Source organism: Wenyingzhuangia aestuarii, from assembly GCF_011927765.1.
In the GTDB taxonomy this organism is placed as follows: Bacteria; Bacteroidota; Bacteroidia; order Flavobacteriales; family Flavobacteriaceae; genus Wenyingzhuangia; species Wenyingzhuangia aestuarii.
Window position 1 is genome coordinate 34,792 of sequence record NZ_JAATJG010000001.1, and the last position, 115,343, is coordinate 150,134.

The window sequence follows — 115,343 nt, forward strand, 5'->3', positions numbered from 1 at the left end:
AATTTAACCAGTTTAACCATTCCAGATAGTGTAATTAGTATTGGTTCTTCTGCTTTTTCAACAACAGATGCATCTAGTTTAGGATATAACCAACCATCTTTAAAATTAACCAGTTTAACTTTAGGAAGTTCACTTTCAAGTATTGGTTCTTCTGCTTTTAAAGGTTGTGTAAATTTAACCAGTTTAACCATTCCAGATAGTGTAATTAGTATTGGTTCTTCTGCTTTTTCAACAACAGATGCATCTAGTTTAGGATATAACCAACCACCTTTAAACTTAACCAGTTTAACTTTGGGTAGTTCATTAACTACCATTGGAGCATCTGCTTTTAAAGGCTGTGTAAATTTAACAAATCTAATCATTCCTGATGCTGTTACAAGTATTGGAAATCAGTCTTTTGGTGGTGTAAATAGTTCTTTATTTGGTGAAACAATAACTTCAAAATTAACCAATGTAATTGTAAAACTTAGAACTCCTTTAAGTGTCAATGCTAATATTTTTAATAATGGTAATATTGGTAATATAGATTTAAGAGTACCAGTTGGAACTCAATCTTTGTACCAGTCAGCAGAGGTGTGGAAAAATTTTAAAACTATTACAGAAAAAGATGGTTTAAGTAAAATATTTACAGCTAATGGGATTAATTATGCTGTTAATAACTCCTCAAAAAAAACAGTAGAAGTATATGTTAATACTTCTTATAATGGTTCAAATTTATCAGTACCTAATACTGTTATAGATACAGATACAGCTATTCAATACACTGTAACAAGTATTGGTAGTTCTGCTTTTGAAGGGTGTACCAGTATAACAACTTTAACAATCCCCAATTCTTTAACTAATATAGCAGAAAATGCTTTTTCTAACTGTATATTTTTAACTACAATAAACTCTAAACCGGCTGTTCCTATTAGTATTAATGCTAATGTTTTTAATAATATTACCATAGAAAATATTGATTTAAATGTTCCTGTTGGGACTCAATCTTTATACGAGGCAGCAGAGGTATGGAAAGATTTTAAAACAATTACAGAAGATGAAAGTTTAAGCGTTCAGTTTATTACTAATGGAATTAATTATATTGTTACCAATACGGTTAATAAAACAGTTGCAGTAGCAAAAAACAACTCTTATGTAGGAGCAGCAGTTATTCCAAATTCTGTTGTAGATGCTAGTTCTGGTATTGAATATACAGTTAATAGCATATCAAATTCTGCATTTTTAGGTAATAATAATTTAACAGAAATAACTTTGCCTGTTTCTGTAACAACAATAGGAGAAAATGCTTTTTCAGGATGTGTTGGATTGGCAAGTATAATTTTACCAGAAACAATCACATCTATTGGGAATAATGCTTTTGTATCTTGTACCAATTTATCTAGCATCAGTGTAAAAATGTTAAGCCCTGTAATTATTGAAGCAAATGTTTTTACAGGAGTTAATATTGAAAATATTAATTTAAATGTTCCAGTTGGAACCAAATCTTTATACGAGGCAGCAGAGGTATGGAAAAATTTTAAAAGTATAAAAGAAGATGATAGTATTAGCCCACAATTTATAGTTGATGGAATAAAATATATTATTACAGATTCTGTTAACCACAATGTAAAAGTAGGTAGTAATACTTCTTTTGTTGGAGCTGCTATAATTCCTAGCAAAGTTACCAATTCAGATACTTTTTTAGAATATTCAATAACAAGTATTGGAGAAAATGCTTTTATGGGATCTAATGGATTAAAAAGTATAACTATAGGAAGCTTAATCACAACTATTGGAAAAAATGCCTTTAAAAATTCGGGATTAATAGGAGAAATTATAATTCCAAATATAATAACAAGTATTGGAGAGGCTGCTTTTTCAGGATGTGTTGATTTAACAAGTATAAAAATTCCTGAGTCTATAACTAATATTGAACCTTATACTTTTGAAGGTTGTACAGGATTAACAAATATTGTGCTCCCTAAGGCTTTAGTCACTCTTAAAGATTTTTCTTTTAGTTCTTGTACTGGGTTAACTAGTGTAAGTGTAAAAATGGAAGCCCCAATAAGCATCAATGCAGCGGTTTTTAGCAATCTTAATATTGCTGAAATAGAGTTAAAAATACCTTTTGCTACAAAAACATTATATGAAACGGCTCCTGTTTGGAAAGACTTTAAAAGTATAACAGAAGATTTAGAATTAAGTGAGTCTTTTACGGTAGATAATATTAATTATGTTGTTATAAATTCAAGTAACAAAACAGTAACAGTAGGTAATAACACTTCATATATTGGGGCTGTTGTAATCCCTAATAAGGTTATCAATCCAGATAATGAAATTGAATATACAGTAACAACTATTGGTGATTTTGCTTTTGTTGGAAATAATGGTTTAACAGCTTTAACAATAGGAAGTTCTATAACTAGTATCGGAATAGGAGCTTTTTATTTATCAGGATTAAGTGGAGAATTAACCCTTCCAAATACTGTAACAAGTATTGGAGAAGCTGCTTTTTCAGAATGTAGTGGTTTAACAAGTATTAATATACCAGATGCTATTACAAGTATTGAACCTTATACTTTTTATGGATGTTCAAGCATAAAAAGTTTGGAAATCCCCAATTCGGTAACAAGTATAGGAAGTTATGCCTTTGTTGAAACAACTGATTTGATAACTTTGACATTAGGAAATTCTTTAATAAGTATTGGAGACGGAGCTTTCTATAAATCGGGTGTGAGTGGAGAATTAAGTCTTCCAAATACTGTAACAAGTATTGGAGAGGCTGCTTTTTCAGAATGTAGTAGTTTAACAAGTATTGATATTCCAGATGGTGTAAAAGATATTAGAGCTTATACTTTTTACAACTGTAATAGTTTAACAAGTATTAATATTCCAGACAGTGTAATAAGTATTGGAAAGTCTGCCTTTGTACATACAGTCAATTTACAATCTCTATCAATAGGAAATTCTCTAACAAGTATTGGGTATGGAGCTTTTTATTTATCAGGATTAAGTGGAGAATTAATTCTTCCAAATACTGTAACAAGTATTGGAGAAGCTGCTTTTTCAGAGTGTAGTGGTTTAACAAGTATTAATATACCAGATGCGGTAACAAGTATTGGTGCATATACTTTTTATAATTGCAATAGCTTAACAACGATTGCAATTCCAAATTTAACAACTAGCATTGGAACAAATGCTTTTACACTTTGTACTAGCTTAACTAGTGTAAGTGTGAAAAACACAACACCAGTAATTATAAATCCTACTGTTTTTAGTAATATTTCTTTAGAAAATATAATTTTAAAAGTACCATTAGGATCTAAAGTATTGTATGATGAAGCAACAGTTTGGAAAGATTTTAAAAGTGTAGAAGAAGACGAAAATTTAAGTATAAAATTTACTGTTGATGGAATTAATTATATAATTATTAACACGGCTACTAATTTAGTTTCTGTAGGAGATAACACTACTTATGAGGGAGTAACGGTTTCTATTCCAGAGACTGTAACAGACCCAAGTACAGATATTTCTTACAAGGTAATAGGAATTTCAAAGAACGCTTTTAAAGACAATACCCATATTGCTTATTTAAAAATCGCAGCAACTGTTGTTTTAGAAAGCATTGGTGAGTCCGCTTTTTCAGGCTGTACTGCATTTTCAGGAGCTTTAAGTTTACCAGCTTCTGTAACAAGTATTGGAGCACATGCATTTTCAGGTTGTGTAGGTATCACTAGTGTTTCTGTAAGAAATTCAATACCTGTAAGTATCCAAGCCAATGTTTTTGAAGGTCTTAGTTTGAGTACGATTCCTTTAAATGTTCCAAATGCAGCTGCCAAAACAGCTTATGAAGGAACTTCAGTTTGGTCAGATTTTAAAACGATTTCAGTGCCAGGTTTTACCGTTGGAGGTCTTGTTTATACAATTGTAGATCCAATCAATTATACGGTTGAAGTAGGAGACAATAGTTCTTTTGCAGATTCATTTCTTAGTATTCTAGACTCTGTTACCGACCCTAATACAGGTACAGATCAAGGAGACGGCATTGATGACGGAGGTCTTGGAGGAGATGATGGCTTCGGTGGAGGCTTTGGAGACGGAGGTTATGACGATGGCCTTGGAGATGGTGGAGATCTTGTTGATGAAGGAGGTAGCGGTATTACTTATAATGTCATAGGTATTTCAAAGAATGCTTTTAAAAACAATACAAATATTACTTATTTAGATATAACAACAGCTGCAAGTTTAGTAAGCATTGGAGAAGGAGCCTTTTCAGGTTGTAGTGAGATGACAGGAACTTTAAGTTTGCCTAGTCTGGTAACAAATATTGGAGCTTTTGCATTTGATGGTTGTACTAAGCTTTCAGGAGACTTATTACTTCCGTCTAAGGTAACCAGTATTGACGAATCAGCCTTTAAAAACTGTACAGGTGTTACAAGTGTAACGGTAAAAAACCCAATACCTGTAAGTATCCAAGCCAATGTTTTTGAAGGACTTACTTTAAGTAATATACCTTTAAATGTATTCAATGGAACGGCAATAGCAGCCTATGCAACAGCAGCAGTTTGGAAAGATTTTAGCCCTATAATAGCACCAAAATTTACTTTTGAAGGAATTGCTTATAATGTTACCGATTTGACAAATAAAACGGTAGAACTAGGCGATAATATTTCGTATACAGGTACTACATTTAGCCTTCCAGCTACAGTTAGCGATGGTCAAACTACGTATAATGTAACCAGTATTGCCAAAGATGCTTTTAAACAAAATAGTACTATTACAACTGTTGATTTGTCAGGAGCTACCAATTTAACAATAATTGGTCAAGAGTCTTTTACAGGTTGTACTAATTTAACAACAGTTACCCTTCCAGAAGGTTTAACTCATATAGAAGATTTTGCATTTGGAGGAGCTAGTGCTTTAACAAGTATTGTTATTCCAAATTCTGTAACCAGTTTAGGAAATGCTGTTTTTACTAGCTGTAGTAGCTTAACCAGTGCTGTTGTAGGTAATTTAGTAACAGAACTTAAATCATCGGTATTTAACAACTGTAGTAGTTTGGTAACAGTTACTCTAGGTAGTTCTGTAACTAGTATTGGGACTTATTCTTTTTCAGGCTGTACTAGTTTAAAAAATGTAATTGTAAAAAATACAACACCAATAGCAGATCTTGCTGCCTCTGTTTTTAATGCTTTAACATTAGATGCGATTACATTAAAAGTACCTAATATAGCTTCTAAAGAATTATATGAGTTAACAAGTGTTTGGGAAGATTTTAGAATTTGTGTTTCCTTTACTGCAAATAGTCTTGATTTTAATATCACAGATGAAACCAATAATACAGTTGAATTAGGTTATAATAGTTTACATAACGGATCTGTTGTAATTCCAGCAACGGTTATTTTTGATGGAATTGTTTATAAAGTAACTGCTATTGCAAATGATGCTTTTAAAGACAATACAGATATTACGAGTATTGATTTATCAGGAGCTACTAATCTAAGATCAATAGGAAACTCTGCTTTTAGAAATTCTACAAATTTACAAACGGTAGTTATTCCAAGTACAGTTACTAGTATTGGTGATTATGCTTTTGCCGATACTACAAATTTAGAAGTTGTTGTTTTTAGTGAACAGACTAGTGATAATTCATCAGCTAAAATAAGTTATCAAAACCAAGCAAATAAAATAGTTGTTGCAAATTCGTTAACAAGTATTGGAGCATTTGCTTTTTCTTCTAGTGGGTTAACTAGTATAACAATTCCTGGAACAGTCACAAGTATTGGAGAAAGAGCTTTTAAAAACTGTAACGAATTAGAAACAGTTATTGTAGAAAATTCAAATCCAATAGATATAAGTGATAATAATGTTTTTGAAGGTGTTATATTAAATAATGTAAGTTTAATAGTGCCTAATGATATAGCTATAGCGACATATCAAAATACAGCTGTTTGGCAAGACTTTAAAAGTATTAGAGAAGAGTCTACATTAGATATAGAAGAAAATGTGTTTCATAAAGAAATAAGCTTAAAAATCACAGAGAACCAAGTAGAGATCGTACATAGCGCTACTATCAAAGTAAATAGAATCACGGTAATAACAACTTTAGGAAGTTTGTTTATAACAATTGATGATAGTGATAAAATTAATACAGTTTCTTTATTAAGAGGTGTTTATTTAATTAAGATAGATACTAGTAATGGAAGTTTGGTTAAGAAATTTATAAAATTATAAATCATTTAATCAAATACTAAATACTTTGTGTTTTTAGTAGCAATATTAGCTATCTTAAAAAGAGTCAAGATTTTCTTGGCTCTTTTTGTTTTTAAAATCTGTCAAAATTACTTAATTGGTATCAATATTGTATTTTGGTACACAAATTGATTGCAAACAACTGTATTAAGAATAAAACCTTATAAATAATGGAAGTAGACGTAAGAGCTATCAGCGAAAAAATCGAAAGAGAAAGTGCATTTGTGGATTTATTGTCCTTAGAAATGAACAAAGTTATTGTAGGTCAAAAACACATGATTGACCGTTTGTTGATTGGTTTGCTTGGGAATGGACATATTTTATTAGAAGGAGTTCCAGGATTGGCAAAAACTTTGGCAATTAATACATTAGCAAAAGCTGTAGACGGTGCTTTTAGCCGTATTCAGTTTACACCAGATTTATTACCTGCCGATGTGGTAGGAACCATGATATACAACATGAAGGAAAATGATTTTTCTATTAAGAAAGGTCCTATTTTTGCAAACTTTGTGTTGGCAGATGAAATTAACCGTGCTCCAGCAAAAGTGCAGTCAGCATTGTTAGAAGCCATGCAAGAACGTCAAATTACCATTGGTGATGAAACTTTTAAGTTAGACGAACCTTTCTTAGTAATGGCAACTCAAAACCCTGTAGATCAAGAAGGAACTTATACCTTACCAGAAGCACAGGTAGACCGTTTTATGTTAAAAGTAGTAATTGATTATCCTAAATTAGAAGAGGAGCAATTAATTATGAGAGCTAACTTATCCGGAACTTACGAAAAAGTAAACCCTGTAGTTTCTTTAGAGCAAATTATCAAAGCTCGTGAAGTAGTTCAGGAAGTATACATGGACGAAAAAATTGAGAAATACATTTTAGATTTAATTTTTGCCACTCGTTATCCGGAAAAATACGGATTGGTAAACTTAAAACCGTTAATTTCTTTTGGAGCTTCTCCTCGTGGTAGTATTTCTTTAGCTAAAGCCGCTAAATGTCATGCTTTTATCAAACGTAGAGGATATGTAATTCCAGAAGATGTAAGGGCAGTTGTTTTAGATATTTTACGTCACCGTATTGGAATTACGTACGAAGCAGAAGCAGAAAATGTAACTGCAGAAGATATTGTAAACCAAATTGTAAACGTAGTAGAAGTACCATAGCAGTATCAAGTAGTTAGTATCAAGTATCAGGATTACAAACAGTAATTAAAAAGTACTTGCTACCTGCTACCTGTTACTAGATACCCTAAAAAAATGGACACCAAAGAAATCTTAAAAAAAGTACGTAAGATAGAGATCAAGACACGTCGTTTGTCCGATCATATCTTTTCAGGAGAATATCACAGTTCTTTTAAAGGACGTGGTATGACTTTTAGTGAGGTAAAACAATATCAATTTGGTGATGATATCCGTAGTATAGACTGGAATGTAACCGCTCGTTATAACGAACCTTATGTAAAAGTTTTTGAAGAGGAACGAGAACTAACTATGATGTTGATGGTAGACATTAGTGGTTCTGGAAATTTTGGAACACAGGAGCAATTTAAAAGAGCAACGCTTACAGAAATTGCTGCAACATTAGCGTTTTCGGCCATTCAAAATAATGATAAAGTAGGATTGTTGTTATTTTCTGATGGAGTTGAATTGTACATTCCACCCAAAAAAGGAAAAAGTCACGTATTACGAATCATTAGAGAAATGATTGAATTTGAACCTAAAAGTCAAAAAACAAACATTAACGAAGCTTTAAAATACATGTCTAACGTCATGAGAAAAAAAGCCATTGTTTTTGTCTTGTCCGATTTTATGGATGATGGTTACGAACACACCTTAAAAATTCTAGGAAATAAACACGATGTTACAGGAGTTAGAGTTTACGATCAGTTTGATGAAACCTTGCCAAAGATAGGATTAGTTCCTATGGTAGATGCCGAAAGTGGAGCTACCGTTTTGGTAAATACATCGTCTAAAAAAGTTCGTACCAATTACGAAAAACAGTTTTACAATTGGAAACAAAACTTTGAAACTGCTTTTAAAAAGAGTGGTGCAGGTGTGTTAAGTTGTAGAACGGAAGAGAATTACGCAAAAAAATTATTGACATACTTTAAACAACGTGGGTAATATGAAGTATTTCATCACAAGTATTTGTTGCTTATTTAGTGTATTTATGATGGCTCAAATAGAACCATCCATCACCATAAAAGCAGATACAACTAATATTAAAATAGGAGAACAGTTAACGTATACCATTCAGGTTTCCAAAGGTAAACAAGTAACGTTTACCAAATTGGAATTAGACGGTTTAGAGTTAGCAGAAGAATTGCCAACCGATACGGTAAACAATCAAATTTTAAAAAAGTATTTAATTACAGGATTTGATAGTGGTTCTTTTTACATTAAAAAACAACAAGTATTTTTAGATGCCAAGGCTTATTTTACAGACTCTTTATTGGTAAATGTAGCTACAGTTGCTGTAGATACTACCAAATTAGCACCTTATTATAAAACCAAAGGACAAGAAACAGAAGCTTATACCTTTGCAGAAGTTTGGTATCGTTATCAAAACTATTCGTACATCACTTTAGGAGTTATTGCTTTTATAGTGGCTCTATACTTTTTATTCCGTAAAAAAGAAGAAAAGCAAGAAGTTGTTATTCCTAAAATACCACCTTATATAGCGGCAACCAAAGAATTAAAAAACTTAGAGTCTAAAGAATTGTGGCAAAACAATCAGGTAAAAGAATATTATTCTGAATTGACAGACATTGTTAGAAAATATATAGGAGATGAATTGTTTGTACAAGCTTTAGAAACCACTACAGATGAGTTGATGGAGTTATTAAAAGGAGAAAACAAACAACAACAATTAGGTTTAGATAAAGATATTTTAGAAAGATTAGAAGGTCTTTTATCACAAGCAGATTTTGTAAAATTTGCCAAACAAAAACCTATAGAAAATGACATCAAAGGACATAAATACGATGCAGAGGCTGTGATAGAAACCATCCATAAAATTGTAGAATCAAAAAAGACGGTAGAAAAAAATGAAGTACAGTAATTTTGAATTTACAGACCCATTATTTTTATGGGGTTTAGTCATCATTCCGTTAGTAGCGGTTTGGTTGTACATCAGCAGAAATAGAAATCAAGCTAAGTTGGCTATTTCATCTGTTAAGTCTGTACAACAACCAGGATTTTACACTTATTTATATCGTGGTTTATGGGCATTTAGATTGTTAGCGCTTGCGTTGTTAATTATAGCTTTGGCAAGACCTAGAAATGTAGCGGTTACTACTAAAAACAAAAAAAATAAAGGAATAGACATTGTAATGGCAACCGATGTTTCGGGATCTATGTTGGCTAGAGACTTAAAGCCAAACAGATTAGAAGCTTTAAAAGAAGTTGCAGGAAAGTTTGTAGACAAACGTCCTAACGATAGAATTGGAGTAGTATTGTATGCTGGAGAAAGTTATACTAAAACTCCTATTACAAGTGATAAATCTATTGTAAAAAGAACTATTGCTACCATAGAATATGGAGGAATAGAAGATGGTACTGCCATAGGTATGGGATTGGGTTCTGCCGTAAACCGATTAAAAGATAGCAAAGCCAAAAGCAAAGTAATTATTCTGTTAACAGATGGAGTAAATACGGCAGGTTCTGTAGATCCTAAATTAGCTACTGAGTTGGCAAAAGGTAGCGGAATTAAAGTATATACCATTGGTATTGGTACTAACGGAATGGCAGAAATGCCTTACGCTAAAGACTATCAGGGTAGATTGTTGTACAAACCTATGCAAGTAGAAATTGACGAAAAACTATTAACATACATAGCAGAAGAAACAGGTGGTAAGTATTTTAGAGCAACTTCTAACACCAAGTTAAAAACTATTTATGATGAAATAGATAAATTAGAAAAAACAGAAATAGAAGAGTTTAAATATTACAACTACCAAGAGCTATATAGAAATTTAATTCTAGCGGCTTTAGGATTGTTGGTTTTAGAGTATTTGTTAAAGAACACTTTATTTAAAAGTTTTATATAGTTATGCAAAGATTAGAAGAACCTATATATTTTTATGCCCTTGCATTACTTCCCTTTTTATTGGTGGTTTTGTTATATAAATTTTGGTGGCAAAAACGCAAACAAAAAGCCTTTGCAACAGCTGGTTTGTTACAAAAATTAGCTCCAGATTTTTCGGTGTACAAATCAACATTAAAGTATGTGTTTTTAGCTTTGGCAATAGCCAGTTTGGTAATTGCATTAGTCAATCCAAAAATTGGAACAAAATTAGAAACTGTTAAAAGAGAAGGAGTAGATATTGTATTTGCTTTAGATGTTTCTAAAAGTATGTTGTCAGAAGACATTGCACCTAACCGATTAGAAAAAGCAAAACAAATTATTCTTAAAACGATAGATCAATTAGGAAGTGATAGAATTGGAATTATTATTTATGCAGGTAATTCTTATCCTTTATTACCCATTACTACAGATCATGCTGCGGCCAAATTATTTTTAAAAAATGCTTCACCAGACATGGTTTCTAGTCAAGGAACTGCCATTAACGAAGCTTTAAGTTCTGCTAAAAATTATTACAATAACGAAGAGCAAACCAATAAGTATTTGGTCATTTTATCTGATGGAGAAGATCATGAAGAAAATACTGTTGAGCAAGCTAAAGAATTAGCCAAAGAAGGAATTAAAGTCATTACCATTGGAGTGGGTACCGAAAAAGGAGGAGTAATTCCAGATATGATTAACGGTTATAAAAAAGGCTTAAAAAAAGACAAAAACGGAGAAGTAGTTATTACCCAAAGACATGCTCAAGTATTGCAAGAGGTAGCTGCTAGTGCCAATGGTTTTTATGTAGATGGAAACAGAACAGCAACATCGGTTAATAAAATTATTGATGTACTGTCTAAAGCCAAAAAAACAGAGTTTGAAACCAAACAATTTTCAGATTATAAAAGTCAGTTCCAATGGTTTATTGGTTTAGGAATTTTATGGTTACTATTAGATTTGTTTGTTTTTGAAAAGAAAACAAAATGGGTAAAGAGTGTGAATTTGTTTAATGAAAATGAAGAATAGAATGAAGCAAATACTATCCTTATTTATAGTTTTTACTACGTTGGTAACTTTTGGTCAAGAGTTGCCAAAAGAAAAGCTGTACGAAGCTAAAAAGCAATTAAGAAGTGGAAACAAAGCATACGATAAAAAGAATTATGCTGATGCTGCCATTGCTTATCAAAAAAGTTTGGCAGAAGATGGAACGTATTACAAAGGAGCTTATAATTTAGCCAATTCTTACTTTAACCAAAAAAAGTATAAAGAGGCTATTACACAATATCAATTAGCAGATAAATTAGCCAAAACAAAAGAAGAAAAGGCTAAAATTAGTGAGTTGATAGGGGATTCTTTTAAAAAACAAAAGGAATTAGAAAAAGCTTTAGAGTCTTACAAACAAGCTTTGTTAAAAAATCCTAAAGACGATATTTTACGTCAAAAATTTATTGCTGCTAAACAAGAAAAACAAAAACAAGATCAGCAAAATAAAGACAATAAGGATAACAAAGACAACAAGGACGATAAAAATAAGGACAAAAACGACAAAGGAGACAAAGACCAAAATAAAGACGGAAAAGGGGATAAGGATAGCGATAAAAAAGAAGACAAGGACGGAGACAAGAAGGACGATAAAGAAAACGAAGACAAAAAAGATCAAGATTCTGATAAAAAGGATGGTGATAAAGGAGATGATAAAAAAGAGGAGGAACAACCGGGTCAGCCTAAAGAATCTAAACTTTCTCCACAACAAATGGAGCAGTTGTTAGAGTCTATGAGTAACGAAGAGCAAAAAACACAGAAGAAAGTAAATGCTCAAAAAGTAAAAGCAAAAACGAACAAAAATGAAAAAGACTGGTAACACATTTTTATTCAAAACAATTGCCTTGTTTTTGTTTTTCATCAGTACTACATTAGTAGCACAGGTAAATTTAACAGCAAGAGCAAGCAAAAAAACATTAGGAGAAAATCAGCGATTTAGGTTAGAATATACCATAAACAACCAAGAAGCAGATGATTTTAAACTCCCTAATTTTAAAGATTTTAAGGTAGTTGGAGGTCCTAGCCAATCGGTTAGTAATTCTTATACATTCATCAACGGAAAGGCACAAAGTAACTTTACCAAAACCTTTACCTACATGGTAGAGCCTAAAAGAAAAGGTACGTTTACATTGCCACCTGCTACCATACAATACAAAGGAAAAACAATAGAATCTAACGCAATTACTATTCAGGTAGTAGATCCTGTTGATTTGCCTAAAGACCCTAACGATCCAAATTATATTGCAAGTCAGAATGTAAAAATGGTTACGACTATCTCTAACGAAAATCCATACGTTGGAGAACCTATTTATGTGGAATACAGATTGTATGTAAATCAAATGGGGATTAATGGTTTTGATGTAGATACACCTCCTAATTACGAAGGTTTTTGGAGTCAAACTCTAGAGAATGAAAGACCACAGTTTAAAGATGGAACTTACAAAGGAGAACCTTGGCAATATGCAACATTACACAAAGTATTGTTAATTCCACAAAGTTCAGGAGAATTATCTGTAAACCCAATGTCTGCAGATTTAACCATTGGTGTTCCTACAGGAAGAGGAGATTTTTTTGGAAATATGATTACACGTAATGTAAATCAAAAATTAACTTCTGCTAAAAGAACTATTCATGTAAAAGCGTTACCATCAAAAGGAAAACCTTTAAATTTTTCTGGAGCTGTAGGAGATTTTAGTTATAGTGTAAATACAAGTAGAGCTGTTTTTAAAGCCAATGAATCCGCACAAATAAAAGTAAAAGTATCTGGAAAAGGGAATTTAAAATTGTTTGAAATCCCAAGCATTAAAACTCCTAAAGAATTAGAAGTTTACGATCCGGAAAGAAAAGAAAATGTAGAGGTTACTACATCGGGTTTAAAAGGAAGTATAGAAAATGCTTATACGGTAGTTCCTCAATACAAAGGAAAGTTTATCATTCCAGCAACTTCATTTACATTCTTTAATCCTAAAGAAGAAAAATATCAAACCATTACTTCTGATGAAATTGTGTTAGATGTTACAGAAGGAAAAGAATTAGTAACGGCTGCATCTTCAGATTATACTAACGGAACCATAAAACAAGTGGTAGGCAAAAGCGATCAGAATTTTAGATATGTACAAACCAGTACTGAACTGGAATCTATAGAAAAGGAAGATTTTTACCTGTCTAAATGGTTCTATATTTTGTTGTTGTTGCCTTTAGTTATTTTACCATTAGGAGTTTTTGCTTCTAAAAAACAAAGAGAATTAAGTAAAGACATTGCAAGAAACAAATTAAAACAGGCAGATAAATTAACTAAGAAATATTTAGCAAGTGCTAAAAAGGAATTAGGAAATAAAGAAACTTTTTACAGCTCGTTAGAAAAAGCGTTACACAACTATTTAAAAGCAAAATTAAGAGTTGAAACTACAGATATTTCTAAAGATAAAATTGCAGAAATATTAAAAGGAAAAGGAGTTTCTGATGAAATTATAGGTCAGTTTACAGCAGTGTTTGCTGCTTGTGAATATGCTAGATATGCAGCCTCTTCTGAAGCTAAAATGCAAGAAGATTTTGAAAAAGCAAAACAAGCCATCACTTTAATTGATAAAAACTTATAAAACGGAAAAGATGAAAAATTTTGTATTTGGAGTTTTAGTAATGTTCATCAGTTTTGTGAGTGCTCAAGAATCACAAAACGTGTTTAAAGAAGCAAATAGCCAGTATCAAGCAGAAGCTTATACTAAGGCTATCAAATCCTATCATAGTATTTTAGAACAAGGCTTAGAGTCTTCTGAAGTCTATTTTAATTTAGGAAATGCCTATTACAAAACCAATCAAATGGCAGAGGCTATTTATTATTTTGAAAAAGCATTGGTGTTAAATCCATCTAATCAAGATGCAAAAATCAATTTGACATATGCTAACCGTAGTATTATTGATAGCATCAAAGTAATTCCAAAATCAACTTTTGAAAAATTTAATGATACTGTATTAGCAGTGTTTTCTTACAACACTTGGGCAAAAATAGCTGTAGCTTGTTCTTTATTAGCAGGATTGGTTTGGATGCTCTTTTTCTTTAGTACACAACCCGGTGTAAAAAAGTTGTTTTTTACCTTAGGTATTGTAATTAGTGTGTGTTGTTTTGTAGGCTTAGGGGTAGCATCTCAACAGTATTTAAAAGCTAAAAACACAGTGTATGCTATTGTTTTTAATGAAGAAGTATCGGTTAAAAATGCTCCAAGAAGTACAGCTTTAGAAATTTTTTCTTTACACGAAGGAACCAAACTAAAAGTACTTGATAGAGTAGGAAATTGGCATAAAATTAAAATAGCCGATGGGCAAGTAGGTTGGTTACCAAAAGAAGCCATTAAGGTTTTTTAAAAACAATTTACTATATTTGAGTAACCAATAAGATACTTATTCTGAGTGCTTTTGGAGTTTACCCCCAAATAATCAATGCTATGATTAGGATTTAACAAATTTGTAGATAAAATATCTACGAGGTTAAGTAACACGTTTAAATTTTAATTTATGATACACGGATTTAGAAATGAAGAATGGAAAGAAATTAAGTTTGATGACAAAATAGCCCCAACCGAAAAATGGAAAATCTCTAATTTTGGAAGAGCTTTAAATTGCAAAGGTGATGAAGAAAAATTATTAGGAAAAAACTTAATTAACGGATACCCTGCAATACCTGCTAAGCAAAAGAAAAATGGAAAGAAAACAAGCAGGTTTATACACAAATTAGTAGCTGAACACTTTTTAGAAAAAAAGGAAGATGACATTCATGTAATCCATTTAGATTACGATAAGTTAAACAATCATGTTTCTAATTTAAAATGGGCTACTAAAAGGGAAAAAGAATTACATCAATTTAAAAACCCTGTGTTTATAGAGGCTGTAAAGAATAAGGTTGTTAATTATAAGTTAGATGAGGGAAAAGTAAGAATCATCAAAAGAAAATTAGCAAGTACAAAAAGCAAAACAAGGTTAAAAATGATTGCCAAGCAATTTGGTGTGTCGGATATGCAAATTCACAGAATTAAAACAGGTGAAAATTGGGGACACGTAAAAATAGATGAATAAAAAAACGCTCTACATTGTAGAGCGTTTTTTAGGTTATAAAGTACTTAATTAATTATGATGCTTTGTGTACATGTACATCCATTTGTGGAAAAGGAATGTTCAATCCAACTTTATTAAATTCGTTGTATACTTTTGCATTCGTGTCAAAATAAACTCCCCAGTAATCTGCAGCGTTTACCCATACTCTAACAGCAAAGTTTACAGAACTATCTGCCAAAGCTACTACTTCTACAAATGGTGCAGCAGGATCGTTAATAATTCTTGAGTCAGCCTTTAAAATAGCTAATAAAACCTCTTTTCCTTGCTCTATACTATCTCCATATCCAATTCCAAAAGTAAAGTCAACTCTACGTTTAGGTTCTGTAGAATAGTTAACCATAGATGAGTTAGATAATCCTCCGTTAGGAATAATAATAGTTTTGTTATCTGGAGTTTTTAAAATAGTATTAAAAATCTGAATTTCTTTAACTCCTCCTGTGTGTCCTTGTGCTTCAATTACATCACCTACTTTAAAAGGCTTAAAAATTAAAATCATAACCCCACCAGCAAAGTTTTGTAAAGTACCTGATAAAGCCATACCTACAGCCAAACCAGCAGCTCCTAAAATAGCAATAAAAGAAGTCATTTCTATTCCTAAAGTAGACAATACTGTAATTACTAAAATTACTTTTAATAGTACACTTACAATACTTTGTAAGAAAGGTTTTAAAGAAGCATCAGTTTTGCTTTTGTCTAGCATTTTGCTAAATCCTTTTACAAGAGCACCAATAATAAATCCTCCAATAATCCATACTGCAATAGCAGATACTAGCTTTAATCCGTATAAAGTAAGGTATTCTGAACCTTTCTCTGTTACATTTTCGATAATGTTGTTTACATCCATAGTTTTTTGTTTAGTTTAAAAAAATCAAATATAATTATTTTAAATAGCAATAACCTATGTTAACTAGGCTTATTAAAGCGTTTGCTTTTCGTATTTTAGATTTCTAAACAAATGTATACATGAAAGTTATCATTACAGGAGGAACCGGTTTGGTAGGAAATTACTTACAAGAACAATTATTAAAGTTAGGCTATAAAGTAGTTGTTTTGTCTAGATCTAAACGAACATCTACTAAAAAAGGACTTTCCTATGCGGTGTGGAATATAGCGGAGAATAGTATTGATGTAGAGGCTGTTTGTAGTGCCAATTGTATTATTCACTTAGCTGGAGCTAATATTGCTGATGGTAGATGGACAAAGAAACAAAAACAGCTAATTGTTGATAGCAGGGTAGCATCTGCAAATTTAATTTTTAAAACTTTAAAAGAAAATAAGCATCAGGTAACATCTTTTATTTCTGCTTCAGGATCTGATTGCTACGGGTTACAAACTACCAATAAAATTTTTAAAGAGTCAGATACGTATGGAACTGATTTTTTAGCAAATGTTTGTAAACAATGGGAAAAAGCAGCATATCAATTTAAAGAATTAGGAATAAGAACAGTTTGCTTACGCACAGGAGTTGTATTTGCCAAACAAGATTCTGCTTTGCAAAAAATAGTACAACCCATCCGTTTTGGATTAGGCTCTCCAATAGGATCTGGACAGCAAATAATGTCTTTTCTTCATTTAGAAGACTTGTGCAGTATGTATATAAAAGCAGTACAAAATCCTGAAATAGAAGGAGCTTACAATGCGGTAGCAGCTAATAAAACTAATAAAGAAGTAACCCAAGCTATAGCAAAGCAATTAAAGAAACCCTTATTTTTTCCTAATGTACCAGGTTTTGTGCTAAGGTTAATTTTTGGAAAAATGGCTTCTATTTTATTAGAAGGTAGTGCGGTGGACAATTCAAAAATAAAAGCAACAGGTTTTCAATTTAACTATCCAACAATGGAAGAAATTTTAGAAGATGTTTTATAATTATAAAAAAGGCTTTGCAATTGCAAAGCCTTTTTTGGGTGGTTTTATCTTAAAATAAAAGAACTGTTTTTCCTATAGATTTTCCTGACTCTTGTATTTTGTGAGCTTTTTTTAAGTTATCTGCCGTAAATCCATTTAAAGTAGTACTTAAAGTAGTTTTTAAAGTTCCGTTGTCTAACAATTCAGAAATATGATTTAAAATTTCGTGTTGTCTTTCTATATCATCCGTAGTAAATAAAGAACGAGTATACATTAATTCCCAAGAAAAAGTAACACTCTTAAGTTTTAAAATATCTAAGTTTAAAGGTTTGCTACTTTCTGTAATAGATACAATATGTCCTTGGGGTTTGATGATTTCTGCAGCAACATCCCAATAACCTTCTAAGTCCACAAAATCTAAAATATAGTTTACTTGACTATGTCCTATTTTGTCTAATTCTTCTTTTAAATGATGGTGATTTACTACAAAATCTGCTCCCATATCTTTACACCATTGTATAGAGTCGGGTCTAGATGCAGTTGCAATTACGGTTAAGTTTCCAATTTTTTTAGCTAACTGAATGGCTATAGAACCTACACCACCAGCTCCAGCTAACACTAATACGGTTTTTCCTTGATCTTTATCAGGGTTTACCTTAATACGATCAAACAAAGCTTCGTAAGCTGTTAAACCAGTTAATGGCATGGCAGCAGCTTCAGCAATGCTTAAGTTTTTAGGTTTAATTCCTACAATTCGCTCATCAATTAATTGATATTCAGAATTACTTCCACTTTTACTAATGTCTCCTGCATAGTAAACTGCATCACCTATTTTAAATTTAGAAGTTTGTTCTCCTACAGCTTCTACAATTCCCACAGCATCCCATCCAATAACTTTTGGAGTTTCTAAAACGGTGTCTAAAGCGGCTGTTTGTCTTATTTTAAAATCTACAGGGTTTACAGAATTTGCATGTACTTTTACTAATAAATCGTATCCTGATGCTTTTGGTTTTTCAGTTTCAAATTCAATAAAACTGTTTGCATCTGTAATAGGTAACGATTGTTTAAATCCGATTGCTTTCATAATTAAATATTTTTTTTAACCTAAAAAGGTCATTTTGTTTACGGTAAATTCTTGAATAGCTTCTTTTGTTTTGTCTAAAAAAGAAAGCATGTGTTTACTTTTAGAATGTTGTTCTAAAGCTTCTGTACTTTCCCAAATTTCATAGACCAAAAAGAAATTGTCGTTGTTGTTATCTTGATGTAATCTGTAAGTAATACATCCTTTTTCTGTTTTAGTAATAGCTACTAATTTTAATAGCTCCGCCTTTACAAGTTCTTGATTTTCTTCTTTTGCTAAAATATTGGCAACAATGGCTAACTGACTCATAGTGTATTTATTTTAATACAAATGTAGAGGAGTTGTAAAGCTCTTTTTAGGTATTTAAAAAGGATAATTATGTACAATTAAAGGTTTTTTGTCGGTTTATAGTACAATTTAAATATATTTACAGAATAAAATAGAGATATATGCAAGTTTTAGATACTTATAAACCTTTTGAAGTACAAGAAGTTGAATTGTCTGAGTGGAAAAATCGTCCGGTAAAGAATAATTTTTTTGAATTGGTATTGATTAAAGATGGAGAAGGTACACAGTGTATTAATTACAATCATTACTCATACAGTAAAGGAAGTATTTTTTTATTGCCACCTTTAAAGTGTCATTCTTTTCAAATTACAAAACCGTCAAAGTTTGTGTTTTTAAAGTTTACCGATTCTTTTTTTAAAACCATTCACAAAATATCTATTGATAGGAATGAGTGGTTTAAAGATGCTTCTTATATTTTATCAAATTACAATCAATTACCCGGAGATATTGTTAAAAATGATTTAGATAGACAGCATTTAAATATGTTGATTTCTATGATTTTACAAGAATCTAGAAACTACGGAGAAGATTCTGTAACATTAATAAAAAGTTTAATGACTAGTGTTTTAGAAATTCTGATTAGAAATATTAAAAAGAGTTCGTTTTCTGAATTGTCATTGGCAAAAACAGATGATAGAATTACTAAAATGTTAACCTATATAAACGAACATATAGAAAAACCAGAACATTTAAAAGTAGAACATTTGGCAGATGTTTTTATGATGTCTCCAACTTATGTTAGCGAGTTTTTTAGAAAACAGGTTAAAGTACCTTTAAGAGAATATATCATCAAAGCAAAATTAAAGTTGGTAGAAATCCGTTTGTTAAATTCGGACTACACACTTACAGAAATTGCGGATGAATTGGCTTTTACAGATGTAAGTCATTTATCTAAAACCTTTAAAAAATACACTGGAACTTCTATTCGTGATTTTAAGAAAAACGGAGATTATGTATTGTTAAAAAGAACAGTATGTCGCTAGTCTTCTTTAAAAACCGATAGTCCTTCTAACAAATCAGGATAGATAAATTGGTAATTTAAATCGTCTATAATTTTTTGATTAGAGATAATTTTAAAACTATCTAATTCTTCTATAAACGTAGCAGGATTTTTTCCCATTTGTATAGTTGCCTGTTTGTAATAGTTAGCTTTAGTAGGGTGTGTACTTGCAGCAGCATTGTAGGTAACATTCCATTTTTGTTGTTCTACAATAGCTTTAACAATTCCTATACAGTCTTCTAGGTGAATTAAATTTACAGGAGCTAAAGCGTTTTTTACTTTTCTGTCTTCTTTAAAAAAGTTTCCAGGATTACGGGTACCTCCAATTAATCCTGCAAAACGGATAATGGTTGTATCAAAATTTTTGTTGTTTGTAAAAAGCTCTTCAAAAACTAATAATTCCTTTTTAGCAGGATTTACATCAAATACTAAATTTTCTGTAACTTCTCCATTAATATCAGGATATACAGCTGTAGAACTAATAAAAATTACATGTTTAATAGTTGATTTTTCTATGGCTTTTACTAGCTTTTTATAACCGTTTAAAAACGGCTTTTGTTTTCTAAAAGGAACGTTGATAAATAGAATATCACTTTGTAAAAAATGATCTAAATTTCCATCAATATCTTCTTCTATACTAAGTACATAAGGCTGAATTCCATTTTCTAACAAGATTTCACATTTAGAAACAGAAGTAGTACTTCCTTTTACTATAAAATCGTCTTCTACAAATGTTGTTGCTAAAGGAAGTCCTAACCATCCACAACCTAAAACACTAAATGATTTTTGTTCCATTTTCTTTTTCTATGTTGCTGTCTAATTGATCTAATAAAGTTGGAAAAATTGAGGGAGCTAAGTTTTTAACAGGTGTAAATAAAATTGATTTTTCTATTTGTTCTTTTTCCAAAAAAGGAATAACTCCATTTATTTTTTCTAACCATCCTAAAATAACGCTTAAAATTAAGCCTACTTTAATGACTCCAAAAATAGCTCCTAATATTTTATTAATCCATCCTAAAGCAATTAACGATGCTAGTTTTGTTAACAATTTTCCAGCTAAAGATATGCTAATTACAATTACTAAAAAGGTAATAGCAAAAGCGGTTAAAGCAATGTATTTGGGTTCTAAATCTACATGTTTAATTAAGATGTCTTTGGCATAAAAAGAAAAATGCATCGCTCCGTAAATTCCCGCAATTAAGGCTACTAACGATGCTACTTCGGCTAATAAGCCTTTCATAATTCCCTTTACCAATCCGTATAAAAGAATAACCCCAATAACAATATCTAAAATCTCCATAAATAAATTTAATTCAAAGATACAGTTTTATCATTTTAGACTTTAAGACTTCTTATATTTGTTAAAAAAAGAGACGATGGTTAATGATGAGCAATTAAAATTGCGTTGGAATGAAGTTGTAAAAGATTTATCTGATAAGTTTGCGGATGGTGATACACTAGATGTAGATGCTATTTTATATTTAATTGGAGTACAAGAATTAGGGCAAGGGTATAAAATTTTTAAGAAAGATGAAAAATTAAACCTAATGCACATTGCTATTTGTAGATTGTTAGAGCCTTATGGTTATTACGAATTTGAATATTATGATGACGATAGTTGGCCACACTACAAAGCTTTGGATACATTGCCCAATTTAAAGCCAGGAGAACAAACTTTATTAATGAAAGAGGCTATTGTTCGTTATTTTGATGAGTAACTTTGGAACATTATTTGTTTGATTTGTTTTTATGAAATACATAAGCCTTTTATTTTTAGTTGTTGTTCAGTTAGTAAGTGCTCAAAACACAGTTACCGGAACTTTTATAGATTCTTTGCCTCAAATAAAAAATGTGGCATTGTATCAGTTTAAAAACGGAACGCCAGAATATGTAAATTTTACCGATGTAGAAAAAAACAGTTTTACTTTTTCTATGGATAGTTTGCCTAGTGGTTATTACAGAGCTTTGTATAAAAATGTAGCTTCGGGCTATGTAGATTTTATTTACAACAAAGAAAATATAAAGTTTGAGGTAAATAGTAAAGTAGGGCAAGTTTCTGTAGGCTATGCAGCTTCTAGAGAGAATCAATTACTACAAGCCTATAATTACAACATGTTGCAGTTGCAAACAGAGTTAGATTCTTTGCAAATGGTCTTTTTTAGAAAACCAAGTGCCGATGTTGCTCTGTACAAAGACATAAAATCTAAAATTGATGGAGCTCAAAATTATTATGAAAATTTAGCAAAGAATGATTACTGTTTAAGCATTATTAAAGCTTCTAAAAGATACAACGCTCCTATACCTTTTACGTTACCAGGAAATTACATTAGCTCTATTCAGAAACACTATTTTGATCCTATAGATTTTAAAGACCAAGGATTAAAAAACTCACTGTTTTTAAAAAATAGGGTAACAGATTATGTGTTTTATTTACATCAATCCGAAAGTAAAGAAACAGAAAATAGATTATTTATAGGAGCTATAAAAAAAGTGACTGCTTTGGTAGATGATTCTGAATTAAAAGAAGCACTATTAGCCGATTTAATTCAAAAATTAATAGCAAAAGAAAATAGCGTGGTTTTAGCAGAAACGGTAGCTATTTATAAAGAATTACCCGTTGCTGTTCAAAAATATGCCTTGTTAAAAGAAACCCAACAATTGTCTAAAACATTGTTAGGTGTTGTGGCTCCAAATATTAAAATTTCGGAAACAGAAACATTACATAGTTTATCGGGTTCTAAGGCTTACTTAGTAGTGTTTTGGAGTAGCACCTGTTCACATTGTTCTTTAGAGTTACCAAAAGTAGCTACACTGTTAAAAGATAAACAAGAGGTAACGGTAGTTTCTGTAGGCTTAGAAAAAAAGACGGATGCTGTTAATTGGACAACTAAAGTTAAAGATTTTCCTACATGGAAAAATGTAATTTCTATTGGAAAATGGAATAGTGTAGAGTCTGTAAGTTATAGTGTAAACACTACTCCATCTTACTTTTTATTAAACAAGAACAAGCAAATTATTGCCAAACCTAAAGATTTAGAAACGTTAATAAAAGTAGTTGATGAACTACTGATCCAGTAATTCATCAATCTTATTTGTCATCATACTTTTAATGCTAGATTTATAACCAATTTCAAAAAATTGAATGGTTCCTGTTTTGTCTATAATAATATTGGTTGGGTAGGAGGTAATGTCAAACTTAGAAGCTAGCCATCTACCTTCGTCAACAATATCATACGTTAACGGATGAGTTTCTAAAAACTTTTCTATTGTGTTTTTGTCATCTAAACCAATGGCAACAAACTGTACGTTTTCAGAATCTTTGTATTGTTCTTTTAAAGCATTTAATTTTGGAATTTCGGCTTTGCATGGAGGACAAGTAGAAAACCAAAAGTTTAGTACCAAAATATCTTTATCTAACAATTTTTTTGTCGATATTTTTTTGTTGTCTATGGTTCTAGCATAAAAACTAGGACTTTTTTTACCTAAACTTTTTTCTAGCAGTTCTTTTTTTCTTTGTTTTGACTCTTTAATACTTTTTAGATAATCTTTGTGACTTACAATACTATATTCATCTAAAGAATAGGTGTTTTTAGGAAGGTTTAAAAATTGAACCTTAGTAGCTTTTACAGTGTAGCTACCTAAATACTTACTATAGGCTTTGTATTGCATTACAAAACCAGGAACATTGTAGTTTTTAATATATCTAAGACCTATTTTTTTGGTGGTGTAAACATCTACAGGTTTTCCTTTTAACAAGCTTATGTATTTTTCACAAGGAATACCTGCTATATTTTTTTCTTCTCCTTTTTGTAAAACTCCATCAATTAAAGGTTCTTTAAAATCGTAAGAAATACCTTTTTTGTAACCACTAGATTCATAACATCTATAGATTTTTTCTTGATCGTAATTTAAAAGGCTAAAATTACCTAAAGACCGACCGTTACCCATAGATCTTTCTAACACATGTTTTTGGTCTAGAATTACAACAATTTCTCGTAGGTAACTAGAAGATGCTTTTTGTTTGTCTGTTAATTTTTGGTCATACGTAACACTGTAGTTAATTACAACGTCTTGTTTTAAGTTTTTAATGTTTTCATATGTCCATTGAGAAAAAGCAGTATTGGCTAAAAGAAGAAATAGGTAAAAAGGGATAAGTTGTTTTTTCATTTTGCAATTTTTCTCTAAATATATTCTTTTTAGTTAGTTTATAAAAAATCATTATTCAAAAGCTAAAAACGCTTCGGGAATATGTTTAATATCTGTTTGTTTAGCATTCTTAACTATGGCAATTACATCAAAACGAACCTCTAAATCTAAGTTGTGTTTTTGTACATAATAATCGGCAGCAGTAATTAGAAGTTTTATTTTAGCTTTGGTAATAAACTCTTCGGGGTTTCCAAAAAAAGCTGAGGTTCTTGTTTTTACTTCTACAATAGCAAGAAAGTTTCCTTTTTGAGCAATAATATCAATTTCTGCTTTTAAATATCTCCAATTAGTTTCTAAAATAGAGTAACCCTTTTCTAGCAAATAGTCTTTGGCTAATTGCTCTCCTAAATTTCCTAAATCGTTGTGCTGTGCCATATAAATTTCTAAGATACTTTTTTATTTAAAATTTTAGATAAATGTTTGTTTATCAGATAAAAAATACTGAATTTTGCTGAACAAATGAAACAGTACAATTCACATATCACCTCATTAGCCACTTTATCAAAGTGTTCAGCTCATATGGCCATGGTCAAGAACCATGTCTCTTGGATGTTATTGTGTATTTCTATTTTTTAAATAAGATAGAGTCTATATATACAAAAAGCATCCATTTGGATGCTTTTTTTTATTTACAGCAATTTTAATTTTTTTATTATGAACAAACATTTTTACACCAACGTTACAACCTTAAAATTATCCTTATTGGCCAAGCAGTCTAAACAGTCTGTGTTGTTAACAATGCATGTCTGTATTTTAATGTTTTTAGTCCTTTATAGCTACTGATAATATGTTACTTAATTCTCACATATCTCAATAATATAAAGGCACTTTTTAAAGTGTCTTTTTTATTGACCAAAATTTAAATAAAATGAAAAATAATATCAAAAGAATCAATCAAATATTTCAAAATAACTTTACAAACAATCTTAGTCAAATCAATAGAAAACTCTATCCAAAACCTTATTTTTTGGAAGAAGAAACTACTGAAGATGGAGAGCCTATTTTGTTTATTTAGCAGCAGTACTATTACGGCTTTTTAAAAGTTAAGAAGTCGTAATAGTTAATGATAGAATTTTACAGAAGAGTTGTTTTTACCAACGCTTAGTTGTATTTCTTTTCCAAAAATTAACGGAACGTTTTTGTCTTCGTGACCTGCAGGAAAATCAAACAAAACAGGAATGTTGTATTTGCTTACAATGGTTAGCACAATTTCTTCTATGCTTTGTCCAAATTCTGGATAGTTTTTTTTGGTATCGGTAAAATCACCTAAAATTAAACCGGTACACTCTTTAAAGTATCCTTTTCTGTCTATAGCTCTTAAGAGTCTATCTATATGATATTTGTATTCACCTATTTCTTCTATAAACAAAATTTTGTGTTTGGCAGAAAAACAAGTTTCTGTACCAATCATGTTTTCTAGAATGGTTAAGTTTCCACCTATTAAAACTCCAGAACAAGTTCCTGTTTGGTTATAGGCATTACCTGAAATGTGGTAGGTTGGAATGTTATTAGTTAAGGTTTCTTTTAATAAGTTAATACTCTCTTCTATAGCAGGCCAAGGTTGTTTAAAGTTGATAGGCATAGGAGCGTGCAAACTCTGAAAACCTAAATTGTGTAATTTGTTGTGAAATACAGTAATATCAGAATAACCAATCATCCATTTAGGATGTCTGGCAAATTTGGTAAAATCCAAATCATCAATAATTCTTACAGATCCATAACCACCTCTAGCACACCATATGGCTTTTGCTGTTGGATGATCTAATGCCCATTGCATGTCTTGTAAGCGTTCTTTATCGGAACCAGCAAAGTGATGACACTCATTAAAAACATGTGCTCCAAGTTCTACTTTGTAACCTAATTCTATAAATAACTCTTTAGCAGCTAGAATAGCTTCTGGTTGTTTTATAATTCCGGCAGGAGCTACAATTAGTATGGTATCTCCTGTTTGTAAAAAAGCGGGTTGTGTAAAAGTGATGTTTTGACTGTTCATAGAAGTAATCACAAAGAAAAAAATGAGCCTAAAAAAGGTTTTCATAGGTTGTGTTTGTTGTTCGAAAATAAAATACAAAGAACAAACTATTATTTTAGTTTGTCAGGGTTTTTTATATTCTTCTTTTCGTCACTTTTTAATCTACGACTTACTTTGCTAATATCTTCTTCAGGAGATAAGTTTTCAGGTCTAATTCCACGTGAAATTAATGTTTGTCTAATGGTAGAATTATTAGTAATATGCTCTTTAGATATTTGATTCTCAGTTTTCATATTATTTTGTTTAGCGTTGTGTATCGTGATTTCTGTAGCAAAATCTTTAGCTTTTAACAAAAGAGTCGGCATAAAATCTGCAAGAGGTTTATTTTTATTAATTCCCCATTTCTCTTTCATTTGTTGTGTGGTTTTCCCAAATAAGGAAGAATCTCCTTTACTTCTGATTAGTGCAAAATTTTCATTACCTCCAGTTTGTTCAAATATTACTTGTGATAATTCTTTTTCAGTAGTTTTTAGTTTTTCTTTTGCTTGAACTCTTTCATGTTCTAGTATTTTTTGTTCAATTAATTCAGCTTTTCTAGTTTGAATAGCAAAGTAACGCTGGGCAAAAGCAATACTTTCTTTTCTTGGATCTCCATTTTGAGTAATTAAATAACAAGCATATCTGGTTAGCATGATATCTGGTATACTCTTTTCTGCTCCGGAACCAATTTGAACCATTTTGTTGACGTCAACAAAATGGTTTTCTATTTTTTGTAGAGAAACCTCGCAAGAAGTTTTTGCTTTATTAATTACTAAATTAAAATTCCTCCATTCTTTGTATTCCAATAAATGTTGTAAATCCCTAGCCATCCAAAATTCAACCCCTTCAGATGTTTTGTTTACAATGGATTCAAAATTTTCTGTTAAACTTTGTATTAAAGAACTTTCCATATTATTTTTTTATTACAAAATACAAAAAAGTAGAATAAAGAATCTTTCAACTACCTATTTTATAAAGTTTAGTTACATAATTGTATTTTTGCGGTCAAATAAATAGAAAACCTGATGAACAATCCTAAGAGATACACCATTACAACGGCTTTACCCTATACAAACGGACCTATACATATTGGTCATTTAGCGGGTGTTTATGTGCCTGCAGACATTTATGTACGTTACCTACGTAACAAAGGAAAAGATGTTGCTTTTGTTGGTGGTTCAGACGAACATGGAGTGCCAATTACCATTAAGGCTAAAAAAGAAGGAGTAACTCCACAAGATGTGGTAGATAAATATCATGGAATTATTAAAAAATCTTTTGAAGATTTTGGAATTTCTTATGATAATTATTCAAGAACATCGGCACCTATTCACCACCAAACAGCTTCTGAATTTTTTACAAAATTATATGAGGCAGGTGAGTTTATAGAAAAAGTAGATTCTCAATTATATGATGAAGAAGCAAATCAATTTTTAGCAGATAGATTTGTGGTAGGAACTTGTCCTAAATGTGGGGATGAGAATTCTTATGGAGATCAATGTGAAAAATGTGGAACGTCTCATAACGCTACAGATTTAATCAACCCTAAATCTGCCATTACAGGAAATGTACCCACGGTAAAAGAAACCAAGCATTGGTTTTTGCCTTTAGACAAACACGAAGCCTTTTTAAAAGAATGGATTTTAGAAGGTCATAAAGACGATTGGAAACCAAATGTATACGGACAAGTAAAATCTTGGATAGATGATGGATTACGTCCTAGAGCGGTAACTCGTGATTTAGATTGGGGAATTCCAGTTCCTGTAGAAGGAGCCGAAGGAAAAGTTTTATACGTGTGGTTTGATGCTCCTATTGGATACATTTCATCCACTAAAGAATGGGCAGCTGCAAACGGAAAAGATTGGGAACCCTATTGGAAAGATAAAGACACTAAATTGGTGCACTTTATAGGAAAAGATAATATTGTGTTTCACTGTATTATTTTCCCTGCCATGTTAAAAGCACATGGTGATTATATTATGCCAGACAATGTGCCTGCTAATGAGTTTTTAAATTTAGAAGGAAACAAATTGTCTACCTCTAAAAACTGGGCAGTTTGGTTGCATGAATATTTAGAAGATTTTCCAGGAAAACAAGATGTATTGCGTTATGCTTTAACGGCAAATGCACCAGAAACAAAGGATAACGATTTTACTTGGAAAGATTTTCAGGCAAGAAACAACAATGAGTTGGTTGCCATTTTTGGAAACTTTATCAATAGAGTTGTAGTGTTAACTAATAAGTATTACAACGGTGCTATTCCAACTCCTGGTGATTTATCGGAGTTAGATGAAGATGTATTGTCACAAGTAAGAGAGTTCCCAAATATTATTTCTAAATCTATGGAACGTTACCGTTTTAGAGAAGCTTTGTCAGAAATGATGAACTTAGCTCGTTTGGGTAACAAATATTTAGCAGATGAAGAGCCTTGGAAATTGGTGAAAACGGACGAAGAACGTACAAAAACTATTATGTATGTAGCTTTGCAAATAGCTACTGCCTTGTCTGTTTTATCAGAGCCATTTTTACCGTTTAGTTCTGAAAAGTTGAAGAACATCTTAAATTTAGGTTCTTCGAGCGGAGTCGAGAAGCAAATCTCTTGGAACGATGTTGAGGTAAAAGATGAGTTGATTGCTGCAGGACATATTATTGGAAAAGCAGAATTGTTATTTGCCAAAATAGAAGATGCTGAAATTCAAGCACAAATAGACAAGTTAGAAGCAACCAAAGTGGCAAATGCTGCAGAGGCTAAAGTAGTAGAACCTCAAAAAGAATTGATTGGTTTTGAAGATTTTACCAAATTAGATATTAGAACAGGTACTATTATAGAAGCTGAAAAAATGCCAAAAGCTAAAAAGTTATTAGTGTTAAAGGTAGATACAGGTATAGATGTAAGAACTATTGTTTCTGGAATTGCAGAAAGTTACAAACCAGAAGATATTGTAGGTCAAAAAGTATCCGTTTTGGTAAACTTAGCCCCTAGAAAGTTACGTGGTGTAGAAAGTGAAGGAATGATTTTAATGACAGATACCAAAGATGGTAAATTGTCTTTTTTAGCTCCTACAGAAGATAACGTTGCTAACGGAGAATTTATAAGCTAGGCTTTTTAAAGAAAACAAAATATAAAACTCCCATTTATGAATTTTCATAAATGGGAGTTTTCTGTTTAGGTTAACTAAAGGTTTAGTATAAGCTAGTTAGCGTATTCTTTTTTAACAAGAAGTTAATATAATTATCTACGGGTCTTTACAGTAAAATTCTAGTTTCATTTTTTTAATAAATAAACAAAAAAATGAAAATTAGTACAATTAAAGCTTTGTTATTAACTGTGGTAACTACTGCATTTGTTTCGTGTAAAGACGATGTAAATGAGGTTAAAAAGGATTGGAAGTTACCAGAAGTATCTACAAAAGGAATTAAATTACCTTATGCCGTTTTAAAAACCACAACAGATAATGTTGAGGTAAGAAATGGAGGATTTGGTTCTGCTGCTACAGCACATCCTACCAATGCGGGTGAATTTTATGCGTTAACAGATAGAGGAGCAAATATTAAATTTGGTAGCAATAAAATTTTTCCAACACCAGATTATACACCTAGAATAGGGCATTTTAAATTGTTAGAAAATGGAACGGTTGAAATGATTGCCGAGATTTTGTTTAAAGATCCTTCTGGAAACAATATTAGCGGTAGACCAAACCCTGAAGGATATGGAGCTACTGGAGAAAAAGCATATGCCGAAGATCAAACTACTTTGTTGGCCGAAGATAAATTTGGATTGGATAGTGAAGGTTTGGTGGCTTTAAAAGATGGAACTTTTTGGGTTTCTGATGAATATGGTCCTCATATAGCTCATTTTGATGCCAATGGAGTTCAGTTAGAAAGAATTAGTCCTAAAAACATTGGGGATGGTACAAGGAAATTACCAGCCGTTTTTGGAAGAAGATGGGCAAATAGAGGTATGGAAGGTTTGGCGATAACTCCAGATGAAACAACATTGGTAGGAATTATGCAATCTACTTTGTATAATCCATCAAAAGCGGAGGTCGCAGATTTTACCATTACAAGAATTGTAACTTTTGATATTGCTACTGGAGCAACTAAACAATACTTACATAAGCAAGAAAAAGCAAAAAATTCAAATTCAGAAATTGTAGCATTAAGCAATACAGAATTTTTAATTGTAGAGAGAGATGGACTTTTTACAAAGGATACTCCAGATGTACAAAAGCACATTTATAAAATTGACATTAGCAATGCAACGGACATTTCTGATGCTACAGATTCTTTAGATGGAAAATTGGTAAACGGAAAAACCATAGAACAATGTACTTGGACTGAGTTAGAAACAGCAGGAATTAAGCCTGTAACTAAAACTTTAGCTGTTGATTTAAAAGAAGCTTTAGGTGATTACCCTCACGATAAGTTAGAAGGTATTTGGTTGATTAATTCTAACACCATTGGAGTAATTAATGATGATGATTTTGCTGTGTGGACAGGAGATAACAGTGCAACAATTCAGAAATATATTTCTAATACAGAAAGTCAGGAAACTATTGATGCAAACACTTTATACATTGTTAATTTCTAAGCAACACAATTATAAATAAAATGAGAAAAGGTCTGTATAAAAATTATACAGACCTTTTTTATATATAGTTTTAGTTAGTTAGTCACTAATAAATTAGTAACATGGTTGCGAATATAATAATATTTTTGATAAAACAATGAGAAAAACAACAATAGATGCTTTTTTGTTAAAAATTGGTGTTAAAAAAATAGTATTATATAATCATTAGTAGGCATTATCTTTGTTATTAAATATAGGTTGAAAAACAACCTACTAAGCTTTGTATACCTATGTTTAAAACAATTCAACAATTTTTATTAAAAGCATTTCATTTCTTAAAATGGTTGTTTTTAGGGCTGTTGGTTTTATTTATAGCGCTAGTTTTGTTTATTCGTAGTTCTTGGGGACAAAATATACTTAAAGAAAAAGTTACTGAATTTGTTGCTGAAAAAATAGAAACTAAGTTTAGCATAGAAAAACTATACCTCAGTTTCTCGGGAAATTTAATTCTGAAAGAACTGTATTTAGAAGATCAACAAAAAGATACTTTAGTCTATAGTAAAGAATTAGAGGTTTCTGTGGCTTTAATGCCAATTTTTACTAAAAACACCATTCATATAAAAACTGTAGATTGGAAAGGACTAAAAGCTAAAGTATATAAGTCTAAAACTACAAACCAATATAATTTTGATTATATAATTAATGCTTTTGCAACTCCAAATACAGAGAAAGAACCTGTAGAAGCAAGTAATGCATCACCTTTAAATATTAAAGTAGGAACACTTAATTTTTCTGATTTTGATTTGTTGTTTAACGATGAGGTTTTAGGAGTAAATACACATTTAAAACTAGGAGATTTAAGTTTAGAATTTGGAAATCAACTTAACATAAATACCTTTTATTTTCCAATTAAAAAATTAGCATTCACAAATGTTGATGTCAACTATGTACAACTTAAATCGTTTCCAGAAACTAAAGAAAGTCAAGAAGCATCTCCTTTGCCAATTATAAAAATTGATGATTTAGCTTTAGAAAATATCAAGGTTAATTATCAGGATCAAACAACTAATAGTTTAGCCGATGTTAGTCTTGGTCTGTTTGAGCTAAAAAATACGTTGGTCAATTTAAAAGAGCAAAACATTAAAATTCATCAGGTAGGTTTACAAAATACTCTTGCCAATTTTGTTTTTGTAAGTGATGAAAAAATCATTGTGCAAGAGACTACTCAAACCGCCAAAAACACAAAATTTGAATGGCCTAACTGGAAAGTAAATTTGGATGAATTGGCTTTTACAAACAATACCATCGCTTTAAAAACAGGAGAAGGAACTACGGCTAAAAATGTATTCAATCCTCAAAATTTTAAAATCAGCAAAACTAATATTTTGTTAAAGGATGTTCGTTTGCTAAAAGATCAATTAGCTTTAGATCTTAAAGAGATTTCTTTTTTAGAAAAAAGCGGTTTTCAATTAAAAGAATTGGCTTTAAAAGGAAATGTAAACAATCAGCAAATAGAATTATCCAATTTAAAAATAGTTACCAATTATAGTGCTATAAAAACCCAAGGAACTATTGATTATACTACTATAAATGATTTGATCAATCAACCTAAAAACACCAAGTTTAATGTTGCAGTTAATGATTTAAATTTAAATGTAAAAGATGCTTTTTATTTTAATGCAGCGTTACAAGAAAATACATATGTTCAGCAATTATCTAAACATGCTGTAACCGGAAATGTAAAAGTTAAAGGAGCGTTAAACAACGTAGATTTAACGGCTTTAAATTTAAATTGGGGAGAAAAAACATCGGTATATGTATCTGGAAAAATTAAAGATGTATTAACGGAAAATAACTTGAATTTTAACTTGCTAAATATCCGTTTTAAAACGGATAAAAAATCGATCTTAAATTTTGTTGATGAACAAACATTAGGAATTAATATTCCGAATACAATCTCTTTACAATCAACTACTAGTGGAAGTTTATCAGAAATAAAAACAGCTACTTTTTTAAAAGTATCCAAAGGAGAAATTGCCTTAAGTGGAACATTTAAAAACAAACAAAAAACAATTGTAAAAGGAAAGTTAAAAGTTACCGAATTAGACTTGGGTAGCATACTTAAAAATGACAAAATAGGGTTGTTAGATTTTGAAACTGATGTACAGGCAGATTGGAAAGAAATAGCAACTTTAAATGCAACGTTAAGTACCCAATTTAAAAATTTAATTTTTGATGGTTACAATTACAATCCTTTAGAAATTACAGGATCTATTAAAGATGGGAAAGGACAAATAAGTACTGTTTTTAAAGATGAATCTCTAGATTTTAATACCAAAACAAATATAAAATTAGATTCGTTAACGTCTAGTATTTCATCGGCCATAAAAATTAATGGAGTTAACCTTCAAGCTCTAAAGTTAACGGAAGAAAATTTAAGAGCTAGAATTTATTTAAATGTTGATTATAAAACCAATGCAGATGGTTTTAAAGTAAAAGCAGAAACAGAAAATGGTTTGTTGGTGTATAACGAAGAATCTTTTCCGATAGGTAATTTTTTAATGAACACCAATATTGCTAAAGATTCCACAAACGTGAGCGTTGCAAGTAATATGCTAAACTTAAAACTAAGTGCTAATGCCAATCCGGAGCAAGTAACAAGTGCTGTTAACAAACATTTAACTCGTTATTTTTCTAAGAAAAAGTTAGATACCGTTGTGGGTAAAACTCATTTAAAAGCAGAGTTAACCATCAGTCAAGATCCGCTTTTAGATCAGGTGTTTTTAAAAGGATTAAGTGAATTTGAACCTATAAAATTGAATGTTTTATTTAATGAGGCTGATGAAAAATTAAGCTCATCATTTAAAATACCATACATAGAATATCAAGGAAGTAGTGTTACAAATGCACAGTTCTCTTTAAATAGTTTATCAGAAAATTTTGATTTAGATTTTAAAGTCGATAATGTAAAATACGATCCTATTAACATTCAAAACATCAATTTACAAGGAAAGGTGGTTGATGGAACGGTATTGCTAGATTTTTCTACTTCTGATGAAACTGAAAAAATCATCAACATAAATTCTGAAATAGTAGCGAATGATTCTTTAGTCAAATTCCACATCAACCCCCAGAATTTAATTTTAAACAGAAAGCCTTGGCAAATTCCAGTGAGTAATGCCATTTTGATAAATGGAAATATAACTTCTACAGATTTTGAATTGTCTAGAAACAGTCAATTTTTAAGTTTTAAGGCTCAAGTAAAAGAAGAGAATAACAACAATTTAGCTATTGATTTTAAGAATTTTGAGTTGTTAAATTTAGTTGCTTTTTTAAATACAGAAGAACATATAGCCAGTGGAATTGTTGGTGGAAATATAGAGGTCAATCATTTTAATAAAGAACAAAGTTTAGCTTCTAACTTAAAAATTGAAAAGCTACATGTTTTAGAAAATTTGTTAGGAACACTACAGTTAAATGCAGAAACTTCTAACAATCAAAACTACAAGGTAAACCTTTCTTTACAAGAGCAAAACAATATTAATTTGTTAATTGATGGTAGTTACAATGCTACAGAAAATCAATCGCCATTAGATCTTAAGGTAAATTTAAAAAAGCTGAGTTTACAAAAAATAGAAGGTTTTGGAAAAGAATATATTTCAGAAGCATCGGGGAGTATTTCTGCTAATTTTAAGATGAAGGGTAAGGTAAATGACCCTATTTATAATGGAAATTTAAACTTTAACAATGCCCAATTAAAAGTGAATAGTTTTAATACTAGTTTTACTTTGCCAGAGGAATCTATTAAAATAGATAACTCAAGCGTTTTGTTAAACAAATTTACCATTTTAGACAAAGACCAAAATGCTTTTGTGTTGGATGGTAAAGTGGAAACTAATGATTTTGCAAATCCAAAATTTAAACTGGCTTTAAAAACAGAAAACTTACAGGTTTTAAATTCTACAGAAGAAGATAACGATTTGTATTATGGGCAATTATTTATAGATGCCGATGTAAAAATTGGAGGAGATTTAAATGTGCCTAAAATTACGGGAACGCTTAAAGTAGACAAGAATTCTGATTTTACTTATGTAATTCCAGAATCGGAAATAGAAGCTGTAGAAAGAGAAGGTGTGGTTGTTTTTGTAAATAAAAGCACTACCAATAATATTTTAACAACTAGCGAAAATTCTGAAGTAGCCACTGGAATTGTAACAGGTTTAGATATTAAAACCATTTTAAAAGTAGACAAATCAGCTGTTTTAAATGTAATCATCGATAAAAAAACAGGAGACAATTTAAAAGTATCTGGAGTTGCCGATTTAAATTTTGCTTTAACACCAAACGGACGTACAACCTTGTCTGGAAAATATGAGGTAAGTAGCGGACATTACGAAGCCAGTTTGTACAACTTAGTAACTCGTAAATTTGACATTGCCAAAGGAAGTAGCATTCTATGGCAAGGAGATCCTTTAGAAGCCAAAATGGATATTAAAGCTATTTACAAAGTAAAAGCATCGGCAAGTGGATTGATGTCTTCTTTAACATCAGGAATGGATGCAGAAACTTTAAATACGTTTAGAAAAAAAATGCCTTTTTGGGTGTATTTAAATTTAAATGGAGAGTTGTTAAAACCCGAAATCAGTTTTAATTTAGACATTCCAGAAGAATCTAGAGGTGAACTAAGCGGACAAGTCTACACACAGGTACAAGAATTAAATAACAGAGAAGAAGATTTAAACAAGCAGGTGTTTTCTTTATTGGTTTTAAATCAATTTTTTCCATCTAATATTAGTGATGGTAGTAGTGGAGGATCGCTTTCTATAGCTAGAGACAATGTAAACAAAGCCTTGTCTAATCAACTAAATAATTACTCAAACAAATTGGTGGGTAAAACAGGAGTAGAGTTAGGTTTTGAACTGGATAGTTATACAGATTATACTAGTGAGGGAGAAGAAAACAACACACAATTAAACGTAAGTGCACAAAAACGTTTGTTTAATGATAGGTTAACTGTGCAAGTAGGTAGTGGTTTTGAAATAGAAAATACATCAAAAGGACAAAGTGAAAAAACTCCGATTATTGGGAATGTAAATATTGAATATGCGTTAACGGAAGACAGAAGGTTTAGATTAAAAGGATTCCGTAAAAACGAGTATCAAAGTGTTATTGATGGGCAAGTAGTGGTTACAGGAATAGCCTTTTTATTTAACAGAGAGTTTAACAAATTCCGTGAATTGTGGCTTAAAGAAAACGCTAAAAAATCTACAAAGTAATGGAGAGTGTAAAAAAGTTTAGAGTTTGTGGGTTACTAGTATTACTTATGGTAATAAGTTCTTGTAGTGTAAAACGTTTTTTGCCAAAAGACGAAAAACTATACAGTGGTGCTACCATTAAAGTAATCAATAAAAACAAGATAAAACAACTATCAAGTTTAGAAGAAGAGCTGCAAGAATTGTTAAGGCCAGAACCCAATAGTAAAATTTTAGGATCTAGAGTTGGTTTGTATTATTACTACAAATCTAAAGAGGGAAGTAAAAATTTTATCACAAAGTACATCACCAAAAAAATAGGAGAAAAACCTATTTATTACTCCAATGTTTCTCAAAACAAAGTGGTGAATTTAATTAAAAACCGATTAGATAATAGAGGTTTTTTTAACAGCAAAGTAACTGCTACCGCAAAAGAAAATAAGTATACAAAAAGCATTGTTTATACAGTAGAGTTAACCAAACCTTATGTGTTAGAAAGCTATCAGTTAGAGAATGATACTTTGGCTATTTACAAAGAAATTAAAGAGGAGTTAAAAACCACTTTGCTAAAAAAAGGAACCAGATATAATTTAGAATCTTTTAAAGAAGAAAGAATTAAAATTGATGAAAAACTAAAAGGGAAAGGCTATTACAATTTTAATCAAGATTTTATCATTTTTGAAGCAGACACTAATCAATACAATAACAAACGTTTTGATTTGTATCTAAGAATAAAAAAAGAAACTCCTAAAAAAGCATTAAAACCCTATAAAATAGATAAGGTTACGGTGTATTCTAATTACAATTTAGCTCAAAAAAACAGTGCTTTAGACAGTGTTACATACAAAGGAGTTTCCTTTTTGCAAGACACGTTATTTTTTAAACCCAAAAGACTTCGTAATTATTTATTGTTTGGTGAGGGAGATTTATACCATCCAGAAGAATCTAAAATTACTAGTAAAAGATTGTCATCAATAGGAACTTATAAATATGTAAATATTCAGTTTGATGAAAATAAAAAGAAAGAAAACGATAGTATTGGAAGTTTAAATGCAGCTATTTATTTATCACCTTTAAACAAAAGGTCTTTAGGTTTGGAGCTACAGGCTGTAACTAAATCTAACAATTTTGCAGGTCCCGAATTGTCTTTAAATTACAGAAATAGAAATTTATACAATGGAGGAGAACTGTTAAATATTACAGGAACCTTTGCATATGAAACTCAAATAGGAAACAATACAGATAACCTAAACGGTATAAAATTGGGGTTGGGAGCTAGTTTAACCTTTCCAAGATTAATATTTCCGTGGGATTTAACAGGACGTTTTAAATACGGAGTTCCTAAAACTAAAATTTCTTTTGATTCGGAATATTTAAGTCGATCTAATTTGTACGGATTAGCTTCTTTTACGGGTAGTTTTGGATACCAATGGGATGCCAACAAATATTTAAGTCATCAAATAAATCCGGTGAATATTAACTATGTAAAGTTGTTTAACACCACTTCTGATTTTGAAACCATTTTAACCAACAATCCGTTTTTACAAAATAGTTTCGATCAGCAATTTATAGCAGGGCTGACTTATAATTTAACATATAATGAGTTGGGAAGAAGCGCTAAAAAAAATCAAGTATTTTTTTCTACTAGTTTAGATGTTGCTGGAAACGCACTAAACTTAGTTAGCTTAAATTCTGGAGGAAATAAAAATACTTTTTTAGGTTTGGAATATGCACAATATGCCAAAGTTGATGTAGATTTTAGATACTATATGGATTTAGGAAAAGAGCAAACTCTAGTTAGTAGATTGTATGGAGGTTTGGGAATTCCTTATGGAAATTCAGATGTTTTGCCTTTTACCAAACAGTTTTTTTCTGGAGGACCTTACAGTGTTAGAGGTTTTGCTTCTAGATCTATTGGTCCAGGAACATATAGTAGTGGTACGTCTAGCAGTACGTATTTTGATAGCTCTGGAGACATTCGTTTAGAAGCCAATTTAGAGTATCGTTTTCCTATTTATTCTTTGCTAAAAGGAGCCTTTTTTGCCGATGCTGGAAATGTATGGTTGTATAATGAAAATACTGCTTTGGGTGGAGGACAATTTACGTCTAACTTTTTAAATGAAATGGCGGTTAGTGCAGGAGCAGGACTAAGAGTAGATATTCAGAGTTTTGTTATAAGGTTTGATTTTGCAACACCTGTTAAGCAACCAACTTCTACTTCTTTAAGCACCATTAAGTTGAGCAATACCATTTTAAATTTTGCTATAGGGTATCCGTTTTAACATACAAAAGGCACCATATTGTAATAATAAGGTGCCTTTTGAGTTTAGTAGCTTGGTTAGTTAATCTTATTTAATTTCTAAAGCTGCTTTTAAAATATCTTTTCTACTTATTTGACCAATAATTTTATCACCATCAACAACAGGAAAACGGTTTCTTCTAGAAGTACAAAACATATGTGCTGCATCAAAAATGTTGGTATCACCGTTAATAGTTTCCACAATCACTTCCATATATTCGTCTACATACTGATCGTGTAATGGAATATTATAGTATCTACTATTTGCTATTTTTTTCATGCAATCACCTTCAGAAATCATTCCTATTAAATGGTCATCCTCATCAATAACACAGGCTCCTGCAATGTTGTTGGTTACCAAGGTCTGCATAGCTTCACCAATACTAACTTTTGGTAAAAACGTAATCAATCGATCTCTAGGTACCATATAATCAGAAACTAATATTTTTCCAGCTAAAGTCTGTGCTTTAGCATCTGGGGATTTAAAATTTTTTATAGCCATATTTTAATAGTTTTGTCGTTCCCAATTAAGATACAAATAAAAAAAGTAAGAGTCAATAGCTAATTTGCTATTGAATAGGAATTTCTGTTGTGTTTTTAATTTCGGCCATTACAAAAGTACTGTGAGCACTTCCAACATTGGGTACACTTCCTAAGTGATTTAGCACAAAATCTTGATAATCGTCCATATCTCTAACCATTACTTTTAGCAAAAAATCAAAATCTCCAGAAATGTTATAACATTCGGTTACTTGTGGCAAAGAGGTAATGTCTTTTACAAAGTTTTCGCCTATTTCTTTGGTATGTTCTCTTAGTTTAATGTTACAGAATACAATTAGTTTTTTGCCTAATAAACTTCTATCTAACAGAGCCACATGTTTGGTAATGTATCCGTTCTTTTCTAGTTTTTTAATTCGCTCATGTACAGGTGTGTTAGACAAGTTTGTAATGTTGGCTAACTCTTTTATAGTGATTCTAGCGTTTTTTTGAAGCTGTTTTAGCAGTTGTAAGTCTACAGAGTCTGGTTGATACATAGTATATATTTCTTTTTAGCAATCTTTTTTTACAGGAATAAAGATTATTATTCTTTGTAGTAGTCAAATTTAGGTTTATTATCTGTATTTAGGGTGTTTTTTTAGTGTTTTGTATATGTGTTATAGCTTTGTAAAAGAATTTAAATCTATAGGAAAAGTGAAAAATCATACATTAGGTTATCCAAGAATTGGAGCAAAAAGAGAATTAAAAAAAGCAATAGAAAGTTATTGGGCTAAAAATCATGCAGAAGAAGCTTTAGATATAATTGCTAAAAATATTAGAAAACAAAATTGGGAAAAGCAACAACAAGCAGGAGTTGATTTAATTCCCGTGAACGATTTTTCGTATTACGATCAGGTATTAGATCTTTGTGTAACCGTAGGAGCAGTACCTCAAAGATATCAAGAATTGATTGATAGCAATTTTTCTGAATTGGAAGTATATTTTGCCATGGCAAGAGGATTACAAACAGAAAATCACGATATAACGGCAATGGAAATGACCAAGTGGTTTGATACCAACTATCATTACATTGTGCCAGAGTTTGTGCAAAATCAAAAATTTAAATTGTTTTCTAAAAAAGTAATCAACGAATACAAAGAAGCTATTGCTTTAGGAATTGATGCAAAACCCGTATTAATAAGTCCAGCCTCTTTTTTATTATTAGGTAAAGAAAAAGAAAAAGGATTTGATAAGTTAGATTTGTTAGATAATTTATTAGCAGTCTACAAACAAATAATAGGAAAGCTTCAGAATTTAGGAGCTACTTATATTCAGATTGATGAACCTTTCTTGGCTTTAAATTTATCAGAAAATGAAAAATTAGCCATTCATAAAACCCATACTTTTTTAAGAAAAGAGTTTCCTTTAATTAATTTTATTACAGCAACTTATTTTGATGATGTTTTAGAAAACTTAGAATTGATTAATACGTTACCTGGAGCGGTATTGCATATTGATGTAACCAGAGGTGATGAAACGCAATTGGGACAAATTTTACAATCGGAATTTAAAAATCAATCTAAAATATTGTCTTTGGGTTTGGTAGATGGTCGAAATATTTGGAAGAACGATTTTACTAAATCCATTGCAAAAATTAACAAAGCCAAAGAGGTATTGGGAGCAGATAGAGTATGGATTGCAACCTCTAGCTCTTTGTTACACGTACCTGTAGATTTAGAGAACGAACAGAAATTAGATGCAGAATTAAAATCTTGGTTAAGCTTTGCGGCTCAAAAGTTAGATGAAGTGGTGTTGTTAAGTAAATTAACTACACATCCAACGCATAAAGATTTGTTACAATTTGATGAAAACAAACAAGCTATTCAAGAAAGAAGAGAGTCTGAGAGAATTCATAAATTTAAAGTAAAAAACAGAGAAAGCTTTATTAAAGAAACTGATTTTAATAGAGTTAGTGCTTTTAAAACTAGAAAAGAACTTCAGAAAAAAGCCTTAAACTTACCGCTTTATCCAACCACAACTATTGGATCTTTTCCACAAACTCCAGAGGTTAGAAGTTGGAGAGCTCAATACAAAAAAGGAAGTTTATCTATTCAAGAATACAATCAACTTTTAGAAAAAGAAACCAGAGAATCTATTGATTTTCAGGAGCAAGTAGGTTTAGATGTTTTGGTACATGGAGAGTTTGAAAGAAACGACATGGTAGAATATTTTGGTGAACAATTAGAAGGATTTGCGTTTACACAATTTGGATGGGTACAGAGTTATGGAACTAGATGTGTTAAACCACCCATTATTTTTGGAGATGTAGAACGTTTACAACCTATGACGTTGGAATGGACGGTTTTTGCCCAACAATTAACAAACAAATATGTTAAAGGAATGCTTACCGGACCGGTAACTATTTTGCAATGGTCTTTTGTAAGAGACGATCAGCCAAGACAAACTACCTGTAACCAAATTGCTTTAGCCATTAGAGATGAGGTGGTAGATTTAGAAAGAGCTGGAATTAAAATTATTCAGATTGATGAACCTGCTATAAGAGAAGGATTGCCTTTAAAAAGAGCACAATGGAATACCTATTTAAACTGGGCTGTAAATGCGTTTAAATTATCGGCAAGTGGGGTAAAAGATGAAACTCAAATTCATACACACATGTGTTATTCTGAATTTAACGATATTATTGAATCTATTGCCAACATGGATGCCGATGTAATTACCATTGAATGTTCTCGTTCTCAAATGGAATTGTTAGATGCTTTTGCAGCGTTTAAATATCCAAATGAAATTGGTCCTGGAGTGTATGACATTCATTCTCCTAGAGTTCCTTCTGTAGCAGAGGTGGTAGATTTAATTGAAAAGGCAGAAAAGTACATTCCACAAGAAAATATTTGGATCAATCCAGATTGTGGATTAAAAACTAGAAAATGGCCAGAAACTAAAAAAGCTTTAGAGGTTATGGTTAATGCTACACAACAAATTAGAAATAAAGTATTGGCTTAAGTTCTTTTCTTTATAGGTGTTTAAGTGTCTCAAAGCCTCGGGATATTTAAACACCTTATAATGTATTGTTTTTTTATGCCCATCTCTTTTCCTACTTTTAGGCATGCAAAAGCAAGCAGTTCCTAATAAAATTATTATTGCTCCATTAAATTGGGGTTGGGGGCATGCAACACGTTGTATTCCTATTATAAAAGAAGTAGAACAATTAGGACTCGTTCCTGTAATTGCTTCAGATGGTGATGCTTTACAGTTTTTACAAAAAGAATTTCCTAAGGTTGAGGTTTTAAAATTACCTTCTTATAACATTAAGTACGGTAAGTATTTTTTGTGGTCTATGTTTTTAAATAGTCCCTCTATTCTTAACGGAATTTACAAAGAGCATCAAGTTCTTAAAAAATATGTAGCGAGTCATAAAACTTCCATACTTGGTATTGTTTCGGACAATAGGCTAGGAGTTTATGCTAAAAATGTTGACTCTGTTTACCTAACTCATCAATTAAACATTAGAGCAGGATGGTTTTCTTTTTGGGTGATTAAATTTCATCATTATTTTATAAAAAAACATAAAGAATGCTGGATTCCCGATGAACAAGGAAGTTTGCTTTCTGGAGATTTGTCAAAATCTACCAAATTAAAAACTCGTTATATTGGAATCTTATCCAGGTTCAAGCAACAAAATATTCCTATAGTTTATGATGTGATGATATTGCTATCGGGAATAGCTTCTCAAAGAAATGAGTTAGAATTAAAAGTAGCTTCAGAAATAACAAAAATAAAAGGAAGGGTTTTGTTGGTTAGAGGAACTTTTGAACCTAGCAAATACAAGTATTCTAAACAGGTTAAAGTTGTTGATTATTTGTTGTCTAATGAGTTAGAAATAGCTATCAACAGTTCTGATGTTGTAATTACAAGATCGGGTTACAGTTCTGTAATGGATATGGTTGTAATGAAAAAAAAGGTATTGTATATTCCTACTCCAGGACAAACAGAACAAGAATATTTGGCAACTTATTTAGAAGAAAAAAAGAAGGCTAGTTTTTGCCATCAAAAAGAATTTTCTGTGGAGGAATTAGTAAAAACAAAAAATGTTGACCCTGTTGTTTTACAACCAAATCAACATTTAATAAATTCTTGTATTAAAAGAGTTTTTAACCTCTCTCAAGCGTAAAATAAAAGGTAGAACCTTCTCCTAAAGTACTTTCAACATCAATAGTTTGTTCGTGAGCTTCTATAATGTGTTTTACAATAGAAAGTCCCAAACCAGAACCTCCTTGGTCTCTAGATCTACTTTTTTCTACTCTATAAAAACGTTCAAACAAACGTTCTTTATCTTCTTGTTTTACACCTTCTCCATTGTCGGAAACGTGAATGGCAATTTTTTCATCATCAACATATTCTAAAGAAATAATGGTAACTCCACCTACTTTTCCATATTTAATAGAGTTCATAACTAAGTTAATTAGCACTTGTTCTATTTTGGCTTCATCGGCCAATACAAATTCTGGAATGTCGTAAAACTTGTCTAGTCTAAGTTTTATGTTTCTTTTTTTAGCCTGCATTTCTAACAAATCAAATACTTTTTGAATGACTTTGATAATGTTAAAGGTGTCTATTTTTAGTTTAAGATCGTTGGTTTCTAGTTTGGTTATCAAATCTAAATCTCCAACAATTTCACTTAACCTAGTAATGGCCAAATTGGCTCTTTTTAAATATTTGTCTCTAATTTCTACATCTTCTGCAGCTCCTTCTATTAAGGTTAGTAAATAGCCCTGAACGGTAAATAATGGAGTTTTAAGTTCGTGAGCAACATTACCTAAAAAATCTCGTCTGTAGTTTTCTCTAAAATTAAGTTTTTTAATTTCTTGTTTCTTTTTGTAGGAATATTTTAAAATATCTCTGGCTAAAAAGTCAAACTCATCAGCATTAATATTGGCAATTCTCCTTTTTTTAAGCGAGGTTACTTGTTTGTATATTTTATCAATTCTAAAATTAATATAGGTTTCTACACCGTTGTTAATAATAATAATAAGTACTACAAAAAGAACTACGGACAGTATGACAAAAACCTTAGTAGGTAGCACTATGTCTGTAAAATACATACTTATTAAAAGTGTGGCATCTATACAAACAACAAGCGCTAGTACTATGGCAATTGAAAAAAAGAAAAAGTTCTTAATCTTCATTTAATATAAACTTATATCCCACACCTTTAACGGTCTTAAAGTGGTCGTCTCCAATTTTTTCTCGTAGTTTACGTATGTGTACGTCTATAGTTCTATCTCCAACAACAACATCACTACCCCAAACTTTTTTCATAATATTTTCTCTGTTAAATACTTTTCCTGGTTTAGAGGTTAATAAAGAGAATAATTCAAATTCTTTACGAGGTAAAATTATTTTTTTATCGTCTTTAATTACTAAGTATTCATCACGATCAATTACAATTCCACCTAAGTCTGTAGTATTGTTACTTTCTCCTTCTTCTTTTAATCTTCTTAATAAAGATTTAATCTTGCTAGTAAGTACTTTTGGCTTAATAGGTTTGGTAATATAGTCATCAGCACCAGCATCAAACCCAGCAACCTGACTATAATCTTCCCCTCTTGCCGTAAAAAATGAGATGATTACATCTCTTAATTCTGGCACTTCTCTAATCTTTTCACACGCTTCTACACCGTCCATTTCGGGCATCATTACGTCTAATAAAATTAAATGAGGTTGTATCTTTTTAGCTTGACTTACAGCTTCTAAACCATTGTCGGCAGTATAAATATCGTATCCTTCTTTTTTAAGGTTGTAACCTACAATTTCTAAAATATCTGGCTCATCGTCTACCAACAGTATTTTAATCTGATTTTTCTCCATTTTTTTTTCAATTAATCTTACCAAAATTAAGGTTTTCTAATATACAAAAGAGTTTTTAACAATCATTTAACGCTAGAGGCAAGTTAACGTAATATACAGGACTTCTTAACGCTATGTTAACGCAAAGGTAATGGTAGCTTAGGCTGTTTAAGGTATTAATTATAGATTTTTGCACCGCTTTTTAACAAATTATAGCATTGATAATGAGAAATTTATTAGTTACATTTTTTACTTTAATGACTGTGTTTACATATGCACAATCAAAAGGAACCATTTCAGGATTAGTACAAGATAAGGATATGGACCTAGAGCCACTACCTTTTGTAAGTATTTATGTTGAAGGAAACACAAGCTTAGGAACCACTACAGATTTTGATGGTATATACAGCTTGCAATTAAAACCAGGAACGTATACGGTAGTATATGATTTTGTTGGGTACAAATCCGTTAAAAAACAGTTTGTAGTAAAAGCTGGAGCTTCTCAAAAAGCGACTGTGGTTATGGAATCTGTTGCCGATGCTTTAGATGCTGTGGTATTAACTGCGGTAACCAACAAAGAAAGTGAAACTGCTTTAATGCAAGTTCAAAAAGAAGCTACAGTGGTAATAGAAAGTGTTGGGGCAGAACAATTGTCTTCTCAAGGAGTTTCTGATGCTGCTGCTGCAACTACTAAAGTTACGGGGGTGTCAAAACAACAAGGATCTAGTGACGTTTATGTTCGTGGTCTAGGAGATAGATATAATAGTACTACTTTAAATGGATTACCATTACCTTCTAACAATCCATCAAACAAAAATATTAGTTTGGATTTATTTTCTACAGATGTTTTACAAAACGTAGGGATTAGCAAAACTTTTTCATCTGGAGTAACAGGAGATTTAGGGGGAGCAAACATTAATGTAGAAACAAAACAACCATCTACTAAACCTAACTTTGCTATTGGAATTTCTACAGGAACCAATTCTCAAACCACTTTTAAAGATTTTAAAACCATTGATGGTGCTAATTATTTAGGAGTCCAAACAAATACGGATATTCCTATAAGTAACTTGAAACAATATAGTTTTAAGAGTAAAATATCTCCAAACAACACAACTGCTTTACCTAAAATAGGTATTTCATTAAATGGAGGTAAAAAATATAGATTTAAAGATGATTCTTCTTTTTCTTATTTTTTAGTAGGGTCTTTTGGAAACAGTTATAGATATCAAGAAGGATTTAATGTAGGAAATAGAACAGCAACTTCTCAAGGTTCTAATTATTATGATGCTAAACAATATAGTTATTCAGCATCTAAATTGGCAATGGGAAATTTTGAATACGCTTTTAATTCTGATCATAAAATTTTGTTTAACTCTGTTTTTGTTCACTCTAATAGTCAAAAAATACAAGATTATTACGGAGATACAAATGATAACAACGATGTGAATTTGGTGTTACAAACAGAAAGCCAAGATAAATTATTAGTGAATCAATTAATTTCTAAAAATATTTTTGGTGATTATTTAGATTTAGATTTAGGGTTGGCATATAACAATGTTAAAAATGACCAACCAGATAGAAAAAAGAATGTACTTATTTATGATGATCCTTCTGGTAAAGCAAGGTTTTCTACAGGTACTGCAAGAGAAAATAGTAGATATTTCCAAAAATTAAATGAAAATGATTTAGTAGGAAACATTGCTGCTAAAATTTATTTAGGAAAAAGAGGTGGCGAAGAAACAAAAGGATCTATAGGTTTAGGTGCTAGTTACAGAAACACAACTAGAGAATTTAAAGCTTGGTATTTTGATCATAATGCATTGTCTAACTCTAAATTATTTGATGGAAATAATTTATCAGCTGTATTAAATCAACAAGCTTTAGACAATGGCGATTTTGATGTAAGAACAGGTTTTGGTTTTGGTAGAGAAGCTTTAAATCCTTTTACCTATGATGGTGATAAAACAGTAAACACAGCTCACATAAACTTAGATTATAATTTATCTGATAAGTTCTTTTTTAGTATTGGTGGACGTTTAGAAGATATTACAATGAATGTGAATTGGAAAACTAACTTACCAGGAAATAAAGCTGTATTAACTAACACATATATACTACCTTCTTTAAATTTAAAATATAGTTTAAACGATGAAAATCAATTTAGATTTTCTGCAAGTAAAACCTATACATATCCTCAGTTTAAAGAAATTGCAGAATTTGTATACGAAGGAGCTAACTATACTGAACAAGGTAATGGAAACTTACAACCATCGGATAACTACAATTTAGATGTTAAATATGAGTTTTTTCCTGAAAACGGAGGTTTAATTACAGCTTCTGTGTTTGGAAAAATGATTCAGAACTCAATTAACCGTATAGAAATAAACTCTGCATCAGACAATGCCTATTCTTACGAAAATACTGGAGATGCTAAGGTGGTTGGTTTAGAAGTAGAATACAAAAATACACTAGCTACTTTTGGAGATGATACAAGTGAAGATTTTAGTAAAATTAAATTTGGAGCAAATGCTACTTATATGCATACAACTCAAGATTTAAAAACAAGAGGATTGTTTAGACCAACAAATTCAACATCACAATTACAAGGAGCATCACCCGTTATTGTTAACGGAGATATTTCTTATGTACTTACACAAAATGATAAAGAAACTATGGCCACTTTGGTTGTAAATTATCAAGGAGATAAATTATATAGTATAGGTACCAACTCAGGAAGTCTTGGTTTAGAAGATGTGATTCAAAAAGCAATTACTACGTTAGATTTTGTTGCAAAACACAGTTTTAATGATAAATTGAGTTTAAAAGTATCGCTTAAAAATATATTAAACCCATCATTTAAAAGAGTTAGAAATATAAAGAATAATCCATTAACAAACGTTTCTTACAAAAGAGGAATAGATATGGGAATATCTTTAGGATATAAATTCTAAAAAAAATAATATAAACAAAAAGAGGTGTCTGAAAATCAGACACCTCTTTTTGTTTATAGGCAATATATAGAGATAGCTACTGTTTTACTATAATTAAGTGTTTTGTTGTTAACAATAATTTTACAAAATAGAAATAGAGTTAACAAGAAGTTAATAGGTTCTTAACCTAGTTTAATGTACACCTGCCTTTACTTTGTATCAACAAAATTTGAAACAAAACAAATACAAAATTTTATTTAAAATGAAAAAATCAATTTTATCAATTTTAGCAATTGCTGCTTTAACTTTTACTTCTTGTAAAAAAGACGATAACAACGATGGAGCTTCTGATAAAGAAGCTGTTATTTCTTCTAATGCTGATATCGTAGCAGGAGATTTACATGGTACTGTTGAAGGTAACATTACTTTAACTAAAGGTACAGACTATTTATTAACAGGTGCTTTATTAGTAAAAGATGGATACACTTTAACTATTGAAGCAGGTACTACTGTAAAAGTTGATGCGGGTCGTACAGATACTTATGTAGCTGTTGAGCAAGGTGCAAAAATTATGGCTGTAGGAACAAAAGCTGAGCCTATTGTTTTTACTTCTAATTCTGCAACACCTGCTGCTGGAGACTGGGGAGGTATTGTAGTTGCTGGTAAAACTCAAACAAACAAAGGAGATTCAGTTCAATCTGAAGTTGCAGGTTTAAACTATGGAAAATCTGCTGCTGAAGCAGTTTCTGATGACAATTCTGGAAGATTATCTTACGTAATTGCTGAGTACACTGGAGCTAAAATTAACGGAGATGCAGAATTTAACGGATTCTCTTTCTATACTGTTGGTTCTGCTACTAAATTAGACCATTTAGTTGTAAAGTATGGTTTTGATGATGGTGTTGAATTCTTTGGAGGAACTGTTGATTTAGATGGTATCTTATGTGTAAACATTGCAGATGATATGTTTGACTTCACAGGAGGATATACAGGAACTATTACAAATGCATTTGGTGTAAGAGAAGCTGATTTTGATACTGCAAGTAAAGATCCAAGAGGTATTGAAGGTGATTCTAACGAGTCTGATAAAGATGCAACTCCAAGATCTACTCCAACTTTTAATGGAGTAACAATTATCAACTTAAACCCAAATACAGAATTAAAAGCAGGTGCTGAAATCCGTAGAGGAACTGAAGCAACTATTGATAACATTGCTTTTATTGCAGCTAATGGTGCTCAATTTGGTAACTTAATTGATACAGATGATTCTTCAGGAAATGGTTCTGTTACTTTAACTAACGCATACAAAAAAGGTACTGTAGGTGATAATAAAGAAGGAGGTACAATTACAGGTTCTGTAGAAGAAGATGCTAATTTATTTAACGAAGCTACTGGAACTGTTAAAGCAAACGTTGGTGCTGACTTTTCTGAGTTTTCAACTTGGTCAGGTTATACTGTACCTACTGTAGCTGTAGCTGCTAAATAATTTTAAAGAATAGAAGTAAAATTCTAATATATTTAAAAACCCACCTCTTATGAGGTGGGTTTTTTGCGTTTATCATTTTTTGCCTTGCTATAGAATTCTTATTTTTAAAGAAAAAAAATGAGTGCTAAAATTGAAAAAGAAAACATTTTGTTTTTAGATATAGAAACAGTTCCCTTATATGCTACGTTTAACGAAGTTCCAGAAATAGAAAAAGAATTATACGCTCACAAAACAGCCTATAAAAGAGGAGATGCTATTTCTACAGAAGAGTTTTATAACAATGCAGGAATATGGGCAGAGTTTGGAAAAATTGTATGTATTTCGGTAGGTTATTTTGTAAACAAGCAATTAAGAATTACCTCCTTTGCTTCGGATAATGAGAAACAATTGCTATTAGATTTTAAAAACTTATTAGAAGGCTATTTTAACAAGCCATCTCACATATTGTGTGGTCATAATGCTAAAGAGTTCGATTTTCCGTTTATAGCACGTAGAATGGTTATTTTGGGTGTTGCTTTGCCTAATCAGTTAAACCTGGTAGGAAAAAAGCCATGGGAAATACCACATTTAGATACTTTAGAAATGTGGAAGTTTGGAGATTATAAACATTATACCTCTTTAAAGTTATTAACTTATATTTTAGGAATTCCTAGTCCTAAAGGAGATATTGATGGAAGTAGGGTAGGAGAAGTTTATTACAAAGAAAAAGATTTACCTAGAATTGTGCGTTATTGTGAACAAGATGTTTTGGCTTTGGCCAGAGTGTACTTAAAATTCACAAATCAAGAGCTAATTACCGATGATGAGGTTGCGTTTGTTTAATTTTTTTAAGTAGTTGTAAATAACTTAAACTATTTCTCAATACAAATTTTTATCATTTTCTAAATTTACTCGAACTAACTAAATAACTATCAGTTCGAGTTTTTTTGTAACGTATTGGAGCAAAATGTATTGAGAACTACGGGTTCATCAAATTTTCAATTTCCTCAATTTCAATAGGAATGTGTTTCGTTAGGTTGATAGGTTCTGCGTTTTTTTGAACCACAATATCATCTTCTAAACGGATTCCTAACTTTTCTTTAGGAATATAAATTCCAGGCTCTACGGTTAGTACCATATTGGTTTTCATATCGTTCTCAAAATCACCATAATCATGAGTGTCTAAACCTAAATGATGAGAGGTACCATGCATAAAGTATTTTTTATAAGCAGGTTTTTCTTTGGTCTGATTTTGAATGTCTGCTTTGTCTAATAATTTTAAGGATAACAATTCAGCAGTCATCAATTCTCCAACCGCTAGGTTGTACTCTTTCCATTGTAAACCTTCACGAATCATTTGGGTTGCTTGGTTTTTAACGTTTAATACCGATTGATAAACGGCTTTTTGTCTATCGGTAAAACGACCATTTGCAGGAATAGTCCTTGTTAAATCACTAGAATAATTAGCATATTCAGCAGCCACATCCATTAAGATTAAATCACCATTTTTACAAGGTTTGTTATTTTCTATATAATGCAATACACAGGCACTGTAACCCGATGCTACAATAGGTGTATAAGCAAATCCTTTAGATCTGTTTCTGATGAATTCGTGAATTAATTCCGCTTCAATTTCATATTCCCATACATTGGGTTTGGTAAAGCTTAAAACACGCTCAAATCCTTTTTTAGTAATGTTACAAGCTTGTTGAATAAGCTCTATTTCTATAGCGGATTTAATTCCTCTAAGTTCAAACAAAATATCAAAAGAAGATTTGTAAGTATGCTTTGGATATTCTTGTTTTAATTTTTTGATAAATCGATCTTCACGTGTTTCCATATATCTTGGAGCACGTTTGTGATTGTTTTCATTAATGTAAATATTTGTAGCTTCTTTTATAAGAGAAGCAATTACATTTTCTAGTTCTGATAACCAAAATACAGTAGCAATCCCCGATACTTCTGTGGCTTGTTGTTTGCTTAGTTTTTCTCCTTCCCAAATGGCAATATGCTCATTGGTTTCTGTTACAAATAAAATTTCTTTGTATTGAGGATTTTTAGCATCTGGAAATAAAACCAACACACTCTCTTCTTGATCTACTCCACTTAAATAAAACAAGTCACGGTGTTGTTCAAAAGGCAAGGCACTATCGGCACCTGTTATAAAAATATCGTTCGCATTAAAAAAAGCAATGGAATTAGTTTCCATTCTCTCTGTAAAACGTTTTCTGTTTTCTATAAAAAGCTGAGGGTTGATTGTGTTGTATTTCATAAAAGTAAAGGTAAAAAATGTCTAGCTAAAACCTATTTAAATTTTTTTTCAAACTGAGATTAAACGCAGGTTTTAATTTGGAATGTTTTTTACAAAAAACTTAAAATTGCATTGCGGGAGTTATGCTGAAAATCCCTTAAAGAGTAAGCGTTTTAAAACTTTATTATGAAAAAAATAGTAATGCTAATGTTGATTTTAGGAGGATTAACATTAACGAGTTGTTCAATGAGATTGGTTGATTTTACAGTTATCAGTAGTAAAAATGTAAATCTTGCAGGAATTAAAAAATCAGAAGGTGTAAGAGTAAAAGCTGAAAAAGTATACTTTTTAGGGATAGGATGGAATATTAAAGATGGAATTGATAAAGCTTTAGAGCAGGCAGGACCACAATATGATATGTTAATTGATGGTGTTGTTAGATATGGAAGTTATCCTTTTATTGCTACAGTAACTGTTGAAGGTACAGCTGTAAATTCAGAAACAATGGTTGCGCAAATGGGACAAGAAGGTTTTAATCAATGGTTAAGTGGTCATCAAGTTACTACTGCTGATACAGCTAAAGTTATTGTAGAATAAATCTTAGAATATCAAATAAAAAAGGGAGTAGTGAGGACTACTCCCTTTTTTATTTGATATTCTCAAGAATACTCAAAGCTTTCTTTACATTATTCATCCTAATTAATCATGGTTAACAATAAATGGGAAGTCATTTTATCCTTTATATGAATCACACATCTCGACTCCGCTCGATGACCAGTGTAGTGTTCGAGCTGTGTCGAGAACTATTTTTGAATTAAATGTTCCTTAATACTTCCAGAGCTTTCTTTACACTATCAATTCTAATAAAAGTAATTAATAAACGTAGGCCTGCTTTGGTTTGTTTTTCTTTCATTACACACATTTTAGAATTGTTTTGTACATATTTTAAAACGTTGGTAAAAGCCTGTGTTGTGTAATATTCACTTTGTTGATTGGCAATAAAATATCCAATCATTCTTTTTTGTTTTAAGATAATTTTTTCTAATCCTAATTTTTTGGCAAGCCATTTAATTCGTACCGAATCTAATAAATCAACTACCTGAGTTGGCAATTCTCCAAAACGATCGGTTAGGTGTTTTTCAAATTCCTGTAGTTGAATTTCTTCGGTTAATTCTCCTAATTGCTTGTAAAGATTTAATCGTTCTGAAATAGAGTTTACATAATCATCTGGGAATAAAATTTCAAAATCGGTATCTATTTGTATGTCAGAAACAAATTCTTTGTGCTCTTTGTCTTCTTCGTTATACAGTTCTTTAAATTCGTTTTCTTTTAATTCTTTAACGGCTTCTTCTAGTATTTTTTGATACGTATCAAAACCAATATCAGTAATAAATCCACTTTGTTCACCTCCTAATAAATCTCCAGCACCTCTAATTTCTAAATCTTTCATGGCAATGTTAATTCCACTACCCAATTCGCTAAACATTTCTAAAGCCTGAATACGTTTACGAGCATCATCGGTCATCATGTGATAAGGAGGACAAATAAAATAACAGAATGCTTTTTTGTTAGAACGTCCCACACGACCACGCATTTGATGCAAATCAGACAATCCAAAATTATTGGCATGGTTAATAAAAATAGTATTGGCATTAGGTACATCTAATCCTGATTCTATAATAGTAGTGGCTACCAAAATATCAAAAGAACCCTCCATAAAGTTTACCATAACTTCTTCTAGTTTTCGTCCTTCTAGCTGACCGTGTCCTATTCCAATTCTTGCATTAGGAACCAAACGTTGTAACATTCCTGCTACTTCCTTAATGTTATCTACACGGTTGTGGATAAAGAAAATTTGACCTCCTCTAGAAATCTCGTACATCACGGCATCTCTAATAGTTTCTTCACTAAATCCAATTACGTTGGTTTCTATAGGGTGTCTGTTTGGCGGAGGAGTAGCAATTACCGATAAATCTCTTGCGGCCATTAAACTAAACTGCAACGTACGTGGAATTGGAGTAGCGGTTAAGGTAAGGGTATCTACATTTTCTTTAATGGTTTTTAATTTGTCTTTGGCGGCAACTCCAAATTTTTGTTCCTCATCAATAATTAGCAAACCAAGGTCTTTGTATTTTATTTTATCAGAAACCAATTGATGGGTACCAATAACAATATCTAATCTTCCGCTAGCCAAATCATCTAAAACAATTTTTTTTTGTTTAGCCGTTTTAAAACGGTTTAAATAGTTAATGTTTACGGGTAAATCTTCCAATCTTTTTTTGAAAGATTTAAAATGTTGAAATGCTAAAATAGTAGTAGGAACCAATACCGCCACCTGCTTTCCATTATCTACTGCTTTAAAAGCTGCACGTATGGCTACTTCTGTTTTTCCAAAACCAACATCACCACAAACCAATCGGTCCATAGGTTTGTCACTTTCCATGTCAGATTTTACATCTTGTGTGGCTGTAAACTGATCTGGTGTGTCTTCGTACATAAAACTAGCTTCTAGTTCGTGCTGTAAATAACTGTCAGGATCGTATCTAAATCCAATTTGATTTTTACGTTTTGCGTACAATTGAATTAAATCAAAAGCAATTTGTTTAACTCTAGTTTTTGCTTTTTGTTTTGCTTTTTTCCAAGCAGGTGAACCTAGTTTGTGAACTTTGGGTTCTTTACCATCTTTACCTGTAAATTTAGATATTTTATGAAGTGAGTGAATGCTAATATATAGCACATCTGCATCTCCATAAATTAATTTAATGGCTTCTTGTTTTTTACCGTTGACATCAATTTTTTGCAAACCGCCAAATTTTCCAATTCCATGGTCTATATGGGTAACAAAATCTCCAATTTCTAAATTGTTAATTTCTTGTAAGGTAACTGCCTGTTTTTTGGCAAAACCGTTCTTTAATTGAAATTTGTTGTAACGCTCAAATATTTGATGATCGGTATAACAAACTATTTTATGATGATGGTCTACAAAACCTTCGTGAATTTGAAATACTACGGTTTCGTATTCAATATCTTCTTCGCTTTCGTCAAAAATATCATGAAAACGTTTGGCTTGTTGATCGTTGCTACAGAATAAATAATTGCGGTATCCTTTTTTAGAATTTTGCTGAAGGTTTTCTATCAGTAAATCAAAATGTTTGTTAAAAGAGGGTTGAGGTTCTGTATTTCCGTCAATAGCATCAGTATTGGTGTTGTTCTGAATAGAAATTCTATTATACCCCTTTAGTTGTTCTTTAATTTGAATTCCATCTAAAAACAATTCACTAGGTAAGGTATGATTTACAGCTTCTGATAAATTTTGAAAACGAGTACTTGCTTTTTCAAACAATACGTTTAAATCGTTTAAAAGAATGTCCATGTTTTGTGTAAAAACCACACTGTTGTTAGGAATAAACTTTAAAAACGATTCTCTTTTTTCGGAAAACTGCTTGTTTTCCACATTGGGCATAATGTGAATTTTGTTTGGATTTCCGGTAGATAGTTGAGAAGCAACATCAAAAGTACGAATGCTGTCTATTTCATCTCCAAAAAATTCTAAACGATAAGGTTCATCATTGGCAAAAGAAAACACATCTACTATTCCGCCACGCACAGCAAACTCTCCAGGTTCAGTAACAAAATCAACTCTGTTAAACTTGTATTCAAACAATACTTCGTTTATAAAATCTATGCTATATTCATCGCCTTGCGTTATTTTTAACGTATTGCTATTCAGGTCTTTTTTGGTTACTACTTTCTCAAACAAAGCGTTTGGGTAGGTAACAATAATAGCTGGCTTTTTTCTAGAATTTAATCGGTTTAAAACCTCTGCACGCATTAATACATTGGCATTGTCTACATCTTCTATTTCGTAAGGCCTTCTGTAAGACCCTGGATAAAACAGCACATCTTTATCGTTTATCAATCGTTCTAAATCATTTAAATGATAGGCTGCTTTTTCCTTATCATCAAAAATGATTAAAAAAGTTTTATCGGTTTGTTTAAAGGCCTGTGCTATGGTAAATGATAATGCAGCACCGTTAAACTTACTTAATATATGATGACTTTTTTCTTGAGAAACTTGTGCAATAAGTTGTTGGGTAACATTTGCATTTTGATAGGTTTCTAGGATGGACTGAATTTTCAAGACTGAATAGATTTTGTTACAAATGTAGCGTTATGAATGATTTAATAAAAATAGAATTAGGGTTTCTAATTTGCTAGCTGTTTTATAAAAAATTAAATTATAACTGAGTATATTTATATGAATGGACACATTAAAAGAACCTTATTGGGCAATTGAGAATAATAAAGAATATATTTATATTGATTTTCAAGGGGTTAGTGATGATAGTTCTGTGATGAATCAAGTCCTAAAAGCTTTAGAAATGGGCTTTGCTAGAAAAGATAAATCAGTAAGAGCGCTTTTAATTACAAGAGGGGGAAAAACATCTCCGGCTGCTATGCGAATTATTAAAGTTTTAGGAAAAAAGGTACAGCCCAAAATTAAGAAATCTGCCGTTGTTGGGTCTGTTGGAATATTAAGCTTGTTATTAAAAATTTATATTGCTTATACAGGAAGTAATATGCGTTTTTTTACAGATGAGAAAAAGGCAATTAACTACCTAACTATAGATTAGCCATGTATACAGAAATTACTCCTAAAAATACAATTGCATATATAAGTTCTACTAAAAGTCCATTGGTAGAAAAGGAATTAATACGTTGTGATGCTACGGTTTTAAGAATTGAGAGTATTTCTACTAATTTAGATGATTGGACAGTAATTCCTGATGCTTTTATTTTTGATGAATTATGTTTAGATAACTGGAAGCAAGAGTGGAATAAAGTAAAACAAATTGCTGTTTTGCAAGATATTCCTTGTTTGTTAATTTCTACCCAAAAAAAAGAGGAAGAAGAGTTGCTTTGTCTGTTAAAAAAAGGTCTTTGTGGCTATGTTTTTCATGCGCAACTTTCTATGTTAGTGCCGTTGTGTATTTCTGCCATGGTACATGGAAAAAAAATTAAAGAAGAACAATTAAAAGTAAATGAACTAAACAGAGTTTTAAGTACAAGCTACTTGGTGATTGATGCTAAAAATACGTTGTTGGATGATATTAAAAAAACATTAGACAAATTTGCTGATAACGAAGAGCATATGTTGCCTAAACATGTTAAAGAACTTTCAAAAAAAATTGACCTTAAAATAAAATCAGAATATCATTATCAACTTTTTAAAGTTCATTTTGAAGAGGTACACCCTCTTTTCTACAAAAAACTACTTAAGGTTAATAACAAGCTTACCGATCATAACTTAAAGCTTTTGGCCTTTTTAAAAATGGGATTTAACAATACCGAAATATCATTTTTGTTAAACATCTCAATATCTTCCGTAAAAAAGTCTATCCAAAGATTAAAACCAAAATTATTACTAAGTCCTAAAGATTCTATTCGAGAATTTGTTTTTGCGTTGTAGTTATTTCACTATAAAAGGAGACATTTGGGAGACATACTAATAAACAAGTTTTCTAAACTTGATATTTAGTTAGAAAACTCTTTAAATTAGCTGTTCGTAATTAACATAGCTTAATAAGTCTTGAATGCCGTTTAGTAAGGATATAACTTGGTCGTCTGTAGAGGGCAAAGAATTTTTAAGAATAGACTACAGAAACGTTAGAGATGATAGTGTGGCTACAAAAGTTACGCAACAGGCTTATGATGTAAGTATAGATCGTCCAGATAAATCGTTAAGAGTGTTACTTGTTGTAAATGGAGGAAAGATTACACCAGCTACAATGAGGTCTATGTTAAAAATGGGAAAAGGAATTCAACCCAAAATAAAAAAATCTGCTGTTGTAGGTGCTGTAGGTATGTTGTCTCTTTTGTTAAGAGTATACGTATCTTCTACAGGTAGTAAAATAAGGTTTTTTACAGATGAGAGTACTGCTTTACAGTATGTTTTATCAGATGATTAAAAAATAAAATACCTATTGTAGAATAAAAATAACTACCCCTATTGTTTATTCAGGTATTATAAGTCCAATCTATTCGTAGGTTGGACTTTTTTTATTGATTTTTGTAGCATGAGCAAACTTGTGAATTACAAAAAGATCCTAATAGCCTATACCGAATTAAGGATAAAAAATTCTATTACTATATGAGTGATAAAGATTATTCTAAGTGGTTGGTTTATAAAGATGTAAAATACTTGTTAATAGATTTTACAGATGTTACGAGTGATGATTTGGGAATACGTATTTTGAATAATGCCTATGAAGTTTGTTTAACTTGTCCTGATGATAGTGTAATCATTTTGGGAATGGTAAAAGGAGGAAAAATATCACCTACTGCATTAAGAAAATTAATAAAAATAGGAGCTAATGTACAGCCTAAAATAAAAAAATCAGCAGTTGTGGGAGCTGTAGGGGTGTTATCTTTGTTATTTCGTATATACATATCGTCTACAGGAAGTAGAGTAAGGTTTTTTACAAGTGAAGATGTTGCTCTAGATTATCTGCTGTCAGATAATTAAAAGGGTTAATAAATAGAATGTTTCTCTTTAACTGTGTTTACTCAGTTAGGTGCAATAGAAGTCCCATCTATTCATCGGTTGGACTTTTTTTTATCCATTAACTATTGATATTTTTGTGGCATGAGCGCATATATCAATTATAAGAATACAAAAATTCACTATACAGAGTCTGGAAAAGGAACTACCATTGTTTTGTTACATGGTTTTTTAGAGAACACTACAATGTGGCAAAGTTTGGAGCAATTGTTAAACTCTAAATATAGAGTGGTTTGTGTAGATTTATTAGGGCATGGAAAATCTGATAATTTAGGATATGTGCACACCATGACAGAAATGGCAGAGACCGTAAAAACGGTGTTAGATTTTTTAAATGTTCGTCGTTCTTTTTTTGTAGGACATTCTATGGGGGGCTATGTTGCTTTGGCGTTTGCAGATATGTACCCAGACAATGTTAAAGGCTTGATTTTGTTAAATTCGACAGCAAGACCCGATACTGAAGAAAAGAAACTTGGTAGAGATAGAGCGATTGCAGTGGTTAAAGAAAATCACAAATCATTTATAAGAACATCTATTCCAATGCTGTTTAGATCTAAGTGTAGAAAAATTCATTCAGAGGCCATTGCTCATGTTAAAAAAGAAGCTTTAAAAACATCAAGACAAGGAATTATTGCGGCTTTAGAAGGAATGAAAATTCGGTTAGATAGAGAGGTGTTATTACACTTTGGACCTTATCCTTCTTTATTAATTTTAGGAAAAAAAGATCCGGTATTAAATTATGAAGATTTAATTGATCAAACTACTGGTGCTAATACAGAGGTGGTTGAGTTAGAAAATGGTCATATGAGTTTGATAGAAGATAAAGAACAAGCTGAGCAAGCTATTTTAGAATTTGTAAAAAAATATTAACATTCTTATAATTCTTTAATCTTTAAATCTTTCCATTGAGCTATTAGGTGTTTTTTAGTACCTAGTTTTTTCTTAGAAATGGCATGTATTTGTAAACCAATATGTCCTTTAGGATGTGTTTTATAAGTTTCTGTATCAATTAAATTCTCTACAAGAAAACCATTGATAAAAGTTTTTATTTGTGCTCCTTTAGCTATAATTTTAAACTCATTCCATTCTCCAACTTTAAAATATATGTGAGATTTTCTGTTTAAAGATTTCCATCCTCCTTGCATAGCTTCTCCGTATATGTAACCCGCAACACCATTTTTAGATTCTATTTCAACTTGAGGTCCATAAAATTTTCCTGTTTTAAATTTTCCAAGGGTTGTTTCTCGTTTTCTAGAACGTATTTGTACTCCAGAATTTAAATCCTTGTCTACTTTTACTTTAAATATAAGTTCAAAATCTCCATATACCTTCTTGGTGGCTAAAAAAGTATTGGGACTTTCTAAAGCGGTATAACCAGTTATTATTCCGTTTTTAGTAGTGTAAGTTGCTTTTCCTCCCTCAACAGTAAAATCGTCTAAGTTTTTTTGATTGTATAATGGTTTGTATTGTTGTGCTAAACTAAAAGTTGAAAAACTAAGGTAGAATATAGTAGATAAAAGAAATAACTGTCTCATAAAATATTAAAATCAATTGGTTTTGTTAAAGATAGTTTAAAAGATGAAATTTATTTAAAAGGAAAGCTAAATTTTTTTAAAGGCTAGAATGTAGATAGTTTTTATCAGTTTGTATCTTTAAAAAATAATTTAGAGATTTTATTACATGAATCATATTGCTGTTTTTAATAGTGCTACAGTGCAAACCAAATTTGTAGATAATTTGTTAAAGGATCGTGAGCAAAATTTATTTCCCGAATTTAGAGGAAAAAAAGGGGCCCTGTTTAGTGCTACTGTACTTAAGAAATTTTTGCTAGAAGAGTTGAATCATGATGATTTTACCTTAACAAAGCATTGTATAGATGGAAATGGAAATACAAGAAGTTTAGGTTCGTTTTCTAGCGGTCAACAAAAAAAGTTACTATTAACATATTTGGCAAAACAAAAGTTTGATTTTTTGGTTTTAGACAATCCTTATGATTGTTTAGATCTAGCAGCTCAACAATCTTTGGCTGATGAGTTAACCAAGTTGGCTAAGGGGGTAACATTAATTCAGCTGTTTAAAATTAGAGATGAGGTGTTACCTTTTATCAATCAGTATTGTTTTGTAGAAAATAATGTTGTTCAGTTTTTGGGTTCTTCAGAAGAGTATGATGCTTTCTTTTTTAAAAAATTAAAACCTTACGAGTTTACGAGAAATTTGCCACTACCTTTAAAAAAGATAGAAGTAGAAAATCCTTTGGTAAAATTTACGGATGTAAATATTTTTTACGAGCAAACTAGGCAAATAGTAAACAATATTAATTGGGAAATTAACAAAGGAGAATTTTGGCATTTAAAAGGACCTAACGGAGCAGGAAAAACAAGTTTGTTAACCATGATTACGGGAGATAATCCTAAAGCTTTTGGAGAAGATATTGTGCTGTTTGGTCGTAAAAAAGGAAGTGGAGAAACTGTTTGGGATCTCAAAAAAAATATGGGTTATTTTTCTCCAAATTTAACTCAGTTTTTTGGAAAACTATTTACGGTTCAGCACATGGTGTTGTCTGGTTTTTACGATTCTGTAGGTTTGTACGAAAAACCTACTGGGCAAGAAATAAAAGAAGTCGATAAATGGTTAGATTTAGTAGGGTTAAAAGATAAAAAACAAATGTATTTTGTTCGTTTGTCTCCAGAAATACAAAGAATAGTATTAATTATTCGTGCTTTAGTAAAATACCCTCCTTTACTTATTTTAGATGAACCAACCAATGAATTAGATGATTATGCAACGTCTATGCTAACGGCTTTTATTAATAAAATTCACAAAGAAACAGACATCGCTATTATTTATGTGTCGCATAGAATGTTAAAAGGACTGGAACCCTCTAAAGTTTTTGAATTAATTCCTATACAACATGGTTCTATTGGGAAGATAATTTCATAAATAAGTCTTTTTCATTTTTATAAAGTTTTTTAAAACAAGAGGTGTTGTTTTATTCTTAAGGACAATTTATTTATTTTGAGGCATTTGAGTATAATGTTACTTGTTTAAATTTATAAACTCAAAATAAAGAAGAGTAGGATGTATAGAAATAATCAATTTAGTTTTGTTTTTTTATTGTTGTTTGCGTTTTTGTCAAACTCTTGTAATTCAGATGATCAAACAATAAAGGAGAAAGAAGAAGTTAAAGAGGTTTATGATACAGATAATACTGATGAAGAAACAGAGTTAGATAGGTCTATACATGTTCCACAAACTCCACATTCAAGATTAGATGATACAGAAGCTAATTTTTACACAGATAAAATTAAAAAAACTGAAAAAATAGTAACCTTAACAGGAGATAATAATCTTACTGACAGTAATACTTTAAATACAGAAATAGAAAATTTATCACAAAGCGGAGGAGGTGTTTTAAGAGTTCAAAAAGGAACATATTATATTAGAAATGTACGTCTAAGATCTAATATCCATTTAAAATTTGATTCAGATGTAATATTAAAACCATATATAACAGATGCAGAAAAAGCCGCAAAAACAAATATTATGATGATTGATGTTGGTAATACTTTTTTTGTTGAAAATGTAGCCATTACCAATACAGATGTAGATAATATAGATAAAAACACATGGTATACTGTAGAAATAGATGGTGTAGACTCTTCACACGGAGTACGATATATTGATGCAAGTAACGTTTCCAATTTTAAAATATCTGGAATTCGTTTGACAGATGTATATTCCAAATTTTCAAAATTAGTATTGAATTTACCAGATAACAATAACAGAGAAGAAATACCACATAAAGGTGTGGTTAAAGATGTTTATATGGATAATTTACATGTTGGTTATGGGGTAGTTCAAATGCAATCGGGTATAGATATTTTGTATAGAAATTTAAATGGTAAAGGTGGAGTAACACTAAGGTGCGAAACTGGAGCACAAGCAACAAATATGGTTAATAAAATTTCTGTTGATAATATTGTAGCTAGAAATATTACCATTAGAGAAGGAGATGCAGCTTTAAATTTATCACCCCACAGAGTCAATCAAGGTAGGGTAGATGCAGATGGAATTTACGCTTACAATTCCGGATATGCAGTACAAATTGCAGCAGGTTGGTATAATACCAAGCCTAATACAATTGATAATTTAGGAACATATGATGAAAAATCTTTTATAGATAATATTGTAGTTACTGGAGGAGATGGAGGACAGATTAAAAGCAAAGACTTTAAATATTTTTGTCCAGATTTTCGTAATATAATTAAAAGCCGTGGTAAAAATTTAGACGATAGTAGCTATCCTATAAAATCCATAGCGGTAATTAGAACTAATGCAGATGTGGATTTTGGTTGTAATGAAACTGAGAATGGATGTTATAAAATAGGTGTAGGTAAAGTCACAAAATTAAATAATGATTTTCTAAAAAATTTAATTTTTCTCACCCCTTTAGATGAAGTTTCTTACACGGGAGAGTGTAAATAAAAAAAGGCTATCTAAATGTAGGTAGCCTTTTTTAATACGTTTTTGATTAAATGGTCGTTATTCTTTGTCTTTTTCTAACAAAGCATTCCACCCTTGTGCCGTTAAAGGTACCGACTGATTAGAACCACGTGTGATTAAATTCATTCCACTGTTAGCATCCGTCATGTGACCAATTACGGTTAAATGTGGGTTTCCTTTAATTTTATCAAAATCACTTTGGCTAATGGTAAATAACAATTCGTAATCTTCACCACCACTTAAGGCAACAGTTGTACTGTTTAAATCAAGCTCTTCACATACAGAAATTACTTGAGGGTCTAAAGGAATTTTTTCTTCATATAAATTACATCCCACTTTAGATTGCGTACAAATGTGTATAATTTCAGAAGACAAACCATCAGAAATATCAATCATAGAAGTAGGAACTACATCTAAATCGTTTAAAATTCTAACAATATCTTTTCTAGCTTCAGGCTTTAATTGTCTTTCAATTAAATAAGTGTATTGATCTAAATCTGGCTGATTGTTTGGATCTACTTCAAAAACTTGTTTTTCACGTTCTAAAACTTGAAAACCTAAATAAGCAGCTCCTAAATCTCCGGTAACCACTAATAAATCATTTTCTTTAGCAGTGTTTCGGTAGGTTATTTTTTTCTCATCAGCATGACCAATTGCTGTTATACTAATTAACAAGCCTTTGGTAGATGAGGTAGTGTCTCCACCTACCAAATCAATATTGTATTTTTCACAAGCCAATAAAATTCCACTATACAACTCTTCTATAGCTTCCAAAGGAAATCTGTTAGACAAAGCAATAGATACGGTAATTTGAGAAGCATCAGCATTCATAGCATATACATCCGATAAATTAACCATTACTGCCTTATATCCTAAATGCTTTAAAGGCATATAAGAAAGGTTAAAATGTACACCTTCTACCAATAAATCTGTAGTTACTAATGTTTTTAATCCATTAGCATCTAACACAGCACAATCATCACCAACAGCCTTTACGGTTGAGGTGTGGTTTATTTTAAAATGTTCTGTTAAGTGTTCTATCAATCCAAATTCACCAAGACTAGCGATATCTGTTTTTTGAGGAGTTTTATCTTCTAACATTTGCTCTTACTTTGAAAGGTTTATGTATTAAAACTACTAATGCTTTAAGTATGAACATTAATAGCGGAAGCAAAGATACGTTTTACATTGATGAAGTCTATGATGTAATAAATATTATTAATCAAAGCATATGATAAAAATCAGTTTTAAAATGGTAAATTTGCAGACGTTTAGACTTAAACAATTAAAGTTATGATAAAAGTATCAGACATAGCAAAAAAAAAGGTGGTAGAGTTAATGACCGATGATGGTTATGATGCCGTTAATGATTTTGTAAGAGTAGGAGTAAAAAGTGGTGGTTGTTCTGGATTATCGTATGATTTAAAATTTGATAAAGAAGAGCAAGAAGGTGATAAAGTTTTTGTTGACAATGGGGTAAAACTAATTGTTGATAAAAAAAGCTTTTTGTATTTAGTTGGAACAACTTTAGAGTATTCTGGAGGTTTAAATGGAACTGGGTTTGTGTTTAACAATCCTAATGCCAATAGAACTTGTGGATGCGGAGAGAGTTTCTCTTTATAAGTAATAGAGAATAGAAGAAGTAAATCTTTTAATAAGATTAAAATGAGTAAATATACTGAAGACGATTTAAGAGAAGAGTTAAAAACGCAGGAATACGAATATGGATTTTATACGTATTTAGATGCTGAAACTTTTCCTAAAGGATTAAATGAAGATGTGATTCGTGCAATTTCTTTAAAAAAGGAAGAGCCAGAATGGATGACAGAATGGAGACTAGATGCTTTTCGTAAATGGGAAGCTATGGAAGAGCCAGAATGGGCAAATGTGCGTTATGAAAAACCAAATTTTCAAGACATTAGTTACTATTCGGCACCTAAACAAGCAGATCCTAACAAAAGCTTAGATGATGTAGATCCTGAGTTGTTAGAAATGTATAAAAAACTAGGAATTTCTGTTGACGAACAAAAGAAATTACAAAACGTTGCGGTAGATATTGTAGTAGATTCAGTTTCTGTAGCTACTACATTTAAAAAGACCTTAAACGAAAAAGGAATTATTTTCTGTCCAATTTCTGAAGCTATTAAAGAGCATCCAGAATTGGTTAAAAAATACATGGGTTCTGTAGTTCCTAAAACAGATAACTTTTATGCAGCATTAAATTCGGCAGTATTTACTGATGGATCTTTTTGTTACATTCCAAAAGGAGTTACTTGTCCAATGGAATTGTCTACTTACTTCCGTATTAACGAAGGAGGAACAGGTCAGTTTGAGCGTACCTTAGTAATTGCAGATGAAGGTTCTTTTGTAAGTTATTTAGAAGGATGTACGGCACCAAGTAGAGATGAAAATCAATTACACGCTGCAGTTGTAGAATTGGTTGCTATGGACGATGCTGAAATTAAATATTCAACAGTTCAAAACTGGTTCCCTGGAGATAAAAATGGAAAAGGTGGAGTTTACAATTTTGTAACTAAAAGAGCTGTTTGCGAGACCAATGCAAAAGTATCTTGGACACAAGTTGAAACAGGTTCTGCTGTAACATGGAAATATCCTTCTTGTATTTTAAAAGGAGATAATTCTACAGGAGAATTTTATTCAATTGCAGTAACTAATAACTATCAGCAAGCAGATACAGGAACTAAAATGATACACTTAGGAAAGAATACTAAGAGTACTATTATTTCTAAAGGTATTTCTGCAGGTCATTCTCACAACAGTTACCGTGGTTTGGTTAAAGTAAATGCAAAAGCAGAAAACGCTCGTAACTTTTCTCAATGTGACTCTTTATTAATGGGAGATTTATGTGGAGCACATACCTTCCCATATATTGAGGTTAAAAATAAATCGGCTCAAATAGAGCATGAGGCAACTACAAGTAAAATTGGAGAAGACCAATTATTTTACTGTAACCAACGTGGTATAGATACAGAAAAAGCAATTGCTTTAATTGTAAACGGATTTAGTAAAGATGTACTAAACAAGTTACCAATGGAGTTTGCTGTAGAAGCACAAAAGTTATTAGAAATCAGTTTAGAAGGATCTGTAGGGTAGTGTTTACCTGTTAAAACCAACAAGTACGAATTTTAAAATGGCCAAAAGCCAATAGCTAACAGCTAAAAGGATATAACAAGATGTTAAAGATTGAAAATTTACACGCAAAAGTAGAAGATAACGATATCTTAAAAGGATTGAATATTGAAGTAAAAGCAGGGGAGGTTCACGCTATTATGGGACCAAACGGAGCTGGAAAAAGTACTTTAGCTTCTGTGGTTGCAGGAAATGAAAATTACGAAGTTACCGAAGGAAATATATTTTTAGAAGGAGAAAATATTGAAGATTTATCTCCTGATGAAAGAGCTCACAAAGGGGTGTTTTTATCGTTCCAATATCCTGTAGAAATTCCAGGTGTAACGGTTACCAACTTTATCAAAACAGCAATTAATGCTAAGCGTAAAGCTAATGGTTTAGAAGATATGCCTGCTGCTGAAATGCTAAAGAAAATTAAAGAAAAATCGGCTTTATTAGAAATTAAAAAAGATTTCTTATCTCGTTCTTTAAACGAAGGTTTTTCTGGAGGAGAAAAGAAACGTAACGAGATTTTTCAAATGGCAATGTTAGAGCCAAAATTAGCCATTTTAGATGAAACAGATTCTGGTTTAGATATTGATGCTTTACGTATTGTGGCTAACGGAGTTAATAAATTAAAATCTAAAGACAACGCAGTAATTGTAATTACACACTACCAGCGTTTGTTAGATTATATTATTCCTGATTTTGTTCACGTTTTAGCAGATGGAAAAATAATCAAATCTGGAGGTAAAGAATTAGCTTTAGAATTAGAAGAAAAAGGATACGACTGGTTAGTGAAATAGTATTGGTAAAAATTAAAGAAATTAATTTTTCTTATCATTATTTTACGAATCACCTAAAACTTATAAAATGAGTTTACAAGATAAATTAGCAGCAGCATTTAAAGGAAATTCTAAAAATGCATCTGTAGAAAATTATAAAAAAGAAGCTTTTGAAGCCTTTTCTCAAAAAGGTTTTCCTACAACTAAGGACGAAGAGTGGAAATACACAAGTTTAAGAAGTGTGTTAAAAAAAGAATATGGAATTGAGTCTGCTAAGGCAACTAACATTACTCAAGAAAGTATTACTCCATTTTTAGTAGCTGGTTTAGATTCTTATAAATTAGTTTTTGTAGATGGAGTTTTTCAAGCTTCATTGTCAGATTCTATAGAAGAAGTTTCTGTAAAATTATTGTCAGAGGCTATAGAGGATGCTTCTTACCAAGACCTTTTTGAAAATAAATACAATAGTTTAGCAAAAGGATTTACAAGCTTAACAGATTTAAACACTGCGTTTACAAACGAAGGTGTCGTTATTCAAGTAGCAAAAAGTAAAGTAGTTTCTAAACCAATTGAGTTAATTTATTTAGCTTCAGGAGAAACATCAGCTATGTTGTTACAACCTAGAAATTTAATTACTGTAGCAGAAAATGCTGAGGTTAAATTTATAGAACGTCATCAATCTGTTGCCAATGTAGCTACGTTTAACAATGTGGTAACTGAGGTGTTTGTAGCACAAAACGGAATTTTTGATTTGTATAAAATCCAAAACGATAAAGACGATGCTTCTTTAGTAGATGCAACTTTTGTGGCTCAAGAAAGAGATACGGTAGCTTCTGTATACACTTTTACTTTTGGAGGAAATATTACAAGAAACAACTTGTCTTTCTATCAAAATGGACCTGGGTGTGATTCTATCTTAAACGGAGTTACTATTTTAGAAGGAAGCCAATTGGTAGATAATCATACATTAGTGGCTCACAAGTCACCAGATTGTCAATCTAATGAAACTTACAAAGGTATTTACGGAGGTAAATCTACAGGAGTATTTAACGGAAAGGTAATTGTAGATCAAGCGGCACAAAGAATTAATGCATATCAACAAAACGATTCTGTGTTAATTTCTGATGAAGCAACTATCAACTCAAAACCTCAGTTAGAAATTTTTGCTGATGATGTAAAATGTTCTCACGGATGTACCATTGGTCAGTTAGACAAATCAGCATTGTTTTACATGCAACAAAGAGGTATTCCAGTTAAAGAAGCAGAAGCATTGTTAATGTTCGCTTTTTGTTCTGATGCCATAAAAGAAGTAAAAGTACCTGCTTTAAAAATAAAAATCAACCAATTAATGGCTGATAAATTAGGAGTAAACATTCAGTTTGATGAAATAGCTGAATAATATTTTTAAAACTTAATAATTTAATAATCCCTTCAAGCAATTGAGGGGATTATTTTTTTTGCAAAAAGGTTATCTTAAGGGTTTTAATCATTTTATGGAAAGATTCATTGGAGTACTAGGTATTGTTGTATTATTGTTGGTTGCTTTTTTGTTAAGTAACAATCGTAAAAAGATTAATTATGGCATTGTTTTAAAGGGATTTGGGCTTCAATTAGTATTTGCTCTTGTTATTTTAAAAACACCAATAGGGTTGCCTTTTTTTAAATTTTTCGATGTAGCTATCAACAAGCTTTTGTCTTATGCAGACAAAGGAGGTGATTTTTTATTCGCTTCTTTTGTTACTGGTCAAGTAGAATCTCCTATCATAAACTTTGCTGTACGAGTTTTACCAACTATTATTTTCTTTTCGGCTTTTATGAGTTTATTGTATCACTTGGGAATTATGCAGTTTTTAATTAAAGGTATTTCTAGGTTTGTTCAAAAGGTTCTAGGAACCAGTGGAGGAGAAACTTTAAGTGTGGTAGGAAGTATTTTTGTAGGACAAACAGAAGCTCCTCTATTGGTAAAACCATTTGTTAAATCCATGACAAAATCAGAACTAATGACGGTAATGATTGGAGGTTTTGCAACTGTTGCTGGTGGAGTAATGGCTATTTATGTTAAAATGCTAAGTCACATACCTGGAATTGCAGGACATTTAATGGCTGCCTCTATTATGAGTGCTCCAGCTGCTATTATGATTGCTAAGATTATGTGCCCTGAAACAGAAAAATCATTAACAGCAGGTAATGTTGTATTAAAAGATGAAAAGCATGATTGCAATGCTGTAGAAGCAATTGCAGATGGTGCTATTGATGGTTTAAAATTAGCGGCAAACATTGCAGCTATGTTAATTGCTATTGTGGGAATGGTTGCCTTGGTAGATGGTTTGTTAAACTTGATTGATTTGTCACTATCTCAGTTATTAGGATTTGTATTTAAACCCTTGGCTTACTTAATGGGGGTTTCTTGGGGGGAATCAGGAGCTTTTGGTACTTTGCTAGGTGAGAAGATTGTTTTAACGGAATTGATAGCTTATAAAGATTTAGGAGAAATGGTAAACAACAATCAAATGTCCGATAGAACAGCTCAAATTGCTAGTTACGCTTTGTGTGGATTTGCCAATTTTGCCTCTATTGGAATTCAAATTGGAGGTATTGCAGGAATTGCACCAAATCAAAAAGGAAAAGTAGCAAAACTAGCTTTTAAAGCCATGATTGGAGGGGCATTGGCAAGTTGGATTACGGCTTGTGTTGCAGGAATTATTTTGTAAATAAACTTTCTTAACAATTTAGTAGAATTAATTTATCAACTAGGTGTTTATATGTTAACATGTAGTATTTCCAGAAATGTATTGCTTTTAATAGTATTGTAACTAAATCTTAAATAAATTTGTAATGATTAAGTATCTACTAATTTTATTCACATCAGTAACTGTTTTTGCAAATAATGACTGGGGAAAAACAGGCCATAGAACTGTTGGAGAAATAGCAAATCAACATATTTCTAAAAATACCATCAAGAAAGTAAAAGCACTTCTACATGGAGAGTCCCTAGCAATGGTTTCTATTTATGCAGATGAAATTAGAAGTAATCCAGAGTACCGTTCTTTTGGTCCTTGGCATTATGTAAATTTTGAAGGAGATAAAAAATACAAAGAAGAAGCTATAAATCCTAAAGGAGATATTTTACAAGGAATTAAAACTTGTATTTTAAAAATTAGAGATAAAAAAGTTAGTAATAATGATAGAGCTTTTTATTTAAAAATGCTAGTTCACTTTGTGGGAGATTTACACATGCCTTTGCATGCAGGAAATAAACACGATAAAGGTGGAAATGATATTAAGTTAAAGTGGTTTGGAAAATCTACCAATTTACATAGATTATGGGATTCCGATATGATAGACTCTTATAAAATGAGTTATTCAGAACTTGCGGTTAATTTAGATATAGTTCCTGTAAAACAAAATAAAGCAAACTGTAAAGGTACTTTAATAGACTGGGCACATGAGTCTAGAGCAATAGCATTAAAGGTGTATGGAGCAGTAAAAGAAAATGATACAGTCGGTTATGAGTATATGTATTATAACTTTCCGATGGTTAAAAAACAGTTGCAAAAAGGAGGAGTGCGTTTAGCGTTTGTTTTAGATGAAGTTTTTAAAACCAAATCTATTTGGTTAGATTTCTTTTTAAGATCTGTTTAATATTTTGTTTATCTAATGCTTACGATGGCTTAACATTTACAGCGTAGTTGAGTGTTTTTGTTTTAGTATTCTTAATGTGGAGTTATTACTTTGTTTTTAAGTGATTTATATTTTGGTAGAAATCAAAATATAATAAAAAATGAAAAAAATTATTCAACTTTTAGTATTTGTATCTTCGGTTTTTGTCCATGCTCAATCTGCAGGAGATATACTTTTTACAGGTTTTAATGCCGATGGCGACAAAGATTTTTCAATTGTAGCATTAAAAGACTTAAATGCGAACACAATTATTTATTTTACAGATAGCGAACCCAATGCTGCCGGTAATGGAAATTCAGATTCTGAGGGTGTTTTAAAATGGGATACTGGTGCTTCTGTAATTAACGCAGGAACTGTTATTGTGTTTACGGATGTAGATAGCGCATCAAATCTAAATTTCGGAAGCTCTGTAGGTGTTTTAACGGTTGTAGATGCTGGTTTTAATATTGCTACTTCAGGAGATGTAGTGTATGCTACCTATGGTGACCCATCAACAAATTCAGTAACTAAATGGATTGCTGGAATTCAAAATAACGATGATGGTTTAGAAGCTAATTTTTCTGCAACAGGATTAAGTGTGACTAGTAATTATGTTGTTATTGATAATACGGCAAGTAAAGATGGTGGTGAATATACTGGTACTAGAACTGGTAAAACGGTAGAAGAATATAAGTCGTTAATTGTTGATGAGGAAAATTGGACAACTATGACAGACAATACAAGTATGCTTCTTCCTTTTGATGACACACCATTTAGCATAACAACTTTATCTGTAGCTAACATTAGTAAAGAAAAAATTCAGTTTACAAATATTTCAGGTATATTAAATACGAGTAGAGGTCATGTTATTAAAATTATAAACATGCTAGGGCAAGAGGTTAAAAACTCTCAGTTGCAAAGTGGTTTCTATTTTGTTTTTGTAAATATTGATGGAAGCATAGTAAAATATAAAATCACTATATAGTTTCATATTTTAATAAAATCTATAAATAAAAAACCCGAACACAATTTGTGTTCGGGTTTTTTATAGTGTAAAACTTAGTTTGCTATTAAGCTTCAGCCTGTAATTGTACTGGAGTAATAGAAACGTAAGATTTGTTGTTTCTTTTCTTTTGGAATTCAACGATTCCATCAACTTTCGCGTGTAAAGTATGATCTTTTCCCATGTAAACGTTTTCACCTGGATTGTGAGTAGTACCTCTTTGACGTACTATAATGTTTCCAGCTAAAGCAGCTTGACCACCAAAAATTTTCACACCTAATCGTTTCGATTCTGATTCTCTACCGTTCTTCGAACTTCCGACACCTTTCTTATGAGCCATAATATTGTGTTTTTAAGGTTATTGTTTTCTTTAATAATTTAATTTAGACAGTCAAATTAAGCGTTGATAGCTTCAATTTGAATTTCAGTTAAATACTGACGGTGTCCGTTTTTCTTTTTGTAACCTTTTCTTCTTTTCTTTTTGAAAACGATTACTTTATCACCTTTTAAGTGACCTAAAACTTTAGCTTTCACTGAAGCTCCTTCTATAGCTGGGGCGCCAATAGTAACATCACCATTGTTGTCTACTAATAAAACGTTGTCAAAAGAAACTGAATCTCCTTCGTCGTTTTGTAAACGGTGAACGTATACTTTTTGGTCTTGCGCTACTTTAAACTGCTGCCCTGCTATCTCTACAATTGCGTACATACTTAAATAATTTAAAATGCTTGTTAATAAAATGGACGCAAATATACATATTATTTTTCAACAATTCTATGCTGTAAAAAGTTTTTTTAATTATTTATTCGTCTGATTATAATGCGGTTAGTGTATCTGTTTTTGTGTTTTGTATTTGTTGAAAACTATTTTGGTTCCTATTGATGTGAATGAAATGTTGATTTTACTCAATTAATAACATTTATTTTTATTGTATTTCTTTCGTACATTTGGTTCAAAATTTAAAGAATAAATCATGAGAGTAATAAAGGTTTTATTAGTTGTGTTTTTGGCAATGAATGTTATTGGATGTAAGCCATCTACAGAAAAAAAAGCAGTTCCTGAAGCGGTAAACTTACCTACTAAGTTGTTAACAACTAGTATTGATATTGAGGGGATGACTTGTGAAATAGGTTGCGCTAAAATTATTGAATCTAAAGTCTCTAAAATAGAAGGTGTTACAGAGTCTAAAGTAAGTTTTGAAGATAAAAAAGGGATTTTTGTTTATGATTCAAATAAAACTTCAAAAGAAGAGATTATAAGTACTATTAATGGTTTGGTTGATGGTAAAACCTATTCTGGAACAGAGTCAAAAGAACATTCTTGCGAACCAGGTTGTGAAAAACCATGTTGTGCTGTAAAAGAAAAAGCTACTTGTTCTAAAGCGTGTGCCGATAAATGTGGGCATAAAGAAGGGGAAGCTTGTACTAAGGTTTGTGATAAAACTAAAAAAGATACATGTAAACCAGGTTGTGAAAAAGCATGTTGCGCAACTAAGAAATAGTTCAAATAATAAAGAATAAATTAAAGCTACTCTTGTGAGTAGCTTTTTTTATATAATTTTGCTAGTAAAATCCAAATACATGAATAAAGCACTCCTTAAAACCATTAATGTAGCTATAGTATCTGTTTATTTAATTTTTCTTGCAGGTTCGGTTGTTAGAATGACAGGTTCTGGAATGGGGTGCCCGGATTGGCCTAAGTGTTTTGGATATTATATTCCTCCAACATCTGAAGATCAGTTAGAGTGGAAAGCAAACACAGATTTTCATAAAGGAGTAATTATTATTCATGATGAAGCTTTGTATGTTGCCAAAAGTGATTTTATTACAAAGGAAGAGTTTAGTTATGATAATTGGGAGGCTTACACAAAGCATGAGTATGCTGAGTTTAATGTATACCATACTTACACGGAATATATAAATAGATTGAGTTCTGTTGTGGCTGGGTTTGTCTTTTTAGTTCTTTTGTGGAAAGTAACTTTTGATAAAAATAAAATAAGAGGTGTAGCCTTACTCTCTTATGTTGCTTTTGCGGGTATGCTGTTTGAGGCTTGGTTAGGTAAAGTGGTTGTAGATAGTTTTTTAACACCTTATATTATAACAATTCACATGATTGGTGGTTTGTTAATTATAGGTCTTTTGTTAAGAGCAAAGTTTTTACTTAATTCTAAGAATTTATCTTTTTCTTACAAGTATAATAAAACGTTTCATTGGCTTTTGTTGAGTTTGTTGCTAATGATGATTATACAGATTTTATTAGGAACTCAGGTAAGACAATTTGTTGATGAACAAGTAAAATTGCATGGGTTTGAGCAAAAAGAATTTAGATTATTAGATCCAAATTTTAACTTCTATTTTCATAGATCGTTTACCATTGTAGTGGTGTTAATAAGCTCTTTTATTTTTTGGTTGAATCAAAAATATAGTTTGGGGTATAAGCAAACAAGATGGATTTTAGCTTTCTTGTTTTTTGAAGCATTTACAGGAATACTAATGTATTATGTGCATTTTCCTTTTGGAACCCAGGCTATACATTTACTTTCTGGAGCTATATTGTTTGGTGTTTTGTTGTATAGTCTTTTTGTTTCTTATAGATTAAAAAGATTCAATTCTTAATTAGACCATTCTAAAGTTTCAATAATTTTTTTGATGTCTTTTTTAACAAAATTGATTGCGGGTAAAATGGAGTCATAATTTGGTTTTACGTCAAAATATAAAGATCCGCTAATAAAATGTTTGGTAGAATCTGTAGCTTGAAATTGAAGTGGAGAAGCAGCATCACCAGTAACTTCAAATAAGCGAGCATATACTTTGTTTTCTTTGTTTTCAAAAGGATATACTTCTATATGGTCTGCTATTATTGTATGCTTGTAAGTAAGCTTTTCTGCATCTAAAACTAGCTGAGTTAAATTGTTGTTTACTTTTTGATAAGTAATATTAATTTCTGCCTTTAGCTTGGGGTAATATATATTTAACCAATTTGTTTTTTCTAGGGTAAAAACTGCATTTTTAGATAGGTTAAAGTTAAAAGGTAGATCTAATTTAGTTTTCTTGTATTCAGCATTCGTATATTTTAAACTTAGATAAGCGTTAGGTTTGGGTGTAGGAGTTTCTTTGCAACTAATACATGTTGATAGGAATAATGCGTATAAAAAATATCTCATGTAATAAGCCGGTTTAAAGAATAGCAACTTTTATTTGCTTGATTCTTTTTTTCTCTATAGCCTCAACGGTAAAAACTAAATTTTGATAATTTACTTTCTCAAATTTTCGAGGAAACTTACCAGATAATTCTAAAATTAATCCAGCTAAGGTTTCAGATTCACCTTTGTCTTTTTCAAAAAGAACTTCATCAAGATCCAAAACTTTACAAAAGTCTTTTAAATTTATTTTACCATCAAAAACATAATTGCTATCATCAATTTTAGAATACGATAAATCGTCATCGTCAAATTCATCACTAATGTCTCCTACAATTTCTTCAATAACATCTTCTAGAGTAACTAATCCGCTAGTTCCACCATATTCATCAACAACAATAGCAAGGTGATTTTTTCTTTCTTGAAAAGCAGCTAGTAAATCGTCTAATTTTTTGTTTTCAGGAATAAAAAATGGATCTCTAAGTAACGAAATCCAATTAAAGGTTTTTTTGTGTAAATGAGGTAGTAAATCTTTAGCGTAAATAACCCCAATAATTTCATCAATATTGTTGTCGTAAACTGGATTTCTAGAAAAACCTTTTTCGGCAATAACTTCTAAAACTTCGGCAAATGTTGCGCGTTTAGAAATAGCACAAATATCCATTCTAGGGTTCATTATTTGTACAGTTTCAGTATTTCCAAAATTTACAATTCCTTCTAAAATATTTTTTTGTTCTGCTGTTGTGTCTTGTTCGTTGGTAAGTTCTAAAGCTTGTGATAAATCGTCTACAGAAAAATTGCTTTTGCTGCTTCTTAATTGTTTTTCAATTACATTAGAAAGTGAGGTTAAAGGACCACTAATAAAAATAAATAACTTTCCTAAAACCAATAAAACAGGACTCATTAAAAGTGCAAAACTTTTGGCATTTCTATTTGCGTAAATTTTAGGAAGTACCTCTCCAAAAATTAAAATAATAAAGGTGATTAGGATTACTTCTATAAAAAAACGGATGTTTAAGGTAAAGAAATAAAGATCTAGATTAATGGTAAGTCCGTTAAAAAAGACCTCTCCAAGACTAGCAAAAAGTAAGACAATTAAAATATTGATGGCATTATTTGCAACTAAAATATTTGCAAGTAGTCTTTTGGGTTTAGAAATTAATTGGGTAGCAATTTTAGAGTTGTTGCTTCCCGAAGCTTCAATTTCTTCAAGTTCTGTTCTTGTTAGTGAGAAAAAGGCAACTTCTGATCCAGAAATAAGCGCGGAACAAATTAATAGGCCTATTGTAAAAAGGCAATTAAAAATGGTGTCTAGTTGAAATCCGGTATCGTATATGGGCTCAGGCAATGTTTTGTGAATTAAAATGGTAAATCATCAATAATTCCATTTGGTTGCTGTTTTGCAATATTGGAATTCTGATTTTTGGTTTCTGATTTTTGAGATAAAAAAGTCATTTCTTGAACGTGAATTTCTAAGGTAGTTTTTTTTACTCCTTCTAACTCCCATTCGCGAGTTTTAATTTTTCCTTCGCAATAGACTTTATCTCCTTTGGTTAAATGTTTTTCGCATATTTCTGCAAGTTTATTTCTTACAACAATATTGTGCCACTCGGTAGTGGTTGTTTTTTCGCCAGTAGTTTTATTGGTATATGTTTCGTTAGTTGCTAAAGAAAATCTTCCTACGCAACCGCCACCCTCAAAGTAGTGAGTTTTTACATTCTCTCCAAGGTGACCAATTAGCATAACTTTATTAAGTGTACCAGCCATATGCAATTAATTATTTCATCAAAAATAATGAAAATTTATTTGGTTTGGTAGCTATCTAAGAAATTGTGTATCAGTTTAGGTACGGCAAAATTAGAGACCTCGTTCCATGGTTGAATGTTGTTGTTTGTTATTTGATTGGTTTCTACAATCCAAAACTGAGTAAACAAATGCTGATGTGATAATTTATGTACCCAAGGCTCTGTATTAAAGAGGCTTATATTAGAGTAGGGAGTGTTTAATAATAAAGAATCTTGACTTAACTCTTCTTCGGAAACAACTTTATCAAACTCAATTAATGGGAATTGATAAAGGTTTTTCCAAATTCCATTTCCAGTTCTTTTTTCTAAAACAGTATGTTGTCCATCAGTAAACACAATAAAGTTTAAGAATCTATTTTTAATTTTGATTTTTTTCTCCTTAACAGGTAGTTTGTCTATCGTGTTTTTAGCTTTAGCTAAACATCCATCTGCTAGCGGACAAGTTTCACAAATAGGGTTTTGAGGTTTGCAAACCATAGAACCAAAATCCATAAGAGCTTGATTGTATTCTTTTGGATTTGCGTTTACGATTAGCTCCTGAGCTAATTCTTTAAAGTATTTAATCCCTTTTGATGAGTTAATGGGGGTGTCTATATTAAAGTATCTAGACAAAACTCTGTATACATTTCCATCAACAACAGCTGTTTTTTCATTAAAACAAATAGATGCTATTGCAGATGCAGTATAATCACCAACACCTTTTAATTTGATGATTTCTTTATAAGTGGTAGGAAATTTTCCGTTTAGTTCCTCACAAATATATTTGGCAGAAGAATGCAAATTTCTTGCTCTAGAATAATAGCCTAAACCTTGCCAATCTTTTAAAACATCATCTTCATTTGCATTTGCCAATGCTTTTACGGTTGGATAATGATCGATAAATGTGTTGTAATAAGACAGTCCTTGTTGAATTCTTGTTTGTTGTAGTATGATTTCTGAAAGCCAAACAAAGTACGGATTGGAAGATTTTCTCCATGGTAAATCTCGTTGATTATTTAAGTACCACATTTCCAGTATCTTATAAAATTCCATATATTTGCGCTTAGGAATGCAAACTTACAGAAAACTTCCTTTAAAATTTGATGGTTAATCTTTTTAGAATTAATTAATTATCATATATTTGCGTCCTCAATTTTTTTCTAGAATAATATTAAAAAAGTAATAAAGAAATGACGAAAGCGGATTTAGTAACGACAATTGCAGATAAATCAGGAATTGAAAAGGCTGATGTTTTAGCAACTGTTGAGGCGTTTATGGATGAAGTGAAAAATGCTTTAGAAAACGGTGACAACGTGTACTTAAGAGGATTTGGTAGTTTTGTTATCAAAACAAGAGCTGAGAAGACAGGTAGAAACATTTCTAAGAATACAACAATTAAGATTCCTGCACATAACATACCAGCATTTAAACCTGCTAAAACGTTTACAGAAGGAGTAAAAGCAAAAGTAGAAGTAAAATAATTTTACTTAAAAAAATAGATTATTAACTATCTCCATAAGGAGACTTAAAATTTGACATTATGCCAAGTGGTAAAAAAAGAAAGAGAGCTAAGATCTCTACGCACAAACGTAAAAAAAGATCAAGAGCTAACAGACATAAGAAAAAGTAAGTTTTAACAACTTACTTTTTCTTGTTTTTTATGGTTTCGTAAAAACCATAGTACGTTCATTGACATTAAGACAATTGTCTTAATTATCAATATACTTATTTTTAATCATGTTATTTCGGTAGCATTTAAATACAAATCAGGATGAAATTAGAATTAATAATTCGTTCAAATTCTTCTGATATTGATTTTGCATTACTTAGAGATGGTAGATTAATTGAGTTAAATAATGAATCTAACGATAATAAAATATCGGTAGGTGATATATTTTTAGCCAAAGCAGGAAAAGTGCTAAAAGGACTAAATGCTTCTTTCGTTAACGTAGGTTACGAAAAAGATGGTTTTTTACACTATCATGACTTGGGTGCTCAAGTAAATTCTCTAAATAGTTTTTTAAAGAAAGTAAGTACAGGTAATTACAAAGATTTTACGCTTAACAAATTTCAATTTGAAAAAGATATTGACAAAGGAGGCAGTATTGACAAGGTTTTAAAACCGAAGCAAAACATTCTTGTTCAAATTGTAAAAGAACCCATATCTACCAAAGGACCACGAATTAGTTCTGAGTTGTCCATAGCAGGAAGATATTTAGTATTAGTGCCATTTTCTAACAGAGTTTCTGTTTCTCAAAAGATAGAAGATCCTAAAGAAAAAGAAAGACTTAAGAAGTTGGCCAAAAGCATCAAACCCAAAGGGTTTGGACTAATTCTGCGCACAGTTGCACAGGGAAAAAAAGTTGCAGAATTAGATAAAGATTTACAAAATTCACTACAACGTTGGGTGGACATGTGTGAACGTATTCCCAATACAAACACTCCAACCAAAGTTTTAAGTGAGTTAAACAGAGCATCTTCTATACTAAGAGATGTTTTAAATGATTCTTTTACAGATATTGTTGTTGACGATGAACAGTTGGCAACAGAAATAAGAGATTACATTGAAGAAATAGATCCTGGAAAAGTGGGTATCGTTAAAGATTATGACGGTAACACTCCAATATTTGAAAAATACGGAATTGAAAGGCAGATTAAATCTGCATTTGGAGAAACTGTATCAATGAGTAAAGGAGCTTATTTGGTGATTGAACACACCGAAGCCTTACACGTAATTGATGTGAATAGTGGAAACAGATCTAACAAAGCCAATACACAGCAAGACACTGCGCTTGAAGTGAACTTAATTGCAGCAACAGAAGTTGCACGTCAACTGCGATTAAGAGACATGGGTGGAATTATAGTGGTCGATTTTATTGATATGAATACCAATGAAAACAGACAAAAGCTATATGATCATCTTAAAAATGAAATGGCTACTGATAGAACCAAACACAAAATATTACCTCCTAGTAAGTTTGGTTTAGTGCAAATTACTCGTCAACGTGTTCGTCCAGAAACGAATATTAAAACACGAGAACCTAATCCGAATAAAAACGGAGAAGTAGAAGCACCTATAGTGCTTGTTAGTAAGATAGATTTCGAACTAAGAAAAATCTTATCAACAAAAAAGCGTAACGAAAAAATCTTTTTACATGTACATCCTTTTGTAGCTGCTTATTTAAAAAGAAGACTATGTTCTCAACAGAGAGCTTGGTTTACTGAGCACAAGAAATGGATAAAAATAGTGCCAAGAGATGCTTATATGTATTTACAGTATAAGTTTTCTTTTAAAAAGTAAAATCATATCAATAAAGCCCGATCAGTTAACTGATCGGGCTTTTTTATGTTTGCTAAAACCAGAATCCTGCGCTAAAATAAATAGAGCTAAACTTGTTTTCTGGAGACCAGGCATATCTTAAATCAAAGGGACCTAAAAAGGTGTCAGAACTTAATCCTATAGCGTAACCAGAGTTTGCATTAGTAAAGAAAGGTTTGTGTTCTAAAAACTCTAAAACATCATCAGCAATTAAAGCATAATTGGCAACAAAATCTATATAGTTTTTTTTGTAAAACCTATAACGTAAAGAACCAGTGGTTTTTAAAAAAGAGTTGGCTTCTAATTCCGAAAAACTATATCCGTAAAAAGGAATAAAGTTGTTAATAAAGTTGTTACCGTATCCACCTAAAGAGTAGTTAAAGTTGTCTAATTCTCTGTGGGTGATACTTAAGGCTCCGTCACCTTGTGCAAAGAAAGAAAGTCGATCAGACAAAGTCCATCTACCTTCCATTAATACTCTTAACTGAGAAAAAGGGCTAAAATTATCTCCAAAATCAGTAGATGATAGAAAGGTTCTCCAGGTGGCATTAATTAATACTCCTTGATTAGGAAAGCTTTTTTTATCATAGGTATCGGCTTCTATTTTTCCTAAAACACTTAAATAGTGGCTATCGTCAAAAAAAGTTCTAGTATCGTCTTTAACAGAGGCAAAATTGTTGGTAAAAGATCTAATATGTTTATGTTCTACTCCTACCGATATTGCATACATATTTTGGAAGTTTCCTTGTGTATATAGGTAGTTGGTAAAGTCTTCGTATTCAAAGTTGATTTGATTTACACCAATAAAGTTATTGCTCTTAATAATGGTTTCAAATTGATTAAATCTAGAATAGATTCCGTAACCTAAAAAGTGTCCGTTGTCTATAAAGTAATTAATACCATATCTAGTATTATCACCAAAAGCTAAATCTACAGAAAGGATATCATTTCTTAATAACAAGTGTTTGTGTGTGTAGTTTACCAGTCCAGATAAGTTGTATAGTGGATCATAATGGATACCAAGTTTTAAGAATCTAGATTCGGGGTTTTCTGTTAGTTTAATGTCTAGATCTACAATGGAATCATTTTCTTTAAAATTGTAAAAAATACTACTAAAGTTGTTAGAGGTAGTAGCATAATTTATGTTTTGGTTAAACTTTTTAAGATTTATTTTTTGATTTTTTTTGAAATCTAATTTACCTCTAATATATCTTCTGGTGTAGTTTTTTGCTCCAGAAATGGTATAGTTGTTTATGGTATATTCTTTAGGGTTTGGTTTTATTTTTAGTGCAGAAATTGGTTTTTTGTTTTGTTGCCTAGCTAATTCTTTTAGTTGATTTAATTGAGCTTTTGCAGCTTTGTAACCAGCATCAATAATGGCTCTTTTTTTGTTAAAGTCTACAATGCTAAAGTCGGTAACTTTTGGATGTAGGTAAACGTCTATTTTGTCTAGTTCTGCATATTCGTTTCCATACAATTGAAAGTTGATGATTTGATCAATTACTTTTAAGGCAGAATCTAAATTTTGTTGTTTTTTTAAGTTTCCTTGTACATCTACTCCAATTACATAATCTACCCCTTTAGTTCTCATAAGGTCTATAGGAAAGTTGTTAGATATTCCTCCATCAATTACTGTAATGGAATCTAGTTGACTAGGATTTAATAAAGTAGGTAAAGATGCACTAGACCTAACAGCTAATGCCAAAGATCCTGAATTTATTTCTACTTGTTTTCCTGTTTCTATATTGGTAGCAATGCAAAAAAATGGAATAGGAAGTTCGGAAAAATTTGTAATGTGGTCTACATGGTGACAGAGTTCACTTAGTGTGTTATAGGTGTTCTGACCTTTAGAAAGAGCAATTGGCAATCCTAATTTAAAACCTTTAATAGGTAGAGTCAGTAAGTATTTTTCGTTGTTTTTTTTGTCAAAAAAGGAATTGTATTTTCTATCAATTTTGTCTGTTAACATTTTTTCAAAGTCAATAGCCATAATAATAGAATCTACTTGGTGTGCTGTGTAGCCAGATGCATACAGAGCTCCTACGGCAGCTCCCATACTAGTACCTCCAATATAGTCTATTTGTAAGCCGGCTTCTTCTATGGCTTTTAAAACTCCAATATGAGCAAAGCCTTTGGCTCCACCACCGCTTAATACGAGTCCTACTTTTTTAGGACTGTTAAGTGTGTCGTTTTCTTTGTGTTGACAGAAAACAACTTGATGTATTAGAATAAAAAGGATTACAATTTTCTTTGTCATAGCGCTTATAAAGTTACTCCTTTTTATGGTAGAAATTATGTAATTTTTTAGCTCTAGAAATCCCTAAAACACTAGTTAATTGTTCAATTGTTGCGGACTTTATTCTTTTTACAGATTTAAAATACTGCAGTAAAGCCTCCACACTTTGTTGTCCTATTCCCGGAATGGTTTCCAATTCAGAATTTAGAGAAGTGTTGCTACGTCTGTTTCTGTGATGTGTAATTCCAAATCTGTGCGCTTCGTTTCTTAGTTGTTGTAAAATTTTAAGCGTTTCCGATTTTTTGTCTAAATACAAAGGAATTGGATCTTCTGGAAAAAACAATTCTTCTAACCTTTTGGCAATACCTATAATGGCAATTTTGTTTCGCAAACCTAACTCGTCTAAACTTTTTAAGGCTGATGATAACTGTCCTTTACCACCATCAATTAAAATTAATTGAGGTAGAGGCTGTTCTTCATCTAACAAGCGTTTGTATCTTCTGTAAACCACCTCTTCCATAGAAGCAAAATCATCGGGTCCTACAACAGTTTGTATGTTAAAGTTTCTATACTCTTTTTTACTAGGTTTTCCGTCTTTAAAAACCACACAAGCAGCCACAGGGTTGGTTCCTTGTATGTTGGAGTTGTCAAAACATTCTATATGTCTAGGTTCTGCACTTAAACGTAAATCTTTTTTCATTTGAGCCATAATACGCTTGGTATGTCTCTCCGGATCTACAATTTGCACTTGCTTAAATTGTTCTTGTCTGTAGTATTTTGCGTTTCGTAAAGAAAGTTCTACTACACGTAGCTTATCTCCTTGTTTAGGAACAGTTACTTTTATGTTTTCTCCTACACTTACTTTAAATGGAACTAAAATTTCGGGACTAATGGAGTTGAATCTTTCTCTTAATTCTACAATAGAAAGTTCTAGTAATTCTTTATCGCTTTCTTCTAATTTCTTTTTAATTTCTATAGTGTGAGACTGAATAATGGAACCATTAGAAATTTTAAAAAAGTTGACATAAGCAGCTGCTTCATCGGACAAAATAGAAAAAACATCAACGTTGTTAATGGTAGGGTTTACAATGGTAGATTTTGCTTGATAATTAGAAAGCAATACCATTTTTTCTTTAATTTTCTGAGCTTCTTCAAATTCCATTTTGCTAGCAAAGTCGTGCATCATGTTTTCAAAAGCAACAATAGAATCTTTAAAGTTTCCTTTAATAATGTTTCTAATGGCTTTTATTTGATTCATGTATGCGGCCTCGGTTTGTAAACCTTCGCAAGGACCTTTGCATTTTCGGATATGATAATCTAAACAAACTTTAAATTTACCGTTGTTGATGTTTTCGTGACTTAAATCAAACATACAACTACGGATTTGATAGAGTTCTTTGATTAAATCTAACAAAGCATAAGCGGTTTTTACGCTAGTGTAAGGTCCAAAATATTCCGATCCGTCACGAATCATTTTTCGGGTGACAAATATTCTAGGAAAACGTTCTTTTTTAATACAAATCCACGGATACGTTTTGTCGTCTTTTAACAACACGTTGTATTTGGGTTTGTATTTTTTAATTAAGTTGTTTTCTAAAAGAAGTGCATCCGTTTCGGTAGCTACCACAATGTGTTTGATGTCTACAATTTTAGAAACTAAAATTCGAGTTTTTGCATCATCGTGATTTTTAGAAAAGTAGCTACTTACTCGCTTTTTTAGGTTGATGGCTTTACCTACATAAATAATAGTTCCGTCTTTATCAAAATATTGATAAACTCCGGGAGTTGTAGGTAAAACGGCTATTTTAAGTTTTATATCGTCAATCACAATACAAAATTACTGAATAATGTTTGATTGATGAATTGAAATTAACTAGAGTTCTTTTTGCGTTAAGGATTGCAGTGGCATCCTTTTGGTTGAAGTGCTGAGGTTCTCGAAGCATAAAACCAAAAGATATAACGGAAAGCCTGACCTGAAAGGGAACGCCCATGTAATTATTACTCGCATCTTGTTATTTGTAAATTGAAAAAGTATCTTTGCTCAAAATTTTTAAAAATGGCTTACAACTTTGTAGAGGAATTAAAGTGGAGAGGGATGATGCACGACATTATGCCCGGAACTGAAGAACAATTAGCAGAAGAAGTAACTGCAGGATATATTGGTTTTGATCCTACGGCAGATTCTTTACACATTGGAAGTTTAATTCCAATTATTGTATTGATGCATTTTCAGAAAGCAGGGCACAAGCCAATTGCTTTAATTGGAGGAGCTACAGGTATGATTGGTGATCCATCGGGAAAATCGGCAGAACGTAATTTGTTAGATGAAGAAGCGTTGGCTAAAAATGTTGCTGGGGTAAAAGGTCAGTTAGAGCGTTTTTTAGATTTTAATTCGGATGCAGAAAATGCAGCGGAGTTGGTGAATAATTACGATTGGATGAAAGAATTTTCTTTGATTGATTTTGTTCGTGATATTGGAAAACACTTAACGGTGAATTATATGATGGCCAAGGAATCTGTAAAAAAACGTATTACAGGTGAAGATGGTGCTGATGGAATGAGTTTTACAGAGTTTACGTATCAATTGTTTCAAGGATATGATTTCTTGCATTTATATGAAAACAAGAATTGTAAATTACAAATGGGAGGTTCTGACCAGTGGGGGAATATTACCACGGGTACAGAATTGGTAAGACGTAAAGCACAAGGAAAAGCGTATGCCATGACTTGTCCGTTAATTACTAAAGCTGATGGAACTAAGTTTGGAAAATCTGAAGGAGGAAATATTTGGTTAGACAAAGAAAGAACATCTGCTTATAAATTTTACCAATATTGGTTAAACACTTCTGATGAAGATGCGGAGAACTTTATTAAAAAGTTTACCTTTTTAACCAAAGAAGAAATTGAAGCATTGATTGCTGAGCATAAAGAAGCTCCGCATATGCGTTTGTTACAAAAAAGATTGGCAGAAGAAGTTACCGTAATGGTACATTCTCAAGAAGATTTAGATAACGCTGTAAAAGCATCTTCTATTTTGTTTGGAAAATCTACTTCTGAAGATTTAAAATCTTTAGACGAACAAACGTTTTTAGATGTGTTTGAGGGAGTCCCTCAAGCAGAGTTAAGTAAAGATGAGTTAACAGAAGGGTTGGATATGATTGGAGCTTTGGCTGCAAAAACCAATTTGTTAGGTTCTAATTCTGATGCTAGAAGAGCGTTAAAAGAAAACGCAATTTCTGTAAATAAAGAGAAAATAAAAGAAGATTATAAAATTACTGCTGCAGATTTAATTGCAGGAAAATATGTGTTATTACAAAGGGGTAAAAAGAATTACTACTTGGTAAGTTTTGTTTAAAACCAATTTGCACAATTTAAAAAAAAGCCTTTCACAAATTTTGTGAAAGGCTTTTTTGTTTTATTTACTTCTGTGGGAAAGTGAGCTGCTATTTTTATTTTTTAAGTAAGTCTTGATACCATTTTCTTAATTTTAAGGTAGAAGGTCTGTTGTCTAAAAACATGGCACATGCATGTGTGTTTAAATCAGATTCAGCCGAAGTTACATCTACATTTTGATCTGCTAACATTTTTTGCAACTCTTTGTTTTTTTTAATATTGTCTGTGTGGAATATTTTTGTTCCATTTAGGTTTTGCAAACGCAGAATAGCATCGTTTAATTTACTGCCTCCCCATCCGTCACCATCGTAATGTTGGCACATGTGAATTCCTTTCCAAGTGTTTGCAATGGATTTGTTTCTTAAACCAATAAAGCCACAAGCAATGGCACCTCTAGAAAATCCTGTTAAAAAAACATTGTTAGGGTCTCCGTTAAATTTTTTAATAATATGATCTACAACTTTAAGGGTGTAGTCTACAGTGTCTTCAGGATTTCCCCATCCGCTAGGGGCTGTTTTTCCGGTTTTGTAATTCACAAAAGGTAAACTCACCCATATGGCATTTCCTTTACTCATACCATAACCAATAGTGCAATCTTCTGGACTTCCAGAAGAGTAGCAGTTGTTTGTGTAAAATTCGTTTCCTGGAAACTCCACAATTATGGGAAGCTTTTTTTTAGGTGTCCATTTTTTTGGTAGAAAAAGAGCAGAATATAATTCTGAGTTATTGTCTAGCTTGTATTTTACTCTTAGTCCTGCTGTAGGTTTTTTGAGAATCATGTCTGGCACTTCAAGTCTTCCTTTAGGTATGATTGCTTTTTTCTGAACTCCTTTGTAAGTTAAATGGCTTAGTGTAATGTTTAAATTGCTAGGAGCTTTTACAATAATAAGTTTTAGTAGAGAAATATGATTTCTGTCTATTTTAGGAGTTGCTCCATCTGGAAACATGTTTAGTAAATTACACTCTAAAGTTTTAGATTCGTTTGGTTTGATGGTAGCTTCATCAGAAACAGCATCCCAACCTCTGTTTGCTTTTACATAAAAAACAACAGTTACTTCTTTGTCTCCTTTGTTGTGAATAGTGCCATTTACAAATTGAGCATTTTTTAAGTTTTTCCAACCTTTTTTTGGGACAGTAAAAACAACTTGACTGTATTTAATTTTGTTTTTTTCTTCTTTGCTTTGAATGGAAAAAACTTGCTTTTTGTTGGTGTTTGTTATGTTTACAGATAAGTTATTTGTAAAAGAGATATCATCTGTATTTTTTAGATGATTGGTAAAACTATGCTGGCTGTAGCTAGATATGAATAGGAAAATAGATAAAAAGCTTTCATTGAATGTATGCTAATTTTTAGAGTTTGCTAAAAACATACAATTTAGCTAATATTTAATAAGTAGCTTTCCTAAAAATAGTTAAACTTATTTAAGATTATTCCAATAAGAATCGGCTTTTTCTTTAAGCTCTTTTGGGTTTTCATCGTTCCATTTTTTTAAGGTGTTTACTCCCCAGGAGTTGTAAAATAAATAGAGTTTACCATCTCTAACTTCAAACGTTTTTGGATTAATGTTGTATTTGGTATTGTTTGCTCCTAAGGCATAAGCGCACCAACCTCCGTATTGTGGAACGTATTTTTTAGGATTGTTTTTAAAAGTGTTTAAATGTTCTTGATTTACAAATTTAAATTTAGCTCCGTCGTAAGTGGTGGTAAATTCTTTTTTACCTTCTTCAGCTTTGTTGTCAAAATAAGAAACCACATCGTAACCTTCTGCAACATATCCTTTTTTAAGATTGTAGTCTTTTTTTTGAGCAAAAGAAATAGAAGTGATGAATAAAGTAAGAAATAAGACAACTTGTTTCATAATAGTAGATTTCTGTTATAGACAAATAGTCGAAAGGAAAGGTTGATGATTACAAAATTATTGAATTAGCAAATTACAACCTCTAATGTCGGAGTTGTCAAATCTACCTAAAACATCAAAAGATCCATCAGCATAAACTTTTCCTAAATCTTGTGTGGCAATAAAAGAACAAGAGTTTACGTTGGCTAAATCGATGACATTAATTCCACCACTTTTTCCGATAGGTAATAGCGATAAAGCATCTTCGGTATCGCGAATTAGAATTTTCATCCAAGGTGGACAATTAAATTTTTGTGAATCGTTAAAATAAGCTTGACTTAACAATTCTGTCATTCCGTATTCTGAGTGAATGTTATCAACTCCAAAACCTTTTTTAAGCTCTTCGTGTAATTCTTCACGAATCATTTCCTTACGCTTTCCTTTCATTCCGCCTGTTTCCATTACAATGGTGTGTTGTAGGTTGCAGTTAAACTTTTCTATAAAATCTAACAAAGCAAAGGAAACTCCTATTAAAATAGTCTTGGCTTGTTTGCTTTCCAGTTCTTGTAACTTATCATATAGCTCTTGATGGTTGTGCAAATAAAATCCGCTATTTGGGTTTTCAGATTTGTTGATGATATCTTCTACCATATAGATGAGTGAAGATCCGTTACGTTCTAAATAAGAAGGAAGTAGTGCTAAAACGGTATATTCTCTAATATTTCCATAAAACAGCTCAAAAGCTTTTAAATAGCTTTTTTTATACAAAGAAACATCTGCAACTAAATGCTGACTCTGACTCATTCCTGTTGTTCCGCTACTTAAAAAAGTTTCTTCTATAGTGGGGTTTCCGCAAATGATGGAATGACTTTTAAAAAACTGAATAGGCAAAAAAGGAATGTCTTCTATATTGTTAACTTTATTAGGGTGTACATTTAAAAGATTGATGAAATCTTTATAAACAACACAGTGTTCTGCTTGATGACGAAAAACAGCTAGTGCTTGTTCTTTAAAATTCTGTGAGGTTACGGATAAAAAATCAAACTCTTGCATAGCTGTAAATAAGCTACAAAAATAAGTAAATTAGTGGTGTAACCTATTTCAAATTCCATCGACCTATTAAAAAAATACATTTTATGAAACATATTATCTATGTAAGTTTATTGATTTTGACCTCTGCTTGTGCTCAAAATTCAGAAAAAAAAAATGTCAATCAACAGTTTAAAGAGTATTGGTATTCTGGTAAAGCAGAAATTACCAGTTACAATTTAGAGCAGGCTAGGTATGGAGATATTAGAAAAGGACATGCTGTAAATATTTTTGTGACCGAACCTTTTTCTAAAAAACACAATACCAAAGCAAATGAAAATAATCTTAGTAATATTAGTGTATTAAAATTAAATGCAACTAAAAAATTTAAGACAGGAATTTATCCGTATTCTGTAATGACGAGTAGTTTTTTACCGGTTAATAAACCTAAAGCTTCTTTAAAAATAAGTTCATCAACCCAAGAATGGTGTGGGCATGAATACATAGAACTGATTAATGATGGTGATGAATTTGAAATAGACAATTCATCGTATTTTCAAGGAGAGTCTTTTCAGGATAGAGAACTCGAAAAAAACATTGTTTTAGAAGATGATCTTTGGTCAAAAATAAGACTAACACCTGAGGGTTTACCACAAGGAAAATTTAAAGCATTGCCAAGTTTTGTGTATTTAAGATTTTCTCATAATAAAGTACAAGCATATAACGCTTTGGGTTCTGTGGTAAAAAGTAAAACCACTACGGTTTATAGGTTAGTGTACAAAGAGTTAAATAGAGAATTAGCCATTACTTTTGAAAATTCCTTTCCGTATAAAATTCTAGGATGGACAGAAACGTATCAAAGTGGTTGGGGAGCAAATAAAAAAATGTTAACCACCAAAGCAACGTTAAATAAAACATTAAATGTTGCTTACTGGGAAAAGAATAGCAATGCAGATTTGCATTTAAGAAAAGAGTTGGGATTGGAATAGTTTTTAATGATGGTTGCAGTTGTTCTAGCATGGTCACAGAGCTGAGTTGAAGTGCTGTCGAGAACAAATAATTTAAAAGGATTGTAGGTTGTGTTTTTTACTTTCTTCCAAAATCGGCAGGTATTTCACCCCATACTTTGGTTTCCCACTTTAGTATGGGGTTTTTAAATGCATTTTCTTGTAGCCATTTCTCACCACGTTTAATTAGGTCAAACATTTTTTTATTGTCTGCTGTGGGCATAATTTTTGTTCTGCATTGTTTGGCTTTTACCCAGGCAATGGCAGTTCTAGAATCTGAATAAATAGGTAAGTTAGGTTGATTTATTTTTTGCAAATAAGCCAATCCATGTACCAAGGCTAAAAACTCACCTATATTATTGGTTCCTTCTTTAAAAGGACCTTGTATAAAAAGCTGTTGTTTGGTTTTAGTGTTTACACCTCTGTATTCCATTAAACCAGGATTTCCACTACAAGCAGCATCTACACTTATAGAAACCAGATTAGGATTTCCTGTTTTGGCAAGGAGCTCTTTGTCTATAACAGGTTTTTTGGTGTTTTTTCCTTTGTATTCCTCGTAGGTTTTGGTAAAAGCAATTTCAGCCTCTTCTTTGGAGGTAAAAGATTTGTATTGAGCTCCCTGAAAACCATCAATTTGTTTTTTACAATCTTTCCAACTGTTAAAAACTCCTTTGGTTTTTCCGTTCCACACAACATAATATTTTTTGCTTTTAGCCATTTGTTATTATTTGTAGATGGTCTCTTTAATTACTCTTGGAAAATGTTCGTATTCTAATTGATGTACCTTTTTAGCAATGTCTTCTGCTGTATCTTCTGGAAGTACCTCTGTTTTTGCTTGATAGATAATTGCACCCTCGTCGTAATTTTCATTTACAAAGTGAATAGTAATTCCTGTTTCCGTTTCTTTATTTTCTTTAATAGCATTGTGCACATGCATTCCGTACATCCCTTTTCCACCATAGTTAGGCAATAATGCAGGGTGTATGTTAATAATTTTATTAGGAAAGGCTTCAATAATATTTTCGGGAACTTTTAATAAAAAGCCTGCAAGAATAATAAAATCAGCTTCAACTTTTAACAAGTTTAAGAGGTCAACTTGCTCTTTCATCTCTTTATTAGAGAAAACTTGACTGTTTATTCCTAGCTTTTTTGCTCTTTCAAGCACAAAAGCATCCCTTTTGTTGCTTAAAATGTAGGTGATTTTAACATTTTTATCGTCCGAAAAATAGTGTGCAATGTTCTCTGCATTTGAACCAGAACCAGATGCTAGAATGGCAATTTTAATCATGTTTTATTGACTTTAGAGAGGTTTTAGAAACTCTTGACTTGTGTTAGTTGTTGAAATATTTGATACAAAGATGTGATAAATTTTTATATCTTAGTGAATATATTTCCCATAAAGATTGTTTGTGGAAACAAAAGTTTTTTATTTTTGTCCCGGTTTTAAACTTAATATAAATTATAATACTATGTCAGACATTGCATCAAGAGTAAAAGCAATTATCGTTGATAAATTAGGAGTTGACGAAAACGAAGTAACTGCTGAGGCAAGCTTCACAAACGATTTAGGAGCAGATTCTTTAGATACTGTTGAATTAATCATGGAATTCGAAAAAGAATTTGATATTCAAATTCCAGATGATCAAGCTGAGAACATTGGTACAGTAGGTCAAGCAGTAAGCTTTATTGAAGGAGCTAAGTAATTAGAAAATTATCTATTTATGGAATTGAAACGAGTTGTAGTAACTGGACTTGGTGCATTGACACCAATCGGTAACAATATAGAAGAGTATTGGGATGGTTTAGTGAATGGGAAAAGCGGTGCTGCTCCTATAACACACTTTGATGCTGCCAAGTTCAAAACTCGTTTTGCTTGCGAGTTAAAAGGTTTTGATGTGAATGATTTTATTCACAGAAAAGAAGCTCGTAAAATGGATAAGTTTACGCAGTATGCCATGGTAGTTGCTGATGAAGCAATTATCAACTCAAAATTAGACGTTAAAAATGTTGATCCAGATAGAGTAGGTGTTATTTGGGGATGTGGAATTGGAGGAATTGATACTTTTGAACAACAAGTTGTTGAGTATGCACATGGTGATGGAACACCAAAATTCAACCCTTTCTTTATTCCAAAAATGATTGCTGATATTGCTCCGGGTCATATTTCTATAAAATATGGTTTTAGAGGTCCAAACTTTACAACAGTATCTGCGTGTGCATCATCTGCAAACGCAATTATAGATGCTTTAAACTACATTCGTTTAGGTCATGCTGATGTTATTGTAACTGGAGGTTCTGAAGCATCTGTAACTGGAGCTGCAATGGGAGGATTTAATGCCTTACATGCTTTGTCTCAAAATAACGATAATCCTGAATCAGCTTCTCGTCCATTTGATAAATCTAGAGATGGATTTGTTATGGGTGAAGGTGGTGGAGCACTTATTTTAGAGGAATACGAGCACGCTGTAGCAAGAGGAGCAAAAATTTACTGTGAAGTTGCAGGTGGAGGTTTATCTGCAGATGCATATCACTTAACAGCACCACATCCAGAAGGGTTAGGAGCTACTAAAGTAATGCTGAATTGTTTGCAGAATGCAGGGTTAAAACCTGAGGATGTAGATGCAGTAAATATGCATGGAACATCAACTCCATTAGGAGATGTTGCAGAGTTAAAAGCGGTTCAAAAAGTATTTGGAGAGCATGCTTATAACTTAAACATCAATTCAACAAAATCTATGACAGGCCACTTATTAGGTGCTGCCGGAGCTATAGAAGCAATTGCATCTGTATTAGCAATGGAACATGGAATGGTGCCACCTACAATTAACCATGTTGAGTTAGATGAAAACATTGATCCAAAATTAAACTTAACCATTAACAAGGCTCAAAAGAGAGAAGTTAAGGTTGCTATGAGTAATACTTTTGGATTTGGAGGGCACAATGCATGTGTGTTGTTTAAAAAATTAGAAGATTAAGACTTTTGAAGTTTTTTAAAAATATAAAAAAATCTCGTTCCTCATCGGACGAGATTTTTTATACCCAAATAAAAAAAATCATAGGGTTTGTTCCCAAAAATTTATCACACTACAAAAGAGCTTTTACGCATACTTCGTTACAGCTTAAAGATGATAATGGACGTCCTATTAATTTTGAAAGATTAGAATATTTAGGAGATTCTATGTTAGGCTCTATAATAGCCGCTTATTTGTTTAATGAAGTGCCTGAAGCAAACGAAGGTTATTTAACGCAAATGCGCTCTAAAATAGTAAGTAGAGATCATTTAAATGAATTGGGTAAGGATTTAGATTTGCTTGAGTTTTTAGATACTAAAATTTCTAAATCTAAAATAGGGAATAATATACACGGTAATTTATTTGAAGCTTTAATTGGAGCTATTTATTTAGATAGAGGTTATGCTTATTGCGAAAAATTTATCACCAAAAAAGTAATAGTTCCTTATGTTGATATTCAGAAATTAGAGGGTAAAATTACAAGTTACAAAGGGGTGTTGATTGAGTGGTCTCAAAAAAACAAAAAAGACTTAAGTTTTGATGTTTATGAAGATACAGGCAACCAAAATGTAAAACATTTTAGCGTTAAGTTGTTTGTAGATAAAAAAGTAATATCAAAAGGTAGGGCTACTTCTAAAAAAAGAGCCGAAGAAATGGCTGCTAAAAGGGCATACTTTGTCTTTCAATCAGAAATAGAAAATCTACTATAACGTTTGCGTTTTATTATCGTAAATTTGATTTTAGATTGAATACAATTAATTAATTTCGTTCCTGTATTTTTACGTATAAATACGTAGTTTTTTTATGGCTGCTAATTGTTTAACACTTTGTGATTTTGATGAGCAAGATTACCAGTTAATCGCTGTTCATACTGTATTGCAAGATTATAAATTGGCTTATTTATTGAATAACGATTTGGGATTTCATTTTCAAAGAATTGTGCCAGATTTGGATTATGTGATAGAAGGTAAAAAAGCTTTCTTTTCATCATTCGAGTATCAAGACACAAAAAACTTAATAGATTGGTATTTAATCAACAATAAGTTTAAAGTGAAAGCACCAAAGGGTAACTCTTTAGGTTTGTTTCAAACAGAAGAATCTTTTGCAAGTTCTTATGTGTATTTACAACCAGAAATAAAAGAAGCCGATTTTGTGATAAAAGTACAAGGAGATTTTTTAGCTTCAAAACTAAAGAATCTTTTACAACAAATAAATAAATTAAATGGGGTGGTTACTGCTTACTCGGTAGACACTTATAAATTGAATCATAAAGAATACTTAATTTTTTAAAATATGTCACAGACTAAAAAAACCAAAATTGTAGCTACGTTAGGTCCTGCTTTAACAGGAAATAAGGACAGGTTAAGAGAATTAATGATTTCTGGGGTGAATGTCTTCAGAATTAATTTTTCTCATGCTGATTATAATGATGTAACTAATAATGTTAATATTATTAGAGAGTTAAATGCAGAATTAGATTTTAACGTTGCCATTTTAGCGGATTTACAAGGTCCTAAATTACGTGTAGGTGTAATGGCAGAAGGTGTTGAGTTAGCTCCTGGTGATGTGTTCAACTTTACTACTGAAAAGTGTGAAGGAACTCAAGAAAAAGCCTTCATGACATACCAACGTTTTCCTAAAGATGTAAAAGTTGGAGAGAAAATTTTAGTAGATGATGGAAAGTTATTATTTGAAGTAACTGCAACTAATAACGAAGATTTAGTAACAACTAAGGTTTTAAGAGGAGGTCCTTTAAAATCTAAAAAAGGTGTTAACTTACCAAATACAAACGTTTCTTTACCTGCTTTAACAGAAAAAGATATTGAAGATGCAAAATTTGCTTTAGGATTAGAAGTAGATTGGATGGCTTTATCTTTTGTACGTAACCCTGCAGATTTAGATGATATTCATAAATTAATTGCAGAGAACTCTGATATTTCTGTTTACAGAACAAGAGTAATTTCTAAAATTGAAAAGCCAGAAGCTTTAGAAAATATTGATGCAATTATTGCCAACACAGATGCTATTATGGTAGCTCGTGGAGATTTAGGTGTTGAAATTCCTATGTCTGAAGTGCCATTGGCTCAAAAAATGTTAGTAAGAAAATGTAAGGAAGCTAAAATTCCTGTTGTAATTGCTACACAAATGATGGAAACAATGATCGAAAACTCTGTACCAACACGTGCTGAGGTAAACGACGTTGCAAACTCTATTATGGATGGGGCTGATGCTGTAATGTTATCTGGTGAAACTTCTGTAGGAGCATTTCCAAACGAAGTAATTCAAGTAATGAGACAAATTATTTTAGATGTTGAAAACTCTAGTTTAATTGAAGTACCAAGACAATCTCCAAAACCAGATACAGATTCTGATAGAGCGATTACAAATGCAATTTGTCACCAAGCGGCTTTAGTTGCAGAAGACATTGATGCTAAAGTAATTTCTACCATCACAAACTCTGGATATACTGCTCAACAAATTTCTGCATTAAGACCAAAATCTCAAATTTTAGCTTATTCTTCTGATAGAAGAACATTAGGGATGATGAACATTATGTGGGGTGTAAAAGGTAGATACTACGAGCCTAATACTCCTTTCTCTACAGATATTATTAGAGATGTTAACAATATTGCATTTGATAGTGGATACTTAAAAGATGGAGATATTGTTGTAAACTTAACTTCTACTCCAATTATGGAAAAAGGTGATGTGAATACATTACGTATTTCTAAAGTAGATTTAAGCAAATAAGAAATATAGTTTTTTTATATAAAAACCCCTGTTCTATTTTAGAACAGGGGTTTCTTTTTTACTCTACCATAAAGCGAATAGGCAGTGTGTATATTAAGTTTACTGTTTTTCCGTTTTGTTTAGCAGGTTTCATTTTGGGTAACTTTCCCATAATGTTTTTAATTTCTTTGGCTAATTCAGGGTGTGTTCTTGTGGTTTTAATATCTGGACTAACATTTCCATTGTGATCAATAATAAACTCACAATTTATTCTTTGCAATCCAGTTAAATTAAGTTCGCTAGCGAGTCCTGTATCAAAGTTTTTACCAAAAAATTTAGCTATTTTTTTACTAAAGCATTTTTTTGATTTTTCTCTATCATACATATACTTTTCACAACCAGGGTAAACAGGAATGTTTTCTACGCTCACATAGCTAATGGTTTCGGGTTCGTACTCTATAATATCAGAATAATATTCTATGTTTTTTAAATCTTCATCTGCAGTGGTAGTAGGTTGCTCTTCTTTAATTAATGTGGTTTCAATCTCCTCTGTGTTATCAACCTTTTTAACTTTGGTTAAATCTATAATAGTAGGTTGTTTTTTTCTTATTGATTGGTTCTTCAAGAATGGGTTTTTCAATTTTTTTTGGCTTCTCTTTTATTCGCTTAAATTGAATAGTTTTTGTTTCATCAGTATCGTATTTAATCACAATGTCAGCTTCTTTTTTTACTGCTGCGTACGATTTATGTTCTATAAAAACGTAGGTAATAAAAAGAGTTAACACAAGTCCTAGCAGTGTAAACACACCGCTGTAATGTTCCAGATTCGCTTTTGGATTTTTTTTTAATTTCATGATATAAGAGTTTGATTAGATTGAAATTACATCAAGATAAGTGCCAAAAAAAATCCCTAGCATTTGATTACTAGGGATTTGCGTATGTTAAGATGGTTTCTTATTTTAAAAGTTTGTTTGCCATTTCTTTTCCAAGTTCTACACCAAACTGATCAAAGCTATAGATGTTCCAAATAATTCCTTGTACAAATATTTTGTGTTCGTACATAGCAATCATTTTTCCTAAGATGTTAGGACTTAATTTATTTGCAGTAATACAGTTGCTAGGTCTGTTACCTGTAAATACTTTAAAAGGCAATTCAATAGCATCTGCTGCTACACCACTAGCTAATACTTGCTCTTTAGTTTTACCAAAACATAAAGCATCTTGCTGACCGTAGAAGTTTGCCATTAATTTTTTATGATGATCTGCTTTACCGTATAAAGACTCGTTAAATCCAATAAAGTCACATGGAATTAATTTAGTCCCTTGGTGCACCAACTGCATAAATGCGTGTTGCATGTTTGTACCAGCAGCTCCCCAAATAATAGTTCCTGTTTGGTAAGTAACTTCGTTTCCGTTTCTATCTACAGATTTACCATTACTTTCCATAAAAGCTTGTTGTAGGTAAGAAGGTAATGTGTTTAAGTATTGAGTGTATGGTAAAACAGCTTCGCTTTCTGCTCCATAAAAATTATTGTACCAAATGCTTAACAAAGCTAAAACAACTGGAATGTTTTTGTCAAACGATGTTGTTTTAAAATGGTTATCCATTTGATGTGCACCATTTAATAAATCAGCGTAGTTATCGTATCCTACAGATAAAGCAATTGATAAACCAACAGCAGACCATAAAGAAAAACGACCTCCTACCCAGTTCCACATTGGAAATACGTTTTCTGATGCAATTCCAAAATTATCTACAGCCTCTAAGTTGGTAGAAACAGCCACAAAATGTTTGGCAACATCTGCTTCGCTTGCACTTTGTAAAAACCACTCTTTAATAGTTAAAGCGTTTCCTATAGTTTCTTGAGTTGTAAAAGTTTTAGAAACAATTACAAACAAAGTAGTTTCTGGGTTTAATGTTTTAATGACTTCAGAAACATGATCACCATCAATGTTAGAAACAAAGTGAGTGGTTAAATGATTCTTGTAGTATTGTAAAGCATCTACTACCATATTTGGTCCTAAATCAGAACCTCCAATACCAATGTTTACAATATCTGTAATTGCTTTTCCAGTGTACCCTTTCCAGTTTCCTGAAATTACTTTTTCTGTAAATGCTTTAATGCTTTCTTTAGCTTTGTTTACTTCTGGCATTACATCTATTCCTTCAGAAATTACAGGGTTACCACTGTTGTTTCTTAAGGCAGTATGTAATACTGCTCTTCCTTCGGTAGCGTTGATAATTTCTCCACCAAAGTATTGTTCAATAGCATCAGATAATCCAGTTTCGTTTGCCAACTCTACTAATAGCTCCATGGTTTCGTTAGAAACTCTGTTTTTAGCATAGTTTAATTTTAAATCGTCCAAAGCAATAGTGTAGTTTGCATCACGATTTTCATCTTGAGCAAATAATTCTTTTAGCTCTAGGTTTTTAGCAGTTTCAAAATGAGCTGCTAACTTTTTCCATGCGTTGGTTGTTGTTGGATTGATGTTTTGTAAAGACATAGTGGTATGTTTTTGTTTAATATGGTATGGCATCCAATTCTTTTTTAATTGGAGCTATGTGAGTTAAATAGTTTGCTTGAATTTCTTTTTTCATAGGTTTGGCTGCCGGAAGCTCTTCTTTTAAAGGATCTACTTGTCTGTTGTTTTTCCAAAAACGATAACAAACATGTGGTCCAGAAGTATTACCTGTCATTCCAACCCATCCAATTACATCTCCTTGTTTTACGTAATCACCTACTTTTACGTTTCTTTTACTCATGTGCAAGTATTGAGTGGTGTAAGTAGCGTTGTGTCTAATTTTAACATAGTTTCCGTTTCCACCTCTGTATTTAGATTCAATTACTTTTCCGTTAGCGGTACTCATAATTGGGCTTCCTACAGGGGCAGCAAAATCGGTTCCTAGGTGAGGTCTTATTCTACCGTAAAATGCAATTTTTCTTTTAAGGTTGTATTTAGAAGAAATTCTGCTAAATTTTAAAGGAGCTTTTAAAAAGGCTCTTCTTAAATTGTTGGTCTGATCATCAAAATACTCTTCAATACCTGTTATAGAATCGGGTACATAATTAAAGGCATAAAAAGGTTTTCCTACATGCTCAAAATAAGCAGCTTTAATTCTACCAATTCCAACAGGAACAGTGTCGTTAATATATTTTTGTTCGTAAATAACTTTAAATCTATCGTTTTTCTGAAGCCTAAAAAAATCAATAGTCCAAGCATAAATGTCAGAAAGATCGTTAGCTACCACAGGGCTTATGTGTTTTTCATCTAAAGATTGAGAAAGAGAGCTTGTAATAATTCCCGATGCTTGTTTTAGCTTTGTGGTTACTTTTTTCTTTACAGATTTTGTGTAAATAGAATCTCTAAAATCAACAATAGAATAATTTACTAAATCGTGCTGATAAATAAATACCTGAGCTTTTTCTGTAGAGTCTTTAGCTGCTAAAATGGTGTAATTTTTACCCGCTCTAAGTCTTCTAACATCAAAATCGGGTTTAATGCTATTGGCTATTTCGTAAATTTTAGGAGTCCAAACATGGTGCTCGTCTAAAATAGTTCCAAAAGTTTCTCCTCTTTTAATTTCATCCTTAACAACTTTAAAATTGTCTAGGCTGTAACCAAAAAGTTTTTTAGATACTTTAGATTTTTTTACAACGGTAGGGGGATTGCTGTCATCACCTGATTTTTCTTCCTTCTCTTTACAAGAATTTAGAGTTATTAAAATAAGACTTAAAAGGGTGATTTTTTTTAACATTCCTGAAGATTATTTCTAGCTGCCAAAAGTACAATTAATTTATGAATTTTATTGAGCGTTAAAGGGGTGTAATAAACCTTTATATTCATCAATATCAGCTTTTAAAGAACCTACTGCTAAATCGGCTTGAATTCTAACAGGAATCCTGTTTTTATCGGCTGTAATCCAAATGCTAAGGCTTTCTTTAGCTTTAAAAACTCTACCAGATTGAACCATAGGTCTAAACACAAAACACTCAACATCTCCAAACTTAGTTTTTAAGCTTTCTTTTCTAAGCTTTATAAGTTTAAAAGGGAATTTTTTATAATCAAAAAACAAATCCATATCTACAGATTCATTAATTTTTAAACTATCTGGAACGTTGTTTCTTAAGTAGTAAAAAGCTGCAATCATATCTTGAACATTTTGAGCTGCTACTCTTTTTTGTTTGTTGTGTTTGTGGTCAACAGTTAATACGCTGTCTTTTTCAAAAAACAACTCAACATTTTTGGTATATTTTCCTTCTTTTACTTTTCTGATGGCTCTAGTTGGTAAGCCTGTTTTTTTATTAATAAAAGATTGATAGTCATCTTCTACAGGAAATACCCATCTAAGCATGCCAGTAGTCCATCCTTTTCCTACTACATGTTCGTATTTCTGATTGTTAATCAACATATCTTGAACCTCAATACTAGCGTAACCAGCATTAATAATTCCGTAATGAATTCTAAACTTTATTTTTTCACCGTCTTTGTATGCTCGGTTTTCCTGGGCATTGGCAATAAACCCAATAAAAAGAACAAGGTATATAAGTTGTCTCATCTGTTTTTCTTTTTAGCTTTTGATAAGTAATATCAAAACGTATTCCAAAATAAAAAATTAAACGTCAATATAGGTAAACACAAGGCTAATTTTTTAGCTTTGCTGTTATGAGGTTTTTATACAATTTACTTATTTTGATGGCTACTTTTGTTTTAAAAGGAGTGGCTTTATTTAATCCTAAAATCAAGCTTTTTGTTGAGGGTAGAAAACATGTTTTTGATACATTAAAATCATCTATTAAAAATAGTAATCCTGTAGTTTGGATTCATGCAGCTTCTTTAGGAGAGTTTGAACAAGGCAGACCTGTAATTGAAGAATTAAAAAAAGAGTACCCTAATTATCAAATTGTATTAACTTTTTTTTCTCCCTCTGGTTATGAGATTAGAAAAGATTACAACCTAGCAGATGTAGTTTGTTACTTACCTATGGATACCATTAGCAACGCTAAAAAGTTTCTTAAGGTAGTACAGCCAGCTGTAGCTATTTTTATTAAATATGAGTTTTGGCCAAATTATTTAAATCAGCTACATCGTAAGCAAATACCTACATTTTTAATATCTGGAATTTTTAGAGAGAATCAATCCTTTTTTAAACCACAAGGTTTTTGGATGTGTAAACATTTAAAAACCATTCAGCACTTTTTTGTACAAGACAATGTTTCTAAAGAATTGTTAAATTCCATTAATATTGATAAAGTTACTATTGCTGGTGATACTCGTTTTGATAGGGTTCAAAAGTTAGTAGAGGCAAACGAAAAATTACCGTTTGTAAACGATTTTAAAAATGATGCTTATTTACTAGTTGCAGGTAGTACTTGGCCAGAAGATGAAGAGCAATTGGTTACTTATATAAATACAAAAGCATCGGCCAAAGAAAAGTTTATTATAGCTCCACATAATATTACTAAAGAAGGAATTTTAAAACTTAAAAATAGTCTTAAAACAGAAGTGGTTTTGTATTCTGAAATGGAAGGAAAACAGATGGATACTTACCGTGTTTTTATTGTAGATACTATTGGAATTTTATCTAAAATATATGCCTATGCAAGTGTGGCTTATATTGGTGGTGGTTATACCAAAAGCGGTGTTCACAATACCTTAGAAGCTGCTACTTATGGATTACCAATTGTTATTGGTCCTAATTTTAAAAAGTTTAAAGAAGTACAAGATTTGGTAGCTTTAAAAGGTTGTGTAAGTGTTACAAATACAACTGAATTATCGGCTGTTTTAGAAACTATTTATCAAGATGATGTAGTGAGATTAGAGAAGTCAAAAATCACTAGAAAATATGTGGCTCAAAACTTAGGAGCTACTCAAAAAATAATGAATTCTTTATCTACTATTTTAACTCATGAGAAATAAAATAATTGCGTTGGTACTAACGCTTATTTCGCTATTTGTTTTTTCAGGAGGACATTTGTTTACATCTGTTTTTTTAATGCCTAGTATTTTATGGGTTTTTCCTCTTTATGGAGGTTTTTGGTTGTCTGCTTATTACTTTACAAAAGCATTTGATAAACAATTAAAACTGATGCACAAACTGACGATTATTTTATTAAATGGTGTTTTGTTGTTTTCCTTTTTGTACGGAGGGTTTCAGATTTGGAAACTAAATACGGGAAATATTTTAATGGCAGATCACAATATTTTTCAAATCAACATTAAGAATATTTGGTTTTGGGTTCTTTATCAAACTTATTTATTGTTGTTTTTCTTTTCTGCTTTTAAGTTATTGATTACTATAGATCAAAAATAATCATCACAAGTTAATAATTGCTTCATGTTAAAGTAATGCTATAAGCGTAATCTTGTAGGTCACAAACGACACGATTATGAGGTTCTGGATATACTTTTTTTGTTCTTTTATTTTCTTTAACTCTTTAGCGCAACAAATAAAATTTAAAACGTATACCACCAATCAAGGTCTTTCTAATAACTCTGTTGTAGATATAGAAAACGATGTTAATGGTGGTTTGTGGATTGCAACTTGGGATGGTTTAAACTATTTTGATGGGTCTGAATTTATAGTTTACAAACATGATATTAACAATAAAAATTCAATTGCAGGAAACTATATTTTAAATATTGAAAAAGACAAGTTTGGAGCTATTTGGATACTTACAGATCAAGGAAAAGTTAGTAAGTATATTGGAAATAGACAGTTTAAAAGTTTTGAATTTAAAGATGGTGTTGCCAAAAGAATTAGACTTTCTAGCAATAAAACAATTGTAGTTGATACAGGTAGTAAAACTTACGAATGTATTAATGGGGAATTTGTAGAAAACAAAGTAGCTTTTGTAAAAGGGGGAAATCACAATGCTTTTCGAAAAATATTTAGCGCAAGATATCCAAATGTTATTGTAAACGGAGTTTTAAAAGACAGGCAAGGAAATGTTTGGTTTGCTACTCGTAGAAATGGAGTTTATATCATTCCGAATCATCAAAATAATATTCAGAACAATCAAATTAATCACTATGTAGTAGATAAGTATTCTGCATATAGTTTTCATAGTAACGAAATTAACAAGCTACATATAGACTTGTTTGGTAACGTTTGGTTGGCTCATAAAGATGGTGGTTTAAGCATGGCTTATAAGGACTCCAATTTAATATCTCAAATAGCACCACACCCCATAAAGTTTCCACATTTACCCAATGAATCTATCCGAGCAATTACTACAGATTTAAACGGTAAAATATGGTTGGGGTATTACAATAAAGGCTTGTACTATTATGATAATAAAACAGAATGCTACGTTAAATACACGTTTCCTGAAGCTGAAAATAATATAGATTGGGAGCGTGTTAGGTCTTTGTTCACATCTTCTGATGGTAGTGTTTGGGCAGGAACTTATGCGGGCTTGTTGCGAATATACAATGGAACATATCAGTTATACAGTGCTCATACTATTGAAAATTTACCAGCGAATAGAAACTATTCTTTGTACGAAGACGAAAACAAAAATATTTGGATTTCCTGTTGGGGAGGGGTCGCAAAATTTAATTTAACAAATAATAGGTTTGAAGCCTTTAAGGGGCAGAGTTTGTTAAATGATTATCATATAAGAAATATTAAAAAATATGGTACTGAGTTAGTTTTAGCTACAGAATATAATGGGGTTATCTTTTTTAATTTAGAAAATCGTTCTCTAAATCCTGTTGTAATGTCTAAAGGAATTTTAGGGAACAGTGTGTATTCTGTATTTAAAGATTTAACAACATCTAATTATTGGATTGCCTCTTTGGGAGGAGTTAGTGTTTATAACAAAACCAAAGGAGTTATAAAAAATATTACAGAAACAGATGGCTTGTTAAGTCACATGGTATATGGACTTATAGATGTTGGAGATAAAGTTTGGTTAAGCACCACAAAAGGATTGTCGGTCATCAATAAACAAACTTATAAAGTAACAGCTCTTAATCCTAACGAAGGTTGGTTGTCTCCAGAATTTTCAGAAGGTGCATATTATCAAGATCCAAAAGGAATGTTGTTTTTTGCAGGGGTTAAAGGATTAAATTATTTTAATCCTACAGCTATTAATGTAAAGGAATATACACCTAAGATAAAACTTAAGGTAGATGGTGATGAAAATTATTCTAAACAAATAATAAAAGAGCACGCAAATAATACATTGTTTCTTAAAATAAGTACTATTGTTTTTCCTGCGAGTCAAAAAAAGGATGTGTATTACAAGCTAAACGGAGCAGATACTTCTTGGAAGTTGTTAAAGTGGGGAGGAATAAAATACAGCAACCTTTCTTCTGGTACTTATGAATTTTACATTAAAACCTCTTTAGAAGAAAATCCACATACTCCTTATTTTACGGTAAAAATTAACAAAGCTTTTTACGAAACTATTTGGTTTTACTGTGCAGTTTCTTTTCTATTTATGTTAACGGTTTTAATTGTGGTTTGGATTAGAAACAAAAACAACAAAAAATTAAAAAGACAATTAGAACAAAAAATAATAGATAGAACAAAGGTTATAGAGCATCAAAAACAAGATTTACTTAGAACCAATCAGGAGTTAGATAAAAAAAATAAAGAAGTTTCTCTTCAAAAAGAAAAGTTATTAGAATTGCATAATAATTTAAAAAATGAAGATTTTGAATTAGAAAAATTTAAATCTTTTGTGCTTTCAGAATTTCAGGAACCGGTTTCTAAAATACTTCAGGTAAGCACTAAAATAGAGGGAAATACTAAGCAACAAGAAAAAATAATGAAGCATGCAACAAGTTTAATTAATTTGTTGTCCGAATGGAATTATTTAGATCATGTAAAAGATTTAGAACCTTCTAAAAAAAGCATTGTTAATCTATTTCCGGTGCTTAAAAATATCTTAGAAAAGAATAAAAAGTTAGCCCAAAAAAATCACGTAAATTTTATTAGTCATATAGACAAAGATATTACCTGGGTAGAGGTAGATATTCTTCGTTTTAGTTTATTAATGCAATACTTTTTTGGAGATATTGTAAAATATTCTGATAAAAATAGTCAGTTAGATATTGCCATTACACATCATAATAATGCATTAAAATTACAGCTTATTTCTACAAGCGAATTGTTAATTACCAACTGGGAGCATATTGTTCGTTATAGCCCTTATTTTAAAGCCGTAAATACTTTGCTAAATGATTTAAATGGAACGTTTAACTTACAAGATGAGCAAGATTTTGTGTTAAATTTTGAAATTCCCGTGTTTAAAATGAATACAGATTTTAAACAATCAGAAACCATTTCTTGGAAGCACATGAGTCAACAAGAATTGTTAAATAACGGAAATAAAAATATTTTGGTGCTTTCTGATGATGAACATGTTGAAATTGTAAAACAACTGTTAGGGCACAAGCAGAGCAATTTATTGTTTGAAAACGCTGTTTCCGATTTAACTTCGGCCTTGCAACAAATAGATATAGAGGTGTTGGTGTTTTATCAAACCACTTTTACCAAGGAACTGGTTGGTTTTTTTAATAAATACAAATCTCAGGAAATGCAAAAGAAAATCCCTTTTGTATATATATCAGAAGAAATTAGTTATACCCTTCAGGAGCAATCTGTAGAGTTTGGAATTGATGTTGTTATTCAGCTACCCGCAAGTGAATCTTACATTCAAAAGAAAATTTTAGGTTTAACCAAGTCTAAAGAAAATAGAACTACTAACAAATTAGAAAAAGACATTTTTAAAATTCTAACCGAAGAAAGTGATATTGAAACTGGAAACGATAAACTGATTAAAAAGAGTTTAGAAATTATTAAAAAGGAATTGTCTAACGCAGGTTTTAATGTAGAAATGTTAATTGATGAATTGGCTATTTCTAGAGTAAAATGCTATCGTTTGTTTAAAGAAGTTCTAGGGCAATCTCCATCCGATGTAATTACCTCACTTAGGTTTCAAAAAGCAGCCTATTTGCTAAAAAATAAAAACTTAAATATCTCAGAAATTAGTTATGAGTGCGGTTTTAACGATCCCAAGTACTTTGGTAAGTCTTTTAAAAAACATTTTGGTGTGAGTCCAAAAGTATATAAAAGTCAAAACCAAGCAACATAACTATTATCGTAGGATTACCCCAATGTTACCTAAATGTTAGTGTGTTAAAATTCCACCTTTTTGTGATTTAATAACGGTGTTTTAGAAACAAAAACACCCCTTGGCTATACAAATTTACCCCCTAATTCAAAGCTCTAAAACTACTTTTAGCACAAATCTAAAACTGAAATTTTCAATGAAAAAAGCTTATTTATTTTTACTGTTTGTGGTAGGATGCATGTCATATTCTATAGCACAAGTAACTGTTAAAGGAACCGTGGTTTCTAAAGCAGATCAAATGCCAGTACCAGGTGCGTATATTGTACTTAAAGGACAGGTAGGACAAGGAACAACTACAATTACCAATTTTGATGGAGAGTTTGTAATCGAATCTAAACAAAAAGAGGGAATTGTAGAAATTTCATCATTAGGGTACAAATCTCAGATTCTTAATTATCAAGGTAACCAAATTCTAGAAGTTGTATTACAAGATTTGGCTAGTGATTTAGATGAGGTGGTTCTTATTGGATACGGTTCTGCTAAAAAAGGAGATTTAACCTCTGCTATTGGAACGGCAAATAATGTAGGAACTATTACAAGTAGACCTGTTTCTAATTACAAAGATTTTTTACAAGGAAACATTGCGGGAGTTACTGTGTTAAGTTCTGGAGGAGATCCAACAAAAACGGCAGATATTAAAATTAGAGGTATTGGAACTTTTAATTCAGAATCTCCCCTAATTATTGTAGATGGTATGCCTTACAGTGGGCCAGAAATTAATCCTAACGATATCAAGTCTATTTCTGTATTAAAAGATGCTGCTTCGGCTGCTATTTATGGAGCTCAAGCTGCATCAGGAGTTATTGTTATAGAAACTAAAAAAGGAGTTTCTGGAAAGCCAAGAATAGGAGTTAACTATTATTCAGGAGTTAAATCGGCAACTAATTTACCAACACCTTTAACGGCTAAACAACAAGCAGAAGTATATAATACAGCAGCAGATAATGCTGGTGTTCCAAGACAATCTGCACACGATGCTACTCAAAATCCTTACGGACAAGTAAACCGTACCAATTGGATTGATGCTATTTTTAGAGATGCAAAAGTGAATAACATTAATGTAGATTTAAGTGGAGCAGGAGAAGACTTTAACTACTACACATCTTTTGCTTACAGAAATAGAGAAGGTTTGTTACAAGGAACAAGTTCTGAAAGCTATAACTTAAGAGTAAAGTCTGATTATAACTTAACAGATAAAATAACCATTGGAGAAAACGTATATGTTTCTAGAGATGAAGCTTACGGAACCGATACAGATAACCCATACTCTGGAACTATTATCAACGCAATTTACATGCCTTCGGCTTCACCAACTCGTTATGCCGATGGAAGTTTTTCTGGAACAGCACCAGAAGATTTATCTCAGTTTGCAGGTGCTTATGGAGATGTATACAATCCTTTATCATTGTTGTTAAGACCTAACAAAAAATCACCTAGAACTTTTGGAAGTATTAACGCTTACTTAAAGTACAATGTGTTAAAAGGATTAACTTTTAAAACCAATTACTTCTACTCTTACAGCAACGAAGAGAAAAAAGAATTTTATGGAAGAGTTCCAGAATTAGGAAGAAGTAGCAATCAAAACTCATTATTACAAGAAAACAGAACCATTGGAAAATGGATTTGGGACAATCAAATAAGTTACGATGCTTCTTTTGGAGAGCATAACATTAACACAACGTTGGTGTATTCGGCTCAAAAAACAACAGGAAACTTTACGTCAATCAAAGCAACAGGGTTTTCATCAGAAGCAACATATAATCAATATTTGCAAAATGCAGAGGTGGTTCTAAAACCAAGTAATAGTCCTTTTGAAGATGCATTAACATCAGCAATTGGTAGAATAATGTACAATTACGGAAACAAATATTATGTATCTGCAAGTCACCGTAGAGATGAATCTTCAAGATTGGCAATGGAAAATCAATCAGATAATTTTAGTTCTGCTACGTTAGGATGGAGACTGTCTAAAGAGTCTTTCTTTAATGTTAATGCTATAGACGATTTAAAATTAAGAGCTTCTTGGGGGCAAATAGGAAACATTAAATCTGTAGGATACTATTCTTTTGATGTGCCTATTGCTAGTAGAAATATAGTGCTAGGAGACGATGCTGCTTACACAAGTTCTGGTAGCTATGTTGCAAGAAATGCAAATCCAGATTTAAAGTGGGAAACGGTAGAATCTTTAGATTTTGGTTTAGATGCTTCTTTGTTAGATCATAGTTTAAATATTACAATGGATTACTTTGAAAAAACAACCAAAGGAATGATTATTAAAGGTCTGGCAGATTTACATCAGGGAATTGCTCCTGCAGACGTAAATGGAGGTCAGGTAAAAAATACAGGATTTGAAATTGCTGCAACTTATAGAAACAAAATTGGAGCTGTAAACTATAGTGTAAATGCCAATGCAACGTCTGTTAAAAACGAGTTAGAAAACTTAGATGGATATGCAGATATTGGTCAAACTATTTACAATCACGATGATAGTGTTAGAGGAGTTTTAAAACCTTATCAAACAAATGTAGGAGGAGAATTGTATACACCTTATTTAATACCTCACTTAGGAATTTTCCAAAATCAAGCAGAAATAGATGCGTATACTAAAGACGGAAACTTAATTCAACCAGATGCAAAACCAGGAGATTTTAAATTTGAAGATGTAAATAAAGATGGTAAAATTAGTAATGATGATAGAAAATATTACAAAGCATACCAACCTAAATTAACCTATAACTTTGGATTAAATTTAGATTACAAAGGATTCGATTTAGGAATGATTTTCCAAGGAGTTTCAGGTGTTAAAGCTTTTAACGGATACAAATACACTACCTACAACGCATCATTATCAGGATATAATTTAGATAACAGAGTGTTGGGTGCATGGTCTACAACAAACACAAATTCAAACATTCCTAGATTGTCTACAAAAGACGATAACAAAAACTTTGGAACAGCATCTAGCTGGTATTTAGAAGATGCTTCTTACTTAAGAGTTAAAAACATCACGTTAGGATACACGTTTGATAAAGTGATAATGGATAAAGTATCAAAAGGATCTACATTAAGATTGTATGTGTCTGGAGAAAACTTAGCAACGTTTACAAACTATTCTGGACTAGATCCTGAAGTTGGAGGTAAAGGATTAGATGTAGCCAAATATCCTGTAGCAAGAACAGTATCATTCGGTTTATTAATGTCATTATAATTTTTAAAAAATCAGAAAAAAATGAAAAATATATATAAAAAAGTAGGAGTCATTCTATTAGGATTAATCGGGTTTGGATTAACCTCTTGTTCCGATGATTTTACAAATTTAGCTCCATTAGGGAGTGTATCTAACGAAAGTTTTTGGAAAACAGAAGCAGATGCCATTCAAGGAGCTAACGGATTGTATGAGTTAATGAATGATCAGGAAATGTTTGGTAGAGGTTTCTTTTGGTACATCAACGCATCAGACGATATGATTACAGGTCGTACCAAAGCAACGGCAGATGTAATTAAAAACTTTAACATTAATGGTAGCGAAGGAAGTTATACATCTACTTGTTACGAAAAATGTTACAAAATTATTAGAAGAGCAAACGATGTTTTGTTAAACGTTCCAAATATGGAAATTAGCGAAAATGTAAAAAACAGAGTTTTAGGAGAAGCTTATTTTATGCGTGCTTTTAGTTATTTCTGGGTAGCACATACTTATGGAGATGATAAAAACGGAGGAGTTCCTATTGTTACTGTTGATAATATGTTTGCTGCAGGAGGTAGTTATGCTAGACCTACAAGTGTAGTAGAAAACTATGCAATGATTGTTGAGGACTTAAAAATGGCTTCAGATTTATTGCCTCTTTTTTCAGAATACGGAACAGATGATTATGGTAGACCTCATAAAGATGCAGCTTTGGCTTACATAGCTAAGACTAATTTATATTGGGCACAATATGATGCTTCTAGATATGCTGAGGTAGTAAAATATGCAGATTTGGTAACCAATTCTGGTTCTGGTAGAGCGTTAATCAATACAGGAAATCCTGCTAAAGATTATAGAGAATTACACAGTCATTTAAACAACTGGACAAGCGAATATATTTGGTCTGTAAATTCAGGAGTAGATAGAGGTAGTATTTTAACTGGAGTAATGTTAGAAAACAAAGGTTGGGGTAAATTTAACGGATGGGGATATTACACACCATCAGAAGGATTGTACAACGAATTTGAAGCAGGTGATGCTCGTAAAGCAGTAACTATTTTAAGTTTTGGTGATGATTTTCAATTTTTTGGAGAAGCTAAAAGATACCAATCAGAAAATTCATTGTCTGGTTTCCAATTTAACAAATACATGTACGAGTTTAGAGAGGCAGATGCTATTGGAACTACTGTAAATACAGATGGAGACAATCCAACAACTACTTACAATGTACCATTAATGCGCTATGCAGAGGTGTTGTTAATGAAAGCAGAAGCGTTAATTGCTGATGGTAAAAATGGTGATACTCCTTTAAATTTAGTTAGAGCTAGAGCAGGTTTGGCTGCTAAAACAAACGCTACCATGGCCGATTTAAAACATGAAAGAAGAGTTGAGTTGGCAGGAGAATTTGCAAACAGACATTTTGATTTGGTTCGTTGGGGAGATGCACAGGCTATTTATGCACAACCTATTTATGGAAGAATTTACTCAGATAGATCTGATCCAGATTCACCATACACTTCAGAAATTGTATGGCCAGCAAGAACTTTTGATGCTTCTTATATGAATGTTTGGCCTATTCCAAACACTGTAATTCAATCATCAGGAATTCCACAAAACAAAAACTGGAACTAACAGAGTCCAGCTTTATAAAAAAATCGAAAAGGTGCTATTTTGGTAGCACCTTTTTTAAAATAGTTATTTATGCAATTATTTGTAAAAAGAAATATTACACTACTATTAGTAATATTAGTAATGGGGCTAGGTTATAGCCAAGATTTTAAAAATATTAGAATACAATCTCACAACGATTATCTACAAAAAACACCTTTTTGGACTGCTTATACAAGCGGATTAAATTTACTAGAGGCTGATGTGTTTTTAGAAAAAGGACAATTGTTTATTGCTCACACATCTAAAGAAATTAACAAGGTAAAAACATTAGAGGCTTTGTATTTAAAGCCCTTAAATCAGTTGGCAAGTACAGCAGAAGACTTGCATAAAGATTTGTTTTTAATGATTGACGTAAAGTCTGAAGCGCTAGCAACTTTAGAGGCAATTATTAAAAATTTAAAAGAATACCCTCAGGTAATTCATCATCCACATATTAAAATTGTAATTTCTGGTAATAGGCCAAATTCAGATAGCTATCACCAATATCCTTCTTTTATTTCTTTTGATTATCAAGAAATAGAAACAACATTGTCCGCTAAAAATTTGGCAAAGGTAGATATGATAAGTGTAGATTTTAAAAAATACACAGAATGGAACGGAAAAGGTAGATTAACCCATGCTGATTATGACAAGGTAACAGCAGTAATTAACCAAGCAAAAAAGTTTCAAAAGCCTTTCCGTTTTTGGGGAACCCCAGATTCTAAAACAGCATGGAGAACTTTTTTAGAATTAGGAGTAGATGTTATTAATACAGATCAACCTAAAAAATGTGCAACTTATGTTTCTAGTTTAAAGCACAGAACGGTACAGGCAAAAATTTCATCAGAAGTTTACAAACCAACTTTTAAATACGATAAGGCTAAAGGAAAAATTAAAAACATTATTTTATTAATTGGTGATGGTAATGGATTGTCTCAAATATCATCAGCAACTTTAGCAAATAGTGGAGCTTTAACCTTAACACAGCTTAAAAATATTGGATTGATTAAAACTCAAGCAGCAGATGATTTTACTACCGACTCTGCAGCTGCAGGAACAGCTTTGGCTACTGGAAAAAAAACAAATAACAGAGCTATTGGAACAGATGTGCATGGAAATGCTTTAAAAAATATTACCGAAATTTTACATCAAAAAGGATTTGCTACCGGAGTTATTACTACCGATGAAATTACAGGAGCAACACCTTCTGCTTTCTATGCACATCAAAAAGATAGGTCTGAAAAAGATAAGATAGCAAAGGATTTGGTACAGAGTAAATTAGATTTTTTTGCAGGTGGTGGTTCTAAAACTTTTGAAAATTTAGGTATAGAAAAATCTTTTAGTGTGGTGAATTCTGTAGCAGAACTAACTACATCAAAAGCCAAAAGAACAGGATTGTTTTTTTCAGAAAAAGGAGTGTCATCTATCCTTACAGGTAGAGGAAACTTATTGGCAGAAACTACCAAAGCAGGATTACAATTTTTAAAAAAGAAAGAAAAACCTTTTTTCTTAATGGTAGAAGCTGCTCAAATAGACAGTTTTGGTCATGCTAACAACACAGAAGGAATTGTGTTAGAGGGAATAGATTTTGATCGAGCAATTACTGAAGCTATTCAATTTGCCGATGAAAACAAAGGAACGTTGGTAATTGTAACTGCAGATCATGAAACATCTGGTTTTGGTGTTGCTAGTGGTAGTGTAGAACATCATTCAATAGAAGGAGGTTTTATTACCCACGATCATACAGGGAGCATGGTGCCTATTTTTGCATATGGTCCACAAGCAAACAGGTTTTCGGGAGTTTATGAAAACAACGAGGTGTTTGAAAAAATAATAGAAAGTTTAAAATAATTTTTTTTGAGTTTTGTTAAATAGCGTTAGCGGCTTGGTTTTTAAAAACCACAGTCGCTTTCTATTTTTACAAGGCTATAAGTTTTTTAGCAATTTTTAAAAGATCGGTTTCACTAATTTCTGGCATTGGAGCTAAGGGATATAATTGTTGTCCAGGTCTGTTAATAAAAGCGGCTCTAAATCCTGCCCACATTGCACCGGCAACATCCCAACCATGTGCTGCAATTAGCATACAATCTTTGGGTTCTGCTTTCAGTTTTTTTGCAGCCCAATAATATACTTCTGTCTCGGGTTTATACTTTCCAAATTCTTCTACACTTAGTTGCTGCTCAAATAAGTGAGTTAGGCCTGCGTTTTTAAATTGGGAACGCATTCCTTTTATAGAGGAGTTGGATAAAGCAATCATTATATAGCCAGCTTTTTTTAAAAGTCTAAGTGCTTCTATTGCTTCTGGGTGTGGAAGCAGATTGCTAAAATTTTTCAGAACCTCTCTTGTTTCCTCTGTAGATAGGTTTATGTTGTGGTTTTTTGCAACCATTTGCAAAGCTGCAGCACCAATGTTACTAAAATCTGTAAACTGTTTGCTGGCTGTGGTTACTAAAGAATAATGCAACATGGTGGAAAACCATAAAGGCAATAAATCTTCTCTACCGTTTAAAGCTTTACCTACATGTTTTTTCATAGAGCTTAAATCTAACAGTGATTCGTTTACATCAAAAAATAAAACTTTAGGTCTTTGGCTGTGTTGCATCTTATTTGTTTTTTTAAAAAGATAAAAAGGATTGCTTTTAAAACAAACAATCCTTTTAACTATTAATTATTTTTTAGACCAAGCAAAACCTTGGAAAGGTGCATCTACTGGAGTATTTGCAATGTGGTTGGTGTAGTTGCTAATTACTTTTTGAGACAATCCTAAAATAATTTCTAAGACTTGTTGCTCTCCATACCCAGCTGCATAAAATGCTTCTAAATCTTCTTGAGAAACGTGTCCACGATTTCTTACAATTGTTAAAGTCATAGTACGTAAAGCTTCTAGCTTAGCATCTGCAAGTGGAGTTTCGTTACGTAATGCTTCTGTAATTTCATCATCAACTTTCATCATTTTTGCAATTCCTGTGTGTGCAGGTACACAGTAGTGACAAGCGTGTTCTACATTAATAGTTTGCCAAACTACGGTTAACTCATCTTCGTTAAAAGAAGTTTCGGTAAACAATTCGTGTAAAGTTTGGTATGCCTCAAAAATTTTTGGTGCTCCTGCTAATACTCCGTGTAAACCAGGAATCATTCCGTAAGCTTTTTGAGATTTTTCTATGAAGGGTTTACTTGCTTCCGGTGCTGTTTCTAGGTTGTGAATTTTTAAAGTTGTCATAATTTTTTATTTATGGTTTTATTTTTAAATTTATTATCTAAGCAATTGCTTAGTTTTGTTGTAAAAAAAAAGTTACAGGTTTAAAAAAGTAACTTCTATAATATCTTCTAATTGATTTTGATTAAAAACTTTAGATGCTATGGAAAGTCCTAAAAGACTATTCATTAAATAATCAGCTTGTTTTTCTATAATTGTGTTGTCCTTTGAGTCGTCTTGTTTTAAATTACTTACAAATAAATCTCTAATTTCATTTGCAAACTTTTTTAATTCGGTCATAATAATCTCGTCAGAATCTTCTTTAATTTCGTTTACAGTATTAGTAACCAAACACCCTTTACATAAAGAACCTTCTTTAGAGAATTCTAAAAAATCAGAAAAGTATTGTTGTATGCCAGCTACACCATTGTTAGATTTTCTTAGCTTATCTTTAATAATATTAATTTGCGTTTTGTAGTATTTAATGCTTTCTAAAAACACCCCTTGTTTGTTTTTAAAACTAGCATAAATGGAAAATTGATTAATTCCCATTTCCTTTTCTAGCATACGAACAGAAGTAGCTTCATAGCCATTTCTCCAAAACAGCCCCATTGCTTTTTGAATTACCTCTTCTTCGTTATATTGTTTTTTACGTGCCATTGTTTTTAAACTACAACACAAAGCTAAGCAATAGCTTAGAAATAAAAAACTTTCTTTAAAAAAGAATTTTAGGGTTTTGGGTGATGAATTTTCTAGATTTAAGGAGTTTTTTAATGAAGTTAAAACAGTATTATTGAAGAATGGTTTCATTATTTGCAAAAAAAATCCATTAAAGGCCATCTCTATTTAAGAATAGTCAAAAAAAATCGATTCTTTTTGCTCGATGAATACAAATGGTATCTTTGCCTTATAAATTATTGAATATGGGTTATACAAAAAAAGAATTAGAAGCTTTAGAATATCACGAAAAGCCTCAACCGGGTAAAATTAAAGTGGTGCCTACAAAAAAGTATGCAACACAAAGAGATTTAGCCTTGGCTTATTCTCCTGGAGTAGCGGTGCCATGTTTGGCGATAGAAAAGAACCCAGAGGATGCTTATAAGTATACATCTAAGGGGAATTTAGTAGCTGTAATTTCTAACGGAACAGCGGTTCTTGGATTAGGAGATATTGGTGCTTTAGCTGGAAAACCAGTAATGGAAGGAAAAGGATTGTTATTTAAAATATTTGCAGATATAGATGTTTTTGATATTGAATTAGATACCAAAGATGTTGATAAATTTGTTGAAACAGTTAAAATGATTGCTCCAACTTTTGGAGGTATCAACTTGGAAGATATCAAAGCTCCTGAAGCATTTGAGATTGAAAGAAGATTAAAAGAGGAATTAGACATTCCTGTAATGCATGATGATCAGCACGGTACAGCAATTATATCTGCGGCTGCATTAAAAAATGCAATAGAAATTACAGAAAAAGACATTACTAAAGTAAGAGTAGTAGTAAATGGAGCAGGAGCTGCAGCTATTTCTTGTACAAAATTATACAAAGCATTAGGAGTTTCTGAAAATAACATCTTAATGTGCGATAGTAAAGGAGTAATTACTACTAAGCGTGAAGATTTAAACGAGCAAAAGAAAGAATTTGCTGTAGATACAGAGTTTACAACTTTGGAAGAAGCAATTAACGGTGCCGATGTATTTATTGGTTTATCTGTTGCCGGAGCGTTAACACCAGAAATGTTAAAGACTATGGCACCAGATCCTATTGTGTTTGCTATGGCAAATCCAACACCAGAAATAGATTATGATCTTGCGGTGGCTACTCGTCAAGATGTAATTATGGCTACAGGTCGTTCTGATTATCCTAACCAAGTAAACAACGTTTTAGGTTTTCCATTTATTTTTAGAGGAGCTTTAGATGTTAGAGCTACTGGAATTAACGAGGAAATGAAAATGGCTGCTGTACATGCATTGGCAGACATGGCTAAGAAAAATGTACCAGAGCAAGTAAACATTGTGTATGGTGAAAAGAACTTACAGTATGGTAGACAATACATTATTCCAAAACCTTTTGATCCAAGATTAATTTACGAATTGCCACCAGCTATTGCAAAAGCAGCAATGGATAGCGGTATTGCTAAAAAACCAATTAAAGATTGGGATGCTTATGTACACGAATTAATGGAGCGTTCTGGTTCTGGAAGTAAGTTTGAGCGTATGTTGGTAAGTCGTTCTCAAAAAGATCCTAAGCGAGTTGTATTCCCAGAAGCGGAACACTTAAATGTGTTAAAAGCAGCTCAAATTGTTTCTGATGAAGGAATAGCAAAACCTATTTTATTAGGAAATGTAGAATTGATTAAAACCTTAAAAGAAGAAATTGGTTTTGAGGCTGAGGTTGAAATTATTGATCCTAAAAGCGATGAGTATAAAGATAAAGTAAACGCTTACGCAGAAAAATATTGGGAAAAACGTCAACGTAAAGGAATTCGTTTATTAGATGCACAAAAGCATATGATAACACGTAACTACTTTGCTGCAATGATGGTAAACGTAGGAGAAGCAGATGCTATGGTGTCTGGATATTCTAGAAATTATCCTTCTACAGTAAAACCAATTTTTGAAACGATTGGTAAAAGACCAGAAGCATCAAGAATTGCAGCTGCCAATATTATGATTACTTCTAAAGGACCTTTAATTTTTACCGATACAACGGTAAATATAGATCCTAGTTCAGAAGTTTTAGCAAACATTGCAGAATTAGCAAGTGGAATGGCAAAAATATTTGCAATAGAACCACATATAGCTATGTTGTCTTACACTAACTTTGGAGGTGTAGAGAGTACAGGAGTTGCTAAAGTGCAAAAAGCAGTTGAAATTTTAAAAACAAAAAGACCAGACTTAAATGTAGACGGTCCTATTCAGGCAGATTTTGCTTTGAACCATGATTTATTAGAAAAACAATTTTCTTTTTCTGATTTGGTTGGAAAAGAA

The 115,343-nt window shown here is 31.5% G+C and carries 95 protein-coding genes (1 of these 95 running past the window's edge); 57 read left to right on the forward strand and 38 right to left on the reverse strand.

Annotation, left to right across the window (positions count from 1 at the left end; all coding sequences use genetic code 11):
- Positions 1-39 precede the first annotated feature (39 nt).
- From GGR97_RS00145 to GGR97_RS00190, 10 genes are all read left to right on the forward strand, one after another.
- Positions 40-6,213, forward strand: a complete 6,174-nt coding sequence (locus GGR97_RS00145; RefSeq protein ID WP_394352671.1) for a leucine-rich repeat protein — start codon at positions 40-42, stop codon at positions 6,211-6,213.
- A 188-nt stretch (positions 6,214-6,401) separates the two neighbouring features.
- On the forward strand, positions 6,402-7,391 hold the full coding sequence (locus GGR97_RS00150) for an AAA family ATPase (RefSeq protein ID WP_167896390.1): 990 nt from the start codon (positions 6,402-6,404) through the stop codon (positions 7,389-7,391).
- A gap of 93 nt (positions 7,392-7,484) precedes the next feature.
- A complete protein-coding gene (locus GGR97_RS00155) occupies positions 7,485-8,351 on the forward strand; it encodes a DUF58 domain-containing protein (protein ID WP_167896391.1) in 867 nt (288 codons plus the stop codon).
- A 1-nt stretch (position 8,352) separates the two neighbouring features.
- The gene (locus GGR97_RS00160) at positions 8,353-9,288 is read left to right on the forward strand and encodes a hypothetical protein (protein WP_167896392.1); all 936 of its coding nucleotides are present in this window, start codon (positions 8,353-8,355) and stop codon (positions 9,286-9,288) included.
- Positions 9,275-10,276: a vWA domain-containing protein gene (locus GGR97_RS00165; RefSeq protein WP_167896393.1), complete on the forward strand. Its 1,002-nt coding sequence runs from the start codon at positions 9,275-9,277 to the stop codon at positions 10,274-10,276. Before GGR97_RS00160 ends, GGR97_RS00165 begins: the two co-directional genes overlap by 14 nt.
- A gap of 2 nt (positions 10,277-10,278) precedes the next feature.
- Entirely contained in the window at positions 10,279-11,319 is a 1,041-nt protein-coding gene (locus GGR97_RS00170) for a vWA domain-containing protein (protein WP_167896394.1), read from the forward strand.
- 1 nt (position 11,320) lies between these two features.
- Positions 11,321-12,154 carry a tetratricopeptide repeat protein gene (locus GGR97_RS00175; RefSeq protein WP_167896395.1) on the forward strand — a complete coding sequence of 278 codons (834 nt, stop codon included), beginning with the start codon at positions 11,321-11,323 and terminating at the stop codon, positions 12,152-12,154.
- Positions 12,138-13,934, forward strand: a complete 1,797-nt coding sequence (locus GGR97_RS00180) for a BatD family protein (protein ID WP_167896396.1) — start codon at positions 12,138-12,140, stop codon at positions 13,932-13,934. The genes GGR97_RS00175 and GGR97_RS00180 overlap by 17 nt, the downstream gene beginning before the upstream one ends.
- A gap of 10 nt (positions 13,935-13,944) precedes the next feature.
- The gene (locus GGR97_RS00185) at positions 13,945-14,697 is read left to right on the forward strand and encodes a tetratricopeptide repeat protein (RefSeq protein ID WP_167896397.1); all 753 of its coding nucleotides are present in this window, start codon (positions 13,945-13,947) and stop codon (positions 14,695-14,697) included.
- Between the two features lie 150 nt (positions 14,698-14,847).
- Entirely contained in the window at positions 14,848-15,405 is a 558-nt protein-coding gene (locus tag GGR97_RS00190; protein WP_167896398.1) for an HNH endonuclease, read from the forward strand.
- A gap of 52 nt (positions 15,406-15,457) precedes the next feature.
- Here the strand turns inward: GGR97_RS00190 and GGR97_RS00195 are convergent, their stop codons facing one another.
- Entirely contained in the window at positions 15,458-16,288 is an 831-nt protein-coding gene (locus GGR97_RS00195) for a mechanosensitive ion channel family protein (RefSeq protein WP_167896399.1), read from the reverse strand.
- Positions 16,289-16,407: 119 nt separating this feature from the next.
- Here GGR97_RS00195 and GGR97_RS00200 point away from each other — a divergent pair, with 119 nt between their 5' ends.
- Positions 16,408-17,310: a TIGR01777 family oxidoreductase gene (locus tag GGR97_RS00200; RefSeq protein ID WP_167896400.1), complete on the forward strand. Its 903-nt coding sequence runs from the start codon at positions 16,408-16,410 to the stop codon at positions 17,308-17,310.
- Positions 17,311-17,359: 49 nt separating this feature from the next.
- Here GGR97_RS00200 and GGR97_RS00205 read toward each other — a convergent pair whose 3' ends face one another.
- Together GGR97_RS00205 and GGR97_RS00210 are read right to left on the reverse strand one after the other, a co-directional pair.
- Positions 17,360-18,373, reverse strand: coding sequence for a zinc-binding alcohol dehydrogenase family protein (locus GGR97_RS00205; RefSeq protein ID WP_167896401.1), 1,014 nt, complete (start codon positions 18,371-18,373; stop codon positions 17,360-17,362).
- 15 nt (positions 18,374-18,388) lie between these two features.
- Entirely contained in the window at positions 18,389-18,679 is a 291-nt protein-coding gene (locus GGR97_RS00210) for a putative quinol monooxygenase (RefSeq protein WP_167896402.1), read from the reverse strand.
- A 140-nt stretch (positions 18,680-18,819) separates the two neighbouring features.
- Here GGR97_RS00210 and GGR97_RS00215 point away from each other — a divergent pair, with 140 nt between their 5' ends.
- On the forward strand, positions 18,820-19,701 hold the full coding sequence (locus GGR97_RS00215; RefSeq protein ID WP_167896403.1) for an AraC family transcriptional regulator: 882 nt from the start codon (positions 18,820-18,822) through the stop codon (positions 19,699-19,701).
- Here the strand turns inward: GGR97_RS00215 and GGR97_RS00220 are convergent.
- Positions 19,698-20,513 (reverse strand): Rossmann-fold NAD(P)-binding domain-containing protein, encoded by an 816-nt coding sequence (locus tag GGR97_RS00220; protein WP_167896404.1) that lies wholly within the window; start codon positions 20,511-20,513, stop codon positions 19,698-19,700. The two genes, GGR97_RS00215 and GGR97_RS00220, sit on opposite strands and share 4 nt — an antisense overlap.
- On the reverse strand, positions 20,494-21,018 hold the full coding sequence (locus tag GGR97_RS00225) for a CvpA family protein (protein ID WP_167896405.1): 525 nt from the start codon (positions 21,016-21,018) through the stop codon (positions 20,494-20,496). Before GGR97_RS00225 ends, GGR97_RS00220 begins: the two co-directional genes overlap by 20 nt.
- 76 nt (positions 21,019-21,094) lie before the next feature.
- Here GGR97_RS00225 and GGR97_RS00230 point away from each other — a divergent pair, with 76 nt between their 5' ends.
- The gene (locus GGR97_RS00230; RefSeq protein WP_167896406.1) at positions 21,095-21,436 is read left to right on the forward strand and encodes a hypothetical protein; all 342 of its coding nucleotides are present in this window, start codon (positions 21,095-21,097) and stop codon (positions 21,434-21,436) included.
- A 31-nt stretch (positions 21,437-21,467) separates the two neighbouring features.
- A complete protein-coding gene (locus tag GGR97_RS00235; protein ID WP_167896407.1) occupies positions 21,468-22,796 on the forward strand; it encodes a TlpA family protein disulfide reductase in 1,329 nt (442 codons plus the stop codon).
- Here GGR97_RS00235 and GGR97_RS00240 read toward each other — a convergent pair.
- Positions 22,782-23,885 (reverse strand): TlpA family protein disulfide reductase, encoded by a 1,104-nt coding sequence (locus tag GGR97_RS00240; protein ID WP_167896408.1) that lies wholly within the window; start codon positions 23,883-23,885, stop codon positions 22,782-22,784. The two genes, GGR97_RS00235 and GGR97_RS00240, sit on opposite strands and share 15 nt — an antisense overlap.
- A gap of 51 nt (positions 23,886-23,936) precedes the next feature.
- Entirely contained in the window at positions 23,937-24,299 is a 363-nt protein-coding gene (locus GGR97_RS00245) for a YraN family protein (protein WP_167896409.1), read from the reverse strand.
- 493 nt (positions 24,300-24,792) lie between these two features.
- Between GGR97_RS00245 and GGR97_RS00250 the strand changes: the two genes are divergently transcribed.
- Entirely contained in the window at positions 24,793-24,939 is a 147-nt protein-coding gene (locus tag GGR97_RS00250; protein ID WP_167896410.1) for a hypothetical protein, read from the forward strand.
- 45 nt (positions 24,940-24,984) lie between these two features.
- Here GGR97_RS00250 and GGR97_RS00255 read toward each other — a convergent pair whose 3' ends face one another.
- The gene (locus GGR97_RS00255; RefSeq protein ID WP_167896411.1) at positions 24,985-25,962 is read right to left on the reverse strand and encodes a S66 peptidase family protein; all 978 of its coding nucleotides are present in this window, start codon (positions 25,960-25,962) and stop codon (positions 24,985-24,987) included.
- A 44-nt stretch (positions 25,963-26,006) separates the two neighbouring features.
- A complete protein-coding gene (gene dinD / locus GGR97_RS00260; protein WP_167896412.1) occupies positions 26,007-26,846 on the reverse strand; it encodes a DNA damage-inducible protein D in 840 nt (279 codons plus the stop codon).
- 114 nt (positions 26,847-26,960) lie between these two features.
- Between dinD and metG the strand changes: the two genes are divergently transcribed.
- From metG to tamL, 4 genes are all read left to right on the forward strand, one after another.
- On the forward strand, positions 26,961-29,036 hold the full coding sequence (gene metG, locus GGR97_RS00265; protein WP_167896413.1) for a methionine--tRNA ligase: 2,076 nt from the start codon (positions 26,961-26,963) through the stop codon (positions 29,034-29,036).
- Positions 29,037-29,227: 191 nt separating this feature from the next.
- Positions 29,228-30,526 (forward strand): esterase-like activity of phytase family protein, encoded by a 1,299-nt coding sequence (locus tag GGR97_RS00270; protein WP_167896414.1) that lies wholly within the window; start codon positions 29,228-29,230, stop codon positions 30,524-30,526.
- A 269-nt stretch (positions 30,527-30,795) separates the two neighbouring features.
- Positions 30,796-35,781, forward strand: coding sequence for a translocation/assembly module TamB domain-containing protein (locus GGR97_RS00275; RefSeq protein WP_167896415.1), 4,986 nt, complete (start codon positions 30,796-30,798; stop codon positions 35,779-35,781).
- Positions 35,781-38,039 carry a translocation and assembly module lipoprotein TamL gene (tamL, locus tag GGR97_RS00280; protein WP_167896416.1) on the forward strand — a complete coding sequence of 753 codons (2,259 nt, stop codon included), beginning with the start codon at positions 35,781-35,783 and terminating at the stop codon, positions 38,037-38,039. The genes GGR97_RS00275 and tamL overlap by 1 nt, the downstream gene beginning before the upstream one ends.
- Before the next feature lie 66 nt (positions 38,040-38,105).
- On the opposite strand, the gene GGR97_RS00285 is transcribed toward tamL, so the two are convergent.
- Positions 38,106-38,558 (reverse strand): CBS domain-containing protein, encoded by a 453-nt coding sequence (locus GGR97_RS00285; protein ID WP_167896417.1) that lies wholly within the window; start codon positions 38,556-38,558, stop codon positions 38,106-38,108.
- Positions 38,559-38,625: 67 nt separating this feature from the next.
- On the reverse strand, positions 38,626-39,090 hold the full coding sequence (locus GGR97_RS00290; RefSeq protein WP_167896418.1) for an Lrp/AsnC family transcriptional regulator: 465 nt from the start codon (positions 39,088-39,090) through the stop codon (positions 38,626-38,628).
- 157 nt (positions 39,091-39,247) lie between these two features.
- On the opposite strand from GGR97_RS00290, the gene metE reads away from it, so the two are divergent.
- Positions 39,248-41,554 carry a 5-methyltetrahydropteroyltriglutamate--homocysteine S-methyltransferase gene (metE, locus tag GGR97_RS00295; RefSeq protein ID WP_167896419.1) on the forward strand — a complete coding sequence of 769 codons (2,307 nt, stop codon included), beginning with the start codon at positions 39,248-39,250 and terminating at the stop codon, positions 41,552-41,554.
- Between the two features lie 103 nt (positions 41,555-41,657).
- Positions 41,658-42,722, forward strand: coding sequence for a glycosyltransferase (locus GGR97_RS00300; RefSeq protein ID WP_167896420.1), 1,065 nt, complete (start codon positions 41,658-41,660; stop codon positions 42,720-42,722).
- On the opposite strand, the gene GGR97_RS00305 is transcribed toward GGR97_RS00300, so the two are convergent.
- Positions 42,703-43,737: a sensor histidine kinase gene (locus GGR97_RS00305; RefSeq protein WP_167896421.1), complete on the reverse strand. Its 1,035-nt coding sequence runs from the start codon at positions 43,735-43,737 to the stop codon at positions 42,703-42,705. The genes GGR97_RS00300 and GGR97_RS00305 overlap by 20 nt on opposite strands.
- Positions 43,727-44,419 (reverse strand): response regulator transcription factor, encoded by a 693-nt coding sequence (locus tag GGR97_RS00310; protein ID WP_167896422.1) that lies wholly within the window; start codon positions 44,417-44,419, stop codon positions 43,727-43,729. Before GGR97_RS00310 ends, GGR97_RS00305 begins: the two co-directional genes overlap by 11 nt.
- A 203-nt stretch (positions 44,420-44,622) precedes the next feature.
- Here GGR97_RS00310 and GGR97_RS00315 point away from each other — a divergent pair, with 203 nt between their 5' ends.
- From GGR97_RS00315 to GGR97_RS00325, 3 genes are all read left to right on the forward strand, one after another.
- Entirely contained in the window at positions 44,623-47,352 is a 2,730-nt protein-coding gene (locus GGR97_RS00315; RefSeq protein ID WP_167896423.1) for a TonB-dependent receptor, read from the forward strand.
- Between the two features lie 241 nt (positions 47,353-47,593).
- The gene (locus tag GGR97_RS00320) at positions 47,594-48,817 is read left to right on the forward strand and encodes a hypothetical protein (RefSeq protein ID WP_167896424.1); all 1,224 of its coding nucleotides are present in this window, start codon (positions 47,594-47,596) and stop codon (positions 48,815-48,817) included.
- A gap of 117 nt (positions 48,818-48,934) precedes the next feature.
- Positions 48,935-49,639 (forward strand): 3'-5' exonuclease, encoded by a 705-nt coding sequence (locus GGR97_RS00325; RefSeq protein WP_167896425.1) that lies wholly within the window; start codon positions 48,935-48,937, stop codon positions 49,637-49,639.
- Positions 49,640-49,775: 136 nt separating this feature from the next.
- Here the strand turns inward: GGR97_RS00325 and GGR97_RS00330 are convergent, their stop codons facing one another.
- Positions 49,776-51,068: an aminopeptidase P family protein gene (locus GGR97_RS00330; protein WP_167896426.1), complete on the reverse strand. Its 1,293-nt coding sequence runs from the start codon at positions 51,066-51,068 to the stop codon at positions 49,776-49,778.
- A gap of 165 nt (positions 51,069-51,233) precedes the next feature.
- On the opposite strand from GGR97_RS00330, the gene GGR97_RS00335 reads away from it, so the two are divergent.
- Complete coding sequence (locus GGR97_RS00335; protein WP_167896427.1) at positions 51,234-51,644, forward strand: hypothetical protein; 411 nt, start codon at positions 51,234-51,236, stop codon at positions 51,642-51,644.
- Between the two features lie 217 nt (positions 51,645-51,861).
- On the opposite strand, the gene mfd is transcribed toward GGR97_RS00335, so the two are convergent.
- Positions 51,862-55,188 carry a transcription-repair coupling factor gene (gene mfd / locus GGR97_RS00340; RefSeq protein ID WP_167896428.1) on the reverse strand — a complete coding sequence of 1,109 codons (3,327 nt, stop codon included), beginning with the start codon at positions 55,186-55,188 and terminating at the stop codon, positions 51,862-51,864.
- Positions 55,189-55,309: 121 nt separating this feature from the next.
- Between mfd and GGR97_RS00345 the strand changes: the two genes are divergently transcribed.
- From GGR97_RS00345 to GGR97_RS00365, 5 genes are all read left to right on the forward strand, one after another.
- The gene (locus tag GGR97_RS00345) at positions 55,310-55,681 is read left to right on the forward strand and encodes a SpoIIAA family protein (protein WP_167896429.1); all 372 of its coding nucleotides are present in this window, start codon (positions 55,310-55,312) and stop codon (positions 55,679-55,681) included.
- A 2-nt stretch (positions 55,682-55,683) separates the two neighbouring features.
- Positions 55,684-56,517, forward strand: coding sequence for a helix-turn-helix transcriptional regulator (locus GGR97_RS00350; protein ID WP_167896430.1), 834 nt, complete (start codon positions 55,684-55,686; stop codon positions 56,515-56,517).
- A gap of 124 nt (positions 56,518-56,641) precedes the next feature.
- Positions 56,642-57,016, forward strand: coding sequence for an STAS/SEC14 domain-containing protein (locus tag GGR97_RS00355; RefSeq protein ID WP_167896431.1), 375 nt, complete (start codon positions 56,642-56,644; stop codon positions 57,014-57,016).
- Positions 57,017-57,198: 182 nt separating this feature from the next.
- On the forward strand, positions 57,199-57,573 hold the full coding sequence (locus GGR97_RS00360; protein WP_167896432.1) for a hypothetical protein: 375 nt from the start codon (positions 57,199-57,201) through the stop codon (positions 57,571-57,573).
- Positions 57,574-57,693: 120 nt separating this feature from the next.
- Positions 57,694-58,479, forward strand: coding sequence for an alpha/beta fold hydrolase (locus tag GGR97_RS00365; protein ID WP_167896433.1), 786 nt, complete (start codon positions 57,694-57,696; stop codon positions 58,477-58,479).
- A 5-nt stretch (positions 58,480-58,484) separates the two neighbouring features.
- Here the strand turns inward: GGR97_RS00365 and GGR97_RS00370 are convergent, their stop codons facing one another.
- Positions 58,485-59,144, reverse strand: a complete 660-nt coding sequence (locus GGR97_RS00370) for a 3-keto-disaccharide hydrolase (protein ID WP_167896434.1) — start codon at positions 59,142-59,144, stop codon at positions 58,485-58,487.
- Between the two features lie 145 nt (positions 59,145-59,289).
- Between GGR97_RS00370 and GGR97_RS00375 the strand changes: the two genes are divergently transcribed.
- Together GGR97_RS00375 and GGR97_RS00380 are read left to right on the forward strand one after the other, a co-directional pair.
- Positions 59,290-60,549: an ATP-binding cassette domain-containing protein gene (locus tag GGR97_RS00375; RefSeq protein WP_167896435.1), complete on the forward strand. Its 1,260-nt coding sequence runs from the start codon at positions 59,290-59,292 to the stop codon at positions 60,547-60,549.
- Between the two features lie 138 nt (positions 60,550-60,687).
- Positions 60,688-62,094: a glycoside hydrolase family protein gene (locus tag GGR97_RS00380; protein ID WP_167896436.1), complete on the forward strand. Its 1,407-nt coding sequence runs from the start codon at positions 60,688-60,690 to the stop codon at positions 62,092-62,094.
- A 57-nt stretch (positions 62,095-62,151) separates the two neighbouring features.
- Here GGR97_RS00380 and thiL read toward each other — a convergent pair whose 3' ends face one another.
- Positions 62,152-63,213: a thiamine-phosphate kinase gene (gene thiL, locus GGR97_RS00385; RefSeq protein ID WP_167896437.1), complete on the reverse strand. Its 1,062-nt coding sequence runs from the start codon at positions 63,211-63,213 to the stop codon at positions 62,152-62,154.
- A gap of 192 nt (positions 63,214-63,405) precedes the next feature.
- Here thiL and GGR97_RS00390 point away from each other — a divergent pair, with 192 nt between their 5' ends.
- The 7 genes from GGR97_RS00390 (at position 63,406) to GGR97_RS00420 (ending at position 70,671) form a co-directional block, all read left to right on the forward strand.
- Complete coding sequence (locus GGR97_RS00390; RefSeq protein WP_167896438.1) at positions 63,406-63,735, forward strand: HesB/IscA family protein; 330 nt, start codon at positions 63,406-63,408, stop codon at positions 63,733-63,735.
- Between the two features lie 42 nt (positions 63,736-63,777).
- Complete coding sequence (gene sufB, locus GGR97_RS00395) at positions 63,778-65,226, forward strand: Fe-S cluster assembly protein SufB (protein WP_167896439.1); 1,449 nt, start codon at positions 63,778-63,780, stop codon at positions 65,224-65,226.
- Positions 65,227-65,306: 80 nt separating this feature from the next.
- Positions 65,307-66,047 (forward strand): Fe-S cluster assembly ATPase SufC, encoded by a 741-nt coding sequence (sufC, locus tag GGR97_RS00400; protein WP_167896440.1) that lies wholly within the window; start codon positions 65,307-65,309, stop codon positions 66,045-66,047.
- Positions 66,048-66,114: 67 nt separating this feature from the next.
- A complete protein-coding gene (gene sufD / locus GGR97_RS00405; RefSeq protein WP_167896441.1) occupies positions 66,115-67,425 on the forward strand; it encodes a Fe-S cluster assembly protein SufD in 1,311 nt (436 codons plus the stop codon).
- Positions 67,426-67,519: 94 nt separating this feature from the next.
- The gene (locus GGR97_RS00410; protein ID WP_167896442.1) at positions 67,520-68,737 is read left to right on the forward strand and encodes a NupC/NupG family nucleoside CNT transporter; all 1,218 of its coding nucleotides are present in this window, start codon (positions 67,520-67,522) and stop codon (positions 68,735-68,737) included.
- Between the two features lie 124 nt (positions 68,738-68,861).
- Complete coding sequence (locus GGR97_RS00415; RefSeq protein ID WP_167896443.1) at positions 68,862-69,668, forward strand: S1/P1 nuclease; 807 nt, start codon at positions 68,862-68,864, stop codon at positions 69,666-69,668.
- 139 nt (positions 69,669-69,807) lie between these two features.
- Positions 69,808-70,671, forward strand: a complete 864-nt coding sequence (locus tag GGR97_RS00420; protein WP_167896444.1) for a hypothetical protein — start codon at positions 69,808-69,810, stop codon at positions 70,669-70,671.
- A gap of 85 nt (positions 70,672-70,756) precedes the next feature.
- On the opposite strand, the gene rpmA is transcribed toward GGR97_RS00420, so the two are convergent.
- A complete protein-coding gene (gene rpmA, locus GGR97_RS00425; protein WP_167896445.1) occupies positions 70,757-71,029 on the reverse strand; it encodes a 50S ribosomal protein L27 in 273 nt (90 codons plus the stop codon).
- Between the two features lie 56 nt (positions 71,030-71,085).
- Complete coding sequence (rplU, locus tag GGR97_RS00430) at positions 71,086-71,397, reverse strand: 50S ribosomal protein L21 (protein WP_167896446.1); 312 nt, start codon at positions 71,395-71,397, stop codon at positions 71,086-71,088.
- A gap of 265 nt (positions 71,398-71,662) precedes the next feature.
- On the opposite strand from rplU, the gene GGR97_RS00435 reads away from it, so the two are divergent.
- On the forward strand, positions 71,663-72,190 hold the full coding sequence (locus GGR97_RS00435; RefSeq protein ID WP_167896447.1) for a heavy-metal-associated domain-containing protein: 528 nt from the start codon (positions 71,663-71,665) through the stop codon (positions 72,188-72,190).
- A 79-nt stretch (positions 72,191-72,269) separates the two neighbouring features.
- Positions 72,270-73,304 carry a COX15/CtaA family protein gene (locus tag GGR97_RS00440; protein WP_167896448.1) on the forward strand — a complete coding sequence of 345 codons (1,035 nt, stop codon included), beginning with the start codon at positions 72,270-72,272 and terminating at the stop codon, positions 73,302-73,304.
- Here the strand turns inward: GGR97_RS00440 and gldD are convergent.
- The 4 genes from gldD to mutY are packed head-to-tail and all read right to left on the reverse strand — an operon-like array spanning position 73,301 to position 76,665.
- On the reverse strand, positions 73,301-73,852 hold the full coding sequence (gldD, locus tag GGR97_RS00445; protein ID WP_167896449.1) for a gliding motility lipoprotein GldD: 552 nt from the start codon (positions 73,850-73,852) through the stop codon (positions 73,301-73,303). The genes GGR97_RS00440 and gldD overlap by 4 nt on opposite strands.
- A gap of 13 nt (positions 73,853-73,865) precedes the next feature.
- Positions 73,866-75,176 (reverse strand): gliding motility-associated protein GldE, encoded by a 1,311-nt coding sequence (gene gldE, locus GGR97_RS00450; RefSeq protein ID WP_167896450.1) that lies wholly within the window; start codon positions 75,174-75,176, stop codon positions 73,866-73,868.
- 11 nt (positions 75,177-75,187) lie between these two features.
- Positions 75,188-75,595 carry a single-stranded DNA-binding protein gene (locus GGR97_RS00455; protein ID WP_167896451.1) on the reverse strand — a complete coding sequence of 136 codons (408 nt, stop codon included), beginning with the start codon at positions 75,593-75,595 and terminating at the stop codon, positions 75,188-75,190.
- A gap of 35 nt (positions 75,596-75,630) precedes the next feature.
- The gene (mutY, locus tag GGR97_RS00460; protein WP_167896452.1) at positions 75,631-76,665 is read right to left on the reverse strand and encodes an A/G-specific adenine glycosylase; all 1,035 of its coding nucleotides are present in this window, start codon (positions 76,663-76,665) and stop codon (positions 75,631-75,633) included.
- A gap of 137 nt (positions 76,666-76,802) precedes the next feature.
- On the opposite strand from mutY, the gene GGR97_RS00465 reads away from it, so the two are divergent.
- Positions 76,803-77,093, forward strand: a complete 291-nt coding sequence (locus GGR97_RS00465) for an HU family DNA-binding protein (RefSeq protein ID WP_010136136.1) — start codon at positions 76,803-76,805, stop codon at positions 77,091-77,093.
- A gap of 290 nt (positions 77,094-77,383) precedes the next feature.
- A complete protein-coding gene (locus GGR97_RS00470; protein ID WP_167896453.1) occupies positions 77,384-78,913 on the forward strand; it encodes an Rne/Rng family ribonuclease in 1,530 nt (509 codons plus the stop codon).
- 52 nt (positions 78,914-78,965) lie between these two features.
- On the opposite strand, the gene GGR97_RS00475 is transcribed toward GGR97_RS00470, so the two are convergent.
- Positions 78,966-81,188, reverse strand: coding sequence for a patatin-like phospholipase family protein (locus tag GGR97_RS00475; RefSeq protein WP_167896454.1), 2,223 nt, complete (start codon positions 81,186-81,188; stop codon positions 78,966-78,968).
- 13 nt (positions 81,189-81,201) lie between these two features.
- Positions 81,202-82,995 (reverse strand): excinuclease ABC subunit UvrC, encoded by a 1,794-nt coding sequence (gene uvrC / locus GGR97_RS00480; RefSeq protein WP_167896455.1) that lies wholly within the window; start codon positions 82,993-82,995, stop codon positions 81,202-81,204.
- A 228-nt stretch (positions 82,996-83,223) separates the two neighbouring features.
- Between uvrC and tyrS the strand changes: the two genes are divergently transcribed.
- Positions 83,224-84,522, forward strand: a complete 1,299-nt coding sequence (gene tyrS, locus GGR97_RS00485; protein ID WP_167896456.1) for a tyrosine--tRNA ligase — start codon at positions 83,224-83,226, stop codon at positions 84,520-84,522.
- Positions 84,523-84,616: 94 nt separating this feature from the next.
- On the opposite strand, the gene GGR97_RS00490 is transcribed toward tyrS, so the two are convergent.
- From GGR97_RS00490 to GGR97_RS00500, 3 genes are all read right to left on the reverse strand, one after another.
- Positions 84,617-85,507 carry an alpha/beta hydrolase family protein gene (locus tag GGR97_RS00490; RefSeq protein ID WP_167896457.1) on the reverse strand — a complete coding sequence of 297 codons (891 nt, stop codon included), beginning with the start codon at positions 85,505-85,507 and terminating at the stop codon, positions 84,617-84,619.
- Between the two features lie 471 nt (positions 85,508-85,978).
- Complete coding sequence (locus GGR97_RS00495; protein ID WP_167896458.1) at positions 85,979-86,419, reverse strand: YHS domain-containing (seleno)protein; 441 nt, start codon at positions 86,417-86,419, stop codon at positions 85,979-85,981.
- A gap of 57 nt (positions 86,420-86,476) precedes the next feature.
- The gene (locus GGR97_RS00500; RefSeq protein WP_167896459.1) at positions 86,477-87,451 is read right to left on the reverse strand and encodes a LuxE/PaaK family acyltransferase; all 975 of its coding nucleotides are present in this window, start codon (positions 87,449-87,451) and stop codon (positions 86,477-86,479) included.
- Positions 87,452-87,534: 83 nt separating this feature from the next.
- On the opposite strand from GGR97_RS00500, the gene GGR97_RS00505 reads away from it, so the two are divergent.
- Positions 87,535-88,416: a septum formation inhibitor Maf gene (locus tag GGR97_RS00505; protein WP_167896460.1), complete on the forward strand. Its 882-nt coding sequence runs from the start codon at positions 87,535-87,537 to the stop codon at positions 88,414-88,416.
- Positions 88,417-88,513: 97 nt separating this feature from the next.
- Here GGR97_RS00505 and GGR97_RS00510 read toward each other — a convergent pair whose 3' ends face one another.
- Entirely contained in the window at positions 88,514-89,152 is a 639-nt protein-coding gene (locus GGR97_RS00510) for a ribonuclease H1 domain-containing protein (RefSeq protein ID WP_167896461.1), read from the reverse strand.
- A gap of 6 nt (positions 89,153-89,158) precedes the next feature.
- Positions 89,159-89,722 (reverse strand): phosphoribosylglycinamide formyltransferase, encoded by a 564-nt coding sequence (gene purN / locus GGR97_RS00515; protein ID WP_167896462.1) that lies wholly within the window; start codon positions 89,720-89,722, stop codon positions 89,159-89,161.
- Positions 89,723-89,903: 181 nt separating this feature from the next.
- Between purN and GGR97_RS00520 the strand changes: the two genes are divergently transcribed.
- From GGR97_RS00520 to pyk, 5 genes are all read left to right on the forward strand, one after another.
- A complete protein-coding gene (locus tag GGR97_RS00520; protein ID WP_167896463.1) occupies positions 89,904-90,137 on the forward strand; it encodes an acyl carrier protein in 234 nt (77 codons plus the stop codon).
- Positions 90,138-90,155: 18 nt separating this feature from the next.
- Entirely contained in the window at positions 90,156-91,409 is a 1,254-nt protein-coding gene (gene fabF, locus GGR97_RS00525) for a beta-ketoacyl-ACP synthase II (RefSeq protein WP_167896464.1), read from the forward strand.
- 5 nt (positions 91,410-91,414) lie between these two features.
- Positions 91,415-92,155 (forward strand): ribonuclease III, encoded by a 741-nt coding sequence (rnc, locus tag GGR97_RS00530; protein ID WP_167896465.1) that lies wholly within the window; start codon positions 91,415-91,417, stop codon positions 92,153-92,155.
- Between the two features lie 94 nt (positions 92,156-92,249).
- A complete protein-coding gene (locus GGR97_RS00535) occupies positions 92,250-92,735 on the forward strand; it encodes an IPExxxVDY family protein (RefSeq protein ID WP_167896466.1) in 486 nt (161 codons plus the stop codon).
- A gap of 3 nt (positions 92,736-92,738) precedes the next feature.
- Entirely contained in the window at positions 92,739-94,196 is a 1,458-nt protein-coding gene (gene pyk / locus GGR97_RS00540) for a pyruvate kinase (protein WP_167896467.1), read from the forward strand.
- Between the two features lie 58 nt (positions 94,197-94,254).
- Here pyk and GGR97_RS00545 read toward each other — a convergent pair whose 3' ends face one another.
- From GGR97_RS00545 to GGR97_RS00565, 5 genes are all read right to left on the reverse strand, one after another.
- Entirely contained in the window at positions 94,255-94,800 is a 546-nt protein-coding gene (locus tag GGR97_RS00545; RefSeq protein ID WP_167896468.1) for an energy transducer TonB, read from the reverse strand.
- Positions 94,742-95,029 carry a hypothetical protein gene (locus GGR97_RS00550; RefSeq protein ID WP_167896469.1) on the reverse strand — a complete coding sequence of 96 codons (288 nt, stop codon included), beginning with the start codon at positions 95,027-95,029 and terminating at the stop codon, positions 94,742-94,744. Before GGR97_RS00550 ends, GGR97_RS00545 begins: the two co-directional genes overlap by 59 nt.
- Before the next feature lie 100 nt (positions 95,030-95,129).
- Complete coding sequence (gene pgi / locus GGR97_RS00555; protein WP_167896739.1) at positions 95,130-96,680, reverse strand: glucose-6-phosphate isomerase; 1,551 nt, start codon at positions 96,678-96,680, stop codon at positions 95,130-95,132.
- A 16-nt stretch (positions 96,681-96,696) separates the two neighbouring features.
- The gene (locus GGR97_RS00560) at positions 96,697-97,932 is read right to left on the reverse strand and encodes a peptidoglycan DD-metalloendopeptidase family protein (RefSeq protein WP_167896470.1); all 1,236 of its coding nucleotides are present in this window, start codon (positions 97,930-97,932) and stop codon (positions 96,697-96,699) included.
- Between the two features lie 48 nt (positions 97,933-97,980).
- Complete coding sequence (locus GGR97_RS00565) at positions 97,981-98,733, reverse strand: DUF3108 domain-containing protein (protein ID WP_167896471.1); 753 nt, start codon at positions 98,731-98,733, stop codon at positions 97,981-97,983.
- 107 nt (positions 98,734-98,840) lie between these two features.
- Between GGR97_RS00565 and GGR97_RS00570 the strand changes: the two genes are divergently transcribed.
- The 6 genes from GGR97_RS00570 (at position 98,841) to GGR97_RS00595 (ending at position 111,008) form a co-directional block, all read left to right on the forward strand.
- Positions 98,841-100,094, forward strand: a complete 1,254-nt coding sequence (locus GGR97_RS00570; RefSeq protein WP_167896472.1) for a 3-deoxy-D-manno-octulosonic acid transferase — start codon at positions 98,841-98,843, stop codon at positions 100,092-100,094.
- Positions 100,084-100,488 carry a hypothetical protein gene (locus GGR97_RS00575; protein ID WP_167896473.1) on the forward strand — a complete coding sequence of 135 codons (405 nt, stop codon included), beginning with the start codon at positions 100,084-100,086 and terminating at the stop codon, positions 100,486-100,488. The genes GGR97_RS00570 and GGR97_RS00575 overlap by 11 nt, the downstream gene beginning before the upstream one ends.
- A 76-nt stretch (positions 100,489-100,564) precedes the next feature.
- Positions 100,565-104,281 (forward strand): helix-turn-helix domain-containing protein, encoded by a 3,717-nt coding sequence (locus tag GGR97_RS00580; protein WP_167896474.1) that lies wholly within the window; start codon positions 100,565-100,567, stop codon positions 104,279-104,281.
- A 175-nt stretch (positions 104,282-104,456) separates the two neighbouring features.
- Positions 104,457-107,528: a SusC/RagA family TonB-linked outer membrane protein gene (locus GGR97_RS00585; RefSeq protein WP_167896475.1), complete on the forward strand. Its 3,072-nt coding sequence runs from the start codon at positions 104,457-104,459 to the stop codon at positions 107,526-107,528.
- 21 nt (positions 107,529-107,549) lie between these two features.
- Positions 107,550-109,139: a RagB/SusD family nutrient uptake outer membrane protein gene (locus GGR97_RS00590; RefSeq protein ID WP_167896476.1), complete on the forward strand. Its 1,590-nt coding sequence runs from the start codon at positions 107,550-107,552 to the stop codon at positions 109,137-109,139.
- A gap of 69 nt (positions 109,140-109,208) precedes the next feature.
- Positions 109,209-111,008: an alkaline phosphatase gene (locus tag GGR97_RS00595; protein WP_245229420.1), complete on the forward strand. Its 1,800-nt coding sequence runs from the start codon at positions 109,209-109,211 to the stop codon at positions 111,006-111,008.
- A 67-nt stretch (positions 111,009-111,075) separates the two neighbouring features.
- Here GGR97_RS00595 and GGR97_RS00600 read toward each other — a convergent pair whose 3' ends face one another.
- The 3 genes from GGR97_RS00600 to GGR97_RS00610 form a co-directional block, all read right to left on the reverse strand.
- Positions 111,076-111,759, reverse strand: a complete 684-nt coding sequence (locus tag GGR97_RS00600) for a haloacid dehalogenase type II (RefSeq protein ID WP_167896477.1) — start codon at positions 111,757-111,759, stop codon at positions 111,076-111,078.
- Between the two features lie 66 nt (positions 111,760-111,825).
- Positions 111,826-112,377, reverse strand: a complete 552-nt coding sequence (locus GGR97_RS00605; RefSeq protein WP_167896478.1) for a carboxymuconolactone decarboxylase family protein — start codon at positions 112,375-112,377, stop codon at positions 111,826-111,828.
- A gap of 72 nt (positions 112,378-112,449) precedes the next feature.
- Positions 112,450-113,013 (reverse strand): TetR/AcrR family transcriptional regulator, encoded by a 564-nt coding sequence (locus GGR97_RS00610; protein WP_167896479.1) that lies wholly within the window; start codon positions 113,011-113,013, stop codon positions 112,450-112,452.
- A gap of 263 nt (positions 113,014-113,276) precedes the next feature.
- Between GGR97_RS00610 and GGR97_RS00615 the strand changes: the two genes are divergently transcribed.
- On the forward strand, positions 113,277-115,343 hold the 5' portion of the coding sequence (locus GGR97_RS00615) for an NADP-dependent malic enzyme (protein WP_167896480.1). It continues 198 nt past the right edge of the window; 2,067 of the gene's 2,265 nt are visible here — the first part of the coding sequence; its start codon is at positions 113,277-113,279; its stop codon lies beyond the right edge, outside the window.

Coding starts and splice junctions, on each gene's coding strand:
- GGR97_RS00510 (WP_167896461.1), bottom strand. CDS start 89,152: ATGGCTAAAAGCAAAAAATATTATGTTGTGTGGAACGGAAAAACCAAA.
- GGR97_RS00475 (WP_167896454.1), bottom strand. CDS start 81,188: ATGACAAAGAAAATTGTAATCCTTTTTATTCTAATACATCAAGTTGTT.
- GGR97_RS00255 (WP_167896411.1), bottom strand. CDS start 25,962: ATGAAAACCTTTTTTAGGCTCATTTTTTTCTTTGTGATTACTTCTATG.
- GGR97_RS00365 (WP_167896433.1), top strand. CDS start 57,694: ATGAGCGCATATATCAATTATAAGAATACAAAAATTCACTATACAGAG.
- GGR97_RS00270 (WP_167896414.1), top strand. CDS start 29,228: ATGAAAATTAGTACAATTAAAGCTTTGTTATTAACTGTGGTAACTACT.
- GGR97_RS00600 (WP_167896477.1), bottom strand. CDS start 111,759: ATGCAACACAGCCAAAGACCTAAAGTTTTATTTTTTGATGTAAACGAA.
- GGR97_RS00325 (WP_167896425.1), top strand. CDS start 48,935: ATGAGTGCTAAAATTGAAAAAGAAAACATTTTGTTTTTAGATATAGAA.
- rplU (WP_167896446.1), bottom strand. CDS start 71,397: ATGTACGCAATTGTAGAGATAGCAGGGCAGCAGTTTAAAGTAGCGCAA.
- GGR97_RS00335 (WP_167896427.1), top strand. CDS start 51,234: ATGAAAAAAATAGTAATGCTAATGTTGATTTTAGGAGGATTAACATTA.
- purN (WP_167896462.1), bottom strand. CDS start 89,722: ATGATTAAAATTGCCATTCTAGCATCTGGTTCTGGTTCAAATGCAGAG.
- tyrS (WP_167896456.1), top strand. CDS start 83,224: ATGGCTTACAACTTTGTAGAGGAATTAAAGTGGAGAGGGATGATGCAC.
- GGR97_RS00500 (WP_167896459.1), bottom strand. CDS start 87,451: ATGCAAGAGTTTGATTTTTTATCCGTAACCTCACAGAATTTTAAAGAA.
- GGR97_RS00375 (WP_167896435.1), top strand. CDS start 59,290: ATGAATCATATTGCTGTTTTTAATAGTGCTACAGTGCAAACCAAATTT.
- GGR97_RS00290 (WP_167896418.1), bottom strand. CDS start 39,090: ATGTATCAACCAGACTCTGTAGACTTACAACTGCTAAAACAGCTTCAA.
- GGR97_RS00315 (WP_167896423.1), top strand. CDS start 44,623: ATGAGAAATTTATTAGTTACATTTTTTACTTTAATGACTGTGTTTACA.
- sufC (WP_167896440.1), top strand. CDS start 65,307: ATGTTAAAGATTGAAAATTTACACGCAAAAGTAGAAGATAACGATATC.
- GGR97_RS00380 (WP_167896436.1), top strand. CDS start 60,688: ATGTATAGAAATAATCAATTTAGTTTTGTTTTTTTATTGTTGTTTGCG.
- GGR97_RS00570 (WP_167896472.1), top strand. CDS start 98,841: ATGAGGTTTTTATACAATTTACTTATTTTGATGGCTACTTTTGTTTTA.
- GGR97_RS00535 (WP_167896466.1), top strand. CDS start 92,250: ATGGCTGCTAATTGTTTAACACTTTGTGATTTTGATGAGCAAGATTAC.
- sufB (WP_167896439.1), top strand. CDS start 63,778: ATGAGTAAATATACTGAAGACGATTTAAGAGAAGAGTTAAAAACGCAG.
- GGR97_RS00345 (WP_167896429.1), top strand. CDS start 55,310: ATGGACACATTAAAAGAACCTTATTGGGCAATTGAGAATAATAAAGAA.
- GGR97_RS00200 (WP_167896400.1), top strand. CDS start 16,408: ATGAAAGTTATCATTACAGGAGGAACCGGTTTGGTAGGAAATTACTTA.
- GGR97_RS00410 (WP_167896442.1), top strand. CDS start 67,520: ATGGAAAGATTCATTGGAGTACTAGGTATTGTTGTATTATTGTTGGTT.
- GGR97_RS00190 (WP_167896398.1), top strand. CDS start 14,848: ATGATACACGGATTTAGAAATGAAGAATGGAAAGAAATTAAGTTTGAT.
- GGR97_RS00175 (WP_167896395.1), top strand. CDS start 11,321: ATGAAGCAAATACTATCCTTATTTATAGTTTTTACTACGTTGGTAACT.
- GGR97_RS00250 (WP_167896410.1), top strand. CDS start 24,793: ATGAAAAATAATATCAAAAGAATCAATCAAATATTTCAAAATAACTTT.
- mutY (WP_167896452.1), bottom strand. CDS start 76,665: ATGGAATTTTATAAGATACTGGAAATGTGGTACTTAAATAATCAACGA.
- GGR97_RS00565 (WP_167896471.1), bottom strand. CDS start 98,733: ATGAGACAACTTATATACCTTGTTCTTTTTATTGGGTTTATTGCCAAT.
- GGR97_RS00610 (WP_167896479.1), bottom strand. CDS start 113,013: ATGGCACGTAAAAAACAATATAACGAAGAAGAGGTAATTCAAAAAGCA.
- GGR97_RS00440 (WP_167896448.1), top strand. CDS start 72,270: ATGAATAAAGCACTCCTTAAAACCATTAATGTAGCTATAGTATCTGTT.
- GGR97_RS00495 (WP_167896458.1), bottom strand. CDS start 86,419: ATGAAACAAGTTGTCTTATTTCTTACTTTATTCATCACTTCTATTTCT.
- GGR97_RS00310 (WP_167896422.1), bottom strand. CDS start 44,419: ATGGAGAAAAATCAGATTAAAATACTGTTGGTAGACGATGAGCCAGAT.
- GGR97_RS00225 (WP_167896405.1), bottom strand. CDS start 21,018: ATGGAGATTTTAGATATTGTTATTGGGGTTATTCTTTTATACGGATTG.
- GGR97_RS00415 (WP_167896443.1), top strand. CDS start 68,862: ATGATTAAGTATCTACTAATTTTATTCACATCAGTAACTGTTTTTGCA.
- rpmA (WP_167896445.1), bottom strand. CDS start 71,029: ATGGCTCATAAGAAAGGTGTCGGAAGTTCGAAGAACGGTAGAGAATCA.
- GGR97_RS00180 (WP_167896396.1), top strand. CDS start 12,138: ATGAAAAAGACTGGTAACACATTTTTATTCAAAACAATTGCCTTGTTT.
- GGR97_RS00220 (WP_167896404.1), bottom strand. CDS start 20,513: ATGGAACAAAAATCATTTAGTGTTTTAGGTTGTGGATGGTTAGGACTT.
- GGR97_RS00240 (WP_167896408.1), bottom strand. CDS start 23,885: ATGAAAAAACAACTTATCCCTTTTTACCTATTTCTTCTTTTAGCCAAT.
- GGR97_RS00465 (WP_010136136.1), top strand. CDS start 76,803: ATGACGAAAGCGGATTTAGTAACGACAATTGCAGATAAATCAGGAATT.
- sufD (WP_167896441.1), top strand. CDS start 66,115: ATGAGTTTACAAGATAAATTAGCAGCAGCATTTAAAGGAAATTCTAAA.
- GGR97_RS00350 (WP_167896430.1), top strand. CDS start 55,684: ATGTATACAGAAATTACTCCTAAAAATACAATTGCATATATAAGTTCT.
- GGR97_RS00355 (WP_167896431.1), top strand. CDS start 56,642: ATGCCGTTTAGTAAGGATATAACTTGGTCGTCTGTAGAGGGCAAAGAA.
- GGR97_RS00390 (WP_167896438.1), top strand. CDS start 63,406: ATGATAAAAGTATCAGACATAGCAAAAAAAAAGGTGGTAGAGTTAATG.
- GGR97_RS00420 (WP_167896444.1), top strand. CDS start 69,808: ATGAAAAAAATTATTCAACTTTTAGTATTTGTATCTTCGGTTTTTGTC.
- GGR97_RS00305 (WP_167896421.1), bottom strand. CDS start 43,737: ATGAAGATTAAGAACTTTTTCTTTTTTTCAATTGCCATAGTACTAGCG.
- GGR97_RS00235 (WP_167896407.1), top strand. CDS start 21,468: ATGAAATACATAAGCCTTTTATTTTTAGTTGTTGTTCAGTTAGTAAGT.
- GGR97_RS00215 (WP_167896403.1), top strand. CDS start 18,820: ATGCAAGTTTTAGATACTTATAAACCTTTTGAAGTACAAGAAGTTGAA.
- GGR97_RS00590 (WP_167896476.1), top strand. CDS start 107,550: ATGAAAAATATATATAAAAAAGTAGGAGTCATTCTATTAGGATTAATC.
- GGR97_RS00595 (WP_245229420.1), top strand. CDS start 109,209: ATGCAATTATTTGTAAAAAGAAATATTACACTACTATTAGTAATATTA.
- GGR97_RS00150 (WP_167896390.1), top strand. CDS start 6,402: ATGGAAGTAGACGTAAGAGCTATCAGCGAAAAAATCGAAAGAGAAAGT.
- GGR97_RS00205 (WP_167896401.1), bottom strand. CDS start 18,373: ATGAAAGCAATCGGATTTAAACAATCGTTACCTATTACAGATGCAAAC.
- GGR97_RS00285 (WP_167896417.1), bottom strand. CDS start 38,558: ATGGCTATAAAAAATTTTAAATCCCCAGATGCTAAAGCACAGACTTTA.
- GGR97_RS00585 (WP_167896475.1), top strand. CDS start 104,457: ATGAAAAAAGCTTATTTATTTTTACTGTTTGTGGTAGGATGCATGTCA.
- thiL (WP_167896437.1), bottom strand. CDS start 63,213: ATGTTAGAAGATAAAACTCCTCAAAAAACAGATATCGCTAGTCTTGGT.
- GGR97_RS00230 (WP_167896406.1), top strand. CDS start 21,095: ATGGTTAATGATGAGCAATTAAAATTGCGTTGGAATGAAGTTGTAAAA.
- GGR97_RS00185 (WP_167896397.1), top strand. CDS start 13,945: ATGAAAAATTTTGTATTTGGAGTTTTAGTAATGTTCATCAGTTTTGTG.
- GGR97_RS00245 (WP_167896409.1), bottom strand. CDS start 24,299: ATGGCACAGCACAACGATTTAGGAAATTTAGGAGAGCAATTAGCCAAA.
- pyk (WP_167896467.1), top strand. CDS start 92,739: ATGTCACAGACTAAAAAAACCAAAATTGTAGCTACGTTAGGTCCTGCT.
- GGR97_RS00170 (WP_167896394.1), top strand. CDS start 10,279: ATGCAAAGATTAGAAGAACCTATATATTTTTATGCCCTTGCATTACTT.
- pgi (WP_167896739.1), bottom strand. CDS start 96,680: ATGTCTTTACAAAACATCAATCCAACAACAACCAACGCATGGAAAAAG.
- GGR97_RS00330 (WP_167896426.1), bottom strand. CDS start 51,068: ATGAAATACAACACAATCAACCCTCAGCTTTTTATAGAAAACAGAAAA.
- GGR97_RS00210 (WP_167896402.1), bottom strand. CDS start 18,679: ATGAGTCAGTTAGCCATTGTTGCCAATATTTTAGCAAAAGAAGAAAAT.
- GGR97_RS00320 (WP_167896424.1), top strand. CDS start 47,594: ATGAAAAAATCAATTTTATCAATTTTAGCAATTGCTGCTTTAACTTTT.
- GGR97_RS00165 (WP_167896393.1), top strand. CDS start 9,275: ATGAAGTACAGTAATTTTGAATTTACAGACCCATTATTTTTATGGGGT.
- GGR97_RS00520 (WP_167896463.1), top strand. CDS start 89,904: ATGTCAGACATTGCATCAAGAGTAAAAGCAATTATCGTTGATAAATTA.
- GGR97_RS00580 (WP_167896474.1), top strand. CDS start 100,565: ATGAGGTTCTGGATATACTTTTTTTGTTCTTTTATTTTCTTTAACTCT.
- dinD (WP_167896412.1), bottom strand. CDS start 26,846: ATGGAAAGTTCTTTAATACAAAGTTTAACAGAAAATTTTGAATCCATT.
- GGR97_RS00155 (WP_167896391.1), top strand. CDS start 7,485: ATGGACACCAAAGAAATCTTAAAAAAAGTACGTAAGATAGAGATCAAG.
- GGR97_RS00605 (WP_167896478.1), bottom strand. CDS start 112,377: ATGACAACTTTAAAAATTCACAACCTAGAAACAGCACCGGAAGCAAGT.
- GGR97_RS00195 (WP_167896399.1), bottom strand. CDS start 16,288: ATGGATGTAAACAACATTATCGAAAATGTAACAGAGAAAGGTTCAGAA.
- gldD (WP_167896449.1), bottom strand. CDS start 73,852: ATGAGATATTTTTTATACGCATTATTCCTATCAACATGTATTAGTTGC.
- GGR97_RS00275 (WP_167896415.1), top strand. CDS start 30,796: ATGTTTAAAACAATTCAACAATTTTTATTAAAAGCATTTCATTTCTTA.
- GGR97_RS00505 (WP_167896460.1), top strand. CDS start 87,535: ATGAAACATATTATCTATGTAAGTTTATTGATTTTGACCTCTGCTTGT.
- GGR97_RS00550 (WP_167896469.1), bottom strand. CDS start 95,029: ATGAAATTAAAAAAAAATCCAAAAGCGAATCTGGAACATTACAGCGGT.
- GGR97_RS00575 (WP_167896473.1), top strand. CDS start 100,084: ATGAGAAATAAAATAATTGCGTTGGTACTAACGCTTATTTCGCTATTT.
- GGR97_RS00455 (WP_167896451.1), bottom strand. CDS start 75,595: ATGGCTGGTACACTTAATAAAGTTATGCTAATTGGTCACCTTGGAGAG.
- GGR97_RS00490 (WP_167896457.1), bottom strand. CDS start 85,507: ATGTTTCCAGATGGAGCAACTCCTAAAATAGACAGAAATCATATTTCT.
- tamL (WP_167896416.1), top strand. CDS start 35,781: ATGGAGAGTGTAAAAAAGTTTAGAGTTTGTGGGTTACTAGTATTACTT.
- fabF (WP_167896464.1), top strand. CDS start 90,156: ATGGAATTGAAACGAGTTGTAGTAACTGGACTTGGTGCATTGACACCA.
- GGR97_RS00300 (WP_167896420.1), top strand. CDS start 41,658: ATGCAAAAGCAAGCAGTTCCTAATAAAATTATTATTGCTCCATTAAAT.
- GGR97_RS00370 (WP_167896434.1), bottom strand. CDS start 59,144: ATGAGACAGTTATTTCTTTTATCTACTATATTCTACCTTAGTTTTTCA.
- GGR97_RS00470 (WP_167896453.1), top strand. CDS start 77,384: ATGAAATTAGAATTAATAATTCGTTCAAATTCTTCTGATATTGATTTT.
- GGR97_RS00360 (WP_167896432.1), top strand. CDS start 57,199: ATGAGTGATAAAGATTATTCTAAGTGGTTGGTTTATAAAGATGTAAAA.
- GGR97_RS00560 (WP_167896470.1), bottom strand. CDS start 97,932: ATGTTAAAAAAAATCACCCTTTTAAGTCTTATTTTAATAACTCTAAAT.
- metG (WP_167896413.1), top strand. CDS start 26,961: ATGAACAATCCTAAGAGATACACCATTACAACGGCTTTACCCTATACA.
- GGR97_RS00160 (WP_167896392.1), top strand. CDS start 8,353: ATGAAGTATTTCATCACAAGTATTTGTTGCTTATTTAGTGTATTTATG.
- GGR97_RS00435 (WP_167896447.1), top strand. CDS start 71,663: ATGAGAGTAATAAAGGTTTTATTAGTTGTGTTTTTGGCAATGAATGTT.